Origin of the sequence: Halorarius halobius, from assembly GCF_024298865.1 — an archaeon.
Lineage (GTDB): Archaea > Halobacteriota > Halobacteria > Halobacteriales > Haloarculaceae > Halorarius > Halorarius halobius.
The window spans coordinates 278182-388971 of the sequence record NZ_CP101161.1 but is presented as its reverse complement, the minus strand read 5'-3'; the positions used below and the strand labels follow the sequence as shown (position 1 = coordinate 388971).

General features: G+C 70.5%; 115 protein-coding genes and 3 tRNA genes (2 of these 118 cut by a window edge). 69 read left to right on the top strand and 49 right to left on the bottom strand.

Annotated features, from left to right (window positions below; genetic code table 11):
• Positions 1-517, bottom strand: the 5' portion of a protein-coding gene (locus tag NL112_RS01955) for a PQQ-dependent sugar dehydrogenase (RefSeq protein ID WP_255150947.1). Its footprint begins 410 nt before the window's first position; only the first 517 of its 927 coding nucleotides appear in the window; the start codon lies at positions 515-517; its stop codon lies off the left edge, out of view.
• Between the two features lie 199 nt (positions 518-716).
• Positions 717-1655, bottom strand: coding sequence for an acyltransferase (locus NL112_RS01950; protein WP_255150946.1), 939 nt, complete (start codon positions 1653-1655; stop codon positions 717-719).
• Positions 1656-1847: 192 nt separating this feature from the next.
• On the opposite strand from NL112_RS01950, the gene NL112_RS01945 reads away from it, so the two are divergent.
• Positions 1848-2900 (top strand): aldo/keto reductase, encoded by a 1053-nt coding sequence (locus tag NL112_RS01945; protein WP_255150945.1) that lies wholly within the window; start codon positions 1848-1850, stop codon positions 2898-2900.
• A 137-nt stretch (positions 2901-3037) separates the two neighbouring features.
• On the opposite strand, the gene NL112_RS01940 is transcribed toward NL112_RS01945, so the two are convergent.
• The 3 genes from NL112_RS01940 to NL112_RS01930 form a co-directional block, all read right to left on the bottom strand.
• The gene (locus tag NL112_RS01940; RefSeq protein ID WP_255150944.1) at positions 3038-4942 is read right to left on the bottom strand and encodes a heme-binding protein; all 1905 of its coding nucleotides are present in this window, start codon (positions 4940-4942) and stop codon (positions 3038-3040) included.
• Positions 4943-4981: 39 nt separating this feature from the next.
• The gene (locus NL112_RS01935) at positions 4982-6202 is read right to left on the bottom strand and encodes an MFS transporter (protein ID WP_255150943.1); all 1221 of its coding nucleotides are present in this window, start codon (positions 6200-6202) and stop codon (positions 4982-4984) included.
• Positions 6203-6329: 127 nt separating this feature from the next.
• The gene (locus tag NL112_RS01930; protein WP_255150942.1) at positions 6330-7193 is read right to left on the bottom strand and encodes a winged helix-turn-helix domain-containing protein; all 864 of its coding nucleotides are present in this window, start codon (positions 7191-7193) and stop codon (positions 6330-6332) included.
• A gap of 86 nt (positions 7194-7279) precedes the next feature.
• On the opposite strand from NL112_RS01930, the gene NL112_RS01925 reads away from it, so the two are divergent.
• Positions 7280-7810: a GNAT family N-acetyltransferase gene (locus NL112_RS01925; RefSeq protein WP_255150941.1), complete on the top strand. Its 531-nt coding sequence runs from the start codon at positions 7280-7282 to the stop codon at positions 7808-7810.
• Here the strand turns inward: NL112_RS01925 and NL112_RS01920 are convergent.
• From NL112_RS01920 to pyrH, 3 genes are all read right to left on the bottom strand, one after another.
• On the bottom strand, positions 7803-9614 hold the full coding sequence (locus tag NL112_RS01920; protein ID WP_255150940.1) for a site-2 protease family protein: 1812 nt from the start codon (positions 9612-9614) through the stop codon (positions 7803-7805). The genes NL112_RS01925 and NL112_RS01920 overlap by 8 nt on opposite strands.
• Positions 9615-9794: 180 nt before the next feature.
• Complete coding sequence (gene lysS, locus NL112_RS01915) at positions 9795-11426, bottom strand: lysine--tRNA ligase (protein ID WP_255150939.1); 1632 nt, start codon at positions 11424-11426, stop codon at positions 9795-9797.
• Complete coding sequence (gene pyrH / locus NL112_RS01910) at positions 11423-12115, bottom strand: UMP kinase (protein WP_255150938.1); 693 nt, start codon at positions 12113-12115, stop codon at positions 11423-11425. Before pyrH ends, lysS begins: the two co-directional genes overlap by 4 nt.
• Positions 12116-12230: 115 nt before the next feature.
• On the opposite strand from pyrH, the gene fdhF reads away from it, so the two are divergent.
• The 4 genes from fdhF (at position 12231) to NL112_RS01890 (ending at position 17011) form a co-directional block, all read left to right on the top strand.
• Positions 12231-14282: a formate dehydrogenase subunit alpha gene (gene fdhF / locus NL112_RS01905; RefSeq protein WP_255150937.1), complete on the top strand. Its 2052-nt coding sequence runs from the start codon at positions 12231-12233 to the stop codon at positions 14280-14282.
• 40 nt (positions 14283-14322) lie between these two features.
• Positions 14323-15117, top strand: a complete 795-nt coding sequence (locus NL112_RS01900; RefSeq protein ID WP_255150936.1) for a molybdopterin synthase — start codon at positions 14323-14325, stop codon at positions 15115-15117.
• 313 nt (positions 15118-15430) lie between these two features.
• Positions 15431-15673 (top strand): DUF7123 family protein, encoded by a 243-nt coding sequence (locus NL112_RS01895; protein WP_255150935.1) that lies wholly within the window; start codon positions 15431-15433, stop codon positions 15671-15673.
• Between the two features lie 123 nt (positions 15674-15796).
• Entirely contained in the window at positions 15797-17011 is a 1215-nt protein-coding gene (locus NL112_RS01890) for a site-2 protease family protein (RefSeq protein ID WP_255150934.1), read from the top strand.
• On the opposite strand, the gene thiL is transcribed toward NL112_RS01890, so the two are convergent.
• On the bottom strand, positions 17012-17878 hold the full coding sequence (gene thiL, locus NL112_RS01885) for a thiamine-phosphate kinase (protein WP_255150933.1): 867 nt from the start codon (positions 17876-17878) through the stop codon (positions 17012-17014).
• Between the two features lie 85 nt (positions 17879-17963).
• Between thiL and NL112_RS01880 the strand changes: the two genes are divergently transcribed.
• The 5 genes from NL112_RS01880 (at position 17964) to NL112_RS01860 (ending at position 21303) form a co-directional block, all read left to right on the top strand.
• On the top strand, positions 17964-18992 hold the full coding sequence (locus NL112_RS01880; RefSeq protein ID WP_255150932.1) for a lysylphosphatidylglycerol synthase transmembrane domain-containing protein: 1029 nt from the start codon (positions 17964-17966) through the stop codon (positions 18990-18992).
• A gap of 171 nt (positions 18993-19163) precedes the next feature.
• Positions 19164-19619 (top strand): 30S ribosomal protein S19e, encoded by a 456-nt coding sequence (locus NL112_RS01875; RefSeq protein WP_255150931.1) that lies wholly within the window; start codon positions 19164-19166, stop codon positions 19617-19619.
• Positions 19620-19662: 43 nt separating this feature from the next.
• Entirely contained in the window at positions 19663-20016 is a 354-nt protein-coding gene (locus NL112_RS01870; RefSeq protein ID WP_255150930.1) for a DNA-binding protein, read from the top strand.
• Positions 20016-20615: a DUF7411 family protein gene (locus NL112_RS01865; RefSeq protein WP_255150929.1), complete on the top strand. Its 600-nt coding sequence runs from the start codon at positions 20016-20018 to the stop codon at positions 20613-20615. The genes NL112_RS01870 and NL112_RS01865 overlap by 1 nt, the downstream gene beginning before the upstream one ends.
• 31 nt (positions 20616-20646) lie before the next feature.
• A complete protein-coding gene (locus tag NL112_RS01860) occupies positions 20647-21303 on the top strand; it encodes a potassium channel family protein (RefSeq protein ID WP_255150928.1) in 657 nt (218 codons plus the stop codon).
• 190 nt (positions 21304-21493) lie between these two features.
• Here NL112_RS01860 and NL112_RS01855 read toward each other — a convergent pair whose 3' ends face one another.
• A complete protein-coding gene (locus NL112_RS01855; protein WP_255150927.1) occupies positions 21494-22174 on the bottom strand; it encodes a TOBE domain-containing protein in 681 nt (226 codons plus the stop codon).
• 64 nt (positions 22175-22238) lie between these two features.
• On the opposite strand from NL112_RS01855, the gene NL112_RS01850 reads away from it, so the two are divergent.
• The 7 genes from NL112_RS01850 to NL112_RS01820 all read left to right on the top strand — a co-directional run bounded on the left by NL112_RS01850 (position 22239) and on the right by NL112_RS01820 (position 28201).
• Complete coding sequence (locus NL112_RS01850; protein WP_255150926.1) at positions 22239-23261, top strand: extracellular solute-binding protein; 1023 nt, start codon at positions 22239-22241, stop codon at positions 23259-23261.
• A gap of 41 nt (positions 23262-23302) precedes the next feature.
• Positions 23303-24406 (top strand): ABC transporter permease, encoded by a 1104-nt coding sequence (locus tag NL112_RS01845; RefSeq protein WP_255150925.1) that lies wholly within the window; start codon positions 23303-23305, stop codon positions 24404-24406.
• Complete coding sequence (locus NL112_RS01840; RefSeq protein WP_255150924.1) at positions 24403-25407, top strand: ABC transporter ATP-binding protein; 1005 nt, start codon at positions 24403-24405, stop codon at positions 25405-25407. Before NL112_RS01845 ends, NL112_RS01840 begins: the two co-directional genes overlap by 4 nt.
• A gap of 87 nt (positions 25408-25494) precedes the next feature.
• A complete protein-coding gene (locus tag NL112_RS01835) occupies positions 25495-26577 on the top strand; it encodes a putative sulfate/molybdate transporter (RefSeq protein ID WP_255150923.1) in 1083 nt (360 codons plus the stop codon).
• Positions 26578-26607: 30 nt separating this feature from the next.
• Positions 26608-27063, top strand: coding sequence for a thioesterase family protein (locus tag NL112_RS01830; RefSeq protein ID WP_255150922.1), 456 nt, complete (start codon positions 26608-26610; stop codon positions 27061-27063).
• Positions 27064-27088: 25 nt separating this feature from the next.
• Positions 27089-27805, top strand: coding sequence for an Nmad3 family putative nucleotide modification protein (locus NL112_RS01825; RefSeq protein ID WP_255150921.1), 717 nt, complete (start codon positions 27089-27091; stop codon positions 27803-27805).
• 30 nt (positions 27806-27835) lie between these two features.
• Complete coding sequence (locus NL112_RS01820) at positions 27836-28201, top strand: cupin domain-containing protein (protein ID WP_255150920.1); 366 nt, start codon at positions 27836-27838, stop codon at positions 28199-28201.
• A gap of 109 nt (positions 28202-28310) precedes the next feature.
• Here NL112_RS01820 and NL112_RS01815 read toward each other — a convergent pair.
• Positions 28311-28381 (bottom strand) — tRNA-Gly (locus NL112_RS01815).
• A 129-nt stretch (positions 28382-28510) separates the two neighbouring features.
• Here NL112_RS01815 and NL112_RS01810 point away from each other — a divergent pair.
• The 7 genes from NL112_RS01810 to truA all read left to right on the top strand — a co-directional run bounded on the left by NL112_RS01810 (position 28511) and on the right by truA (position 34659).
• Complete coding sequence (locus NL112_RS01810; protein WP_255150919.1) at positions 28511-29341, top strand: NAD+ synthase; 831 nt, start codon at positions 28511-28513, stop codon at positions 29339-29341.
• Between the two features lie 94 nt (positions 29342-29435).
• A complete protein-coding gene (locus tag NL112_RS01805; RefSeq protein ID WP_255150918.1) occupies positions 29436-30728 on the top strand; it encodes a phosphoglucose isomerase-related protein in 1293 nt (430 codons plus the stop codon).
• Positions 30729-30782: 54 nt separating this feature from the next.
• A complete protein-coding gene (locus tag NL112_RS01800; RefSeq protein ID WP_255150917.1) occupies positions 30783-31547 on the top strand; it encodes a CPBP family intramembrane glutamic endopeptidase in 765 nt (254 codons plus the stop codon).
• A 75-nt stretch (positions 31548-31622) separates the two neighbouring features.
• On the top strand, positions 31623-31790 hold the full coding sequence (locus NL112_RS01795) for a CopG family transcriptional regulator (protein ID WP_255150916.1): 168 nt from the start codon (positions 31623-31625) through the stop codon (positions 31788-31790).
• Between the two features lie 48 nt (positions 31791-31838).
• The gene (hisS, locus tag NL112_RS01790; RefSeq protein WP_255150915.1) at positions 31839-33146 is read left to right on the top strand and encodes a histidine--tRNA ligase; all 1308 of its coding nucleotides are present in this window, start codon (positions 31839-31841) and stop codon (positions 33144-33146) included.
• A gap of 60 nt (positions 33147-33206) precedes the next feature.
• A complete protein-coding gene (locus NL112_RS01785) occupies positions 33207-33818 on the top strand; it encodes a hypothetical protein (protein WP_255150914.1) in 612 nt (203 codons plus the stop codon).
• Between the two features lie 37 nt (positions 33819-33855).
• On the top strand, positions 33856-34659 hold the full coding sequence (gene truA / locus NL112_RS01780) for a tRNA pseudouridine(38-40) synthase TruA (RefSeq protein ID WP_255150913.1): 804 nt from the start codon (positions 33856-33858) through the stop codon (positions 34657-34659).
• On the opposite strand, the gene NL112_RS01775 is transcribed toward truA, so the two are convergent.
• Positions 34656-35978, bottom strand: a complete 1323-nt coding sequence (locus tag NL112_RS01775) for a M28 family metallopeptidase (RefSeq protein ID WP_255150912.1) — start codon at positions 35976-35978, stop codon at positions 34656-34658. The two genes, truA and NL112_RS01775, sit on opposite strands and share 4 nt — an antisense overlap.
• A gap of 120 nt (positions 35979-36098) precedes the next feature.
• On the opposite strand from NL112_RS01775, the gene pepF reads away from it, so the two are divergent.
• From pepF to NL112_RS01750, 5 genes are all read left to right on the top strand, one after another.
• Positions 36099-37889, top strand: a complete 1791-nt coding sequence (pepF, locus tag NL112_RS01770; RefSeq protein ID WP_255150911.1) for an oligoendopeptidase F — start codon at positions 36099-36101, stop codon at positions 37887-37889.
• Between the two features lie 65 nt (positions 37890-37954).
• On the top strand, positions 37955-39178 hold the full coding sequence (pan2, locus tag NL112_RS01765) for a proteasome-activating nucleotidase Pan2 (RefSeq protein WP_255150910.1): 1224 nt from the start codon (positions 37955-37957) through the stop codon (positions 39176-39178).
• Positions 39179-39313: 135 nt separating this feature from the next.
• Positions 39314-39514, top strand: coding sequence for a hypothetical protein (locus NL112_RS01760; protein WP_255150909.1), 201 nt, complete (start codon positions 39314-39316; stop codon positions 39512-39514).
• A gap of 132 nt (positions 39515-39646) precedes the next feature.
• Positions 39647-40126 (top strand): pyruvoyl-dependent arginine decarboxylase, encoded by a 480-nt coding sequence (locus tag NL112_RS01755; RefSeq protein ID WP_255150908.1) that lies wholly within the window; start codon positions 39647-39649, stop codon positions 40124-40126.
• 50 nt (positions 40127-40176) lie between these two features.
• Positions 40177-40503 (top strand): DUF5811 family protein, encoded by a 327-nt coding sequence (locus tag NL112_RS01750; protein ID WP_255150907.1) that lies wholly within the window; start codon positions 40177-40179, stop codon positions 40501-40503.
• Between the two features lie 3 nt (positions 40504-40506).
• Here NL112_RS01750 and NL112_RS01745 read toward each other — a convergent pair whose 3' ends face one another.
• The 3 genes from NL112_RS01745 to NL112_RS01735 all read right to left on the bottom strand — a co-directional run bounded on the left by NL112_RS01745 (position 40507) and on the right by NL112_RS01735 (position 43140).
• On the bottom strand, positions 40507-40689 hold the full coding sequence (locus NL112_RS01745; protein WP_255150906.1) for a DUF8015 family protein: 183 nt from the start codon (positions 40687-40689) through the stop codon (positions 40507-40509).
• 55 nt (positions 40690-40744) lie between these two features.
• On the bottom strand, positions 40745-42556 hold the full coding sequence (gene infB / locus NL112_RS01740) for a translation initiation factor IF-2 (RefSeq protein ID WP_255150905.1): 1812 nt from the start codon (positions 42554-42556) through the stop codon (positions 40745-40747).
• Between the two features lie 65 nt (positions 42557-42621).
• Complete coding sequence (locus tag NL112_RS01735; RefSeq protein WP_255150904.1) at positions 42622-43140, bottom strand: plastocyanin/azurin family copper-binding protein; 519 nt, start codon at positions 43138-43140, stop codon at positions 42622-42624.
• Positions 43141-43255: 115 nt separating this feature from the next.
• Here NL112_RS01735 and NL112_RS01730 point away from each other — a divergent pair, with 115 nt between their 5' ends.
• From NL112_RS01730 to NL112_RS01720, 3 genes are read left to right on the top strand one after another with little or no spacing between them, the layout of a single operon-like run.
• Positions 43256-43492, top strand: a complete 237-nt coding sequence (locus tag NL112_RS01730; RefSeq protein WP_255150903.1) for a PRC-barrel domain-containing protein — start codon at positions 43256-43258, stop codon at positions 43490-43492.
• Positions 43492-43953 carry an NOB1 family endonuclease gene (locus tag NL112_RS01725; RefSeq protein ID WP_255150902.1) on the top strand — a complete coding sequence of 154 codons (462 nt, stop codon included), beginning with the start codon at positions 43492-43494 and terminating at the stop codon, positions 43951-43953. The genes NL112_RS01730 and NL112_RS01725 overlap by 1 nt, the downstream gene beginning before the upstream one ends.
• 60 nt (positions 43954-44013) lie before the next feature.
• Positions 44014-44388, top strand: coding sequence for a DUF7522 family protein (locus NL112_RS01720; protein WP_255150901.1), 375 nt, complete (start codon positions 44014-44016; stop codon positions 44386-44388).
• Between the two features lie 4 nt (positions 44389-44392).
• Here the strand turns inward: NL112_RS01720 and NL112_RS01715 are convergent, their stop codons facing one another.
• Positions 44393-45301: a lamin tail domain-containing protein gene (locus tag NL112_RS01715; protein ID WP_255150900.1), complete on the bottom strand. Its 909-nt coding sequence runs from the start codon at positions 45299-45301 to the stop codon at positions 44393-44395.
• Positions 45302-45380: 79 nt separating this feature from the next.
• On the opposite strand from NL112_RS01715, the gene NL112_RS01710 reads away from it, so the two are divergent.
• Together NL112_RS01710 and NL112_RS01705 are read left to right on the top strand one after the other, a co-directional pair.
• Positions 45381-45761 carry a hypothetical protein gene (locus NL112_RS01710; protein WP_255150899.1) on the top strand — a complete coding sequence of 127 codons (381 nt, stop codon included), beginning with the start codon at positions 45381-45383 and terminating at the stop codon, positions 45759-45761.
• A gap of 106 nt (positions 45762-45867) precedes the next feature.
• Positions 45868-46587 carry a TMEM165/GDT1 family protein gene (locus NL112_RS01705; protein WP_255150898.1) on the top strand — a complete coding sequence of 240 codons (720 nt, stop codon included), beginning with the start codon at positions 45868-45870 and terminating at the stop codon, positions 46585-46587.
• On the opposite strand, the gene NL112_RS01700 is transcribed toward NL112_RS01705, so the two are convergent.
• The 4 genes from NL112_RS01700 to NL112_RS01685 all read right to left on the bottom strand — a co-directional run bounded on the left by NL112_RS01700 (position 46584) and on the right by NL112_RS01685 (position 50800).
• Entirely contained in the window at positions 46584-46958 is a 375-nt protein-coding gene (locus NL112_RS01700; RefSeq protein WP_255150897.1) for a DUF4112 domain-containing protein, read from the bottom strand. The two genes, NL112_RS01705 and NL112_RS01700, sit on opposite strands and share 4 nt — an antisense overlap.
• Before the next feature lie 49 nt (positions 46959-47007).
• Complete coding sequence (aceB, locus tag NL112_RS01695; protein WP_255150896.1) at positions 47008-48306, bottom strand: malate synthase AceB; 1299 nt, start codon at positions 48304-48306, stop codon at positions 47008-47010.
• Positions 48307-48394: 88 nt separating this feature from the next.
• The gene (gene aceA, locus NL112_RS01690) at positions 48395-49462 is read right to left on the bottom strand and encodes an isocitrate lyase (protein ID WP_255150895.1); all 1068 of its coding nucleotides are present in this window, start codon (positions 49460-49462) and stop codon (positions 48395-48397) included.
• Between the two features lie 381 nt (positions 49463-49843).
• Positions 49844-50800, bottom strand: a complete 957-nt coding sequence (locus NL112_RS01685) for a ferritin family protein (RefSeq protein ID WP_255150894.1) — start codon at positions 50798-50800, stop codon at positions 49844-49846.
• A 116-nt stretch (positions 50801-50916) separates the two neighbouring features.
• Between NL112_RS01685 and NL112_RS01680 the strand changes: the two genes are divergently transcribed.
• The gene (locus NL112_RS01680; RefSeq protein ID WP_255150893.1) at positions 50917-51567 is read left to right on the top strand and encodes a helix-turn-helix domain-containing protein; all 651 of its coding nucleotides are present in this window, start codon (positions 50917-50919) and stop codon (positions 51565-51567) included.
• Positions 51568-51570: 3 nt separating this feature from the next.
• Here NL112_RS01680 and NL112_RS01675 read toward each other — a convergent pair.
• Both NL112_RS01675 and NL112_RS01670 read right to left on the bottom strand, forming a co-directional pair.
• Positions 51571-51642: transfer RNA gene (locus tag NL112_RS01675), tRNA-Thr, on the bottom strand.
• 29 nt (positions 51643-51671) lie between these two features.
• Positions 51672-52322, bottom strand: a complete 651-nt coding sequence (locus tag NL112_RS01670) for a DUF7114 family protein (RefSeq protein ID WP_255150892.1) — start codon at positions 52320-52322, stop codon at positions 51672-51674.
• Between the two features lie 60 nt (positions 52323-52382).
• Here NL112_RS01670 and NL112_RS01665 point away from each other — a divergent pair, with 60 nt between their 5' ends.
• Genes NL112_RS01665 through NL112_RS01650 form a run of 4 tightly spaced genes read left to right on the top strand, consistent with a single transcriptional unit; the run spans position 52383 to position 54799 of the window.
• A complete protein-coding gene (locus NL112_RS01665; RefSeq protein WP_255150891.1) occupies positions 52383-53087 on the top strand; it encodes an enoyl-CoA hydratase/isomerase family protein in 705 nt (234 codons plus the stop codon).
• A 29-nt stretch (positions 53088-53116) separates the two neighbouring features.
• Positions 53117-53746, top strand: coding sequence for a hypothetical protein (locus tag NL112_RS01660; RefSeq protein ID WP_255150890.1), 630 nt, complete (start codon positions 53117-53119; stop codon positions 53744-53746).
• 22 nt (positions 53747-53768) lie between these two features.
• Positions 53769-54302, top strand: coding sequence for a DUF8056 family protein (locus tag NL112_RS01655; RefSeq protein WP_255150889.1), 534 nt, complete (start codon positions 53769-53771; stop codon positions 54300-54302).
• A 26-nt stretch (positions 54303-54328) separates the two neighbouring features.
• On the top strand, positions 54329-54799 hold the full coding sequence (locus NL112_RS01650; RefSeq protein ID WP_255150888.1) for a DUF5812 family protein: 471 nt from the start codon (positions 54329-54331) through the stop codon (positions 54797-54799).
• Here NL112_RS01650 and NL112_RS01645 read toward each other — a convergent pair.
• The 4 genes from NL112_RS01645 to NL112_RS01630 form a co-directional block, all read right to left on the bottom strand.
• Positions 54796-55269: a type IV pilin domain-containing protein gene (locus tag NL112_RS01645; RefSeq protein WP_255150887.1), complete on the bottom strand. Its 474-nt coding sequence runs from the start codon at positions 55267-55269 to the stop codon at positions 54796-54798. The genes NL112_RS01650 and NL112_RS01645 overlap by 4 nt on opposite strands.
• A 69-nt stretch (positions 55270-55338) precedes the next feature.
• Positions 55339-56139, bottom strand: a complete 801-nt coding sequence (locus tag NL112_RS01640) for an MOSC domain-containing protein (RefSeq protein ID WP_255150886.1) — start codon at positions 56137-56139, stop codon at positions 55339-55341.
• Between the two features lie 42 nt (positions 56140-56181).
• Positions 56182-56406: a hypothetical protein gene (locus NL112_RS01635; protein ID WP_255150885.1), complete on the bottom strand. Its 225-nt coding sequence runs from the start codon at positions 56404-56406 to the stop codon at positions 56182-56184.
• 58 nt (positions 56407-56464) lie between these two features.
• On the bottom strand, positions 56465-56776 hold the full coding sequence (locus NL112_RS01630; RefSeq protein ID WP_255150884.1) for a DUF7968 family protein: 312 nt from the start codon (positions 56774-56776) through the stop codon (positions 56465-56467).
• A 109-nt stretch (positions 56777-56885) separates the two neighbouring features.
• On the opposite strand from NL112_RS01630, the gene secF reads away from it, so the two are divergent.
• The 3 genes from secF to NL112_RS01615 are packed head-to-tail and all read left to right on the top strand — an operon-like array spanning position 56886 to position 60257.
• Entirely contained in the window at positions 56886-57743 is an 858-nt protein-coding gene (gene secF, locus NL112_RS01625) for a protein translocase subunit SecF (RefSeq protein ID WP_255150883.1), read from the top strand.
• Positions 57740-59290: a preprotein translocase subunit SecD gene (locus NL112_RS01620; protein WP_255150882.1), complete on the top strand. Its 1551-nt coding sequence runs from the start codon at positions 57740-57742 to the stop codon at positions 59288-59290. Before secF ends, NL112_RS01620 begins: the two co-directional genes overlap by 4 nt.
• A 40-nt stretch (positions 59291-59330) precedes the next feature.
• The gene (locus NL112_RS01615) at positions 59331-60257 is read left to right on the top strand and encodes a DUF7979 domain-containing protein (protein WP_255150881.1); all 927 of its coding nucleotides are present in this window, start codon (positions 59331-59333) and stop codon (positions 60255-60257) included.
• Here NL112_RS01615 and rnhB read toward each other — a convergent pair.
• From rnhB to NL112_RS01595, 4 genes are all read right to left on the bottom strand, one after another.
• Positions 60254-60877 carry a ribonuclease HII gene (gene rnhB / locus NL112_RS01610; RefSeq protein WP_255150880.1) on the bottom strand — a complete coding sequence of 208 codons (624 nt, stop codon included), beginning with the start codon at positions 60875-60877 and terminating at the stop codon, positions 60254-60256. The genes NL112_RS01615 and rnhB overlap by 4 nt on opposite strands.
• Positions 60878-60941: 64 nt before the next feature.
• Complete coding sequence (locus NL112_RS01605) at positions 60942-61112, bottom strand: hypothetical protein (protein WP_255150879.1); 171 nt, start codon at positions 61110-61112, stop codon at positions 60942-60944.
• 192 nt (positions 61113-61304) lie between these two features.
• On the bottom strand, positions 61305-62597 hold the full coding sequence (locus tag NL112_RS01600; protein WP_255150878.1) for a tRNA pseudouridine(54/55) synthase Pus10: 1293 nt from the start codon (positions 62595-62597) through the stop codon (positions 61305-61307).
• Positions 62598-62647: 50 nt separating this feature from the next.
• Positions 62648-63742: a mechanosensitive ion channel family protein gene (locus NL112_RS01595; protein WP_255150877.1), complete on the bottom strand. Its 1095-nt coding sequence runs from the start codon at positions 63740-63742 to the stop codon at positions 62648-62650.
• Positions 63743-63822: 80 nt separating this feature from the next.
• On the opposite strand from NL112_RS01595, the gene NL112_RS01590 reads away from it, so the two are divergent.
• From NL112_RS01590 to glmS, 3 genes are read left to right on the top strand one after another with little or no spacing between them, the layout of a single operon-like run.
• Positions 63823-64623: an undecaprenyl-diphosphate phosphatase gene (locus tag NL112_RS01590; protein WP_255150876.1), complete on the top strand. Its 801-nt coding sequence runs from the start codon at positions 63823-63825 to the stop codon at positions 64621-64623.
• A gap of 42 nt (positions 64624-64665) precedes the next feature.
• Positions 64666-65850, top strand: coding sequence for a sugar phosphate nucleotidyltransferase (locus NL112_RS01585; RefSeq protein ID WP_255150875.1), 1185 nt, complete (start codon positions 64666-64668; stop codon positions 65848-65850).
• Positions 65850-67640: a glutamine--fructose-6-phosphate transaminase (isomerizing) gene (gene glmS, locus NL112_RS01580; RefSeq protein WP_255150874.1), complete on the top strand. Its 1791-nt coding sequence runs from the start codon at positions 65850-65852 to the stop codon at positions 67638-67640. The genes NL112_RS01585 and glmS overlap by 1 nt, the downstream gene beginning before the upstream one ends.
• Here the strand turns inward: glmS and coxB are convergent, their stop codons facing one another.
• A complete protein-coding gene (gene coxB / locus NL112_RS01575) occupies positions 67641-68405 on the bottom strand; it encodes a cytochrome c oxidase subunit II (protein ID WP_255150873.1) in 765 nt (254 codons plus the stop codon).
• Positions 68406-68529: 124 nt separating this feature from the next.
• On the opposite strand from coxB, the gene NL112_RS01570 reads away from it, so the two are divergent.
• Together NL112_RS01570 and NL112_RS01565 are read left to right on the top strand one after the other, a co-directional pair.
• Entirely contained in the window at positions 68530-70806 is a 2277-nt protein-coding gene (locus NL112_RS01570; RefSeq protein ID WP_255150872.1) for a DUF6789 family protein, read from the top strand.
• A complete protein-coding gene (locus NL112_RS01565) occupies positions 70807-71304 on the top strand; it encodes a DUF7979 domain-containing protein (RefSeq protein WP_255150871.1) in 498 nt (165 codons plus the stop codon). It abuts the gene before it with no gap.
• Here NL112_RS01565 and NL112_RS01560 read toward each other — a convergent pair whose 3' ends face one another.
• Complete coding sequence (locus NL112_RS01560; RefSeq protein WP_255150870.1) at positions 71305-72078, bottom strand: cytochrome c oxidase subunit 3; 774 nt, start codon at positions 72076-72078, stop codon at positions 71305-71307. It lies immediately after the preceding gene.
• Positions 72079-72218: 140 nt separating this feature from the next.
• Here NL112_RS01560 and NL112_RS01555 point away from each other — a divergent pair, with 140 nt between their 5' ends.
• The 4 genes from NL112_RS01555 (at position 72219) to NL112_RS01540 (ending at position 76087) form a co-directional block, all read left to right on the top strand.
• A complete protein-coding gene (locus tag NL112_RS01555) occupies positions 72219-73400 on the top strand; it encodes an NAD-dependent epimerase/dehydratase family protein (protein ID WP_255150869.1) in 1182 nt (393 codons plus the stop codon).
• A 418-nt stretch (positions 73401-73818) separates the two neighbouring features.
• Positions 73819-74424 carry a DUF7344 domain-containing protein gene (locus NL112_RS01550; RefSeq protein WP_255150868.1) on the top strand — a complete coding sequence of 202 codons (606 nt, stop codon included), beginning with the start codon at positions 73819-73821 and terminating at the stop codon, positions 74422-74424.
• On the top strand, positions 74421-75017 hold the full coding sequence (locus NL112_RS01545) for a signal peptidase I (RefSeq protein WP_255150867.1): 597 nt from the start codon (positions 74421-74423) through the stop codon (positions 75015-75017). The genes NL112_RS01550 and NL112_RS01545 overlap by 4 nt, the downstream gene beginning before the upstream one ends.
• The gene (locus NL112_RS01540) at positions 75014-76087 is read left to right on the top strand and encodes a hypothetical protein (RefSeq protein ID WP_255150866.1); all 1074 of its coding nucleotides are present in this window, start codon (positions 75014-75016) and stop codon (positions 76085-76087) included. Before NL112_RS01545 ends, NL112_RS01540 begins: the two co-directional genes overlap by 4 nt.
• A gap of 56 nt (positions 76088-76143) precedes the next feature.
• Here the strand turns inward: NL112_RS01540 and NL112_RS01535 are convergent, their stop codons facing one another.
• The 4 genes from NL112_RS01535 to NL112_RS01520 form a co-directional block, all read right to left on the bottom strand.
• A complete protein-coding gene (locus NL112_RS01535; RefSeq protein WP_255150865.1) occupies positions 76144-76893 on the bottom strand; it encodes a hypothetical protein in 750 nt (249 codons plus the stop codon).
• Between the two features lie 57 nt (positions 76894-76950).
• Complete coding sequence (locus tag NL112_RS01530) at positions 76951-78486, bottom strand: HMG-box domain-containing protein (protein WP_255150864.1); 1536 nt, start codon at positions 78484-78486, stop codon at positions 76951-76953.
• Between the two features lie 103 nt (positions 78487-78589).
• Positions 78590-80776 carry a choice-of-anchor W domain-containing protein gene (locus tag NL112_RS01525; RefSeq protein ID WP_255150863.1) on the bottom strand — a complete coding sequence of 729 codons (2187 nt, stop codon included), beginning with the start codon at positions 80774-80776 and terminating at the stop codon, positions 78590-78592.
• A gap of 382 nt (positions 80777-81158) precedes the next feature.
• Positions 81159-83216 carry a S8 family peptidase gene (locus NL112_RS01520; RefSeq protein WP_255150862.1) on the bottom strand — a complete coding sequence of 686 codons (2058 nt, stop codon included), beginning with the start codon at positions 83214-83216 and terminating at the stop codon, positions 81159-81161.
• Positions 83217-83494: 278 nt separating this feature from the next.
• Here NL112_RS01520 and NL112_RS01515 point away from each other — a divergent pair, with 278 nt between their 5' ends.
• From NL112_RS01515 to NL112_RS01500, 4 genes are all read left to right on the top strand, one after another.
• Positions 83495-84457, top strand: coding sequence for an NAD-dependent epimerase/dehydratase family protein (locus NL112_RS01515; protein WP_255150861.1), 963 nt, complete (start codon positions 83495-83497; stop codon positions 84455-84457).
• An 8-nt stretch (positions 84458-84465) separates the two neighbouring features.
• Positions 84466-85434 (top strand): NAD-dependent epimerase/dehydratase family protein, encoded by a 969-nt coding sequence (locus NL112_RS01510; RefSeq protein WP_255150860.1) that lies wholly within the window; start codon positions 84466-84468, stop codon positions 85432-85434.
• Between the two features lie 85 nt (positions 85435-85519).
• A complete protein-coding gene (locus NL112_RS01505; RefSeq protein WP_255150859.1) occupies positions 85520-86458 on the top strand; it encodes a hypothetical protein in 939 nt (312 codons plus the stop codon).
• Between the two features lie 30 nt (positions 86459-86488).
• Positions 86489-87424, top strand: a complete 936-nt coding sequence (locus tag NL112_RS01500) for a hypothetical protein (protein WP_255150858.1) — start codon at positions 86489-86491, stop codon at positions 87422-87424.
• Positions 87425-87504: 80 nt separating this feature from the next.
• Here NL112_RS01500 and NL112_RS01495 read toward each other — a convergent pair whose 3' ends face one another.
• Positions 87505-88161 (bottom strand): DUF8159 domain-containing protein, encoded by a 657-nt coding sequence (locus NL112_RS01495; protein WP_255150857.1) that lies wholly within the window; start codon positions 88159-88161, stop codon positions 87505-87507.
• Between the two features lie 120 nt (positions 88162-88281).
• Here NL112_RS01495 and trmY point away from each other — a divergent pair, with 120 nt between their 5' ends.
• The 5 genes from trmY (at position 88282) to NL112_RS01470 (ending at position 92450) form a co-directional block, all read left to right on the top strand.
• On the top strand, positions 88282-88872 hold the full coding sequence (gene trmY / locus NL112_RS01490; protein WP_255150856.1) for a tRNA (pseudouridine(54)-N(1))-methyltransferase TrmY: 591 nt from the start codon (positions 88282-88284) through the stop codon (positions 88870-88872).
• 51 nt (positions 88873-88923) lie between these two features.
• On the top strand, positions 88924-89703 hold the full coding sequence (locus tag NL112_RS01485) for a DUF3592 domain-containing protein (protein WP_255150855.1): 780 nt from the start codon (positions 88924-88926) through the stop codon (positions 89701-89703).
• A gap of 133 nt (positions 89704-89836) precedes the next feature.
• Positions 89837-90613: an ABC transporter ATP-binding protein gene (locus tag NL112_RS01480; protein ID WP_255150854.1), complete on the top strand. Its 777-nt coding sequence runs from the start codon at positions 89837-89839 to the stop codon at positions 90611-90613.
• On the top strand, positions 90603-92321 hold the full coding sequence (locus NL112_RS01475; RefSeq protein WP_255150853.1) for a hypothetical protein: 1719 nt from the start codon (positions 90603-90605) through the stop codon (positions 92319-92321). Before NL112_RS01480 ends, NL112_RS01475 begins: the two co-directional genes overlap by 11 nt.
• Before the next feature lie 56 nt (positions 92322-92377).
• Positions 92378-92450: transfer RNA gene (locus tag NL112_RS01470), tRNA-Pro, on the top strand.
• A 23-nt stretch (positions 92451-92473) separates the two neighbouring features.
• On the opposite strand, the gene NL112_RS01465 is transcribed toward NL112_RS01470, so the two are convergent.
• Positions 92474-93325, bottom strand: a complete 852-nt coding sequence (locus NL112_RS01465; protein WP_255150852.1) for a MarR family transcriptional regulator — start codon at positions 93323-93325, stop codon at positions 92474-92476.
• A gap of 100 nt (positions 93326-93425) precedes the next feature.
• Positions 93426-94094 carry a DUF8071 domain-containing protein gene (locus tag NL112_RS01460; RefSeq protein ID WP_255150851.1) on the bottom strand — a complete coding sequence of 223 codons (669 nt, stop codon included), beginning with the start codon at positions 94092-94094 and terminating at the stop codon, positions 93426-93428.
• 85 nt (positions 94095-94179) lie between these two features.
• On the opposite strand from NL112_RS01460, the gene NL112_RS01455 reads away from it, so the two are divergent.
• Entirely contained in the window at positions 94180-94902 is a 723-nt protein-coding gene (locus NL112_RS01455) for a profilin-fold protein (protein WP_255150850.1), read from the top strand.
• 71 nt (positions 94903-94973) lie between these two features.
• Positions 94974-95588 (top strand): VOC family protein, encoded by a 615-nt coding sequence (locus NL112_RS01450; protein ID WP_255150849.1) that lies wholly within the window; start codon positions 94974-94976, stop codon positions 95586-95588.
• Positions 95589-95626: 38 nt separating this feature from the next.
• On the opposite strand, the gene NL112_RS01445 is transcribed toward NL112_RS01450, so the two are convergent.
• A complete protein-coding gene (locus NL112_RS01445) occupies positions 95627-96403 on the bottom strand; it encodes a methionyl-tRNA formyltransferase (RefSeq protein WP_255150848.1) in 777 nt (258 codons plus the stop codon).
• An 82-nt stretch (positions 96404-96485) separates the two neighbouring features.
• On the opposite strand from NL112_RS01445, the gene NL112_RS01440 reads away from it, so the two are divergent.
• The 4 genes from NL112_RS01440 (at position 96486) to NL112_RS01425 (ending at position 99054) form a co-directional block, all read left to right on the top strand.
• A complete protein-coding gene (locus NL112_RS01440; protein ID WP_255150847.1) occupies positions 96486-97106 on the top strand; it encodes a hypothetical protein in 621 nt (206 codons plus the stop codon).
• 132 nt (positions 97107-97238) lie between these two features.
• Entirely contained in the window at positions 97239-97613 is a 375-nt protein-coding gene (locus NL112_RS01435; RefSeq protein WP_255150846.1) for a winged helix-turn-helix transcriptional regulator, read from the top strand.
• Between the two features lie 242 nt (positions 97614-97855).
• The gene (locus NL112_RS01430) at positions 97856-98449 is read left to right on the top strand and encodes a hypothetical protein (protein WP_255150845.1); all 594 of its coding nucleotides are present in this window, start codon (positions 97856-97858) and stop codon (positions 98447-98449) included.
• A gap of 62 nt (positions 98450-98511) precedes the next feature.
• Positions 98512-99054: an NUDIX hydrolase gene (locus NL112_RS01425; protein ID WP_255150844.1), complete on the top strand. Its 543-nt coding sequence runs from the start codon at positions 98512-98514 to the stop codon at positions 99052-99054.
• Here NL112_RS01425 and NL112_RS01420 read toward each other — a convergent pair.
• Together NL112_RS01420 and NL112_RS01415 are read right to left on the bottom strand one after the other, a co-directional pair.
• Positions 99051-100685 (bottom strand): class I adenylate-forming enzyme family protein, encoded by a 1635-nt coding sequence (locus NL112_RS01420; protein ID WP_255150843.1) that lies wholly within the window; start codon positions 100683-100685, stop codon positions 99051-99053. The genes NL112_RS01425 and NL112_RS01420 overlap by 4 nt on opposite strands.
• 55 nt (positions 100686-100740) lie before the next feature.
• A complete protein-coding gene (locus tag NL112_RS01415; protein WP_255150842.1) occupies positions 100741-101415 on the bottom strand; it encodes a helix-turn-helix domain-containing protein in 675 nt (224 codons plus the stop codon).
• 84 nt (positions 101416-101499) lie between these two features.
• Between NL112_RS01415 and NL112_RS01410 the strand changes: the two genes are divergently transcribed.
• The gene (locus tag NL112_RS01410) at positions 101500-103149 is read left to right on the top strand and encodes an NADH-quinone oxidoreductase subunit D (RefSeq protein WP_255150841.1); all 1650 of its coding nucleotides are present in this window, start codon (positions 101500-101502) and stop codon (positions 103147-103149) included.
• A gap of 457 nt (positions 103150-103606) precedes the next feature.
• On the opposite strand, the gene NL112_RS01405 is transcribed toward NL112_RS01410, so the two are convergent.
• The 6 genes from NL112_RS01405 to NL112_RS01380 are packed head-to-tail and all read right to left on the bottom strand — an operon-like array spanning position 103607 to position 109124.
• Positions 103607-104683, bottom strand: coding sequence for an archaeosine biosynthesis radical SAM protein RaSEA (locus tag NL112_RS01405; RefSeq protein ID WP_255150840.1), 1077 nt, complete (start codon positions 104681-104683; stop codon positions 103607-103609).
• Positions 104680-105126 (bottom strand): VanZ family protein, encoded by a 447-nt coding sequence (locus NL112_RS01400; RefSeq protein ID WP_255150839.1) that lies wholly within the window; start codon positions 105124-105126, stop codon positions 104680-104682. Before NL112_RS01400 ends, NL112_RS01405 begins: the two co-directional genes overlap by 4 nt.
• Before the next feature lie 28 nt (positions 105127-105154).
• Positions 105155-106066: an E3 ubiquitin ligase family protein gene (locus tag NL112_RS01395; RefSeq protein ID WP_255150838.1), complete on the bottom strand. Its 912-nt coding sequence runs from the start codon at positions 106064-106066 to the stop codon at positions 105155-105157.
• Between the two features lie 43 nt (positions 106067-106109).
• A complete protein-coding gene (locus NL112_RS01390) occupies positions 106110-106640 on the bottom strand; it encodes a DUF7519 family protein (RefSeq protein WP_255150837.1) in 531 nt (176 codons plus the stop codon).
• On the bottom strand, positions 106630-108492 hold the full coding sequence (locus NL112_RS01385; RefSeq protein WP_255150836.1) for a DUF58 domain-containing protein: 1863 nt from the start codon (positions 108490-108492) through the stop codon (positions 106630-106632). Before NL112_RS01385 ends, NL112_RS01390 begins: the two co-directional genes overlap by 11 nt.
• A complete protein-coding gene (locus NL112_RS01380) occupies positions 108489-109124 on the bottom strand; it encodes a DUF4129 domain-containing protein (RefSeq protein WP_255150835.1) in 636 nt (211 codons plus the stop codon). Before NL112_RS01380 ends, NL112_RS01385 begins: the two co-directional genes overlap by 4 nt.
• A gap of 101 nt (positions 109125-109225) precedes the next feature.
• Between NL112_RS01380 and NL112_RS01375 the strand changes: the two genes are divergently transcribed.
• Entirely contained in the window at positions 109226-110119 is an 894-nt protein-coding gene (locus NL112_RS01375; RefSeq protein ID WP_255150834.1) for an alpha/beta fold hydrolase, read from the top strand.
• On the opposite strand, the gene NL112_RS01370 is transcribed toward NL112_RS01375, so the two are convergent.
• Positions 110094-110790: the 3' portion of a hypothetical protein gene (locus NL112_RS01370; RefSeq protein WP_255150833.1), read on the bottom strand. Its footprint extends 131 nt past the window's final position; 697 of the gene's 828 nt are visible here — the last part of the coding sequence; the start codon falls outside the window, past its right edge — the gene reads right to left on this strand; the stop codon is at positions 110094-110096. The genes NL112_RS01375 and NL112_RS01370 overlap by 26 nt on opposite strands.

Here is a 110790-nt window from a genome sequence, read left to right as displayed (position 1 = left end):
CGGTCGAGAACAGCCGACCGTCGCGGGGTGCGAGCCCCTGCGGGTTCCGGTGGCCCCACGTGAACACCGACGTGCCGAACGGGTTGTCGGGGTGGGGGTCGCCGCCGAACGTCAGCCGGTGGACCTTCCCCGAGAGCGCGTCGCGGTCCTGTGCACTGTCGGCGTCGCCCGCGTCGCCCGACGTGACGTACAGCGCGTCGTTCCACGCGAGCAGGCGGCCGCCGTCGTGGATGCTCGCGCCGGGAATCCCGTCGAACACCGTCCGGCTCGCCCACCCGTCCGAGAGGTCGTGGGCGACGACGCGGTTCTGCCGTGAGCCGACGTCGATGTACGTCTGGTAGGTGAACGCCGTCGGCTCGTTGGGGTGGAAGACGAGACCGAGCAGGCCACCTTCGCCACCGGTCGCCACCTCGCCGGAGAGGTCGGCCACCGGTTCGACCGCGCCATCGACGACGCGGACGACGCGGCCCCCCGCTCGGTGAGATACGCCGTCCCGTCCCGGTAGTCGACGCCCCACGGCACCTCCAGGTCGGTGGCGACGGTCTCGGCCCGGACGGCGCCGCCTCCGGCCGATTCGGTCGCGGCGGTCGCCTCTGGGTCGGTGCCGAGCGTCGGCGCACAGCCGGCAAGCGCCGTCGTCGCTCCCGCGCCCGCCAGCGCGAGGAGCCGTCGTCTGTCCATACGCGGCGTTGGCTCGGAGACGGGAAAACCCCGTGTTACGGGCGCTCGTGTGGCTCGACCGGCTCGGATAGCTCGGCCGGCCGCTCGAACTCGTCGAAGGCGTCGAGGTCGTCGGGCAGGTCGTACGGTATCTCGCGGGCGTCGGCGTTGTCGTCCAGATGGTCCTCGACGGGCGCGGCCTCGTCCTCGAAGCCGGGCTTCACGCGGACGCTCGTGGCCGGTTGGCCGACGACGACGTGGTGGTCGGGCACGTCGCCGGTGACGGTGGCGCGGGCGCCGACGACGCTGTTTTCCCCGACGCGGACGCCCGCCGTGACCATCGCGTCGTAGGTGACGCGGGCGTCGTCCTCGATGATGGTGTGGAAGTTCCGCACCTCCGTCTGGTCGACGACGTCGTGGTCGTGGCTGTACACGTGGGCGTCGTCGGAGATGGAGACGCGGTCGCCGATGGTCAGTTTCCCGCGGTCGTCGAGATGCACGTCGTCGTGGACGACGGTGTTGTCGCCGACGGAGATGTTGTGGCCGTACGAGAACGTGATACCCTTGAACAGCCGGAGGTTCTCGCCGGCCTCCTCGAACAGGTGGCCCGCGAGCATCTGCCGGAACCGGAGCGCGAACTCGATGTTGTCGGCCATCGGCGTCGCGTCGAACTGCCGCCAGAGCCACTGCAGATGCTTCGACCGCTCGAACCGTTGTTCGTCCTTCTCGGCGTAGTACTCGGCTTCCAGCGTCGCGTTGCAGGGGTCGTACCCCTGGAGTCGGACGCGCTCGGCCGGCGACACCTGCTTGCCCGCCTGCCAGCGCTCGTAGGCTTCCCGGTCGCCGTACAGGTCCACGAGCACGTCCTGGACCACCTCGCAGGTGCTCTCCTCGGCGTCGGGGCCGGCCGCTGTCAGCCGCTGGTCCACCTCGGAGAGGAACGCGTCGAGGCCCGCCTCGGCGTCGGCGGGCAGGGAGACGTGCCGTTTGGTCATGGCCTCCCGTACCCCCGCCCGGATGATGAGGGTTTCCGTCGCGGACGCCGCCGTAACCCGGTTACCCGAAGGTAACGGGGTATCTCGTGACCCACCGGGGTTCGTTCCTCGCCGAGAAAACTCCCCGGGCTGACTCCGAGCGCGCGCGAACGAACCACGGCGGCTAAGTGTGCCACACCCCAACGGACGGGTATGCACTACCGTGAACTCGGCGACTCGGGGGTCGAGGTGAGCGAAGTCGGCTTCGGCGCGTGGGTCGTCGGCACCGACTGGTGGGGCGACCGCGACGAGTCGGACGCTCTGGAGATGGTCGAGTACGCGCTCGACGCCGGCATCACCTACTTCGACACGGGCGACGTGTACGGGCACGGCCGCTCGGAGGAACTGCTCGGCGAGGTCATCGCGGAACGCGGCGAGGAGATGACCGTCGGCACCAAGGTCGGCTACGACTTCTACAACAACCCGCAGGCCGGCCACGGCGAACTCCCGAAGGAGATGCACCCCGACTACCTCCGGGACGCGGTCGACCGGTCGCTCGACCGCCTGGGCGTCGACCACGTCGACTATCTCCAGTTGCACAACCCGAACGTCGCGGAGATGACCGACGAGGTGCTCGACCTGCTGGACGACCTCCGCGATGAGGGCGTTGCGGACGCCATCGGCATTGCGCTCGGACCGTCCATCGGCTGGCTCGCGGAGGGCGAGTTCGCCATCGACGAGGCGTTCGACGGCGTCCAGTACGTCGGCAACGTCTTCGAGCAGGACGTCCACCGCCACTTCGTCGAGCACGTCCGCGAAACCGGCGCGGAGACATCGCTCATCCCCCGCGTCCCACACTCCTCGGGACTCCTGAACGAGCAGGTGACGCCCGACACCGAACTCGGCGAGGGCGACCACCGCGGCTTCCGTCCGGACGAGTGGTACGAGACCGGGTGGGAGAAACTGGAGACGCTCCGGTTCCTCGAACGCGACGGCGAGCGCACGATGGGCCAGTCCGCGCTCCAGTGGCTCCTCTCGTACGACGAGGTGGCCAGCGTGACGCCCACGTTCCGCTCGAAGGCCGACATCGACGAGTGGGCCGCCGCGCCGGAGACGCCCGCGCTCTCCGAGGCGGAACAGCGACGGGTCGCGGAGCTGTACGACGAGAACTTCGGTGTCGACCGCTTCGACGGGATGGCGGGCGAGGACTACCGCACGAGCGTCGACGGCGACGACCTGCGGGACGCGGGCCTGCTGGCCGACTGACTACGCCCGACTGGCGAACAGGCGACGGGGCTCCCCGCGGCGGTGCATCGCACACCCGCCTCGGCCGCCGCGGGACGATTCTCACGTCACGCGCCGGTTGGTCGCGGACTCCGATATAAACGTTCGGCCGGGAGTGACTACGCCAGGAACACGTGTCGCGGCCGGTCCGCGAGCACGTCACGGCCCCACTGGACCGTGTCGCGGAAGGCGTCCGAGCGGAAGAACTCCAGAGCGTCCTCCTTTGCGGCCCACTGGCTGGCGATGAACATGTCGTTGTCGTCCGCGACGTTGACCATCAGGTCCGTCTCGTGGTGACCGTCCATGTCCGCGAGCATCCCGCCGACCGTCTCGAACCGGTCGAGGAAGTCGTCGCGGTGCTCCGGCTTGACGGTGTAGAACATCCCCATCGTGCCGAAGCCGCTCCCCTCGCCGGCCCGTCCGACGATGCCCGGCAACTCCGAGAGGTAGTCGCCGGCGGTCTCGGCGGCGTCGGCCGTCTCCCACAGCGAGACGACCGCCCGCCGGCCCGTCTCGGTCCCCTCGTACAGCGAGGTGCCGACGTGGGTGTCGTAGCGGTCGAACCCCTCCGAGAGGTCGTCGACCTCCTCGCGCAGGTCGTCGGTGTCGGCCTCCGAGTAGAGCACCATCGCGTACACGTCCTCGCCGTGGGGCTGGCCGGCGTAGATGTCCATCTCGGCGAGCGCCTCGCGAACCTCGTCGTCCTCGTCGGTGCCCTCGACGCCGGGCGCGTCCTCGTCGTCGCTCTCTTCGGCGTCCGCCAGCGGCGCGCCGACCCCGCCCGTGACGTCCGGCAGGTCGAACAGGAAGCCGGAGGCGGTGTTCGCCGCCCGCTCGTTGGCCCACAGCGAGACGACCGCGGTGTCGCCCGCGTCGGCCCGCACCGCGGTCATGACGTGGGTGTCGTAGTGCTCGAAGTTGCTCCGCAGGCCGTCGACGTCGTCGACCACGTCCTCGGCGTCGGCGTCCGTGTACACCACGAGCCCGTAGCCGGCCTCGGCGTACTCGTCGGCGCCGATGCCGACCCGCCGGAGGTCCTGTTCGAGTTCACCGGTCGTCGTCTCCTCGTGAGGTGCCTCACCCTGCGCCTGCGGCGGGCGACCCGCGGACGACTCGGCGGCCGTCTCCTCGGGGTCGTCGTCCGCGTCGTCCGCGCCGTCGTCGTCCGCGTCGTCGCGCTCGGCGTGCGGGTGGTCGGTCCCACTCTCGTCGCCCGCATCGCCGTCGCGCTCGACGTAGCCCGGGAGCGGCTCGCCGGCCAGCAGTTTCGGCAGGTCGGCGGGCGCGAACCGGCGGCCGAAGTAGAACGTGCCGAACTCCGCGAACCGGGAGGTGGATGGGTCGAACCGCATCTCGTACAGCAGATGCTTGATGTCGGTGGGGTCGTCCGCGAACAGGGTGACGCCCCACTCGAAGTCGTCGAGTCCGACGGAGCCGGTGATTATCTGGGTCACCTTCCCGGCGTAGTCGCGGCCGATGTCGCCGTGGCTCGACATGTGGTCGGCGCGCTCGTCGAACGGCAGGTCGTACCAGTTGTCCTCCGGTCCGCGGCGCTTGTCCATCGGATAGAAGCAGACGTGCTCTGCCTCCGGTAGCGTCGGATGGAGCCGCTGTCGCATGTAGTTGCGCGTCCCCTCCGACTCGATGTTCTCGATGCCCTCGGCCAGTTCCTCGGTGACGTAGCCGGACACCTCCGTCACGGAGACGTAGGAACTCGCCCGCTCGGTGAACTCGGCGAACGCCGTCCCCTCGAAGGCGCGCTCCGCGCGGTCGAGGTGGGCCGTCGTGGGCCGCAGGTGGAGGACCATCAGGTCGGCCTTGTGGCCCATGATAGCGAAGACGGCCGTGCCGCCGGCGTCGGCGTCGGCGAGCGACTCGTGTGCGTCGAGATACTGTATCGCCTCCTCCAGTGCGCGTTCGCGCTCGCGTTCGGGGGCCTCGCGCCAGGCGTCCCAGTCGACGGTCCGGAGGTCGTGCAGGGCGTACCAGCCCTCTTCCGTCGCCGGGGGTTCGCGTCGCTCCATACCCGCACTTGCGAGTCGGGGGGCAAGGGCCGTTCGGTTTCAGTCGGCGGGCGCGGCCGTCGTCCCGGGGTCGGGGAACGGCGGCGCGACCAGCAGAGTCGCTACGGCTCCGAGCAGGAACGCGGCACCGACCGCGCCGACGGCGACGAACGGGTCGTACGCGTCCGCGACGACGCCCGAACCGAGTACGAGCGGGATACGCCCGACGGAGATGCACAGCGAGGCCGCCGACAGCACCGTCGCCCGCCCCACCGAGTCGACCCGGTCGTTCAGGTACTGCAACCGGACGGTGACGTGCATCGGCCCGAGCGCCCGCATCACGAAGAACGCCGGTATCGCCGCCACGGGTGCGACGGCGGCGACGACGAGCGCGCCCGCCTCGGCGGCCGGCAACCCGAGGATGGTCCGCTCGGTGCCGAGCCGCGAGGCCAGCCAGTCGGCCCGGTCGCTCGTCACCGCGGCGACGGCGGTGAACGCCGCGTACAGCACGCCCATCGTCGCCTCCTCGGGTATCGCGACGGGAACGACCGCGAGATACGGGTCGAGCGTCTCGACGGCGATGGGCTGGATGTAGCCGTTGGCCGCTCGTACCATCGCCGACGCGAGCGCGATGAACAGGACGACGCCGCGCAGGCGCGGGGCGAGCAACTGGCCGCGGAGCGTTCCGACTGCCTCCCGGAGGTCGAACGTGTCGTCGTCCTCGCGTGGGGTGGCCCGTGGGAACGTCGCCAGTATCCCCGCGCTCGCCACGTTGACCAGCGCCATCGCGTAGAACGGGTAGGTGTGGTCGAGGACGTACAGCGGCCCCGACGCCAACAGCATCAGGACGCCGCCCCACCGCCGCACCGCTTCGCCCCGGCCGCGGACGTGCGTGAAGCGGTCCTCGATGCCGGCTTCCGCGAGCACGTCGTAGAGATACGCGTCGAGCGTGCCCGACTGGGTGGCCTCCGCGAGCCCCGTCACCACGCCCACGGCGACCAGCGCCGGCACGGTGTGGACGAAGGCGTAGCCGAGTTGGCCGACGAGGAACAGCAGGGCGGCGGCGATGCAGGTCGCCCGCCGGCCGACCCGGTCGGCGAGCACGCCCGAGGGGAGCTCACCGACGAGTCTGGCGACGGCCATCGCCGTCCCGCCGAGCGCGATGGCGGTGAAGGAGAACTCCCGGGCGAGCAGGAACAGCGTCAGTATCGGCCACGTGAATCCGGGGTACGTGGTCGGGCGGTACAGGTAGTATTTCAGGACGGTGCGGCGCGCACTCACGGCGCACCACCTGACCGCGTGCGACCGGGGCGTGGAGGGCCTCGCATCCTTGGGACCGCGCGGGACGGCCCGCGCAGTCGAGGGGAGCCGGGAGAAGGGGAAAAGCGATTTGCGAAGCGCAGTTCACCTACTCGCGGACGCGGCGGGTCGCGGCCACCTCGGCGTCGGCGTCCACGTCGAGTTCGAGACGCTCGCCGTCGCGCTCGATGGTCTGCCGGACGCGGAGCGGCTCCTCGGAGACGACCGAACAGCCCTCGCCGAGCACGAACGGCCATTCCCAGAGCGGCCGGTCGTCGAGCCGGTCGCCCTGGTCCCACAGGAAGGCGACGACGGCGGGGTGGTCGTGGAGATGTGCGCCGGGTGAGGAGCGCATGGTCCCGTGACAGCCGTCGCAGTGTTTCCTGACCATGTACGGGAGCGGCGCGTCCTCGTCGGCGACCAGCGTGGCGTCCATCTCCCGGCCACAGAACGGGCAGACGCCGTGGCTCCCCATCGCGGCCATCCGCCGGGAGCGAACCGAGAACGCCTCCAGCAGGGCCTCGGGGTCGTCGCGCCGCTGTTCGACACCCGCCGGCGGGAACGTGAGCCAGGAGACAGCCAGCCCGCAGTCCGGACAGTCGACGACGTGCTCGGCGTCGTCGTAGCGGGCGACGAGATTCCTCCCGCAGGCGGGACACGGCGTGTCAGTCTCGATGTCGTCGACGTCGGGCGCCTCGCCGAACGCTCCCGACTCGACGAGGTCGACCACCTGCAGGCCGGTGGGACTGAGCCGGTAGCCGTCGTCGACCTTCCTGAGATAGCGGTCCGTCAGTTTCGAGAGGTGGTAGTTGAAGCGGCCGGAGTCGCGGACCCCGACCGCCGACTGCAACTCGGAGTAGCTTGTCGGCCCGCGGCGGTCCTCCTCCCACAGCGTCGTGAGGATGCGGACCCGGAGGGGGTCCGACAGCACGTCGAAGGCGTCGGCCACCACCTCGGCCTCGCGCGCGTCCATACCGGCCCTACTCGCGGGGGGGCAAAAGCGGTCGGGTGAACGCCTCTTCACAGAACGGCTTTGGTCGTCGCCGCCCCCGTGCCGGTATGCCCGGCCCCGTGTTCCTCGACGGTGACCGCATCGACCTCCGGACGCTCGAACGCGAGGACCTCGAGCTGGTCCAGCGCTCGCGCAACGACCCCGCCATCCGCGAACGGATGACGTTCACCGACCCCGCCTCGATGGACGACGTCGAGGAGTTCTACGAGAACGTCGTGCTCGGCGACGACAACCTCAACCTCGTGGTCTGTGTCGACGGCGAACCCGCGGGGACGGTCGTGCTGTTCGACGTGGGCCGCCACTCGGCGGAACTGGCCGCGTGGCTCCTCCCCGAGTACCAGGGTGACGGCTACGGGACGGAGGCGGCGGAACTGCTCGTCGGCCACGGGTTCGAGGGGCTCGGCCTCCACCGCATCAGGGGGAAGGCGCTCCGTGACAACGACGCCTCGCGGGCGACGATGGAGTCGCTCGGCTTTCGTGAGGTGGGGGTCGCCCGCGACGCCGTGTTCCAGCGCGGCCAGTATCAGGACATGGTCCGATACGACATCCTCGCGGCGGACTGGTTCGACCCTACGTGAGCAGTCGCGGGCCGAATATCATCAACAGCAGGCCCGTGAGCATCAGCAGGCCGACGCCCGTGGTGACGGCCTTCGTCGCGGCGTACTTGTTGTCGATGGGGAGCCGCGAGACCACCGCCTGCGTCGACGTCCGGAGGATGTGGCCGCCGTCCAGCGGGAACGCGGGGGTGCAGTTGAACTGGCCGATGATGACGTTTATCCACGCCGTCCAGAACAGCACGCTCCCCAGAAGCAGGAGCAGGCCGGTCCCGAGGAACGACAGCGGGCCGCCCGCGGCGGTGTAGAAGTTGGCGTACGCGCCGACGAACCCGGGGAACGCGTAGCCGACGCCGGGGATGGTGACCACCGCGAACGGTAGCGTTATCGTGAGGTACGCCCGGGTGAACGGCGAGTCGATTGGGAGATTCACGTCGCCGCCGCCCAGCACGCCCAGGAAGAAGTCGGCCGGGTAGGCGTCGATGCCGAAGTCGTCGACGACCATCCCGGTGACGCCCGGTTGGATGGCGGTGACGCCGAGGAACCCGGTGTCGTCGCGCGGATGCTCGCCCAGCGTCACGTCGTAGCTCTGCCGCTGGAACTCGTCGCCGCGGTAGGTGTAGGCCGTGACGGCCACCTGCTGGCCGGCGTCCGTCGAATCGAGGAACGCCGTCAGGTCCGCCCGGTCAGTGATGCGGGCGTCGTCCATCTTGGTGATGACGACGGTGGACTCCGGCGTCGCACCGGCGTCGGCCATCGGCGCGGGACTATCCTCGCTCGGCGGGATGACGACGGCGTACGCGCCCAGCGGCGCCGTCACCGTCCGGCCGTCGGCGGTCTCCAGTCGCGCCACCGAGTGGTTGCGGGCGGCCGCGTGGAACGCCCCTTCGGTGTGGACCGCGGTGCCGTTGACCGCGACGATGGTGGTGTTCTTCTCGACGGGCGAGGGGACCGTGCCGTCGGTGTCGGGGACCGACCCGGTCACGAGCACCTTCCGCTCGACGCTGGCGGTGCGGCCGTCGCGCAGGGTGACCGACACCTCGCTGGCGTCCGTCGTCGCGAGCGCGGCGTCGAGTTCGGAGGCGTTTTCGACCTCCCGGCCGTCGACGCCGGTCACGACGTCGCCGCGGTCGATGCCGGCGGTCTTGGCGGGCGACCCCGGGAGCGAGCCGCCGACCGGGACGCCCGAGACGACGGCGATGGAGCCGACGACCGGGCCGAAGAGGAGGGCGAAGGCGACGACGGCGACCGCGAAGTTGTTGGTGACGCCCGCCGCGAACATCCGAGTCTGTGCGCCACGGCTTGCGGCGTTCCGGGAGTCCTCGTCGGGTTCGACGAACGCGCCGATGGGGATGAACGCCAGGAGCGCCAGCCCCATCGAGTCTATCTCGATGTCCTCGACGCGGCACATCAGCCCGTGGCCGCCCTCGTGGACGACCAGGCCTATCAGGAGGCCGGTCAGTATCTCGACGGCCGCCGACAGCGGCAGGAAGTCGTTGACGCCCGGAATCGCGAGCACGTTCCGCGGGCGGTTCAGCGCCGTCGGCGTCGGGTTCGACAGCGCCTGCACGCCCGCGAAGATGACCAGGGCGAACGTGCCGACCATCACCACGAGCGCGATGCCGAGCCCGAAGTTCCCCCACGCGCGCCAGAACCGCTTCGGGCGGGCGAGCCAGTCGAGGAACTTCTTCCCGCGCTCGGTGTGGAGGGTCGTGATGGGGCCCGACACGCGGACCCAGTCGGGCAGGTAGCCCTGCGTCTTCAGCGTCAGGGCAAGGACCGTGTAGAGCACGACCCCCGCGAGCACGAGGGTCAGCGTGTCCACCATTTGGGTGGGTAGATGGGGTGTGGTTCAAAGAGGGTTCCGGGTGCGTGCGACGAGCGGCGACCACAGGGAGCCGCGACGTAGCACGGTGTTGCGAGCGGGAGCGAACGTAGTGAGCGACACGCGAGCAGTAGCGGTACTGGAAGGCGGCAACGGAGAGCGAACGCCGAGGGCGGTGCTCACCTACCCGTCCAGCCGAAGCCGCGCCAGCACGAACTCGGTGTCCAGCGCCGCGAGGAACGGCCCCAGTCGCGGCCCCTGGTCCTCGCCTAGGAACAGCCGGTAGCCCGCGGTGAAGAAGTCGCCCACGTCCACGTCGTGGTCGCGCGCCGTCTCGTAGATTTCTCCCTGGAGCGTCTCGTCGTCCGGCTTCTCGCGTTCGATGAACGCCGCGAGGTCCGCGAGCGCCGCGACGGTGGCGTCGTCGAACTCGACGTCCGGTAGCTCCTCGGCGAGCCGGTAGTTGTACTCGTTGTCGGTCCGCACCGCCCAGTTGCGCGCCTTCTCGACGCGGGCCAGCGCCGCCTCGACCTCGCTGTCGGTGGCGTCGTCGGGGATGTGGCCCGACCGGCGGGCCATCGTCTCGCGCAACTCGGGGTCGTCGGTCATCCCCAGCACCGCGGCGAACGTGTACGGGATGCGCACCCGGTCGGGGTCGGGGTCGTGGACGACGAACGGGTACGCACGCTCCGCGCGGCGCCGCTCGCTCTCGTCGGCGTCCTCCTCGCCGAAGTAGACGCGCTCGAAGCGGTCGAACTCGTCGACCAACTGGTCGAGCCGCTCGACCGAGAAATCGCGGGCGCGCTTGGGGTCCTTGGCGAAGAAGTAGCGCACGACTTCGGGTTCGAGCATCTCCAGCACCTCCGAGGCCATGATGACGTTCCCTTCCGACGAGGAAAACGGCTCGCCGTCGAGGGTGAACCACTCGTACACCATCGGCACGGGCGGTTCGTCGCCGAGCACGTTCCGGGCGATGTCGACGCCGGAGGGCCACGACCCCTCGGCGTGGTCCTTGCCGAACGGCTCGAAGTCCACGTCCAGAACGCGCCACTGCGCGGGCCACTCGAAGCGCCACGGGAGCTTCCCATCCCGGAGCGTCGCGGTGCCCTCGTGGCCACAGCCCTCGATGACGTCGCCGCCCGCCTCCATGTCCGTACAGCGGTACGAGACCGTTCCGGCCTCGGCGTCGACCCCGGTGACGGTCTCGGTTACCTTCCCGCAGGACTCGCAGATGGGGTTGAAGGGGACGTACGTCTCGTCGACCTTGTCCTGGTACTCGCTCAACACCTCGCGGGCGCGCTCGCGGTTCGCGAGCAGGAACCGCGTCGCCTCGTCCATCTCGCCGGACTCGTAGAGGTCGGTGTTCGAGACGACGTCGATGTCGACGCCCAGCAGCTCGGCGGACTGCTCGATGATGCGCGAGAAGTGGTCGCCGTAGGAGTCACAGCAACCGAACGGGTCCGGTACGTCGGTGTACGGCTTCCCGAGGTTCGTCCCGAGCGCGGAGGCGTCCACCTCGCCGAGGCCGACGACGTTGCCGTCGAGGTCCGCGAGTTTCCGGGGGAGCTTCCGCAGTGGGTCGCGGTCGTCGGTGGTGAACACCTGCCGGACCTCGTGGCCCCGCTCGCGGAGCACTTCGGCGACGAAGTGGCCCCGCATCACCTCGTTCATGTTGCCGAGATGCGGGACGCCGGACGGCGAGATGCCGCCCTTGATGATGATGGGGTCGTCGGACTCCCGCTCCTCGATAGCGTCGGCGACGGCGTCGGCCCAGAAGTCGTACCGCCGGTCGGAGAGCGTGTACGGCGAGGTCATCGCCCCTCCGGAACGATGCGGGTGCCCTCGAACTCGCCGTCCGCGACGGCCCGCCGGACGCGGTCGGGGTCGCTCCCGTCGAGGACGATGGCCTCGAGGCCGGCCCGCTGGATGACCTTCGCGGCCAGCAGGTCGACGGGCGCGGAGAGGCCGGCGTTCATCTCCGCGGAGGCTATCATCTCCACGAGGTCGTCCGCCGCGAGTTCGTCGTACCGCTCCGCGTCGGGGTTCTCGTTCGGGTCCGCGCTGAACACCCCGGGGACGGAGGTGGCGTACACCAGCAGGTCCGCGTCGACGTACTCCGCGAGCGCCGCCGCGACGGCGTCCGTGGTCTGTGCGGGGACGACCCCACCCATCACGGCCACGTCGCCGCGGTGGAGCGCCTCGCCGGCGGCTTCGTAGTCCTCGGGGACGCTGGGGGCGACGACGTCCTCGTCGAGCGCCGCCAGAAGCAGGCGGGCGTTCAGCCGGGTGACGCCGATGCCCAGTTGGTCCAGTTCTATCTCGTTTGCGCCCAGCTCGCGGGCCGACTCGATGTACTCGCGGGCGACGCCCCCGCCGCCGACGACGGCGGCGAGTTCGTGACCCGCGCCCGCGAGGTCCTCGATGACGGCGGCGTGGTCCGCGACCCGTGCCGAATCGAGTTCCGGCGCGAGGACGCTTCCACCGATAGAGACGACGACCTTCATGTTGCCCCGTCGTAGCCGGGTGCCGGTCTTAAGGGTTCTCAAGGCGCGACGGCGGCGTCCGCGCCTCTGGACACCCGCCCGAACGGTCAAGCGTCTCGACGTGGAACGTCCACGGATGAGCGACGCCCCACGCCCGAGCGTCTGCCCGTACTGCGGCGTCGGCTGTAGCCTCCAGTACGACCCCGACCGCGACGGTGCGACCGGCTGGCCCGGCCCGGTGAACACGCGCGGCGAGATATGCCCGAAAGGTGCCGCGGCGTGGGAGGTAATCGACAGCGACGAGCGGCTGACGCGGCCGCTCGTCCGCGAGAACGGCCGGCTCGTGACCGCCTCGTGGGACGCGGCGCTCGACCGGATAGCCGGGGGCGCGGCCCGCGCCGTCGAGGCCGGCGGCCCGGACGCGCTGGCGTTCTTCGCGTCCTCGAACTGCACGAACGAGGAGAACTACCTGCTTCAGAAACTCGCGCGGGCACTCGACACCAACAACGTCGACAACTGCGCGCGGCTCTGTCACTCCTCGACGGTGGCGGCGATGCGCGACCGGTTCGGCGCGGGCGCGATGACGAACACGCTCGCCGACATCGGGGAGGCGGACGTCTTCCTCGTGACGGGTGCGAACCCGGCCGAACAGCACCCGGTCATCTTCCGGTCGTATCTGTTGCCCGCCATCAAACGGGGGACGACGATGGTCCACGTCGACCCACGGAAGACCGACACGACGCGCGCGGCCGACGTTCATCTCCCCGTCCGCCCGGGCTACGACATCCCCCTGTTGAGCGCGATGGCCGCCGTCGTCGTCGAGGAGGGGCTCGTCGACGAGACGTTCGTCGCCGAACGCACCGCGGGGGTCGACGCCTACCGCCGTCACCTCGACGAGGTCGACGTCGACGCGAACGCCGAACTCGCGGGGGTCGACCCCGCGGACCTGCGGGCGGCCGCCAGAGCCTACGGCGAGGCGGAGCGCGCCGCCGCGTTCACCGGGATGGGGATGAGCCAGCACCACTGCGGCACCGACAACGTCCACGCCCTGCTGAATCTCGCGCTCCTGACCGGCAACGTCGGCCGCGAGGGGACCGGCATCAACCCGCTTCGCGGCCAGAACAACGTGCAGGGCGCCGGCGACGTTGGCGCGCTTCCCGACGTCCTGCCGGGATACCAGCCCGTGACCGACGACGCGGCCCGCGAGCGCGTCGCCGGCGTGTGGGGGTTCGAGCCGCCCGCAAAGCCGGGGCTGACCGAGGTGGAGATGACCCACCGAGCGGGCGACGGCATCGAGTTCTGCTACGTGTTCGGCGAGAACCCCGCCGTCACGGAGCCGAACAGCACCCGGGCCCGGCGGGCGCTCCGCGAGTTCGACTGTCTGGTCGTCCACGACATCTTCCGGACCGAGACCGCGGAACTCGCCGACGTGGTGCTTCCGGGGTCGGCGTGGGCCGAGAAGTCGGGGACGGTGACCAACACCGACCGGCAACTCCTCCGGATGCACGAGACCCGCGCGCCGCCGGGCGACGCGCGGCGCGACCTCGCGGTCGTCGGGGAAGTCGCGCGCCGGGTGACCGCGGCCGTCAACGGCGCCACGCCGCTCGACCCGCCCGAGGACCCGCGGGCGGCGTTCGAGGAACTGACCCGAGTGTCGCCCATCTACGCCGGCATCGAGTACGACGCCATCGGCACCGGGAGCGTCCGGTGGCCGTTCCCCGAGGGAGCCGACCAGGGGACGGGCGTGCTCCACCGCGACACGTTCGAGAGCGGCGACCGCCGGGCCCGGTTCGACCCCGTCGACCACGTCGACCCGGTCGACCCCGTGGCCGACGACCACCTCGTGTTGACGACCGGCCGGGTCATCCAGCAGTTCAACAGCGGCGCGTGCACCCGCCGGTCGGGCACCCTGATGCGGATGCGCGGCGAGGACGCCCTGCAGATGCACCCGGGGGACGCCGACCGCCGCGGTATCGCGGACGGCGACCGCGTCGTCGTCGAGAACGACCGCGGGCGCGTCGAGGCGCCCGTCGAGGTGACGCCGGCCATCCGCGAGGGGACCGTGTTCCTGACGTTCCACTACGCCGACCCGCTCGTGAACGCGCTGACGGGCGACGAGATGCTCGACCCCGTCGCAAAGATACCCGAGTTCAAACACAGCGCCGTGCGGGTGACCGTCGAGACGTAGCGGGGACAACTACAAGCGCTCCGCCCCGAACGTACGAACCATGCAGGTGTTCGGCATCGCGGGAGAGGACGCGGAGGCGGCCGCCGACCGGCTCGTCGAGGCGCTGTCCGGTCGGGTCGCGGTGGTCCGGAACCGCGAGCGGACCGCGGCGGGCGAGGTCGACGGCGGCGTCCAGCGCGCTCGCCCGGCCACTGAGTACGACCTCGGCGCCGAGTGGCAGGCGTACGGCGAACGTCTCTCGCTGGCCGAGACGGTCGACCGTCTCGCGCCGGACCACGACCACGCCGTCGCGGTCGGCTTTCCCGACGCGGACCTGCCACAGGTCTCGCTCGGCGACGTGGACGTTTCCGACCCGCTCGTCACCGCGCCCGACGCGGCCTCACTCGACGTGGCGGCGGTCGTCGCGGCCGTCGCGGACCTCGACCCCCACGAGACGCTCGAATCGCTCGTCGCCGAGGTGAAACGCTCCGCGGGTGCCGACCGGGCGGGCGCCATCGCGACGTTCACCGGGCGCGTGCGTGAGAAGGACGCCCCGGACGACGAGCGGACGGAACTGCTGGAGTTCGAGAAGTACGACGGCGTCGCGGAGACGAAGATGCGGACCATCGAGTCGGAACTCGAGGAGCGCGACGGCATCGTCGAGGTGGTTCTCCACCACCGCACAGGCGTTGTACCCGCGGGCGAGGACATCGTGTTCGTCGTCGTACTGGCGGGCCACCGTGAGGAGGCGTTCCGCACCGTCGAGGAGGGCATCAACCGCCTGAAAGACGAGGTCCCCCTGTTCAAGAAGGAGGTCACCGAATCGGAGACGTTCTGGGTCCACGACCGGGAGTGAGGCGTCGGCGTCCACGGGGTCGTTCACCTGGTGGTCACCGACCGGCGCTCTGCGCGCGGTGCGCGCCGTCGCCCATCAGCCGGTATATTCCGAGACCGAAGTCCTCGGATATTACGGTAACTCGGCCAGCGAGTCAAAATCATCTCAGAGGTGAGAAAAAGAATCTGATACCGTTGTAAAAGGTCTAAACGATTTTCAGGCGTTCGTGAAACGTACCTTTTGCTTCGATTCGTCCCGAAACGTGCCGAATCAAGTCGAAGGTTCCTGCCTTTATATACTCCCCTGGGAGCAAGGCGGGAGTGAGGTGTCACAGATGAGCGCGACTACCCCCGCGAACGAGACGGAGAGCAAGGAGAGCCGCCTGAAGAACTACCTCGCGCAGAAGGCCTCGGACGGCGAGGTGTACTTCAAGTCGAAGTTCATCGCGGACGAAGTGGGCCTGTCCGCGAAGGAAATCGGCGCCCTCATGGTCAAGCTCCGCGACTCCGCGACCGACCTCGAGATAGAGAAGTGGTCGTACACGAGCGCCACCACGTGGCGCGTCACCCGGGCGTAACGCGGCGGTCCCCCCGCACCTCACGCCCTCCATCCCTCCATCCTACCCAAGGTACCGGGGCCACCCACTCGGTGGCTCGCGGGGTCAGGGGATTTATCGCCCTCGACCCCTTCCGCTTCGGTGATGAGCGACGACTTCGGACCCGCGAGGTCCGCGGACGCGTCGCGTTCGGAGTTCCCCGGCGACGCGCCCGACCCCGCGGCCGTCGCCGACGTGTTCCACGTCGAGGAACTCCGGCGCGACGGCGACCGACTTCTGTATCTCGGCGAGCCACGCGTGGGTCCCGACGCGCTGGAACGGCGGCTCTGGCCGCTGTTCCGCGAGGCTGGCTACGACATCCGGTTCGCCTCCGTCACCGACGAGGAGACCGACCCCATCTCCGGCGTCGACCTCACGAGACAGCGCCACGCGCTCGTGGCCAGCCCCACGAACGTCGGCGTCGACGGCATCCCGTGGGTGAACATCGTCACGCTGGTGTTGACCGTCCTGACGACGCTCGCGGCCGGAAACATGTGGTTCTACGAGACCACCTCGATGTCCGCCTGGGACCCGGTCAACCTCGTCACGGGGCAGAACTGGAAGTTCACCGTCGCGCTGTTGGCCGTCCTCGGCGTCCACGAACTGGGCCACTACACCCTCTCGCGGTACCACGAGGTCGACGCCACGCTCCCGTACTTCATCCCCATCCCGAACATCATCGGCACGTTCGGCGCACTCATCCGCATGAAGGGCCGCATCCCCGACCGGAAAGCGCTGTTCGATATCGGCGTCGCCGGCCCGCTCGCGGGGCTGGTGATGGCCGTCGTCGTCTCGGTGGTCGGTCTCTACATGGACCCCGTCTCGGTGCCGTCGAGCGTCCTCGAGAGCCCCAGCGCGTTCGAAATCAAGTTCGGCTACCCGCCGCTACTGCAGGGACTCTCGTGGGCGACCGGCCAGCCGCTCACGTATCAGGACCCGACCGTGGCGGTCAACCCGGTCGTGTTCGGCGGCTGGGTGGGGATGTTCGTCACGTTCCTCAACCTGATTCCGGTCGGCCAGCTCGACGGCGGCCACCTCGTCCGCGCGATGCTCGGCGAGCGCCAGGAGACCGTCGCCGCGTTGGTGCCCGCCGGCCTGTTCGCGCTCGCGTCGTACCTCTATCTGTTCGGAAACGTCGGGATGAACGCCCCCCTGCTGTGGGGGTTCTGGGGACTGGTCGCGCTCGGACTGGCGTACGCCGGCCCCGTAGACCCCATCTTCGAGGAGGGGCTCGACCGCAAGCGGATGGCCGTCGGCCTCCTCACGTTCGCGCTCGGCCTGCTGTGTTTCACCCCGGTCCCGTTCGAACTGGTCCAGTAGTCAGGCGCCGTGGGTGTAGCCGCGGTCGGGCAACGGCTCGCCGTCCATCCGAACGCCCGCGTCCGTGACCGTGCCGACACGCGCGACCGGAACGGGCGAGGCCGCCGCGGCCGCCTCGGGGTCGGGCGTCGCGAACACGAGTTCGAAGTCCTCGCCGAAGTGGAGCGCCATCTCCCGCTCGTCCTCCCCGTCGTCGGCCACCGCCCGAACCGCCGAATCGACCGGCACGGCGTCGTACTCGACGTCGAACCCGCAGTCGGAGGCCTCCGAGAGCTGGTGAAGCGACCGCGCGAGGCCGTCGCTGGAGTCCATCATCGCCGTCGCGTGGGTCGCGAGCGCACGCCCGGCGGCGACGCGGGGCTCGAACCGGAACAGGTCGTTCGCGCGCACGTCATCCGTGCCGAACAGCCGGAGCGCGGCGGCCGACCGCCCGAGCGTCCCCGTGACGCAGACGGCCTCGCCGGGCGCGGCCCCGTCCCGCAGGACCGGGTCGTCGGTCCGCCCGAGCGCCGTCGTCGCCACGGTGAACTCCTCGTGGTCGTCGAGGTCGCCGCCGACGTACTCGGCGCCGACGGCCGCACAGACCTCGCTCGCACCGTCGACGAACGCCCGCAGGTCGCCGGCCTCGAAGGCGGGCGCGGCGTAGACGGCGACCGCCGCGGTCGCCGCCGCGCCCATCGCGGCCACGTCCGACAGCGACGCGCCGACGGCGCGCCAGCCCGCGGTGTAGCGGGTCGTCCCGTCGGGGAAGTCCGTCCGCTCGTGGAGCATGTCGGTCGTGAGCACCTGCTCGCCGACGACCGCACAGTCGTCGCCGGCGGCGGGGAGTTCCCGTCCGATGAGCGCGAGCGCGGCCCGCTCGTCCATGTCGGAGGGCCGGCACCGCGGCGCAAAAGCCCGTCGGTGGGCATCGACCGAATGCCATAACCCCTCGCCCGTCGAACGACCCTGCATGGACATCGACCTGCGAGCCTCCGCCGTCGGGTTCCTCGTCGCGCTGGTCGTGCTCGCGGGAATCCTCGTGGTAGTGGGCGTCGGCGAGGTGGTCGACGCGCTGTTGCGCGCGGAGCCGTCCGTGCTGGTGGCCGTCGTCGCGGTGGCGACCGTCTGGCTGTCGGCGTGGGGGCTGTCGCTCCGGACGGTGTTGCGGGTCCTCGGCGCGCGCGTCGCCGCGCCCGTCTCGGTGGGCGTGTTCGCCGCCGCCACCTTCGCCAACAACGTCACGCCGTTCGGGCAGGCCGGTGGCGAACCGGTGAGCGCGCTTCTCATCTCGCGGGCGGCCGACACCGAGTACGAGTCGAGTCTCGCGGCCATCGCCAGCGTCGACTCGCTGAACTTCGTCCCCTCCATCGCGCTGGCGTCGCTCGGCATCGCCTACTTCTCGACGCAGGTGGCGTTCGGCTCCCGACTCCGCTTCGCGGCGCTGGCCGTCGGCGCGCTCGCGCTCGCGGTGCCCGTCGCCGCCGTCGTCGGCTGGCGCTACCGCTACCGGGTCGAGCGCGCGGCCGTCTCGGCGGTGACGCCCCTCATCCGCGCGGTCGGTCGCGTCGTCCCCGGGCGCTCGCCGCCCGGGCCCTCGGTCATCCGCGGGCGCGTGGAGGGGTTCTTTCACGCCATCGAGCGCGTGACGGCCGACCGAAAGCGGCTGACGCTCGCGCTCGGCTTCTCCGCGCTCGGCTGGCTCTGTCTGGCGGCCTCGCTGTGGCTCTCGCTGTTCTCGCTGGGGCAGGCCGTCTCCTTCGCCGTCGTCCTCGTCGTCGTCCCCGTCGGCGCCATCGCGGGTATCACGCCCCTACCGGGTGGACTGGGCGGCGTCGAGGCCGTCCTCATCGCCCTGCTGGTCGCGCTCGGGGTCCCCGGCGGCGCGGCGACGGCCGCGGTGGTCATCCACCGGACGGCGACCTACTGGCTCCCCACCGTCGTCGGCGGCGGCGTCGCCGGCATCATCGGCTCCAACGAGGGGCTCGTCGGCGTGGAGTGAGCCGCTCGTCGTTACGTGCCGCGGGCGACGCGAGCGGTACGCTCTGCTCGCGGGTCGTCGCTTCGCTTTGCCCCGCTCGCTTCAACGTGGCGCTCACGGCTCCCCGCGGTCGCCGTTCGCGCCACGCTTATAACGTCAGAGTTAAACGCGCCCCAACGGAAACAGTCGGTAATGGCAACCCTCTACGACGCGCCCGCGGAGGACCTCATCGAGGCCGTCGCGGACGAGATCGAGGACGAACTCGAACAGCCCGACTGGATGGACCTCGCCAAGACCGGCACGGCCCGCGAACTCCCGCCCGAGCAGGAGGACTTCTGGGCACTGCGCGGCGCCTCCTTGCTCCGGAAGGTCGCAGTCGACGGTCCGGTCGGCGTCGACCGGCTCTCGACGGCTTACGGCGACGCCAAGCAGGGTTCGACCCGCTACAAGGTCCGCCCGAACTCGAAGACGGGCGGCTCGAAGAAGATAATCCGCACCCTGCTCCAGCAACTCGAGGACGCCGGCTACATCAACACCCGCGAGGGCCACGGCCGCGAGGTCACCGGCGAGGGCCGCCAACTGCTCGACGACACCGCGACGGAGCTCATCGAGGAGCTCGACCGGCCCGAACTCGAGCGGTACGCCTGACGGCGTCGAAACCGTTTTTCTTCCCGACCCAGAACACACGTCCATGAGCGGTCAGCCCGACGACGACGAACTCGAGGAGCTTCGAGAGAAGAAGATGGAACAGCTGAAAGAACAGAAGCAGGGCGGCGGCGCCGACGAGGAGGCGATGGAGGCCCAGCGCCAGCAGGCCGAGGCCCAGAAGAAGGCGATGCTCCGGAAGGCGCTCACCGACGGCGCGCGCCAGCGACTCAACTCGGTGAAGATGTCGAAACCCGAGTTCGGCGAGAAGGTCGAACAGCAGGTGGTCGCGCTCGCCCAGAGCGGGCGCATCCAGGGGAAGATAGATGAGGAGAAGATGAAGGCGCTCCTACAGGAGCTGAAGCCCGACTCGCAGGACTTCAACATCAAGCGACGCTGATGGAGGTCGGCGTACTGTTCTCGGGGGGGAAGGACTCCACGCTGGCGGCCCTGCTCCTCGACGGGTTCTACGACGTGACGCTCGTCCACGCGGGGTTCGGCGTCGGCGACGCCGCCGGCCAGGCCGCGACCACGGCGGAGGCCGTCGGCTTCCCGTTCGAGCGGCTAGAACTCGACCGCGAGGTGGCCGACGACGCCGTCGACGCGATGGTCGCGGACGGGTTCCCGCGCAACGGCATCCAGCAGGTCCACGAGCACGCGCTCGAACGCGCCGCCGCCGAGGGGTTCGACGCCATCGCGGACGGCTCCCGACGCGACGACCGGGTACCGACCGTCTCGCGGGCGTGGGCCCAGTCGCTGGAAGACCGCCACGGGGTCGATTATCTCTCGCCGCTGTCGGGGTTCGGTCGTACGGCCGTCGACCGGCTTGTCGAGCGGAACCTCGTCGTCGAGGAGGCGCCGTCCGAACAGCTATCGAAGGGCGACTACGAGGCAGAACTCCGCGTACTGCTCGCGGAGACGGCCGGCGAGGGGGCGGTCGACGAGGTGTTCCCCGACCACGTCCAGACGCGGGTCGTCGGCATCCGCGACCGGGCGTAGCCTTTTGGGGTGTGGTGTCGTACCTCGCGGCATGCAGTTCGTCATCGTCGGCTACGGTCGCGTCGGCTCACGCACCGCGCGGATGCTCGGCTCGGAGGGCCACGAGGTCACCATCATCGAACTCGACGACGAGAAGGCGGACACCGCTCGCGTCGACGGGTTCGACGTGGTCGAGGGGGACGCGGAGGAGGAGTCGGTGCTGGCGGAGGCGGGCATCGACACCGCCGACGCCATCGCGGCGCTGACGGGTGACCTGAACGCCAACTTCGCGGCCTGCATGATCGCCGCCGACTACGGCTGTCGCACCGTGTTGCGCATCGACGAGGACTACCGTGAGGAGATATACGAGACGTACGCCGCCGACGTCGACGAGATAATCTACCCCGAGCGGCTGGGCGCGGCGGGCGCGAAGAACGCACTGCTCGGCGGCGACCTGAACGTGCTGGCGGACCTGACGGAGAACCTGACGGCCGCGACGGTCGATGTCCCCGCGGACTCGCCGTTCGTCGGCTCCCGGGTCGTCGAACTTGAGTTGCCGGGCGACGCCCGCATCTACGCACACGGCCGGGCCAGGGAGCCGATGGACGTGCCGATGCCCGCGACGACCATCGCGGCGGGCGACCAGCTCGCGGTCATCGCCGAGCAGGCGACGCTGGACGCGGTCAACGAGTATCTCGCCGCCGGGTGAAGAGAGGTCCGGGCGCGCGATGGGGAGGATGGGGAAGTTCGAGGCCGTCGATGCGCGCCCACCTGTCGGCATGCTCCCCGGTATGATAAATGTGCGTCAGACGGGCGCACGACGCGCCGGGATGTCTGACGCCCGTACCACGATTTTTGCCGGTTCTGCCGGCGTCGAGACCCCATGTATGAAACCCGACCTATCGGGGCGTCGCACGGGTCGCCGTGGCCTTGAACGACACCACCACTTCGCGGCCGGCCGCGAGCGCGAGACGGTCGACGCTCTCCGTCGTCACCACCGCCACGAGCGGATCGTCGGCGCCGATGTCGACGGTGACACGCCCGACAGCGTCACCGGTGCCGACTCCCATGACCGTCCCCGACAGGCGGTTGCGTGCGCTCGTCGCGTCCGCTGACGGCGCCTCGGCCGGCGCGTGCAAGGTGACCGCGTCCGAGCGGAGCGACACCTCCACGTCCGAGGTGTCGGGCGGCGTCAGCGCCCGCACCGGGCCGGCGGCCGTCTCGACGGTGGCGAGTTCGCCGTCCCGGTCGGTGACCGTCCCGTCGAGGACGCACTCCTCGGTGGCGGCGACCCGCTCGTAGCCGGCCTCCAGTCGCTCGAACGCCGCCAGCAACTCGCGGGCGGCGTCGGTCAGCGTCGACCCGCCGCCGCCGGCGCCGCCGCGCTGGCGCTCGACCAGCGACCCGAACGCCGCCTCCAGCGCCGTCAACCGCTGGTGGGCGCGGGCGTACGACCGCCCCAGGCTGTCGGCGGCGGCGTTGAGCGACCCCGCCTCGTCGACGGTCGCCAGAAGCGCCGCGTCCCGGGCGTCGAACGTCACCCCGTCGGCCGTCAGCCGCGCGTCGTAGTCGGCGTCCATACCCTCCCTCTCTCGCTGTCCGACAAAACCGTTATGTCGAGCGGGGGTGAACGCCGTTGTATCCATGCAGAAACAACGCTCGACAGGGACGAGTCGGCGCGCCTTCCTGACCGCGGCCGGTGCGACCGCCGCGGCCGGGTTGGCCGGCTGTACCTCGCTTGGCGGTGGCGGCGGCGGGACGATGACCATCTTCCACGCGGGGAGTCTCGCGCCGCCGTTCTCGTCGGCCGAACCCGACTTCGAGGACGAGACGGGCATCGACGTGACCCGCGAGGCGAAGGGGTCGGTCGCCTCGACGAAGAAGATAACCCAGCAGGGGAAGTCGGCCGACGTGCTCGGGGTCTCGGACTTCCGGCTCATCCGCGACCGGGTCGTCCCCGACTACGGCGAGTGGTACGCCGTGTTCACGACGAACGCGATGTCCATCCAGTACCGCGAGGACTCGCCCGGCGCCGACGACATCGAGCAAGGGAACTGGTGGGAGGTGCTCGCTCGCGACGACGTGACCATCGGCCACTCTGACCCGGCCGTCGACCCCGGCGGCTACCGGGCGGTGATGAGCCAGCAACTCGGCGCCGTCGAGTTCGACGGCTCGAAACTGTACGACCAGTCCACCTACGAGAAACTTCGGGAGAACTCGACGGTGCCCACGGGGACGGAGACGAACCTCGAGGGCCAGTTGAAGTCCGGCAAACTGGACTACGTGTTCTACTACCAGTCCATCTCCTCGTCGTCGGACCTGCCGTACGTCGACCTCCAGTCGCAGGTCGACCTCTCGAAGGCCACCTCGACGTACGCGAAACACTACGCGAAAGCGGAGGTCGAGACGTCGTCGGGCACGTTCGTCGGCGCGCCCATCGCCTACGGCATCACCGTGCCGGGGGTCGCCAACAACCCCGAGGCGGGCGCGAAGTGGGTCGAGTACTTCGCCTCGGACCCCGGGCGGCAGGTGCTAAAGGAGAAGGGTCTCCAGCCGGTCGAGCCGGTCGTCGTCCCCTCGGGCGGCGAGGACGCGGTGCCGGACCGCGTGATGGAACACGCCGAGGCGAAGGGGTCGCTGGGCCCGCTCCGCCTCGACCAGCAGTGAGACCGCAACCGTCGTGACGCCTCGCGTCTTCACCCGCGGCCATGAGTGAACTGCGGGAGACGGCCGTCGGCGGCTTCGGCCGCGGGGCGGTCGTGCTGGCGGTCGTCGTCGTGCAACTGTCGGCGTTCGGGCTCGCGCAGGCGGCCGGCCGCCCCACCCTGTACGCGCTGTTCGCCGTCGGGAGCGGTGCGGCGCTGGCGGCCGCCACGGTCGGCGGGCCCCGCGGTGTCGTCGCCGCGGTCGTCGGTACCGCCGCCGTCGTCGCCGTCGCCGTCACCGTCGCGGGGGTGCTGGCCGCCGCCGTCGCCCCGGTCGTCCTCGCGGTCGCGGCGGCCGTCTCGGGCGAGGAGTGGGTCGGCGCCGCCGCGGCCTCGCTCGGGTCGCTACTTCTGGTCGCCGTCGGCGTCCCCCTGTTGATGTTCGTCGCCCGGCAGGACCCCGCGCTGGTCGCGGAGATGGCGATGAACTCGGACGTGCAGGAGACGCTGTTTCTCTCGGTGTACGCGCCGCTGGTCGCGGCGCTGGCGGCGCTGGTGACGGGCGTCCCGCTGGCGTACCTCCTCTCGCGGGGGTTCGCGGGTCAGTCGCTCGTCGAGAGTCTCGTCGATTTGCCGCTCGTGGTGCCACACTCGGTGGCGGGCATCATCATCCTGTTCGGCCTCGGGTCGGGGGGCGCGTTCCCGGACCTCCAGGTCCTGGGGACGTTCGGCGGGATGGTGCTGGCGATGCTGTTCGTCGCCGCGCCGTTCGCGGTCAACGCCGCCCGCGAGGCGTTCGAGAACGTCGACGACCGCCTCGAGTACGCCGCCCGGAGCCACGGCGCCTCGCCGCTGGAGACGTTCCGGCGGGTGACCCTGCCGCTGGCCTCGCGGGGCGTCCTCACGGGCGGGGTGCTGGCGTGGGCACGCGCCGTCTCGGAGTTCGGCGCCGTCGCCGTCGTCGCGTACTCGGTGTCGTTCTTCTACCCGGTGACCGGCGACGTGGTCGCGGCCCAGCACGCCCCCGTCTTCATCTTCAACACCTACCTCACGTCGGACAACGGCCTCGCACGGAGTGGCGCGGTGAGCGTCCTCCTGCTCGCGCTGTCGGCGTTACTGTTCGTGCTGGTGCGGTGGCTCGCCTACGACGAGGTGAGCCGGGTGTGATATCGTTCGACGTCGCGGCGACGTTCTCCGACGGCGACACCCGCTTCGAAGTGGACGCCGCGCTCGATGTCGCGGAGGGCGAGACGCTCGTCGTGCTTGGCCCCTCCGGGAGCGGGAAGACGCTCCTCCTGGAGACTGTGGCGGGCCACCACGCCCACGCGGGGTCGGTCACCGTCGACGGCGAGAGCGTGACCGCCCGCCCGCCGGAGGAACGGGGGTTCGGCTTCGTGTTCCAGGACTACGCGCTGTTCCCCCACATGGACGCCCGCGAGAACGTCGCGTTCGGCCAGCGGTACGGCGACCGCCCGGTCGAACCGCCGGCCGACGAGCGCGACGACTGGACGCCCCCGGAAACCGAGGGCGGCGAAGCGGTCGACCCGCTCCCCAACCCCGACGACCTGCTCGACCGGATGGGCGTCGCGGACCTCGCGGAGCGGTCGCCGCCGACGCTGTCGGGCGGCGAGAAACAGCGGGTCGCGCTGGCACGGGCGCTGGCCATCGACCCGCGCGTCCTGCTTCTGGACGAACCGCTGTCGGCGCTGGACGTGCCGACTCGGCAGGCGCTCCGGGACGACCTCGCGGACGTGCTCGCGGACGTGACCGCCGTCCACGTCACCCACAACCGGACGACTGCGCGGGCGCTGGCCGACCGCGTCGCCGTCATGCGCAACGGCGAGGTGGTGCAGGTCGGCACGCCCGAGGCGGTGTTCGAGGCGCCCGACACGCCCGAAGTCGCGGCGTTCGTCGGCGCGAACGTCCTGCCCGGTCGACTGGTCGACGGCGGGGCCGGACAGGTCGCGGTCCGGCCCGAACACGTCCGGCGGGGCGGCCCGCACGAGGCGACGGTCGAGCGGGTCGTCCGCGAGGACGCCACCTACCGGGTGACGCTCGCGCTCGACGGCGCGTCGGCCGTCGCGTTCTGGTCGGACCCGCCCGCGGAGGGCGAGACGGTCGGCGTCGGCTTCCCCGCGGACCGGGCGGCACGCCTCGACGGCGGATGAAACGTCGAGCAGTTACGCCGCCCGCGGTTGCCAATCGTTTCGGGTTTCTGAAAAGAGTGAAGCCGACGGACCGGTGACTGCCGATGGATGGCGATATCGGTCGAGACCGACCGCGGCCGCGGGTTCGAACTCTCGGTCGGCGAGGTGACCGGCGCGCTGGGGGATTCGGTTACGGTCCTCCCGATAGTCGTCGCGCTCGCCGCGCTGACGCCGGCGTCGCTCGCCCACCTGCTCGTCGGGTTCGCCGTCTTCCAGGCCGTGTGGGGAGTCCGGTACGGCCTGCCGGTCTCCGTCGAACCGATGAAGGCGCTCGCGGGACTCGCCATCGCCGGCACGCTCGCGTACGGCGAACTCGTCGCGGCGGGTCTGCTCGCCGGCGGCCTCCTGCTCGTCGCGGGGCTGACGGGGACGATGGCCCGCGTCCAGCGGTACGTCGGGGAACCGGTCGTCAGGGGCGTCCAGCTATCCGTGGCGGCGTTGCTGGCGCTGGCGGGCGCCGACCTCGCGGCCGGCGCGCCGGCGATGGCCGCCGCCGGCGTCGTCGTCGCCGTCGCCGCGACGCTCGTCTACCGCCGGGCCGGGGCGGTGGCCGTGCTCGCGGTCGGCACCGGCGTCGCCCTCTGGGGTGGGGGTGTGCCCACGCCGTCGCTACCGGCGTTCGCCCTGTTCCCGACGGGCGGACCGACGCTGTCGACCGGCGCGCTCGAAGGCCTTGCGGGCCAGTTGGCGATGACCGTCGGCAACGCCGCCGTCGCCACCTCGCTGTTGCTGTCGGACCTGTTCGACGCCGACGTGAGCGCCGACGACCTCGCGGAGAGCATGGGTGCGATGAACCTGCTGGGCGTTCCGCTCGGTGCGGTGCCGATGTGTCACGGCTCCGGCGGCCTCGCGGGGAAGTACGCGTTCGGCGCGCGCACCGGCGGCGCGAACCTCGTGCTCGCCGCGCTGTATCTGGCGGCGGCGCTCGTCGCCGGCCTCTGGTCCGGGTTCCCGATGGCGATGCTCGGCGTCCTCCTGCTCGCGGTCGCGGGGCAACTCGCGTGGGTCGCCCTCGACTCGCCCGACCGGCCCGTCGTCGTCGGGATGGCCGCGCTCGCGGTGCTCACGAACGTCGGCGTCGCCTTCCTCGCCGGGGTCGCGGGCCACGCGGCGCTCCGGCGCGTCCGCTGAGTTCTTGACGGTGGCCGCCGCCCCACCGGTATGGTCGACCTCTCGGGGCTCGACGGGCGCTCACTCGTCTCCCGGCGGACGTTCACCGTCGAGCGGAGCCACACGACGAACGTGTTCGGCGAGCAGTCGGACCCGCCGGCCCGCCCGGCGGCCCACGACGCCGCGCCCGACGAACCGGTGCGCGTGCTCGGGTCGCCCGCCCTGCTCGGATGGGTGGAGTTCACCGGCCGCGACTCCCTGCACGGCCACCTCCCCGACGGCACCGGCACCGTGGGCGTCGACGCGACGCTCCACCACCGCGGGGCCGCGCCACTCGGGACCGACCTCGCCGTCGAGACCGAACTGGTGGACGTGGACGGGTCGAACCTCACCTTCGAGGGCCGCGTCGAGCGCCCGGACGGCTCCGCCGTCGGCGAGGTGACGACGACGTTCCGGGTCGTCGACCGCGAGCGGTTCCGCGACTCGCTTCCCGGAACGCGGGGTTGATTGCCGTCCGGCCGAACGGGCGGGTATGCGTGCCGTCGCCGTCAACGTCGGAGCGAACACGAACGCGCCGGGCTTCCGCGGCCCGGCGTTCGCGGACGGGTCGTTCGCCTTCCTCCCCATCCCGGAGTCGGAACCCACATGCGAGCCGGTACCGACGTACGGCGACCTGACGCCGCACCTGCCCGTGGCGGTGCCCGACCGGGTCCGCGACACCCCTGTCCACCTCGACCCGGAGTTTCCCGAGTATCCGCACGGGGAGGCGTACACGTACGGCGACCCCCACGGCGTGAAGGCGCGGCCCCTGGCGGACCTCGCGGCCGGCGACTGGGCGCTGTTCTACGCGACGCTCGACACCGCCGGCGAGGACCCGCCCGCGTGGCAACCGCCCGAGTGGGGCGCGTATCTCGTCGGCGGGTTCCGTCTCGCGCGCGACCCGGTGACCGACTACGACGCGCTCCCGGCGGCCGAACGGGAGCGGTTCGCCTCGAACGCCCACGTCAAGCGTGCGGAGATGGACGCGGCGGTTCTCCTGCGTGGCGACCCCGACGATTCGCGGCTGTTCGACCGGGCGGTGCCGCTGTCCGGGCGCGATGCGGGCGTCGACGCGAACCGGCTGGTCACCGACCACTCGGCCGACTCGGGGAAGGGCCCGTGGTGGCGCCGGCCGCTCCGGTTCGACGACGCCGGCACGGAGGCGCTGTTCGACGTGGTGGAGAGTCGGGCCTTCGACCGGGTGCAGTAGCGACTTCCGCGTGCGGCCCGAACGCTAGGTATGCCCGTCGACCTGAGCGAGGCGTTCGACAGCATCGACGAGTTCTGGTCGCCCCGCGTCGCCGCCGAGTTGAACGGCCAACAGATGAAACTCGCCCGCCTGCACGGGGAGTTCGACTGGCACCACCACGCCGACGCGGACGAACTGTTTTTCGTCCACGACGGGGAGTTGACCATCCGCGTGCGCGACGACGATGACGTGCAGTTGTCGGCCGGCCAGTTCCACGTCGTCCCCGCCGGCGTCGAGCACAAGCCGGTCGCCGAGGAGGAGTGTCGCGTCCTGCTGTTCGAGCCGTCGGGGACGCTGAACACGGGGAACGTCGAGACGGAGAAGACGGTCCGCGAGACGGAACGGCTGGACGAGTAGCGAACGGGGACGACGGCTCTCACTGGCGTTTTCGTGTCGCGGTTCACTCCGTTCACCGCTCGCAATCGAGAACTCCGCTATGCGCTCCTCACTTTCGTTCGTCGCAGGATGCGCCGTCCGGGAATTGAACCCGGGCTATTAGCTTGGGAAGCTAATGTCCTACCACTGGACCAACGGCGCTTGCGCCCGTTGGTAACCTACCGCCGCACTTCAACGTAGCGTTTCCCGGGCCACGACCGGAGTAGACGAACGTCCAGCGATTCGCCGCCCACGGCAGTTATTTGTCGCGTCCGGCCGAACAAGTCGGCAATGTCACAGGCAGACGCGCTGGTCGAGGGGAGCGGCGTCGACCTCGACCTCTCCGAAGGGGAGTTAGAGGCCCACCGCGAGCACATCACCGACTTCATCGAGGCCGTCGTCGACGACGCCGGTGCCGACGGCGCGGTCATCGGCCTCTCGGGGGGTATCGACTCGACGCTGACCGCCCACCTGGCGGTGGAGGCGCTCGGCTCCGACGCCGTCCACGGACTGGTGATGCCCAGCGAGGTGAACACCGAGGGGAACATGAGCGACGCCGAACGCGTCGCCGAGATGCTCGACGTCGAGTACGATGTCGTCGCCATCGACCCTATCGTCGAATCGTTCGTCGACGCCTACCCCGAGGGCGCCGACGACCGGATGGCGCTGGGCAACGTCCGCGTCCGGGTGCGGGGCGTGCTCAACTACTTCGTCGCCAACGCGGAGTCGGGGGTCGTGCTCGGCACGGGCAACCGGTCGGAGGCGATGACCGGCTACTTCACGAAGTACGGCGACCAGGCGGTCGACTGCAACCCCATCGGCAACCTCTACAAGCGACAGGTGCGCCAGCTGGCGAGCCACGTCGGCGTCCCCGACGACCTCGTCGAGAAGCCGCCGAGCGCGGAGATGTGGGAGGGACAGACCGACGAGGAGGAGATGGGACTCGGCTACGACACGCTCGACGCGATTCTCGCGCTCCACGTCGACGGCCCGTTCTCGAAGTCCGCGACGGTGCGGACGCTCGACGTGCCCGAATCGGCGGTGGAGCGGGTGGTCGGCCTCGTCGAGGAGAGCGAGCACAAGCGCCACATGCCGCCCGCGCCCGCCGAGTTGGACGTTTGAACCGACTTTCGAGGTGCCTGTCGATTCTCCCGCTGTCGTTCGTCCCTAGCCCGGAGTCCGAACGCCTTTGCCACCACGGCCCGGCGACCCGGGTATGCGAGTGGACATCGGCAACGCGCTCGACTCCGTTGCCACGCCCGGTATCTCCGAGGACGCCCTCGACAGACTCGACGCGGAGGTGGCCGAGGCACACGACACCATCGCCGCGGGGATGGCGAACGCGGAGTTCGGCTACGCCAGCCTGAACCTCCCCGAGACGACGAACGCGGCGGGCATCGAGTCGGCCGTCGCCGACGTCGACGCCGACCACGTGCTCACCGTCGGCATCGGGGGCTCCGCGCTGGGCGCGGTGACGGTCACCCGCGCGCTCGGCGAACAGAACCACCACGTCCTCGACAACGTCGACCCCGAGGCGACCCGGCGACTGCTCGACCGACTGGACCTCTCCCGGACCGCCGTGAACGTCGTCTCCCGCTCGGGGACGACCGCGGAAACGCTGTCGAACTTCCTCGTCGTGCAGGACGCGATGCGGGCGGCGGGCGTCGACTGGACCGACCGCACCGTCGTCACCACCGGCGAGGCCGGTCCCCTACGGGAGTTGGCCGACGAACACGACCTGCCTGCCCTCTCTGTGCCCGAGGGCGTCCCCGGACGGTTCTCGGCGTTGTCGGCCGTCGGGCTGGTGCCCGCCGCGATTCTCGGCTACGACGTCGAGGCCGTGCTCGCCGGGGGACGTGAGGCCCGTGACTCCCTGTCGGGGAGCCTCTACGACTGTCCGGCCTACGCGTACGGCGCGGTCGCCGTCGGTCTCGAACGCCGCGGCGCCCACGTCAACGCCGTGATGCCGTACGCCGAGGCACTGGAGCCGTTCGCGGAGTGGTTCGCACAACTGTGGGCCGAGTCGCTCGGCAAGGACGGGCAGGGCCAGACGCCGGCGCGGGCGCTGGGCGCAACCGACCAGCACTCCCAACTGCAGTTGTATCGGGCGGGTCGCCACGACAAACTGGTCACGCTCGTCCGTGCCCGCAAGCGGGGCGACGTAGCCATCCCCGCGACGGACGTGGAAGGGCTGTCGTATCTCGGCGGCTCCTCGCTCGGCGAGTTGCTCGACGCCGAGTTCGAGGCGACGGAGGCGAGCCTCGCCGCGGCGGACCAGCCGAACGTCCGCATCGAAATCGACCGCGTCGACGAGCGGGGTGTCGGCGAGTTGCTCGTCTCGCTCGAAGCGGCGTGTGTTCTCGCGGGCGAGTTGATGGGCGTCGAGACGTTCACCCAGCCCGCAGTGGAGTGGGGCAAGCGGGCGGCGCGTGGCCTGCTCGGGGGCGGCGAGTTCCCCGAGGCCGAGGCGGTCCGCGAGAAGCGGCGGCTGGTCGTCGACGGCGACTGAGTCCGTGGCGCGACGATGAGAAAGAGGTATTCGGGTGCGTTCGCTACGTAGGGTGTGTCCGAGAACGTCAGTCCGGGCGCGCCGGCCGAGCGTGACCGCCTCCGGGTCGTCGCCAAGAGCGTCGGCCTCGCGCTCGCCGGCGCCGTCGCGGGCATCGTCACGCTGTTCGTGCTGGCGAGCGTCCTCCAGACGGTCGGCGTGGACGTCCAGAACCAGGTGGTGCTCCAGTACGGGCTGAGTATCCTCGCGCTCCAGGGGTTCGGCTTCATCATCGTCGTCCTCGCGTTCTTCAAACTCGAGGACCGGTTCGACATCGTCGACATCCGGATGCCGACGCTACGTGACGTGGGGTTCGCCGTCGCCGGCCTCCTCGGCCTCCTCGCCCTGCTCGCGGCGCTGAGTGCGGCCTACACTGCCGTCGGCGTCGAGACGCCCAGCACCTCCATCGTCGAAGACGGGATGCAGAACCCGGAGCTTGCGCTGTATCTCATCCCGCTGACGTACCTGTTCGTGGGGCCGGGCGAGGAACTGATGTTCCGTGGCGCGGTCCAGGGGATGCTCCGGGAGCGGTACGCCGCGGTGCCGGCCATCGGCATCGCGTCGGGCGTGTTCGCGCTCGCGCACGTGATGAACGTGTTCGGCGCACCGCTCCCGCAAGTCGGGGCGTATCTGTTCGTCATCTTCGCGTTGAGCCTCCTGCTCGGCGCACTGTACGAGGTGACCGAGAACCTGCTGGTGACCATCTTCGTTCACGGCACGTACAACTCGGTGACGTTCCTCGCGCTCTACTTCCGGGCGACCGGCGGCGTCCCGGCCTGACGCGGTTCCCGCGTCGCCACCCGCACGACGCCCGTCTGACGGGTACTTATTGTGTGTGGGGTAGTACAACAAACGATGCGGCGCTACCGGCTCACCTTCGAGGAGAGCGAGGCCCGCGAGATAGAGGCTCTCGCCCGTGAGTACGGGCTCACGGAGCAGGCGGTACTCGAACAGCTGGTGGCGGTCGGGCTCGAGCAGGTCCGCGACGAGCACACCGACGACGAGCCGCGGCTCCGCGAGTGAGCGCGGTGGGACCGTAAGGGTTCTGTGCGGCCCGCCGGACGTTCGGGTATGTACGAGCGACTGAAGGGGTTCCGTGACTTCTACCCCGAGGAGATGGCCGCCCGGCGGGCGGTCGTCGACACTATCGAGGACGCCTGCCGCCGCTACGGGTTCCGCGAGGTCGGCACCCCCCACCTCGAACGCGCCGAGATGTGGACCGACAAGGCCGGCGAGGACATCGTCGAGGAGCTGTACGCCTTCGAGGACCGCGGCGGCCGTCACGTCACCCTGACGCCAGAACTGACGCCGACCGTCGCCCGGATGGTCGTCGCGAAGGGTCAGGAGCTGTCCAAGCCCATCAAGTGGTTCTCGACGCGGCCGTTCTGGCGGTACGAGCAGGTCCAGCAGGGCCGGTTCCGCGAGTTCTACCAGACGAACGTCGACATCTTCGGCTCGTCGGACCCGCGGGCGGACGCGGAGGTCATCGCGCTGGCGGCGGAGATGCTGACCGACCTCGGCCTGACGGGCGAGGAGTTCGAGTTCCGCGTCTCCCACCGCGACATCCTCGGCGCCCTCTTCCGGTCGTACGACGCCGACGTCGACGTCCGTGAGGCCATCCGCGCGGTCGACAAGAGCGACAAGATATCGGACGCGGAGTACCACGACCTGCTCGTCGAGGCGGGCCTCTCGTACGACGAGGCCGCCGAGTTCGACGACCTCGTGACCGCCACCACCGAGGAGAGCCTCGACGACCTGGTCGCGTTCGCCGGCACCGACGAGATAGCCGCGGCCGTCGAGAACCTCCAGAACGTGCTCGCGGCCGTCGAGGAGTTCGGCGCCGGCGAGTTCTGCGACCTCTCGCTGGAGACCGCTCGCGGCTTCGACTACTACACCGGCGTCGTGTTCGAGTGTTTCGACGCGACGGGCGACGTCTCGCGGTCGGTGTTCGGCGGCGGCCGCTACGACGACCTCATCGAGTCGTTCGGCGGTCAGCCCACGCCCGCGGTCGGCTTCGCGCCGGGCTACTCGACGCTCCCGCTGTTGCTCCAGCGGGCGGGCGTCTACCCCGAGGAGGCCGTCTCGACGGACTACTACGTCCTGCAGGTGGGCGACACCGAACGGGAGGCCGCCGACATCGCCCGACAGCTCCGCGAACTCGGCCACGTCGTCGAGACGGACGTCTCGGGGCGCAGTTTCGGCGCACAGATGGGGTACGCCGACTCCATCAACGCCGAGACGGTCGTCATCGTCGGCGAACAGGACCTCGCGGACGACGCGGTGACGCTGAAGGAGATGGACAGCGGCGACCAGACGCAGGTGCCGCTCGACGAGTTCCCGCCGGCGTCCGGCCGCCCGACGTACGACGACTACGAATAGACGACAGCGCGCGTTTGGGCCTCCGGTAGCTACTTTTCCCGCGTGGCCCCTGTTCTGCGTGTGCCCTCCAGACGCATCCTTTCGCTTGCGGTCGTCGCGTTGCTTCTGACTGCCGGCTGTTCGTCGCTCGCCGAGGTGGGCGGCGGCCCGCCGATGTCCGGCGGCGCGGAACTCGACTCGTTCGAGACGGTCGGGACCACCTGCGGCGACGCCCGGTCGAGCAACACCACCACGTCCAACGTGCCGGTCGACGGCGGGCGGGCGCTCTCCATCAACACCACCGTCCCCGTCCGGTCGAACGCGACGGAACTCGACGCCCGGCTCGACGAAATCGGCCCGCACCGCTACCGACTCGACATTCAGCGGTCGGGCGGCTCGGGCGTTCCGGACTGCTATCTCGAAACGCGGTACAACGCCACCGTCAACCTCTCCGATGAGGTGACCGAGGACTACACCCTGCTGGTCACCTACGACGGCGTGCTCGTCTCCGGCTACTACGGTGACCCGGGCGCCTCCGGCGGTGCGGGCGGACTCGCACCCGAGACGCGGTACGCACCGTGGGCCCGCAACGTCAGCGACGCACGGGGCGGGCTCGGGGACGACGGAACTGACGACGGCTCCGACGGCGCCGGGGGTTCCGGGGGCTCCGGGAGCGCGGGCGGGAGCGGTTGACCGGTCCGGCTAAGTGCGGCCGCTCCCTCCGGCCGCTGTGCGCGCGTACCGCCTCGCCTACGACGGCACCGACTACCGCGGCTTCCAGCGCCAGCCACACGGCGAGACCGTCGAGAACGAACTGTTCGAGGCGCTCGCGGCCCACGGCGTGACGCCGACGCCGGAGACGCCGCCCGACGGCTACAGCGCCGCCGGCCGCACCGACAAGGGGGTCTCCGCCGTCCAGCAGACGGTCGCGTTCGAGGCACCGGACTGGCTCTCGCCGCGGGCGCTCAACGGCCACCTGCCCGGCGGTGTGCGGGCGTGGGCTCACGCGGACGCCCCCGACGGGTTCGACGCGCAGTACGACGCCCGCCGCCGGCATTACGAGTACCACCTCCACGCGCCCGAGGCCGACGACGAGCGGGCACGCGAGGTGTGCGACCGGCTCTCCGGCGAACAGGACGTCCACAACCTCACGCCCGACGAGACGGGCACCGAGCGCGACCTCTCGGTCGACTGCGAGCGCGACGGCGCGTATCTGGTCTGTACCGTCTCGGCGGGCGGGTTCCCCCGCCAGTTCGTCCGCCGCGCAGTTGGCCTGATAGCGGCCGTCGCTTCGAGCGACCGCCCCGTCGCGTTCGCCGACCGCGTGCTCTCCGCGGAGACGGTCGACGGTCCGGAGGGCGTGGGCGCGCTCGCGCCCGAACCGCTCCTGCTCCGGCGGGTCGCGTACGACCTCACCTTCGAGGTGGACGAGACGGCCGCGGCGAGCGCGTGGACCGTCTTCGAGAAGCGGCGGGTCAGCCGTGAGACGAGCGCCCGCGTCGCCGAGCGGCTCCGGTCGGGCGCCTCGCGCTAGTTCCAGCCCTCGGGCCAGACGCCCGCCGCGCGCATCCCCGACTCCGCGCCAGCGTCCTCGAGTTTTTCGCGCAACTCGGCGGTGTCGACTGGGTCGAGGTCCGCGCGGGTGAGGTTCCTGACCAGCAGGGCGGTCAACAGCGCGTGGCTCCGGAGCGTCCGGGGGTCGACCTTGTCGCGGGTGTCGGCGGCGGTGTGGGTCCACCCCCGGCCGCGGCCGCTGGTGCCGGGTTCCTTGCTGTGTAACTGGAGCGCGGGCACGCCCTCGCGGAGAAACGGCCAGTGGTCGCTGTACGGGTGTGGCGTCTCCCCGACTGCGAGCGGGTGGCCCGCCTCGTCGACGACCCGCTCGGCGAGGTCGCGGACGCCGTCGTGGCCGTGGGTCAGCGCCCGTAAATCGCGGTGACGGCCCGCGCCGTCGACGTTGACGACCGCACGCAGGCGGCCGACGTCGAGGTCCTCGGCCAGCGCCCGCGAGCCGAGCAGGCCGGTCTCCTCGCAACCGACGCCCGCGACGACGACCTCGCAGTCCAACTCGCAGTCCGCGAGATAGCGGGCCGCGGTGACGGCGGTGGTGATGCCACAGCCGTTGTCGAGCGCGCCCTCCGCGACGTCGTGGGCGTCGAGATGAGCGACCACGAGGACGGCCTCCTCCGTGTCGGGGCCGAGCGACCCGACGACGGTGTGGGAGGTGCCGGCCTCCGTGGTCGCGTCCACGCGGATGCGAGCGCGGCCGTCGCCGGCGTACTCGCGGAGCCACTCGCCCGTCTCGTGGGAGACACCGATGCCCGGCACCGCCGCCTCACGACCGAATCGGAGGGTGCCCGTCGGGATTAGCTGGCCGGGCTCGTGATGGGCGAAGACGAACGCCGCCGCGCCCGCGTCGACGGCGTGGCCGAACTTCTCCATCCGGTGGACGAACCGGTCGCCCGGCGGCGTGTCGGTGTCCGCGACGACCACCTTCCCGTCGACGTCGGCGTCGTCAACCTCGTCGGGCGTGCCGTGGCCCACGTCGACGATGTCGCCGGTCACGTCGCCCGGCGGCGAGTACGGGAGCGCCACGGTCTCGAACGAGCGGTCGGCGCCGTCGCGTCCCGCCGCGAGCGCGGCGTCGCCCCGCGTCCACCGCCGCATCTCGAACGGGCGTGTCTTGGGGTCGGCGCCCGCTTCCCCGAGCGCGTCGGCCACGAGGTCGGCGGCGCGCCGCTCCCCGGGTGAGCCGCCGAGCCGTGGGCCGGCCTCCACGAGGTCCGTCAGGAACCGCCACGGGAACGGGTCGGCGAACGCCCGGCCGGCGAGCGTGCGTGCGGTGTCGTCCATACCGGTCCGTCGACCGCCATCCGCAAAACCCCCTCGCCCGCCGCCCGCTGGCCCGCTCGTCCCTGCGAAGGCGCCCGCGTGACGATGCGTTTACACCCGCCGGCCTGCAAACGGTGGCAAATGAGTTCGGTACCCGAACGTAGCGAGGTCGACGAGAAGCACAAGTGGGACCTCGAGGCGATGTTCGCCGACGACGAGGCGTGGGAGGAGGCGTACGCGACCGTCGAGGAACGGCTCGACGAACTGGAGCAGTACGAGGGCCGCGTCACCGAGGACGCCGAGACGCTACTGGAGGTGCTGGAGCTCCGCGAGGAGCTGATGCGGACCGTGTCGGACGTCACGTCCTACGCGCGGATGCGCTCGGACGAGGACACGACGAACCAGGAGTACCAGGCGCTGTCGGCCCGGGCCCAGTCGCTCGCCTCCGAGGCGTCCAGCGCCGCGTCGTTCATCGAACCGGAGCTCCAGCGCGTCGACCGCGAGACGCTCCAGGCGTTCGTCGACGCCGAGCCCGCGCTCGAACCGTACGAGCACTACTTCGACGACGTGCTCCGGCTGAAGCCGCACACCCGCTCGCCCGAAATCGAGGAGTTGCTCGCGGACCTCTCGGAGGTGACGGGCGCGGCGGGCGACGTCTACCAGATGCTGTCGAACGCGGACATGCAGTTCCCGACCGTCGAGACGCCCGACGGCGACGAGCGGGAGATAACGCAGTCGAACTTCACGAGCCTGCTGAAGAACTCCGACCGCGCGTTCCGCGAGCGGGTGTACGACGCCTACTTCGAGACGTGGGAGGAGTACCGCAACACCGTCTCGACGGCGTACAAGAACAGCGTGAAGTCGAACTCGAAGCTCGCGAATGCGCGCAACTACGACACCGCCCGCGAGGCGAGCCTCGACGACGCGAACATCCCGCCCGCGGTGTACGACAACCTCGTCGAGACCGTCGAGGACAACCTCGACGTGCTCCACCGGCACGTCGACCTGAAACGCGAGCGGCTCGGTGTCGACGAGCTGGCGATGTGGGACCTGTACGCGCCGCTCACGGAAGGCGAGTCGCCGGACGTCGAGTACGAGCAGGCCAAAGAGTGGGTGACGGAGGCCGTCGCGCCGCTCGGTGAGGACTACCAGCGACGGCTCGCCGAGGGCCTCGACTCCCGGTGGGTCGACGTGTACGAGAACGAGGGGAAACGCTCCGGGGCGTACTCGGCGGGCACGTACGACAGCCAGCCGTACATCCTGATGAACTACCAGGACGACGTGACCTCGATGTACACGCTGGCGCACGAACTCGGCCACTCGCTACACACCCAACTGTCGAGCGAGCACCAGCCGTACGTCTACTCGCAGTACGAGATATTCACGGCGGAGGTGGCCTCGACGGTGAACGAGGCGCTTCTCACCCACCACCTGCTGGAGACCGTCGAGGACGAGACGCTCCGGCGGCATATCCTCGACGAGTATCTCGAGCGGTTCCGGTCGACGCTGTTCCGGCAGACGATGTTCGCGGACTTCGAACAGCAGGCCCACGAACTGAGCGAGGCAGGTGGCGCGCTCACCGCCGACAAACTCGACGAACTGTACGGCGACCTGAAGCGCGACTACTACGCCAACGCCGCCGTCGACGAGCATATCACCCGCGAGTGGATGCGCATTCCACACTTCTACTACGGGTTCTACGTCTACCAGTACGCGACGGGCATCTCGGCGGCCAACGCTATCGTCGACTCGATTCTGGAGGAGGGTGAGCCCGCGGCCGACCGCTATCTGGAGTTCCTGCGGAAGGGCTCGCGGGAGTATCCCCTGGAACTGCTCCGCGGTGCGGGCGTCGACATGGCGAGTCCCGACCCGGTGGAGGCGGCCATCGAGGCCTACGAGACGTACGTCGCGGAGTTCGAAGCGCTCTCCTGAGGCGGTTCGACGTTTCCACGACCCGAAGACCTTTCTACGCTGGCGGTCCAAACTCGGACAGCCAGATGTCTCGCAGCCCGTCGCTTCCCGACCGGCCGAAACTCGATCTCGACCCCGACATGTCCTCCGAGGAGCGGCTCGACGCGCTCCGCGACCATTTCGTCGACATCGTGCAGGTTCACGACGAACTGGCCGACCAACTGGAGGCCGCCCGCGACCGTCAGGAGGAGCTCCGCGAGGACGTCGACCAGCTCCAGCGCGAGAACGAGGCGCTGAAGACGTCGTCGCTGTACATCGCCACCGTCGAGGAGGTCACCGACGACGAGAGCGTCGTCCTGAAACAGCACGGCAACAACCAGGAGGTGCTGACCGACGTGTCGCCCCGCCTCTCGGATAAACTGGAGGCGGGCGACCGGGTCGCCATCAACGACTCCTTCGCCGTCCAGACGCTACTCGACGACGAGACGGACGCCCGCGCGCAGGCGATGCAGGTCACCGGCTCGCCGGAGGTCTCCTACGAGGACATCGGCGGCATCGAGCAACAGATTACCGAGGTCAGGGAAGCCGTCGAGGACCCGCTCACCAACCCCGAGCAGTTCGACGAGGTCGGCATCGAACCGCCGACGGGGGTCCTCCTGCACGGCCCGCCGGGGACCGGGAAGACGATGCTGGCGAAGGCCGTCGCCAACGAGACGGACGCGACGTTCATCAAGATGGCCGGCTCCGAACTGGTCCAGAAGTTCATCGGCGAGGGCGCCCGCCTCGTCCGCGACCTGTTCGAACTCGCCGCCGAGCGCGAACCGGCCATCATCTTCATCGACGAAATCGACGCCGTCGCCTCCAAGCGCACGGAGTCGAAGACCTCCGGCGACGCGGAGGTCCAGCGGACGATGATGCAGCTACTCTCGGAGATGGACGGGTTCGAGGCACGCGGCGACATCTCCATCATCGCCGCGACGAACCGCTTCGACATGCTCGACCGCGCCATCCTCCGGCCCGGCCGGTTCGACCGCCTCATCGAGGTGCCCGAACCCGACCACGAGGGCCGCAAGCGCATCCTCGAAATCCACACCCAGGAGATGAGCCTCGCCGAGAGCGTCGACTTCGACGAACTCGCGGAGCTAACCGAGGGGTTCTCGGGCGCGGAAATCGAGTCGCTGGCCACCGAGGCCGGCATGTTCGCCATCCGCGACGACCGGACGGACGTGGCGACCGCGGACTTCCGGGACGCCTACAAGAAGATTCAGGAGGACGACACCGAATCGGGGCTCCCGGTCGCGTTCTACTGACGCACGCTCTCCACGTCGCTCGGCCGGCGTTCGTCGGCTCCCGGTCCCGTCCGCCATGTCGGTCGGCTCCCGCGTGGATTCCTCGTGCTTCCGTTCTCCCAGAAGATTAACCCCGCACGCCCATCTCGGATAGGCATGGTCGTCTCGACCGAATCAGTCTGGGACGCGGTGGCAGACGAGTTCGCCATCGAGTACGAGAACGCGACCGTCTACGGGGATTTCGAGCAGGAACAGCTCCTCCACGAGGGGGCCGTTCGGGTCCTCCCGAACGGGTGGGTCGCGCTCCCGACCGGTCGTCTCCTCTCCCCGGACGCCGTCCACCACATCGACTCGTAGCGGTCCCGTATCGGCCGGACGACCGCCGTATCGACCACGCCGGCCGACGGACGAGCGGGCCGGGGGGCCGCGACGGAGGCACGGAGAGCGCGTTCCGAAACCCGCTTACCGCCGGGTCCCCCACAGCCGACCATGGAACCTATCCGCGTCGTCTGGGGGGCCGCCTCCGCGGCCACGGCCATGTCCTCCTACGACGCGGCGCTCGCCGAGGCGGGCGTGGAGAACTACAACCTCACGCGCGTCTCGTCGGTCATCCCCGCGGGCGCGACCGTCGAGATAGCCGAGACCGCGCCCGATTTGGGGCCGGCAGGCGAGCGGCTGACCGTCGTGCAGGGTCGTCGGACCGTCGCCCCCGGCGCGGCCGAGCGTGCCTGTGCAGGCCTCGGCTGGAGCGTCGAGGAGAGCGGCCGGGGCATCTTCTACGAGGCGTCGGGCACCGACGCCGAGACGGTCCGCGCGACCGTCGAGGAGGGGCTCGCGGCGGGCCGCGAGTTGCGCGACTGGGCGTTCACCGACGGCGACGTACAGGTCGTCTCCGCGCCCGCCGACCCCGAGGCGTACACGACCGCGGTCGTCCTGGCGGCGTACGGCGATAGCGACCCCATCCTGTAATCCGAGCCGATGGGTTTTTGCGCGGGTGGGCTGTATCGGTGGCAACTCTGATGCACGGAAACGCGCCACACGGAGATGGGGAGGCCGTGGAGCTGACGCCCGAGCAACGCCGCCTGCTGCGCCGCAACGGCGCGGCGGTCGCGGCGCGCACGCGCGAACTGCTTCCCGACGGGTTCGTCGTCGGGTCGGAAGTCGTCGAGTCGTCGGCGGGCGTCGAGGCCACCGTCGCCGTCCGGCCGCCCGGGGGCTCGGTCGTCTCGGCGGGGTTCTCGCTGTCCGAGACCGACGAGTGCGACGCGCTCGCCCGCGAAATCGCCGCGGGCGCGGCGCTGGAGGCGAAGAACACGCCGAGCCGTCACGACCCCGCCGCGCGGTAGGACTCAGGCGGGCGGGCTCAGGAACAGCGCGTACGCCAGCGGTGCGACCGCCAGCAGACTGCCGGCGCCCAGCGCCAGCGCCGGGCCGACCGCGCCGACCCACGACCACGCCAGCCCCGCGAAAAGCGGCGTCGGAAGCGCCGCTAGCAGGAGGTCGTACTCGTCCGGCGCGGGACTTTCGGGCACGCCTACACGTTCATCAGCGAGCTAATTAAATGTTATTGCACAGGTCGCGGGCCGCTCACTTCCCCCAGAACGGGTCGCGCTTCCGGTGTTTGTCGAGGTACATCGACAGCGCCTCGAGTTCGTCGCCCGGGATGTCGTTCGACAGCTCCTGTTCGAGTATCTTCGCGTGCTTCTCGGGGAGTTCCGTCCAGAGTTCGTCGCCCTCCTTTATCTGTCGGCCGACGGTCGGGCCTTCGATGGAGGCGGCGACCCGGTCGCCCGTGCGGGCCTCGTCGATGTCCTCGCCCTCGTCCTGCAGGGATTTGAGTTGGCCGACGCGGGTGGGTTCGTTCCCCTCCCACTTCTCGACGCGGGAGTTGCGCTTCAGGGTGCCCGACAGCACCTCGACGCCGACGACCGCGGGGTTCGACTGCCGGAACACGTGGTCGTCGAGCACGCGGAACCGGCAGGGGCGGTGTATCTTGTCGAGCACCTGCTCCTGCTGGGCGCGCTCGCGCTCGGCGACGAACTCGTCGTACTCTTCGACCAGTTGGTAGATGACGTCGTCGGAGAACACGCGGACGCCCTGCTCGGTCGCCTCGCGCTCCGCATCGGGCAACACGTCGACGTTGAACGCGAGGATGGCCTCGTGCTCCGGTTCGTCCGCGGTGGAGGCGACGGCCACGTCGCGGGGCGCGACGTCGCCCACCTCCGCGCGGACGATGGGTATATCCTCCTCCTCGAGGGCGCTGGCGATGGCCTCCAGCGAGCCGAGCGTGTCGGCCTTGACGACGACGCCTTCCTCGGCGGTGTGGACCTCGATTTCCGCGAGTTCGGCCTGGACCTCGGCGATGACCTCGTCGACGGGCCGGTCGCGGACGACCCGGACCGGCGCGCCCGCCATCGCGTCGTCGAGGTCCGGGGCGGCTATCTTGATACCCGCCGCCGCGGACACCTCCTCGACCTTCTCGAACTGCTTTTCGGTGCGTATCTCCGCGAGCGGCCGGGGCTGGAGGAGCGCGCGGACCTCGGTAACGATGGGTTCCTCCATCCCGCCGACCACCAGCGTGTCGTCCTCGCGGACGGTGCCGTCGTACAGCACCACGTCGACGGTGGTGCCGAAGCCGCGCTCCTCTTTCACCTCGAGGACGGTCCCGGCGCCGGGGCCGGCGACGTCGACGGACATGTCCTCCTTCAGGTAGCGCTGGGAGAGGCCCATCATCACCGTCAGCAGGTCCGGCACCCCCTCGCCGGTCATCGCGCTGACGGGGACGACGCCGATGTTCGACCGGAAGTTCTGGACCCGCCAGTAGAAGTCCGCCGAGAAGCCGTTGTCGGACAGTTTGCCGATTATCTCGTAGAGCCGTTCGTTGAGCGCGTCCGTCGCGCGGTCGGACTGGACGTCGACGGACTGCTGGATGGGCATGTCGTGTTGTGGGTTCCAGCCCGGAACCGTGTCCACCTTGTTGGCGGCGACGACGAACGGGGTCTGCGTGCGCTTGAGGATGTCCAGCGCCTCCAGTGTCTGCGGCTGGAACCCGTCGTTGACGTCGACGACGAGGATGGCGATGTCCGCGAGCGCGCCGCCCCGGGAGCGGAGCGTCGAAAACGAGTGGTGGCCGGGCGTGTCGATGAACAGCAGGCCCGGCAGATCGAAGTCCTCGGGGTCGACCAGCGCGCCGGCCATCTCCGAGATGACGTCGAGCGGCACGGCCGTCGCGCCGATGTGCTGGGTGATGGCGCCCGCCTCGCCCTCCTGGACGGCCGACCCGCGTATCTTGTCGAGTAGCGTCGTCTTCCCGTGGTCGACGTGCCCGAGGACGGCGACGATGGGTGTGCGGAGCCCCTCGCTGTCGTCGGGCACGTCCGTCGCGTCGGCGTCAGACATAGAAGATCACTTGGCCGTGTCTCACCGTCGCCGCCACATAACTCTTTCAAATCGGCACGCTGGGGCTACTCGACGGTGAACGACCCCGTCATCCCGAGCCCCTGGTGGGGGTCACAGTGGTACTGGTAGGTGCCCGCCGTCTCGAACGTGTGAGCGTACACCGTCTCCTCGCCGTAGGTGGTTCCGTCCTTCCCGCTCCAGTCGGCGCCCGACGGCTGGCCGCCGTCGGCCGGCGAGACGTTGTGACCCGCCGACGCCCACGTCCACAGGACGGTGTCGCCCGTCGAGACGGTGAACGACTCGGGTTCGAACACGAAGTCGCCGTCCGGGCCGACGACGACCCGCTGGTCCGGGTCGGGGGTCGCGGTCGGCTCCGCCGTCGGCGTGGCGCTGTCGGTGGGGGCGGGCGAGTCGGTGGCGGTCGGCGTGTCGGTCGCCGTCGGCGACTCGTCGGTGGGGGCGTCCGTCGGCGTCGGGGTGTTCGTGGGCGTTTCCTCGGTGGGGGTCCCGCCACCGTCGGTACAGCCGGCGAGGCCGACGACGGCAAGCGGGGCGGCCCGTCGAAGGAAGGCGCGTCGGTCCATGGTTGGAGGTCGACGGGGCCACACAAGAGGCTTGACCCAAATCGGCCCCAACAGCGACGGACGCGCGTCAGACGACCCCGTGGCGTTTATGTTCTGTGGGGCGTATCCGTCGCGCATGGCCGAGATACTCGCGGAGAACCTGTCGGGCAAATCCGTCGTGGGGAGCGACGGTGCCGAACTCGGGATGCTGTACAACGTGACGATGGACATCAAGAGCGGGACGCTGAACCACCTGCTCGTCGACCCGGCGGAGAACGTCACCGCCGACTTCGAGGTGGACGAACACGGCCACTACCTCGTCCCCGTCGGCGCGGTGCAGGCGGTGAAGGACCACATCGTCGTCGCGCGCTGATGCGGGTTCTGGACGCCTCCGCGTTCATCAACGACTACACGACCGACGACGACGTCGCCACCATCCCCCTCGTCCGTGAGGAACTGGAGGACGACGCCTCCGGCTACCGGTTCGACGCGCTCGAGGGCGGCGGGATGCGGATGCACGTCCCCGACCAGGGCACCGTCGAGCGCGTCGAGCGCGCCGCCCGGACGACGGGCGACGCGACGGAGCTGTCGGAGACGGACACCCGGCTGCTGGCCGCGGCGTTCGAACTCGACGCGACGCTGGTCACCGACGACTACGCGATGCAGAACGTCGCCACCGAACTCGACGTGCGGACCGAGGTGGTCGCCACCGACGGCATCGCCGAGCGCCGCGACTGGACCTACCAGTGTCAGGGCTGTGGCCGCGAGTTCGACGACCACCACGACCGCTGTCGCATCTGCGGGTCGGAACTCGCACGGAAGAACCCGAACTGACGGTCCCACCGGCTGGGAACCGCCCCCGCGCTTTTTTGTCTGCTCGTCGTACGGCGAACTATGTCGTCGAACGTCTCCGAGGACCTGGCCGAATCGCTCCGCGAGGCCGCACGCACCGCTATCGGCGACGAACTGCGGAGCCTCACGTACTTCACCGAGGACGCCGTCGAACAGGTGTATCTCCGCGACGACCTGGAGGCCGACGCCGACCTCGTGGGGTTTGCCGACGTCGAGCGGCTGGGGTTCCACTCGCAGGCCGGCTACCGCGACACGGAACTGGGCGACTACGAGTTCACCATCCGCGTGTTCGAGAACGGCTATCTCGTGCGCGTCATCGCGGGCGACAGCGGCGTGTTCGCCACCACCGACACGATGGCCCGCGACCGCTTCGAGGACGTTGCGGGCGCGCTGGAGGCTATACTCGCGGACGCGTAGCGAGTCAGTACGACCGCTCCGCGACGACCGTCCCGTTCGCGGCCCGGACGGTGACGGTGTCGCCGCCGTTGTTCCACACCGCCGACTCGCGGCCCCAGTAGACGTGGCCGTCGCCGTCCGTTCCGGTCCCGGAGTGGAGCGTCACGGTCGCGTCGGGCGCGAGCGTCACGTTCCCGAACTCGTACGTCTTGCCCGCCTCGTCCGTGACGGTCCAGCCCCGCAACTCGAGCGGTTCCGTCCCGCGGTTCGTGAGCCGGACGTACTCGTCGTTGAGGTTCTCGTTGTCGTTCCCCTCGGCGTCCGGGTGGACGCGCACGGCGAGGCCGCCGGTGGCTGTCGGCGTGGCCGGGGTAGCCGTCCCCGTCGGCGGCGACTCGGTCGCACACTCCCACAGGCCCGTCCCCGACTGCTGGGCCTCGCGTTCGGCCGCGTAGAAGCGGTCGCGGCGCGTGAACTCCGAGTCGTACACGCGGGCGTAGCCGTCCGCGACCAGCCGGTAGTTGAACGGCTCGCCGTCGTGGCTCACGTACGCGAGCAGGCGGCCGTAGTAGCCGCGCCGCCCCTCGTTGCTGTCGAACGCGAGCGTCACCTGCTCGCCGCCAAGTTGCCGTTCGGCGAACGCGCTGGCCTTCTCGCCCCACCGGCGGAGACAGGCCCGCCCCGCGTCGGTGTCGGGGACGCCCTCGAACTCGTCGGGGCTGTTCTCGGCGTGCACCTCCGGCGTGTCGACGCCGAGCAGGCGGACGGTGTCGGCGGTGCCGTTCGAGTACGCGATTTCGAGGGTGTCGCCGTCGACGACGCGGGTGACCGTCACCGTCAGTTCGCCGTCGACACTCGCGGGCGCGTCGGTGGCGGGGAGCGTCCCCGCACAGCCGGCGAGCACGAGCAGGACGACGAGCGAAACCGCGCGCATACCCGTCAGTCGGCGGCCGGGGCCATAACCCCCCGGGGCCCCGACAGTTAAGTCCGTGCTAATCGTACCCACACGCGAGATGGCAGGGGAGGACGGACTGCGGGAGACGTTGCTCGACCACTCCGACTACCGCGCGTGTCGGAACGTCTGGCAGGCGTACAGCGGGGACGGGGACGCGGCGCTGGCCGACTACGTGGATGCGATGCGGGCGACCGAGGGGGCAGTGGCGCTCGTCGCCCAGGACGGCGCCGCGGACGTGTACGCCCGCTTCGACGCCGGCCGGTTCGAACATCTGACGCTGTGGCCGCCGTGGACCATCGGCGGCGTCGACCACACCGACAGCGCGGGCCTGGAGTCGTATCTGCGGGAGACGACGAACCTCCGTCCGATACGTCACGACGACACGCCGTTCGCCAGTCCGTCGACGCTGGGGTCGATGACCCACCGCATCTGGCCGTGAGCCGGGTCCCGGTTTCCGAACGTTTACAAATTAGCTCCATCTAATCCTCCGATGAGATGGCGCTGAACTGTGACGTCGTGACTACCGAGTCGGGGGTGGGCCGGTAGTGGCGACGTGGCTGGAGGTGGCGACCATCGCGTTCGTCGCCCAGTTGACCGTTCTCCCCGGCGAGAAGGTGCAGTTCATCATCGCCGCGCTGTCGACCCGCTACAACCCGCTTCTGGTGGTCGCGGCCGCCGGCACCGCGTTCGCGGGGTGGACCGCCGTCGAAATCGTCGTCGGCAACGCGCTCCAGCGGGCGCTCCCGGGGCTGTATCTCGACGTGTTCACGGGACTGCTGTTCCTGCTGTTCGCGGTCCTGCTCGTCCGGTCGGCGCCCGAGGAATCGGGTGCCGGGGCGGCAACCGACGGCGGCGTCGCCCCCGCCGACTCCGGCGAACTGGAGGTCGAGGTGCCGTATCTCGGCTGGGAGGTGCCCAACGTCGCCGGCGGCTTCCTCCCCATCTTCGCGCTGATGGCGTTCGGCGAGGTGGGCGACAAGACGCAACTGGTGACCATCGGACTCGCCGCCCAGTACGCTCACGGGACGGCCATCTGGGTCGGCGAGATGGCCGCCATCATCCCGGTGAGTCTCGTCAACGCCGTGTTCTTCTACCGGTTCAGCCACCGGTTCGACGTGCGGAAGGCCCACTACGTCGGCGCGGCGCTGTTTGGGTTCTTCGGCGTGGACACGCTCCAGGCGAAACTGACGGGCGTGTCGGCGTGGGAACTGCTCGTCCGGTGGGTGGCCGAGTTCGGGGCCACGCTCGTCGGTGCCCTCTTCTAGCGCTGGTCCGCGACCGCGAGCCGGAGGTTCCGGCGGTTCGCGCGCCAGGCCACGTCGAACAGGTCGCCGACGAGCGGGATAGCGCCCACCGCGAAGTCGACGCCCACGTTCACCAGCATCCGCGCGAGCGTCCGCTTGCGGACGCCGAGCCGTGCCGCCTCGGCGACGACGTACAGCGACAGCACCGCCGCCACGGTGTCGCCCGCAACGGGCAACAGCCCGACGAGCGGGTCGACGCCGACGTGGACGCCGACCACCGGGAGCTTCAGGCCGTCGTCGAGCAGGCTGGCGGCCCGGTCCATCCGCTCCAGTGCCGCCGTGTCGACATCCTCCGGCACGTCCTCGACGCCGCGCAACTCGACATCGGACATGCGTGTCGCTACGCGGCCGAGCGCCAAAAGAACGTGTCGTGGGCGCGGTTCAGTTGCCGACGTCCATCGCGCGCTCGACGACGTCCTCGCTGTACAGTTCCGCGAGGTCGTCGTGCTGGTCCGGACGGTTCTGGTAGACGTCCTGGAACAGCGTGATGGGGGTCTGGACCGCCTGGTAGGTGGCCTCGTCCCACATCCGGTCGCTTGCGATGTCGATTTCGACGCCGTCGATGCGGACCGTCGTCGACCGGGTGATGGCGATGGCGCCCTTGCCGGCCTCCTTGGCCGCCTCGAACTCCTCCATCGAGTCGACGATGTCGTCCATGCTCGGGACGTAGTCGGTCAGGTCGACGAGTTCCTCGCGGAGTTCGTCGGCGTCGAGTTCCTCGGTGTCGGTGCCGACGGTGAGCCGGTAGCCGTCGCCGGTCTCCTCCAGCGAGATGCGCTCGCCCTCGTACACCTGCACGCCGTCGTCGTCGGTGAGTTCGGCCTCGCGGCCGTCGGCGTCGATGAGCCAGCTACCCTCCTGTGGCGGCAGGGGGTTCTTGTTCGCCTCGACGACCTGGCCGGGGGTGAGCGACCAGATGCCGGTCATCCCCTTCGCCTGGTTGTCGGTCATGCGCTCGCGGTAGCCCTCGACGTCGCGGATGTCGTCGAACGGACCGTCGACGGAGATACAGCCGGCGGCGCTGGCCGCCCGGGAGGTGTTGTGGCGCAGTTCCGGCCACTCCGGGAGCCCGCCGGTCGGCGTGATGGCGCGCATGTCCTTCGTGTAGTCGACCTCACCGTCCACGAGCAGGAACAGCCGTTCGAGGTTGTTGTCGGGCTTGCCCATCTCGTCGCGGAGTTCGCCCATGGCGAGTTCCGCCGCGCCGGACTCGATGATGACCGACATGGCGAGGCTCCCCTCCTCGAGGCCGTACTCGTTCTCGACGATGGTGAAGAACTCGTCGGCCTTCTTCCAGTCGTCGATGCCGCCGACCTCGGGGATGACGAACCCGTCGAGATGCTCGACGGCGCCCTTCTCGGGGTCGGCTATCTGGAGCATGTGCTGGAACCCCTGATAGCGCGTCTCGGGGCTGTCGCGGTGCCAGACGACGCGGGGGTGAATCTCGCCGGGGAAGTCGGCGCCGTTCTCGGCGACGACCTCGACGATGTTCTCGGCACCCTCGTCGCGCATGTTGGGCGCGGTGGCGTCCTCGTTGTCCGGCACCCAGACGTCGGGTGCCTGCATGCCGCGCAGTTGGGAGGCGCTACGAACCATCTTGGCGGAGTCGTCCTCTCCCTCGACCGCGGTGGGCGAGGTGAAGAACGTCCGCACGAACTTCCGTGTGTGTCGTCGTTCCATATGTATCAGTAGAGTCGGGTTCGGTTGCGATAATAAAGGTGGTTAAAGCAGTAGTTGCGCCGACCCCGGAGGGCCGGCGACTGCGTCGTCAGTCGTCGTCGTTCGAGGTGAGCGGGTCCGACTCCTCCTCGGTGAAGCCGGCGGACTCCTCCATCCGCTGCTTCGCGGCGGGGTCGAACTCGGCCTCGATGTCCTGGAACCGCGAGACGAAGGAGAGCTCGTGGTGGCTCTCCGTCTCGTGGCCGAGGTAGCGGTCCTCGAGGTCGAACTGCGCTTCCTCGTCGTTCTCCGCGATGTTCTTCATGTCCTCGTACACCGCGTGAGCGCCGGAGTGCAGGGCGTACAGCGTGATGAAGATGTACTGGTAGCCGAGGTCACCCAGCTCCTGGAACGTGAGCGGGTCCTCCTCCTCGGACCACGCGAAGCTCGACGAGTAGTTGAACGCCAGCTTCAGGTCCGGGTGGGTCTCGTGGATGGTCTCGGCGTACTCGACGGCGTCCTCGCGCGACGGGTCGGGCATCTCGGGCCAGACCAGGTCGACGCCGGCGTCGGCGTACAGCCGACCGCGCTCGAGGTGCTCCTCCCAGTCGCCGTTCGCGGAGCCGTACGCGTCCGTCCGGGCGATGATGATGGTGTCCTCGTCCTGCTTGGCGTCGACGGCCGCGGAGAAGCGCGCCTTTGCGTCCTCCCGGGAGACGATCTGCTTGCCGGCGATGTGACCACAGCGCTTCGGCGTCGTCTGGTCCTCGATGTGGACGGCGGCGACGCCGGCCTTCTCGTACTCGCGGACCGCGCGGCGGACGTTGTGGATGCCGCCGTAGCCGGTGTCACAGTCCGCGACGACCGGCAGGTTCGTCGACTCGACGATGCGCTTTGCGTTCTCGACCATCTCGGTCATCGTGACCATCTCGAGGTCCGGGAAGCCGAACTGGCCCAGCACCGTCGAGTAGCCCGACATGTACGCGGCGTCGAGCCCCGCCATCTCCGCGAGGCGGGCGTCCAGCGCGTGGTAGAGGCCGGGCGCGAACGTGAAGTCCTGTTCCTCGAACTTCTGGCGGAGTTCGCGGGCCGCCTTGTTGTCAACGTCTCGAACTATCGACTCGGTGTTCTGGACGCGGCTCGCAACCTCGTCCACTCCGTCGTTGTCGTGTGCCATAGTTAGATGTCCTCCGAGCGGCCGGGAGTACCGACGCGCGCGGTCACGAGCGCACACGGCCCGCTGGCAACGATTGCCGACCGAACCACGGACCCTGCGTCGCTCATCGTGTGCATCTGTCCGTCGCACAGTCGGGTACAAAACTGTTATGAATTATAATGTTAATATTGGATTAAGAGTGAAACCCCTTAATTCGGAATTAGCGAATATAAGGGATAGGGAGTCACACGCATACGGTCGGTCGTCCTAGAAGCGGCCGACAGCGCGGGCGTCGCGCGTGGCCGCCCGCGACCCGCCGCTCCGTCGGTCGCGAAAAGCCGGCGAGAACCGCCTCGACCGGGCGTGAGGAGAGTCGTCGTCGGGTGTCACGACGCCGACTACTCAGTCGTCGGCGGGGGCCGGCGAGTCGTCGAGCTCGACCAGCGTCTCCACGTCGGGTATCTCGGCGGAGGCGTCCGTGATTATCTCGACGCGCCGCGACAGTTTGTCGCGGGCGTACTCGACGAGCGCCACCGGGTCGACGAGGTCGTCGGTGTCGCTGACGATTTCGGCGACGTACGGCATCAGGCTCTGGAGCGTCTCCTGGACCGTCGCGGGGTCGACGCCGTCCTCCGCGATGTGCTGTTGGACCTTGTGCATCCCGAAGCCGACGTGACGGCCCTCGTCGCTCCGGATGTGGCCGACGCCCTCCACGAGGCCGGGCAGGTTCGGGAAGTCGTCGCGCGCGCTGTCGGCGCGGATATCCGGCCCGCCCTCGCCCACCGATGAGGTGATGCCGTAGTAGCCGGTCTGGGCGAGTACCGACTCGACGACGAGATGGTAGTGACAGTACGCTTCCACGCGGTTCTCGGGGGTGTCCTCCTCCAGCAGGCGGTGCATCGCCGCCTCGGTGCCGTCGAACAGTTTCGCGTAACCGGGCATGAAGTAGCGGTCGTCGGTCGGCGCGGTCACCTCGAACCCGTGGTGCTCGGCGACGGGGTCGATGACCTCCCGCCAGTACCGGTCGAAGAACTGGGTGTGTTTCGCCTCCTCGTAAATCTGCGAGGAGACGAACATCTGGTCGTTGATGTCGTCTAACACCATCGAGAGGGGCGCGAGGTCCTCGGTGACGGCCTCCTCGCCGGCGCCGAACAGCGCGATGGTCTGTCGGAGCGCATCGAACTCCGCTTCGGTGGCGTTCTCGTCGTCCATCAGCCGCTGGCGGTCGGTCTCCAGCATCGACTCCGGGATGTCCTCGTAGGGGTCCCAGTGGTTGTAGACGGCGTGCGTGAAGTAGCCGCCCGCGCGACCCTCGGGGTCGAGTCGGAGCGACCGTCCGTCGTCGGTGTAGCGTGACATATCTCCGCGTGGCGGCGTCGACCCAATCGCGTTGTCGCCACCCATCCGAGGGGTGTTGAAGTCTCCCGGCACACAGCGGGGGAAGAGGTAAACCGGGGGTGAGCGAATAGGCGGGCATGCGGTACGCGACAGTCGTCATCTCCCCCAACGACGGCGCGCTCCACCCGGCAGACGGGGCGCTACTCGACGCGCCGTCCGTCGAGCGGCGCTCGATCAGCCAGGTCACCCTGCTGGAGGACGGCACCGCCGTGATGCTCTACCGGTTCCGCGGCGACGCGGGCCGGGCGGACGCGGCGCTGGACGCCTGTGACAGCGTCGTCGACGCCGACGTGACGGAGGGCCCCGACGGCCTCGCGTACATCCACATCGACGCCAACGACACCGTCGAGTCGCTGTTGCGCATCCTGCTCGAACACGAAATCGTCATCGACCCGCCCATCGACTGCATCACCAACGGGAGCGTCCGCGTCACGCTCGTCGGCCGCTCCGACGCCATCCGACGCGCGGTCGACCAGGTGCCCGACCGCCTCCACGTCTCGCTGGAGGGGCTCGGCGACTACCAGCCGGAGCACTCGAATCTGGCGGCCCGACTCACGGAGCGCCAGCGCGAGATACTGGAGGCCGCGGTCGGCCTCGGCTACTACGAGGTGCCGCGGCGTGCGACCCACGACGACATCGCCGCCGAGGTGGACCTCTCGGCCGGCACCGTGGGCGAGCACCTCCGAAAGGTCGAGGGGAAGGTGCTGTCGACGCTGGTGTCGCAGTAGAAGAGCCTAGGCCGGGATTTGAACCCGGGCTCTCGTCCTTACCAAGGACGCGCTTTACCGCTAAGCTACCCAGGCAGGCACCTGACCGTAGCCCGGTTTTCTCTTTAGTCGTTTCGATTCAGCGGCCGGCCGGCACTGCCTGACACGGCGGCCAGTCGCTCGCGGACGCCGCAGTCGAGCGCCTCCGCCGGGTCGGGAAACGCCCCGTCCCAGGTGGCCGCGAGCTCCGCGACGACCTCCGTCGCCTCCGAGGGGTGGCCGCCGGCGGCCGTCGCGCCCGCGGTCACCGCCAGCCGCAACACGTCCGCCTCGAGTTCGCGGTCGAGGTCGGCGGGGTCGGCCGCCGTCCAGCGGTCGGTCTGGTCGCGGCCGAACGCCCGGACGACCTCGACGGCGTCGGCGGCCGCCTCGGTGGGCGCGAGCAGTCGGAAGCCGCGGGCGACGAGCACGTCGGCCGCGAGGATGTCCATGTCGGCGGCGTCGCGGGCCGCGCGGTCGCCGCTCCAGGGGTTCTCGTGGGCGAGCCGTCGGGTGAGCCGGAGGCCGTCGTAGATGAGTTGGACGCCCGCGGCGCGGTCGGCCAGCCCCGGTTCGTCGGGGTCGACGCCCGCCGCGGTCGCCGTGGCGAGGGTGACGGCGCCGGGAAACAGGGCGGCGCCGTCGAGCACGCCCTCGATGTCGTCGCGGAGGCCGGCCGGCGTCACGTCCCCGACCGCGCCGAGTGCGGCCCGGCGGACCGCGGCGGCTTCATCCATCGGCCGGTAGTTGGGGTGCGAAAGGCAAAGACCTTTGGAAACCCACGGCCACGCCCCGTCATGATACGGGTCTCGGACGCCGACGCGGTGCGGGTCGTCACCCTCGACCGCCCCGACGCGGCCAACGCCGTCACGCCCGAGGGGCTCGGTGCGCTCGCCGACGCGGTCGCGGACGCGCCCGTCCCGGTCGTGCTGATTCGCGGGGCCGGCGACGCGTTCTGTGCCGGCGCCGACCTCTCGGTCGTCGCCGAGGTGGCGGCCGACGGCGACCCGACGCCGTTCGTCGAGGCCGGCCAGCGGGCGCTCTCGCGCATCGCGGACGCCGACGCCGCCGTCGTGGCGGGCGTCGACGGCGCGGCCCGGGGCGGCGGCGTCGAACTCGCCCTGGCCTGCGACGTGCGCGTCGCCACGCCCGACGCGACGTTCGGGGAGCCGGGGGTCACGTTCGGCCTGTTCGGGGCGTGGGGCGGCACCCACCGTCTGCCCGACACCGTGGGGATGGCCGACGCGATGGACCTCTCGCTGTCCGGTCGGGTGGTCGACGCTGGGGAGGCCCGCCGGATGGGTCTCGTCTCGCGGGTCGTCGACGAGCCGCGTGCGGTGGCCGACGAGCTCGCGGCCAACGACCCGTCGGCGCTCCGTCTCCTGAAGGAGCGACTCCGCGACGACGCGCCCGTCGACGCACAGGAAGCCGCCGAGGCGGAGGCGTTCGCCGCGCTGGTCGCCGAGCACGCCGACGCTCTCGCCGAGCACCGAAAAGGTTGAACGAGTCGGCCCGATAGGGAGGGCAAGGAATGCCGGACTGTGACTACTGCGGGGCGTCGTTCGACAGCGAGTCGGCCCGCGACGACCACCTCCGGGCGGAGCACGCCGACGAACTCGGCCCCATCGACCAGCGCCGCCTCGGGGAGACCGAGGACGACGACGACGGCATCGAGGCGGCGCCCATCGCGCTGGGCGTGGTGCTGGTGGCGGCCGTCGGCATCGTCGCGTACGTCCTGTTCTTCGCCGGCGGTGGCGGCGGCGGGAGCGGCCCGCCGTACGGCGTCAACGGCTACGACGTCCAGCAGACGCCGACGAGCCAGGCTGGCTCCGTCCACTACCACGGCACCATCCTGATGACCGTCAACGGGAACGCCGTCGACTTCAGCCAGCGGGAGTACCAGCTCCAGGCCGACGCGTTCCACTTCGAGAACGGCGACGGCGAGCGGTGGCACGGCCACGCCCGCGGCGTCACCCTCGAGTACGCGATGGCGACGCTCGGCATCGGCGTCACCGACGACTCCGTGACGTTCCAGGGGACGACGTACAACCAGACGGGGGGCACGAACGTCACCGTCGCGGTGAACGGCGAGAACGTCGCCCCGCCCGGCTACGTCCTGCAAGAGGGCGACCGGGTCCGAATCGCCGTCACGGAGTCGTGACGGGCGAGCCCGGGAGCCGACGATGAGCGGCACCGAGACGGGCGACGCCGGCGACGACTACGGCGGCCTGCTCGGGGCGTTCCCGTACGCCGTCCGGCACAGCGACTCGTGGCTGTTCCGCGCGTACGCCGTCCTCGGGGGTCTGCTGTCGCTACTGCTGTCGCTGTTCTTCCTCATCTCGTTCGTGCTCGCGGTCGCCGGGAGCGTCGGCCTGGCCGCCGGCGGCACCTCCTCGTTCGTGCGTGCGTTCGTCGTGTTCGTCGGCTTCCTCGTCGTGGCGCCGCTGTTCGCGCCCGTGCTGTTCGTCGCGCGCCACCACCGCCTCGTCGGCAACGACCCCGGCTACGACCGGGCGCTCGGGGCGGCGGGCGTCGGTTACGCCCTCGCGCTGTATCTCGGCGCCATCGTCTCCGTCCCCGCGGAGTTTCAGACCCCGGCTACGGGGCCGGTCGCTCCCGTCGTCGAGTTCCTCTACGGCCTGCCGTCGCTGGCGGGGGTCGTCCCGCCGGCCGTCGCCGCGCTCGTCGTCTATCTCGTCCACAGAGCGATGCGGTGAAACGGCGCGAGCCCCTCCCCCCGTCCATGAGCGACCAGACCGAGGGCCGGTTCGTCGTCACGCACGCCGAAGACGAGTCGGCGGTGCTGAAGGACGTCGACGGCGGGCAGGTCCACACGCTGGCGGAGAACCCCGGCGTCGGGGCGGGCGACGTGCTCGACGCGACGCTCTCCCCGGAGCCGCCGATGGAGGTGACGTGGCGCGTCGTCGAGGTGGAGGCGCGCCGGAGCATCGACGTGGCGGCGAGCGCGGAGCCGCCGACCGAACAGGAGCGGGCCATCGCCGCCGACCAGTCGGTCGGCGAACTCACCCGAAAGGAGCGGGCCGGGATGGGCGAACTCCACGTGCTGACGGTCCCCGAGGATGACACCGACGAGGCTGTCGACGACGTACTCGACGACGAGGGGACGCTGGCGCGGGCCGCCCGCATGGACGACGTGAACCGCGTCGAGGTGCGGTCGGAACCCGGCGTCGTCAGCGTCCGCTATCTCCCTTAGCAGGTGAACGGCCCCGGCGTCGAGTCGGGCGCCGTCGGCACCGTGTACGTCTCGAGCACCTGCTCGGTGTCGCCGCTCTCGTGGACCAGCCGGTAGGTGGTCCCCTCGCGCGGTTCGACGAGCGCACAGTCGCTCCCCTTCCCGTCGATGTGGACGTACTCGGTCGCCTCCACCGTCTCGCCGCCGGTCCAGACCGTCTCCCACGCGACGCGGTTCCCCTCGTCGTCGACGACGTACAGGTCGCTCCCCTCAGCGACCTCGCCGTTCGTGTGCGTGACGTTCACGTACGGGACGCCGCCGTTGCCCGTCCCCGCGGGGTCCCAGTCCGCCTCGAAGGCGGCGTACGGCGACGGCGCCGACAGTTGGTCGTCGAACCCCAGCGCGAGCGACCCGAACACCGCGGCGACGGCGACGACGATAGCGACCATCAACACGCCGCCGATAATCGGTGAGACCCCGCGTTGATTCATAAATTACCGCTGTTCTGCGGTTACTTCAATACTCAAGCGCCATTTCAGGAAGTGAGAACGCTCCCGGCGTCACCGGTCGCGCCGGTCTCGGACGGTGACGGCGTCGTCCACGGCGACCCGGTCGCCGACCGTTTCCCGTGGAACGCGGCTGTTCACCATCAGCCGGAAGTGGTGGTCGAACCAGTCGCGGTCGGCCCACCCTGGCAGGGTCGCGGCCCGGCGCTCGACGAACCGCTCGCGGAACCCCTCGGTGTCGGCGCCGGTGTCGGGGTCACGGGTCGGCACGACACAGCGCTGACACGGGTTGACGCCCTCGAAGCGGGCGCCGCCGACGTCGAACGCGACCACCGAGTCACGGTCGGCGTACAGGCGGTCCTCCCAGAACGCTTCGACGCCGGAGACGACGAGGTTCGGGCGGAGACGCCGGCGCATTCCGGCGGCGTCGATGTCGTCGAACCAGCCAGCGACCGCCTCCAGCGTCGCGGCGGCGATGACCGTCGGGCCGGCGGCGTGGGTGTCGTCCGGGAAGCCGCCGCGGTCGTCGCGTTTCAGCGCCACGTCGTAGCCGAAGAACGACGACAGCCAGTCGGCGGCGGTCGCCCGCTCGTCGGGCAACCGGAACGTGGCCCGCTCGTCGCCCTCGCGGGGGCCGAGCGTCAGCGCGCCCGTTTCGGGGTCGAACGACGACGCGAGGCGGTGGACCTGCCGCTCGCGCTTCCCGTTGACGTACTCGCCGTCGGCGTCGACTATCGCGTACTCGCGGTCGACCGAGAGCCCGCCCGCCTCCCGGACCGTGGCGGCCTCGACGGCGACCGGGTCCAGCGACTTGACGGGGTAGACCAGAATCCGCGACAGCGTCGGGTCGCTCATACCCGGCGGTGGGGCGCGACCCGCATCAACGGTTCGCTCGCGTCAGCCGAGTTCGGCCAAAAGCAGGAGTATCTGCGGGGCGACCAGCAACACGACGCCGACGACGATGAGCACCGCCGGCAACACCAGCAGTCCGGCGTCGGTCAACAGCCACATCCCGAGGCCCGCGAGGATGAACAGCACCCCGAGGATGCGGAACAGCCACACGACTACGCCTTCGAGTCCGGAGTCGGCGACGACTTCGGCCGCTTCGAGGGCTTCGTCCATATCCGGCCGTGTTCACGCATCGCCAATAAAGTCGGTGGCCGAAGGACGGAATACGGAGTCAGCCGGTCGGGCCGCCGGCGCTCTGGACGCGCCAGCCACCCTCGATGCCGCAGGCCGCCCGCGTCTCGTACTCGATGGTCGTCGCCTCGCCCATCTCGTCGCCGCCCTCGACCCGCTCGACGCGGAGCGGGACGTCGAGGGTGTTGCCACAACAGCCCACGTCGAGAAACTCCTCCCAGACGTCGCCCGGCGTCGGGCGGGGGTGGACGCGGCGGAGCCACGCTTTGAAGTGACGGGTCGCTATCTGCCCACGGCCCCACTCGGAGAGGTCCGCGGGATACGAGACGACGACGCGGTCGGCGGCGGTCATGGGCGGTCGTACGGGCGCCAGCGGTGAACCGCTTTCGCCGCCGTGTGTCGTCGTCGCCACGACGAAGGAGTATAAGAAGGCTTATTCGGCGCGTGGTCACAGCGAGGGTATGGTAGCGTTCGAAGTGCCGGAGGTAGACTACACCCGGTACACCAACCGCCAGCTGGCGGCCATCCCGCTTGCCGTGTTGGCGCTGGCGCTGTTGGTCATCGCGGTCTACTGGGCGTTGAACGGCGCTCCAGTCTCGCTTGGCATCGCGTTCACGGGCGGCACCGAACTGCGGATACAGACGGCCGACTCGCCCGCCGAGATACGGAGTACGTTCGACGCCGACATCGAGTCCATCTCCCCGGTGGGCTCGTCGAACAACGAGTACCTCGTCACGTTCCCGCCGACGGACGCCAGCGTCGCCGAAACCGCACGGGGCGCCGGGTACGAGGTGATATCGACACAGGAACGGGCGGCGTCGTTCGGGGCGAACTCGCAGAACCAGGCGCTCGTGGGCATCGCCGTCGCGTTCCTGGGGATGAGCCTGCTCGTCTTCGCCATGTTCCGCACGTTCGTCCCCTCGATTGCGGTGGTCGCGTCGGCGTTCTCCGACCTCGTCATCCCCCTCGCGCTGATGAACATCTTCGGCATCAACCTCTCGCTGGGGACGGTCGCGGCGCTTCTGATGCTCATCGGCTACTCCGTCGACTCGGACCTGCTTCTCAACAACCACATCCTCCGGCGGCGGGGTGACTTCTACGAGTCCACCTACCGGGCGATGCGGACCGGCGTGACGATGACGCTCACCTCCATCGCGGCGATGGCGGTGATGACCGTCGTCTCGTTCCTGCTCGGCATCCCGCTGTTGCCCTACATCGGGCTCATCCTCGTGTTCGGGCTGACGGCCGACCTGATGAACACGTATCTGATGAACGTCAGCCTGCTCCGCTACTACAAGTACGAGGGGGTGGCGAAATGACGTCACTGCGCGACAACTGGCGCATCATCCTGCTGGTGGTGCTCGTCGTCGCCAGCACCGTCGCGCTGTTCGCGCCCGTCGCCGGCAGTTCGGACGGGTCGGGCGGCGGCACCGTCGCCGGCGACTCGCCGACGAACCTCGAGTACGGGCTCGAACTGTCCGGCGGCACGCGCATCCGCGCGCCGCTGGTCGGCACCACCGCTGAAGGCGTCGACTACACCGACCGCGACCTCGGCGAGATACAGCGCACCGTCGCCACCGAGTTGAACCTCTCGCTGTCGGAGGTCCAGACCAGGCCCCAGGAGCGCGCGCTCGAGATTTACACCACCAACCGCACCGACGAGGAGTTCCGCGCCGCCCTGCAGGCGGCGAACCTCTCGGCGGGCGAGATTCGCGACGGCGTCACCGCACCGACCCGTCAGACCGCGGTGAGCGTCCTCAACGACAAAATCAACCGCGGCGGGCTGACCGGCGGGAGCGCGACCATCGCGCGCTCGCCGACCGGCGAGACGTTCATCCTCGTCGAGGTGCCCAACGCCAACCGCTCGGACGTCATCGAGCTCATCGGGGACCGCGGCGTGGTGTCCATCGTCGCCGGCTATCCGACGGAGGCCGGCGGCAACTACACCCGGACGACGGTGCTGGAGCGCGAGGACATCGCGCAGGTCGGTTCCGCGACCGAGGGGCAAGGCGAGCGCCCGCCGTTCGTGCCGGTGACGCTCGAGCAGGACTCCGCGCGGAGCTTCGCCGAGGACATGCGCCAGTACGGGTTCACGAGCGACAGCGGCGTCGAGAACTGCCGCTGGCGACAGGACGAGCAGGACTACGGCTACTGTCTGTTCACGGTCGTTGACGGGCAGGTCGTGTACGCCTCCTCGATGGGGAGCGACCTCGCGCGCATCATCGAGAGCGGCGAGTTCCCGCAGGACCCCGCGTTCCGGATGATAACCTCGAACATCAGCGAGGCGCGCGAACTCCAGATCAACCTGCGGGCCGGCGCCCTGCCGACCACGCTCGACATCCAGGGCGAGGGGACCACCTACTACCTCCAGCCGTCGCTCGCTCAGGAGTTCAAGCTGTTCTCGCTTATCACCGGCGCGGTCGCGGTCGGCGCGGTCGCGGCCGTGGTGTTCATCCGCTACCGCGAGCCGGGGGTCGCCTTGCCGATGGTGGTGACCGCCGCCGCGGAGGTGTACCTGCTACTCGGGTTCGCCGCGGCGGTCGGACTCGCCTTGGACCTGTCGCACATCGCCGGGTTCATCGCCGTCATCGGTACCGGGGTCGACGACCTCGTCATCATCGCCGACGAGATACTACAGGGCGACGAGATACGCACCGGCAAGGTGTTCGAGTCACGGTTCCGCAAGGCGTTCTGGGTCATCGGTGCCGCGGCGGCGACGACCATCATCGCCATGTCGCCGCTGGCGGTGCTGTCGCTGGGTGACCTGCAGGGGTTCGCCATCGTCACCATCGTTGGCGTCCTGCTGGGCGTGCTCGTCACCCGCCCGGCGTACGGCAACATCCTGCGCAACGTCGTGCTGGACTGACCGGACAAGACCTTTACCGCTCTCCCGGGAACGCGCGCCCATGGACCGCCGCGTCGTCCGCGCGCTCCAGGTCGTCGTCCTTCTTCTGGTGACCGCGGCCATCGTCGGCGCGGGCGCGTTCACCTACTTCGCGCTCACGTTCGGGAGCGCCGACCACACGGAGTTCATCGTCACCGCCGAGGAGATGCCCCGCGAGCGCATCGCGGCGAACGCGACCGCTTCCCTCTCCGACCGCGAGCGGGCCGTCGTCGACGCAGCCCACGCCAACGGGAGCGCCCGTACCGCCGGGGAACGTCTCGACGTCGAGGGTGCGTACGTCGAGCGAAACGGCACCTACTACCAGGTCCGCGTCGCCGACGGTCCCGACGTGACCCGCGAGCGCCCCGTCCTCCGCATCGAGCGGGTGGACCGGACGGCGCCCGACGCCGTGGCCGCCGAGGAGCTTCCGGACCGCGACCGGAACGCCTTCCTGCTTGCCTGGAAGGCCTGGAGCGTCCGCCAGGAGGGCGGCCGCGACGGCCCGCAAGCGCGCTACGTGTACGAGACGGTTCCCGACCCCGACGAGTCGGTGTTCGCCCCGACCCAGGAGGTCCGGTACGTCACGCGGAACAACGAGACGTTCCGGGTGCGGGTGCGCAACGAGTCGGTCGAACTGGACACGACGACGTACCGACTCGAGCGGGTCGCGGCGAACGAGTCGGCGTTCGTCGACGAACTCGTCGTGACGGTCGACGGCCTGAACGAGTCGGCGGCGGACCCGCTCGAACGCGCCATCGCCAACGGCACGTACACCTCGCGCGCCGGGAGGTTCGAGGACGCCGCCCGGCCCGTCCGCCCGCTGTTGCGGGCGCTCGAGGTCGGCGAGCCGCAGGCGTTCATGTACGAGCGGACCGAGGCGGTCCGATACGTCCGGTACGAGGGCTCCTACTACCGGGTGACCGTGACCGGCCACACGACGGCCGCCTAGAACTCGTCCAGCCCGGACTGCTCGGCGGCCGCGAGCACGTCCTGCGAGGTCGACCACGACGACCGCGCGCAGTCGGGCAACTCCCCGTGCTCGCGCACGAACTCGCGCAGGAACGCGCGGGTCGTCGGGTCCGAGGGGTAGCCGCTCCCCACGTCGCCGTACTCGTCGGCCAGCGTCTCGACGTGGGCGTCCCGCGCCACCTTGGCGACGATAGACGCGGCGGCGACCATCGGGTCCGAATCGTCGGCGCCGTGCTCGGCGGTCACCTCGACGCCGCTGGCGTCCGCGACGCGGCGCGCGAACCGCTCCTCGGAGGTGTCGCCCGCGTCACACAGCCCGTCGTCGTCCGGTTCCCCGACGCCCGCGATGGCCTCGGCGTGGGCCGCGACGGTCAGCGTGTTCATGTCCGCGTCGCCGTCGATGCGCGCCACCGGTATCTCGGCGACCCCGACCTCGAAGGCGTCGCGGATGGTCGCCGCCAGCGACTCGCGGCGCGTCGGCGACAGCCGTTTCGAGTCGGCGACGCCGTCCGGGAGGTCGGCGGGGTCGCCACGGACGCACGCGGCGAACATCGACCCCAGGACGGGGCCCTTGCCGGCCTCGTCGACGCCGAAGCGCATGGCTGGCCGTGTCGCGCGTCGGGTAAAGAAACGGTCGGTCCGCCGTGTACGTCGTCGTCCGGCGTCAGTCGTCGCCCGGCGTCTTCACGTCCTGCTCCTCGTACTCGCGGTCGAGTTCCACGTCCACGGCCGGGTCCTCGGCCTCGTCCGACGGCTCCCGCTCCTCGGCCGCGACGCGCTCGCGGTACGCCTCGTACGTCTCGTCGACGTGGTGGTGGCACATGGGTCGTGTCACCAGTTCACAGTACGGCTCGGCGGACAAAAACGTGGGGTCGACTCACCCGTCCTCGGCCAGCCACGCCGGGAACACCGGCAGGTCGGCGTCCTCCTGTCCCTCGGTTTCGGTCGTGTCCGTGTCGCGAGCGACGGCGCGTGCAGGTGACTCGTTCATGGTGTGTCACCCGCTACCATTTGTCGCTCGGGCGGTTTACTCGTTTCGCCCGTCGCGGAAGAACTCGGACTGCTCGAACGGTTCCTCTTCGCCCTCGACGTCGAGCACGTCGAGATGGGTGACCTCGGCGTCGACGCCGAGCAGGCCCGCCAGCGACGGCTCCGTCCGCCCCTCGTCGCCGGAGACGAGTTCCTTCACGTAGAGGCCGCCCGCGCCGTGGACCGTCAGCGTCGCGTGCGTCTCGTCGTCCAGCTCGCCGGAGACGTCGTACACCTCGCGTTCGCGCACCAGGTCGGCGCGCCGGTGGTCGACTCGCTGGGGCGTGCGCTGCTGTATCGTCGCGCCCCGGAGGTCGTCGAGCGCCGCCTGCAGGTCGTCGTCGGTGACGGTTCCGCCGAACGCCACGTCCATCCGGTACGTCTTCGAGGCGTCGTGCTCCTTCACGCGGGCGACCATCTCGTAGGTGGCGAAGCGGAGCCCCTCCACCTCGATGTGGTCGCTCTCCTCGTTGATTTCGCGTTCGAGCGCCGCGAGGTCCACGTCCCGGCGGTGGGGTTCCTTCACTTCGAGGACGAACGGCCGGCCGTCGCCGAGCATCAGTGCGTCGACGTCCTCGCGGCCGGCGCCGTGGAACACCCCCTCCCGCCCGCGCAGGGCGGTCACCAGCGTCGGCGCCACTTCCTGTTCGACGCTCGTCTCGTAGCGGTAGCCCGTGCCGTCACACTCCGGGCACGGCCGGTTGGTCAGCCGGCCGGAGCCGCCGCAGTTCGAGCAGGGCCACTCCGTCTGGGGCACGTCGCGCTCCACCTTCCGGTAGCGGCCGTAGACGGCGACGGAGTTGATGGTCACCTCCACCGCGTCGGCGTCGAGGTCGAGCAGGAGTTGCACGTCGGGGCGCTCGAAGTCCACCTCCGTCTCGGTGCGGGCACCGACCCGGCGACCCACCTCGCGGTTGAACTCGCTCTTGAACTGCTCGCCGGCGTCGGCGTCCATGCCGGCGTCCGCCCGCAGGAGTTCGTCGTTCTCCTCCACGAGCGGCGGGACGCGCGTACCGACCTGGTAGGTGAAGAAGTCGATGCCGTCGAGCGCTTCGACCGCGCGGTCGGCGTACTCGTCGTACCGGCCCGCGAGCCCTTCACAGACCCAGCAGTCGTCGGGGTCGGTCGACTCGTACGGTTCGTCCGCCTCCAGCGCGATGGTCGTGCGGAGCGCCCGCCCGCGCTCGTCGTTGCGCAGGCCGAAGCTCCGGTCGGCGAACGGCCGGCCGAGACAGGCGTCACAGAGCGGCCCCGACTCCAGCAGCGTCCGGGCGTCGTCGAGAACGGTCATCACCGGGAGTGTGTCCCGCCCGGGCAAGTGCGCTTCGGGTGGCGACGCCGCTAGTCGTCCGCGCCGGCCGCCGCCCGCTCGGCGTCCGCGGCCGCCCTACCGAGCACCCGCACTTCCCGTTGCGGGAACGGTATCTCGATGCCCGCTTCCCCGAACGCGCGATAGATGGCGACGTTCAAATCGTGGGTCGCACGGCCCCGCAGAACGGGGTCGGGCACCCAGCAGAGCAACTCGACGTCGACGCCGCTGTCGCCGAACTCGCGCATCCGGACGCGGGGCGAGGGTGCATCGAGGACGGCCTTCGTCTCGCCCGCGACGCCGAGCAGGGTCGCCTCCAGCAGGTCGTAGTCGGTGCCGTACGCGACGCTGACGGGCACGCGGATGCGGCGCTTCCGGCGGGGCGTCGACTCGTTGACGACTTTCGAGGAGTTGAGCACGGAGTTCGGGACGGTGACGAGCACGTCGTCGCGCGTCCGGATGACCGTCGACCGGATGGAGATGTCCTCGACGCGGCCCCGGTCACCACCTTCGAGCACCACCCAGTCGCCCACGGTGTAGGTGCCGTCGAAGAAGAGGGCGATGGAGCCGAACAGGTTGGCGATGGTGTCGCGGGCGGCGAAGCCGACGACGATGCCGATGATGCCCGCCGACGCCAGGAGGGGGGTCACGTCGTAGTTCCACAGTTCCAGCATGGCGAACGCGGTCAGTCCGACGAGCACCGCGGTCCAGACGTTCTGGAAGATGGGGACGACGCTCCCCTCGCCGTCGGCGGCGTCGGTGACGGCGTTCGACACCCGGCGGCCGAGCCGAACGAGCGTGTACGACCACACGAGCAGGCCGACGGTGAGGATGCTCGCCCGGAGGTTCGCGTCGACGGCCGGCGGTAGCGTCACCACGCCGAGCGACAGCGGTTCCAGCGCGTAGTAGGCGCCCGCGAGCAGCACCGACGCGTACAGCGCTGGATGCACCGTCGACAGCGCCACGTCGTCCACGTCGCCGGGAATCCGCGCCGTCAGTCGACCGATGAGGGCATCCCCGCCCACCTGTACGATACGGGCGACGACGAGCGACCCGCCGAGCACGACGACGAGCGCGAGCCACGGCGGGAGCGCCGAGAGCGACGCGGCGATACTGTCCAGTTGCATGCCATCCGTATCCGTTCCGAGACGATAGCGGTACCGGCCCGAACCAGCGGTTTCAAGCCGAATCGCGTGTCGCTGGCCGTATGGACCGGCTGTGGCTCGCGGTCGTCGTCGGCGTCCTCCAGGGGGTGTTCGAGTGGCTCCCGGTCTCCAGCGAGGGGAACATCGCGCTGTACCTCACGCTGGTGGAGGGGCTCGACCCCGGCGTCGCCACCTCGTTTGCCCTCTTTCTGCACGCGGGCACTGCCGTCGCCGCGACCGTCTACTACCGGGCCGACCTCGCGGCCACCCTGCGCGTGCTCCCGACGTGGCGGCCGCGCGACGGCTCGCACCCGGAACTGTCGTTTCTCGCCGTCGCGACGCTCACCTCGAGCGTCGTGGGCATCGCGGCGTACGCCACCCTCGAACGGCTGTTTCCGGTGCTGGCCGGCGGCGCGTTCGTCGTGCTGGTGGGCGTCCTGCTGATAGCGACGGGCGTGTTTCAGCGGGTCGCCGCGGCCCGCCTCGGCCGGCGTGAGGCGCCGACGCTTCCCGACGCCCTGCTGGTCGGCGTCCTCCAGGGACTCGCCGTCCTGCCGGGCGTCTCCCGCTCGGGGACGACCGTCTCGGCACTGCTCGTCCGCGGCTACGACCCCGAGAGTTCCCTCCGGCTCTCCTTTCTGCTGTCGATTCCGGCCGCGCTGGGTGCGGGCCTGCTCGTCGCCGCCGACGGCCTGCCGGCCGTCGCCCCGGCCCCCGCGCTCGTGGCACTTATCACGGCGGCGCTCGTTGGCTACGTCACCATCGACGCCCTCCTGCGGGTCGTCCGCGGGGTGGCGCTCTGGACGGTCTGTGTCGGCCTCGGCGCTCTTGCCGTCCTCGGGGGCGTCCTGACGGCGCTCTGATACGGCGATGGATTTACTACAAATGCGAGTAACTAATATCCCATGAGCGCCACCACAGGGGTCGTCCTCGCGGCGGGGGAGGGGACGCGACTCCGGCCGTTGACCCGGAACCGCCCGAAGCCGATGCTACCCGCGGCGAACCGGCCCATCCTCGAGTACGTGCTGGACGCGCTCGTCGAGGCGGGACTCGACGAACTCGTCCTCGTCGTCGGCTACCGGCGCGAGCGGGTTCAGGAGCATTTCGGGCCGACGTACCGCGGTGTGCCGCTGACGTACGTCGCCCAGGAGAAGCAACTCGGGAGCGGCCACGCGCTGTTGCAGGCCCGCGAGGTCGTCGACGAGCCGTTCGTCGCGGTCAACGGCGACCGGGTGGTGGAGCCCGACGACGTGCGCGCGGTCGTCGAGCGATTCGACGGGGGGACCGCGGTCGCGGTGCGCGAGCATCCCGACGCCTCGCGGTACGGCGCGGTGCGGGTCGAGGGCGACCGGCTGACCGAACTCGTCGAGAAGCCGGACAGCGACGACTACCGGCTCATCAACGCCGGCATCTACGCGTTCCCGGCCGACTTCTTCGAGGTCCTCGCGGGGACCGACCGCGAGGACGGGGGGCTGTACCTGCCGAACGCCGTCGCCGGTCAGGCCGCCGAGGGGCGGGTTACGGCAGTCCGGACCGAGGGCATCTGGGCCGACGCGACCTACCCGTGGGACCTGCTCGGCGTCGCCCGCGAACTGCTCGCCGACGGCTGGATCGACGAGCCACAGCGACAGGAGGGCGTCCACGTCGACCCGACCGCGCGCGTCCACGAGGGTGCGACCCTCCAGGGGCCGGTCGTCGTCGGTCCGGACGTCGAAATCGCGGCCGGCGCGGTCGTCGGTCCGAACGTCGCGCTCGGCCGCAACGTCACCGTCGAGGCGAACGCGACCATCGAACACAGCGTCCTCGATGCGGACACGCGCGTCGGCCCGGGCGCGACTCTGCTCGACTGTATCACCGGACAGGACGCCACCGCCGGCCCGAACGCGCTCGTTCCGGGCGGCCCGGCGGACGTCCGGGTCGGAACGCAGGTGTTCCCCGACGAGCGGCTGGGGGCGGTGCTCGCGGACCGCGCGACGCTGGGCGGCGGCGCGGCCTGCGAACCGGGGACGCTCGTCGGCCCGAACGCCCGCATCGGCACCGGCGCGTACGCCCGCGAACGGGTGCCGGAGGGTGCGGAGGTGGTCCGCTGATGTGCGGCATCATCGGCTGTGCCGGCCGCGGCGACGCCACGCTCGACACCCTGCTGACGGGACTCGGGAACCTGGAGTACCGCGGCTACGACTCCGCGGGCGTCGCGCTCGCAAACGAGTCGCTCGACGTGGCGAAGAAGTCGGGCGAACTCGACGCGCTCCGCGAGGCCGTCGCGGACCGCACGCTCCACGGGTCGGTCGGCGTCGGCCACACCCGCTGGTCGACCCACGGCCCGCCGACGGACGCCAACGCCCACCCGCATCAGGACTGCACCGGCGACGTGGCGGTCGTCCACAACGGCATCATCGAGAACTACCAGCAGTTGCGCGACGAACTCGCCGCCGACGGCCACGAGTTCCGCTCGGACACGGACACCGAGGTCGTCCCGCATCTCGTCGAGGCGGCGCTGGCCGACGGCGCCGACCCCGAGGCGGCGGTCCGGCAGGCGCTCGCCCGGCTGGAGGGGAGCTACGCCGTCGCCGTCGTCGTCGCGGGCGTCGACGCGGTGTTCGCCGCCCGACAGGACTCGCCGCTCGTGCTCGGCGTCGCCGACGGCGCCACCTACCTCGCCAGCGACGTGCCCGCGTTCCGCGAGTACACCGACCGGGTCGTCTACCTCGAGGACGGCGAGTTCGCCCGCGTCGAGGCGGGCGGGTTCGAGGTCACCGACTTCGAGGGGAACGCCCGCGAGGTGACCGTCGACACCGTCGACTGGGACCCCGAAGACACCGGGAAGTCGGGCTACGACCACTTCATGCTGAAGGAGATACACGAACAGCCGCGTGCCCTCCGGCAGTGTCTCCAGGGCCGGGTCGATGAACTCGGCGCGGACGTGTCACTGGAGGTCGACCCGGACGTCGACCGGGTGCAGTTCGTCGCCTGCGGCACCTCGTATCACGCGGCGCTGTACGCCGCCCGCCTGTTCCGGTCGGCTGGCGTCCCCGCGCAGGCGTTTCTCGCCCACGAGTACGCGCTCGACGTGCCGCCCATCGAGGACGACCTCGTGGTCGGCGTCTCCCAGTCGGGCGAGACGGCCGACACGCTCGCGGCGCTCCGGGAGGCACGCCGGCGCGGCGCGCGCACCCTCGCGTGCACGAACGTCGTCGGGTCGACGATGGCCCGCGAGTGCGACGAGACGCTGTACATCCGCTCGGGTCCCGAGATAGGCGTCGCCGCCTCGAAGACGTTCTCCGCGCAACTCGCGGCGCTCAACCTGCTGGCGCTTTCCACCGTCGGCCCCGGCGACGAGCAGATGCGCGAGGTCATCGCCGCCCTCCGCGACCTGCCGGGCGACGTGCAGGCGGTGCTCGACGACACGAACGCCGCCGAGGTGGCCCGCGAGTACGTCGACAGCGACGGCTTCTTCTTCATCGGCCGGGGGGCGAACTTCCCCGTGGCGCTGGAGGGCGCGCTGAAGCTGAAGGAGATATCGTACGCTCACGCCGAGGGGTTCGCCGCGGGCGAGTTGAAACACGGGACGCTCGCGCTGGTCACCGAGGACACGCCCGTGTTCGCCGTCGTGACGGGCGACGGCGAGGCCGCCCGCAAGACCATCGGGAACGTCAAGGAGGTGGAGGCCCGCGACGCGCCGGTCGTCGCGGTCACCGACGGCGAGAGCGACGTGGGCCGCTACGCCGACCACGTGCTGGAGGTTCCGGCGACGAACCAGCGGACTGCGGCGGTGCTGGCGAACGTCCAGTTGCAACTGGTGGCGTACCACGTGGCGAACGAACTCGGGCGTCCCATCGACAAGCCGCGCAACCTCGCCAAGTCCGTGACCGTCGAGTAGTCAGGCGGTCGCGTTCGCGGGTCGTGGCGCGTCCGTCACGCCCGTCTCGTTGCGGTGGTCGTCGAGCCACTCGCGGTACGTGGAGTCGGGGACGGCCGTCGCCGTCGCCCGCATCCGCGAGTGGCCGACGCCACACAGTTCCGCACAGTAGATCCGGTAGCTCCCGGGCTCGTACACCCGCGTCCGCACGAGCGTCGTCTGTCCCGGGAACACGTCTTGCTTGATGCCCCAGTCGGGGACGAACAGCGAGTGGATGACGTCCTGCGACCGAAGACGGAGATACACCTCGCGGTCCGTCGGCACGACGAGTTCACCCTGCGTGGAGACGTTCGCGGCGGGGTAGCGGGCCTCCCAGCCGAACTGGTAGGCGACGACGTCCACGACGACGGCGTCGTCGGGCGCCGTCTCCGGGTTCTCGACCGCGGCCGCGGCGCTCCCGGCGGGGCTCATGTACGGCGTCGCCAGCACCGTGTACGCGGAGAAGCCGACGAAAAGCAGGATGACCGCCGTCGCCGCCGTCCAGGTTATCTCCAGCGGCGGGTCAGCGATGGTCGGCTTCGGGTCCGGGTTCCCGCGGAACCGGACGACGGCGTACACGAGTATCACCTCGACGAACACCGTCAGCGGGAGCGCGACGTACAGCAGTTGCGTGTTGAGTTGCTCGAACAGGTCCCGGTTGACCGACTGGGCGGCCGCCGGCGCGGCGAACAGCCAGACGACTGCAAGCGCCGCGAGCGCGAGCGTCCCGAGGCGGCGGCGTCGCACACGTCGACACACACCGTCCCGGGGCAAATAGCTGTGGCCAGGCCGTCTCCTGCCTGGGAGTCGCTTTTATTGGGCACCGCGGTGTCGAGGCACCTACGCAGATGACGCTCCCGGAGGGTCCCCGATGAACCGCGCGCTCGTCGAGTTCGGGGGGCTGTTCGCGGTGCTTGCGGGTTGTCTCCTCGTCGCCGTCGTCTCGAAGCGCCGGGGTGCGGTCCGCGCGGACGGCGGCTACGCCGGCGTGGGCCACCGCCGCGAACTGTCGCTTGACTTCTCGCGGCTCCGGGCGGCGGTTGTCCGCTGGACCACGACCACCGACCACAAGGACGTCGGCCTGCTGTACATCGCGTTCGGTACGGTTGCGGCGCTGTGGGGCGGCACCGACGCGATGATGCTCCGTCTGGAACTGCTGACGCCCGCGGCGAACGTCTGGTCCGAGCAGACGTACAACGCCCTGTTCACGACCCACGGGCTGACGATGCTCATCTTCTTCGTGCTCCCGGTGTTCTTCGGCATCGGGAACTACGTCCTCCCGCTTCTGGTGGGCGCCGACGACATGGCGTTCCCGCGGGTGAACGCCATCGGCTTCTGGCTGTTGCCGCCCGCCCTGCTTCTGGCCCGCGCTGGCCTGTTCTTCCAGGTCGGCGGGCAACTGCTCGCGCCCGTCCTGTCCGAGCAGGCGCTACTCCTGTTGCAGTCCGCTGAGGAACCCGGCGTCGGCTGGACGCTGTACACGCCGCTGTCCTCGACGACGGAGAACCCGCAGATAACGACCCTGCTTCTGGGCCTGCATCTGTCGGGCGTGGCGACGACGCTGGGCGCTATCAACTTCATCGTCACCATCGTCCACGAGCGGGCGCCGTCGGTCAACTGGGCGAACCTCGACATCTTCTCGTGGACGATGCTGACGACGAGCGGCCTCGCGCTGTTCGCGTTCCCGTTGCTCGGGAGCGCGCTCGTGATGCTCGTGCTCGACCGGGTGGTCGGCACCACGTTCTACGCCGTCGAGGGTGGGTCACCGATACTGTGGCAACATCTGTTCTGGTTCTGGGGCCACCCCGAGGTGTACATCATCTTCCTGCCGGCGACGGGGCTGATGTCCACCGTGTTGCCGAAGTTCGTCGGCCGGAAACTGTTCGGCTTCCGGTTCATCGTCTACTCGACGCTGGCCATCGGTGTCATGTCGTTCGGCGTCTGGGCCCACCACATGTTCGTCTCGGCGGTCGACCCCCGCGTGAAGGCGTCGTTCATGGCCGTCTCCGTCGCCATCGCCGTCCCCTCCGCCATCAAGGTGTTCAACTGGCTGACGACCATCTGGGACGGCCGCGTCCGGTTGACCGCGCCGATGATACTCTGTGTCGGCTCCATCGGCACGTTCGTCGTCGGCGGCGTGACGGGGGTGTTCCTCGCGGCCATCCCCATCGACGTGGTGTACCACGGCACCTACTACGTCGTCGGCCACTTCCACATGATACTCATGGGCATCATCCCGTTCATGATGATGGCCGCGAGCTACTACTGGTACCCGCTGGTCACCGAGCGCTGGTACGACCGCCGGCTCGCCGTCTTCCAGTCGTGGCTGATGGTCGCCGCCTCGACGGTGACGTTCGGGACGCTCATCGTGCTCGGCCTGCTGGAGTTGCCCCGCCGCTACGCCAACTACCCCGCCGAGTTCGCCCCGTACCAGCAGGTCGCCACCGTCGGCGCGTTCGTGCTCGGCATCGCCGTCCTGCTGTGGCTCTACAACATGGTGTGGTCGTACTGGAACGGCGACCCCGTCGCGGACGCGGACCCGTGGGACCTGAAGGAGACCGGCCAGTTCACCCCCGAGTGGCAGTGGTTCGAGCGGAAACTCGACCGCGAGTACGGCGTCGAGACGCCCGAGCCAGCGACGACACGGCCGTCGCTGACCAGCGACCCCGACCGCGGCAGTCCACAGGTGGCCCGCGGCGTCGAGTCGCTGACTCGGGGTGCGGGCCGAACGGTCGGGTCGGCGATGCTCGCGGGGTTCGTCGGCACCCTGCTGATGTCGGGGGCGCTGTTCGCCGCCACCGTGCTCGGCGTGTTCGACACCGCGGCGTTCGCGGAACTCGCCGAACTCGCGGGAGTCGCCCCCAGCGCCGGCGTCGGCTTCCTCGTGTTCCTGCTCGGCGGGACGGTGACGTGGTCGCTACTGTTCGTCGCGCTCGCGGAGTATCTCCCCGGTCGGTTGACCGTCGTCACCAGCATCGCGTACGCGACGGTGATGGCCGTCGGCTTCGCCATCGCCTTCTACACCGGGCAGACGGGGCTGGAACTCGTCGGCTACGTCGCGTTCTCGCTCATCGCTCACTGGCTGTACGGACTTGGCCTCGGCGTCGTGCTGGAGTTCCTGGAACTGCGCCGGGCACGGAGGCTGTAGATGAGCGACGACCCGTTCCTCGTCGTCTACGGCGCGCCGCTCGTGGGCGTCCTGCTGGTCGCCGTCGGCATCGCGGGCGGCGTCATGGGCGGCTACAGCGTCGTCCAGTCGGAACTCGGGCTCTGTGGCGACCCGAGCATCCACGTCGCCAGCGAGGCGACGACGGCCCAGTACGCCGGTCCGGACGGCCCGAGCCTCCGGCGTCTCTCCGTCGAAGAGCTCTCCGACGGGGAGCGGGCGGCGTTCCGCCGGGCGCTCGACGCGCCGATGCGGGAGGCCGAAATCAGGGGCGAGACGCCACATCTCGACGCGTTCCGCGCGGGCGTCCTCGTCAGCTACGACGGCGGCCAGCGGTACGTCACCCTCTCGTCGCTGAACCGGTGTGTCGACGCCAGTCCCCTGCTGTTGCCGCTGGGCGTCGTCGCCATCCTCGTCGGCGCCGGGGGCGTGCTGGTGCCGCCGCTGTACCGCCGGCTGGAGGCGTTCGAGTCGCGGTAGTCACCCCACCGTCGCACCCACGTACAGCACGACGACGAGGAACAGCCAGACGGCGTCGACGAAATGCCAGTACAGCTCCACCGTCTCGACGGAGGTGTGGCCCTCGGCGTACGCGCCGCGGCGCGCCCGCGTGAACACGATGCCGATGAGGACGACGCCGAGCGCGACGTGGAGGCCGTGGAGCGCCGTCAGCCCGTAGAACGCGCTGGCGAACACGCCCGTCACGCCGAACCCTTCGTGGAGCAGTTCGACGTACTCGTAGGCCTGTCCCCCGAGGAAGACGACGCCGAGCAGGAGCGTGACGCCCAGGAGCCGGGTGAATCGCGTCTCGTTTCCGCTGTCGAGCGCGCTCACTGCGAGGTGGTAGGTGCCGCTTGAGACCAGCAGGACGGCCGTGTTCGCAACGACGAGGGCTCCGAGCAGGCCGCCCGGCAGGTCCGCCGGCGGCCACGCGCCGACCCGGACGAACGCGTAGTAGACGAAGCCGGCGGCGAACGTCGCCACGTCCGTCCCGAGGAACAACAGCATCGTCTGCCGGTACAGCGGCGTCTCCGCGCCGGTGATGCGGTCGCCGAGGAACGCCTCGTCGAGCCAGCCGACCAGGCCGCCAGCGGCGAGGAGGCCGCCCACCAGCGCCGCGACGCCGCCCACGACCCCCGGGAACAGCCCCGTCGCGGCACCCAGCGCGTACATCGCGACGCCGGCGTACAGCAGGCCCGCGCCGGCGGCGCCGACGACGGGCCAGCGACTGCGGTGGGCGGCGTGCTCGGGCATGGCCCCGGCTACGCGCTCCCGGATGAAAAATCCGGACGCGTCTCCGGCCGACGGCCACCGCTGGCTCCGTCACACCGGTGCCCCGGTCGCGCGCCAACGGGAAACTATAAGGCAGTGGGTTACTCATTTTGTGAGTAACTATGTCGATACTGGTGACAGGTGGTGACGGCTACATCGGGTGGCCGACCGCGCTCCGCATCGCGACCCGGACGGACGAGCGTGTCGTCGTCGTGGACAACTTCGCCCGCCGTGGGTGGGTCGAGGAGGTCGGCTCGACGAGCGCCGTCCCCATCGCCTCCATCGACGAGCGGCTCGACGCGGCCCGCGAGGTCCACGGCTGTTCGAACCTCTCGCTCGTCGAGGGGGACCTGACCGAGCGGTCGTTCGTCGACCAACTCCTGCAGGTCCACGAGCCCTCGGCCATCGTGCACACGGCCGCCCAGCCGTCGGCGCCGTACTCGCAGATAAACGGCGAGCGGGCCAACTACACCCAGCACAACAACATGCAGGCGACCCGGAACCTGCTGTGGGGGCTCGAGGAGCACGACATGACCGACACGCATTTCATCGAGACGACGACGACCGGCGTCTACGGTGCGCCGGAGTTCCCCATCCCCGAGGGCGGCGCCGTCATGGAACACGACGGCGAGCGCGACGACGTGCCGTTCCCCGCGATGGCTGGTAGCTGGTACCACCTCACCAAGAGCCACGACGCCGCGAACATGCGGCTCGCGCACAAGCAGTTCGACATCCCGATTTCGGACGTGCGCACCGCCATCACGTACGGCACCGAGACCGAGGAGACCCGCGCGGACGACCGCCTGAAGACCCGGTTCGACTTCGACTACTACTTCGGCGTCGTCGCCCACCGGTTCGCCGCACAGGCCGTCGCGGGCTACCCGCTGACGGTGTACGGGAAGGGCGAGCAACGCAAGCCGTTCGTCTCGCTGGAGGATGCGGTCGAGGGGCTGGCACGTCTCGCACTCCAGGACCCCGACGAGCGACCGGACGACCTCACGGTCTACAACCAGGTGACCCGTCCCATCGCCATCGTCGAAATCGCCGAGACCATCCAGGAGGCCGCCGCGGCCCACGACCTCGACGTCGACGTGACCCACGTCGAGAACCCCCGCGACGAAGACGAGGAACACGAGATGGAGATGGCCAACGACCGCTACATGGCGCTCATCGACGAACAGCGCGCGGACTTCGCGGACGGGATGGCCGACGTGCTGGAGACGCTGACGCGCTATCAGGACACCATCACCGCCCACGAGGACCGGTTCCTCCCGGACGCGCTGAAAGACGACGCCGAGGAGTAGCCCCCGCGTCGCCGTATCTGCCGGTCCGGGTCCCCACGGTCGGCACCGGCACCGATGGACACGGCTGGCTTCCGGCGAACGGTGGGTCAGGAGCGTCCACACTACCGTGGAAAGCACGTCCTAGCGCCGGCGCCGACGGTCGGCGTTCGGCCGCGTCCGGCCGCACTCTGGCCGTTCACCGGTATCCGCTGTCGGGCCCCGGACCGACGCTCCGGCCACAGTTCGGGCGGGAGTAACTACCCATTACGGAATTATCAACGGTTCTGAACGCTCCGCAGAAAGCCCATAACAAACCTCGGGAGGGTCGGAGCTACGGGCGAGCATGCAAGCGATACGGGAGCGTCCGGGGCCGGGGCAGACCCGGGCGGACCGGGGATATTCGCCGACCGTCCGGTGCGACGGGGCGGAGGTGTAACAGATGCCTATCGACGCCATCTCCTCGCTGGGGGTCGCAGAGACCGCCTCACAGGAGTCGGACCGGGGTATCTCCCAAGAGACCGCTTTCGAGACGCTGAGTTCCGAGCGTCGACGGTACACCCTTCATTACCTGTTACAGCGTGACGACCCGGTGACGCTCCGGGAGCTATCGGCGCAGATTGCCGCCTGGGAGAACGACACCGTGCGCGACGCGGTGACGTACAAGGAGCGGATGCGCGTCTACACCGCGTTACGACAGTCCCACCTCCCGATGATGGCCGACAACGGCATCGTCAGGTTCGACACCGACCGGTCGGTCGTCGAACTGACGCCGGAGGCGTCGGAACTGGAGGTGTACTTCGACGTGGTCCCCACCGACAGCATCTCGTGGAGTAGCTACTATCTCGGCCTCGGCGCGTTGAGTGTGGGCGTCGTCGCCGCCGACCTCGTCGGTCTGCTCCCGTTCACGCTCGTCCCTGCAATCGCGTGGTCGGCGCTCATAGCGGCGACGTTCACCACGTCGGCCGGCGTCCACTTCCTGCGCGACCGGCGGATGCGGCTCGGCCGCGAGGGACCACCGCCGACGAACCGGGGTGACGGGCCGTGAGACCGTCGACCCGGCGGCTGGCCCACGCGGTCGGGGCGCTGCTGCTCGTCGCCTGCGTAACGCCGTTCGTCGTCACGGCGGTGCCACAGACCGTCGGTGCGAGCCACAGCTACACGGTGATGTCCGGGAGCATGGAGCCGGCCATCAGCCCGGGCGACGTCGTGCTGGTGCGGGAGGTGCCGCCCCGTCGCATCGAGCGCGGCGACGTCATCACCTACGAGTTCACGGACGGCGGGGGAGCGGTCCAGCGCCGGACCCACCGGGTGGTCGATGTGGTCGCCCGCGAGGACGGCCGCTACTTCCGGACGAAGGGCGACGCGAACGACGCGCCCGACCCACAGCTCGTACCGGCCGACGCCGTCGTCGGTCGGGTGGTCGCGACGCTCCCCGTCGTCGGTCACGTCACGCTGTTCGCCTCGACGCGCGTGGGGTTCGTCGCGCTCGTTCTCGTCCCCGTGGGGCTGTTGTTCCTCTCGGAACTGTGGTCGCTCGTCGGGGCGCTACGGGACGCTCGGACCGCCGACGGGCCGGCGGAGGACGCCGAGTCGTCGGCGCCCCCCGACGCGGACTCGACGCCGGAGGGTGACCGATGAGCGCCCGCTCGACCCGCGTGTTGCTGGCGGCCATCGGTGTCGCGCTCGTGGCGGCCGCGCTCGCGCATCCGAATCCAGCCGTCTTCGCGCTGTTCGCCGACGACGAGGGCGTGTCGGCACGGCTCGGCGCGGGTACGTTCGACGTGACGCTCTCCGAGGTGGGGCCCGCCTCGGCAGGGAGCACCGTCGACGAGACGGACGCGACGACGCTGGCGGACACGTGGGAGAACGGGTCGGCCGACGGCGACACCGCCGTCTACAACACGGTTCGGGTGGCCAACCCGCCGTCGTCGACCGACATCAGCTATCTGAACGTCTCCGTCGCGTACCGCGAGAACGACACCGGTCCCGACGACGGCGACGCCGCGGCGACCGCACGCTCGCTCGCGGTGACGCGGCTCACCTACGCGGGACGCGACCTGCTCGCCGACGGTCGCGTCGTCGACGCGAACGGCAACGGTGTCGTCGACCTGCAGGACCTGGCGCGCGGGAACCTCTCGTATCTCACCGGTGTGCCGGAGGGCGGCACGGCCGACCTGACGATTCGGCTCCACACCGGCACGACGAACGAGACCACGGTCGGCGCCGGCGACGGCATCGACATCCGGGTGGTCGTCGAGGCGAGGGTGACGCGCTCGTGGACCGACGTCGGCATGTCGGTCGGAAACACCGTCCAGTACGCGACCGGAAACGGGACGGCCGTCGCCACGAATTCGACCGGCGACTCCGCCGACAGTCCGACCGCGACGCCGACGAACAACGCCACGGTGACCCCGACGCCGACGCACAGTTCGACGGCGACCCCAACACTGACCCCGACGCCGACGAACAGCACCACGGCGACCCCAACACTGACCCCGACGCCGACGAACAGCACCACGGCGACCCCAACACTGACCCCGACGCCGACGCCGATGAACGGCTCCACGGCGACTCCGACGCCGACGAACAGTTCTACGACGACGGCGACGGGTAGTGCGACGCCGACCGCGACAGCGACGAGTACTGCGACGCCGACGAGCGCCCCGACGGCGACGCCCGAGCCGGCCCCCACGCCGACGCCCACGTAGCCACGCGACGACGACGGTGCTCCGGTTGCGTGTGGTGGATTTTCGAGTCGCGTCCGCTATCTCGGACACGACTCGGTGTAGAAGTCGAGGTCGAAGCGGAGCGAGTCGCCCTGGACGAGGTTCCCGACGTTGCTGTCGACGCTCCACTCCAGCCCGACACAGAGCGTCGCCTTCGGGGACAGACAGTCGCGCGCGCCGCCGGGACCGGCGAGCACGATTCCGCTGTCGGTGTCGAGTTCGCGGAGCGACCCTTCCGCCAACAGCGGTTCGCCCTCCTCGTGACGGCCGTTGCAGGCCCCGACGCCCGACCCGAGGACGCCGTCGTCCCGCCAGAGACGGGCGTCCACGCTGTCGAGTAGCTCACCACGCTCGGGGGTCGTGTCGCCGGCCATTCGTTCGGGTTCCGTCAGCCCGTTCTCGGCGTTCGCCGTCACGCGGGGCCGGAGTCGGACCCGAAGCGGCGGCCGCTCCCCCTCGACGTCCCGGCCGGGCGCCGCTTGCGTGAGACGGAACGTCGCCGTCCCGCTGTCGCCCGGGAGGACACCGTCGAACGTGACGACCGGAGCCGCCGACCGTCCACCACGTCCGTTCCGGGAGCCGTTCTCCGCGGGGAGCCGTTTCCCGTTGTACGTCTCGCGCCAGTCGATTCTGAGGTCGGTCGGTCCCTCGATTCTGGTCCGTCGGTTCAACTCGACCGGCTGGAGACCGAGCGCCGCCGCCCCGCCCTTCGTGGCGAGATACAGCGAGCCGACCGCGCCGGCCCCGGCCAGGATGTCGCGTCGCGTCGGGCGGCTGTCGGATGGCATCGAAGGACTCACCGGAGGAGTCGAACCCCCGCGAAGCCGGCGTGAGTCGGCGGTCGGTCAGTCGAGCGACAGCGACCCGCGGCCGAAGGTGGTGGCGTTCACGACGACCTCGATGGGGTACTCGCCCGTGGTTCCGGCGTTGTGAACGCCGTCGTACGCCAGCCGTATCTCGTCGCCGGCGTCGAGTCCGGGGTGGTTGTCGAAGGCGAACGCGAGCCGCGTTCCGCCGTCGGTCGCGGTTACGGACGCCACGGAGGCACCGACGATGCCGCCGTCGGCGACGCCGGCGGTCGTGACGTCGCCGACGCCGACGTCGCTGGCGTCGAACCCGGGCGGGTAGACCACCGTGAGGGATTCGAGGGTCGTCCCGTCGAGCGCGGAGCCGACCGGGTAGGCGACGCTGTGCGTCGACGTGTCGCCGGCAGTGGCCGGTTCGGCGTCGATTGCGACGCTGGCGGCCCGGCCGTCGAGGCGGGAGCCGTCGTTGTGGCGGCACTGCTCGGTGTAGAAGCCGAGGTCGAAGGCGACCGAGTCGGTCTGGATTTCGTTGGCGTGGTCGACCGGGAGCCACCACGCGAACCCGAGGTAGCGCGTCGTCGACTTCCAGAAACACTCCCGGTCGGCCGTCGTCGGGTCGGCGTCGAGCGGGACGCCGACGACCAGCCGCTCGAGCACTTCCCGCAGGCTCCCGCGGGCTATCTCCGCCTGCTCTCGCGACAGCTGGATGGAGCTCTCGCTGTCGGGAGCGTGCGGCGAGTACACCCACTCCGTCTCGTCGACGACGTTGTCGCCGTCGTCGTGCCAGACGACGGCGCGTATCTCGTCGAGAAGTTCGCCGCTCCACGCGGTGCCCACCCCGACGGCGTCGTCCTCGTCGGGGTCCTTCCGCTCGGGCTCGGTCACGGCGTTTTCGGCGTTCTCCAGCACGCGCCCGTCGAGCCAGAGGTAGCCGGGGTTGTCGAACAGGTGGACGCTGAACGTCACCTCGCCGAAGTCCCCCGGCTTCACATCCGTCAACTCGACCAGCGGTCGCGTCTGGTCGTCCGGGAGGTCGGCGAACTGATCGCGGAACGTCCGTTCTATCTCCTCGGACGACAGCGTCGGATGCCGCCGTCGGAGCTGTCGGCGCGAGTAGACGAGGTCCTGGATGCCGTCACCGTCCTCGTCGGGGTACGCCTCGGTCGCCGTGTTGCGGAGGAAGTCGTCGACGAACGCGTCGGGGACGGCGACCAGCGGCTCGGCCGGGTGCGGGAACGCCGTGTAGCCCCCGGGGACGTTCGCGGGGTCGCCGTCCGCCATCACGACCTCGAAGTCGTCGGCGGGGTCGCCGTCGAGGTTCGCGTCGCTCTCGTCGCCGCCGACGTCGTCGGTGCGGTCGTCGTTCTCGTCGCTCGACCAGTCGGAGTAGTGCTCCTGCCAGTCGACCTTGAGGTCGAGTTCGCCGGCGACGAGTTCGTTGTGCTTGAACGTCTCCTCGTCGCTGAAGAACGCGGACGTGCTTGCGCCGCCGAACGTGGCGGCGACGCCCGCGACGCCCAGGCTCCCGAGGACTCGCCGTCGTGTCAGTTCGCGGTCGTTGTCGTGGTCTGGCATCTCGCGTACACCTCGTCCAGGGGACGAAACCCACCGGGGGAGTCGAACCCCCGCGCGGCCGGCGTGGGTGGGTAGTCAGCGGGCGGTGCGACTGGCGGCCGCGTTACTCCAGCACGACGTCGAAGGCGACGCCCTCCTGGCTGCCGCCGTAGTCGCCCTGGAGGGTGACCGTCGCCGTGCCGGTCAGGGTGAACGACGTCTCGCCGTCCAGGTTGGTGTTGAGCACGAGGTACTCGATGTCGCGTCCCGACCCGTCGTTGCTGGCCGTGACGCTGTTCTCGCCGCTTATCTCGGGCATCTCGCCGTCGATCTGCACGCTCTCGACGGTGCCTTCGACGGTCGCCTCGTCCGCCTTGCACTGGATGGCGACACGACCGTCCGGCTGTTCGGTCAGCGTGCGCGCGGGCACGCTCGTCCCGTCGAACGTGAACGAGGCCTCGTCGGTACTCGCGTCGTACGAGAACGTCCAGTCGACGGTCTCCCCGCTCGTCCAGGTGTACTGTGCCTGGTTGAAGCCGCTACTTCCGGGGCTGTCGCCGGCTGCAAGCTCCCACGTTCCGGTGTTGCTGTTGTTGCCGAACCGGGCCCGGGCGCCGCCGCTGATGGTTCCGTCGCCGTTGAAGTTCGCGCCGTCGAGCCCGTAGCCGGCGTTCCGGTTCGTCTCCTCCGAGAGCTTCGCGAACCCGCTACCGCGCCGGGTGGGGATGAGACGCGCCATGCCCGTGCCGTCGTTGTGGCGGCACTGCTCGGTGTAGAAGCCGAGGTCGAAGGCGACCGAGTCGGTCTGGATTTCGTTGGCGTGGTCGACTGGGAGTTGCCACGCGAGACCGATGTAGCCGGTCTCGGAGGCCTCCATGCACTCCCGGGTGCCGTTCTGCGGCGGGACGGTTCCGTTGCCGTTGCCGTTGCCGTCCGGGCGCACGCAGAAACTGATGTGGCTGACGGCGGCGGGGTTGCCGCTCGCGTTGTCCGGCGGCGAGAGGTCCTCGCCCCCGTAGGCCACGCCGTCCTCGCTACAGACGTTCGCGTTCGGGCCGCCCTTGACGACGACCGAGTCGACGCCGAACTCGGAGACGAAGTCGAGTTCCGTGACTTCCCCGTCACGCACGCCGGAGACGTGGAGCGTCACGTCGCCGAAGATGGTGTTGTACGTCTTCGTACTGCTTTCCGATGCCGCGGGCAGTTCGTCGTCCTCGATCTTGATGGCCTCGACGAGGTCGGCGTCGATGTCGGAACACTTGGGATTGCCCGACACCAGTTCGCATTCGTCCGGCGTGAGCAGTTCGTCGCCGGGGTCGTCGGTGTCCTCGATGTTGCTCCCGACGTCCGTCCAGTCGATGGAGCTGCTGTAGGTGACCGGGCCGTTGGCGTCGGTCATCAGGTTCCCGTCGAGCGGGAGCCCTGCGCCGTTGTCCAGCAGGTTCATTATCGCCTTCAGCGACCCGCGGGCGATGGTCTGTTCGTACTGCCGGAAGACGTTGTCACCTTCCCCGTAGTCGCCCGTGTCAAACTCCCCGTCCTTGCCGGAGTCGTACCAGAGGCTGACGAACAGTTCCTCGGCGAGTTCGCCCGGTTCACCTCCGTTCTCGTCGGGGTCCTTGCGCTCGGGCTCGGTCAGCCCGTTCTCGGCGTTGTAGAGCAGGTCCCCCGTGAGCCAGACGTAGCCGTCGTTGCCACACAGGTGGTAGCTCAGGGTCAGCTCCCCGAAGTCGCCCGGCTTGACGTCGTCGATGTACACGAGCGGGTACGACTCCGTGGTCCCGTCGACCGCGCCGTACGTGTCGCTGTTCTTCGTCCGGAGCGACTGCGTCGGGTCGAGGTCCTCCGGGGTGTCGGCCCCATCCTTGCAGATGTAGCCGACACCCTTGTTGGTCGTCTGTCCGGGTTCCGACGCGAACTTGTTCTGCACCCCGTCGTCGTCCGGGTCGGGATACGCTTCGAGTGCCGTCGCCATCTCGAAGTCGTCGAGCCAGTCCTTGTGAATGTACAGGAGCGGGTACTCGTGGTCGGGTTTCGGGACCACCTTGTCCTTCTTGTCGTCCGGGACGTCCTCGTAGGACATCCACACGTTCGTCCCGAGCGTCCCCTCGTCGCTCGACCAGTCGGAGTAGTGCTCCTGCCAGTCGACCTTGAGGTCGAGTTCGCCCGCGACCAGCTCGTTGTGTTTGAACGTCTCCTCGTCACTGAAGAACGCCATCGTGCTGGCACCCCCGAGGGCGGCCGCACCGCCCATCACGCCGAGGCTGCCGAGTACTTTGCGCCGTGTCAACTGTCCTCTGTCGTCTGACATGGTTTCTCGTCATCCCCGGCGCGTTCGGCGAGTCGAACGCCGCCGTCCGCGTGGCGACCACGCGGGACGGCCCTGCACCGGCGGATGTACCCCTCGCTATCACGAGTGGGTGTTTTTATATACGCGAGCTGTCAGGCGATACGGCCGCCCTCAGAAACCGCGATACTGACCATATCAGTAGATATAGCAACTCTCAGAAACCGCGATGGTTCCCATATGTCTCCGTAATAGCTTGCTGTCGACACCGGTCGAGGATGCTTACCGCGCGATACTCACTGCTTATCGACGCGGGACGACCGTCCGACGGCGTCGGTGTAGCGCGGAAAGATACTCCTGACGAAACGATAGCCTGAGCGTACGGCGAGGGCCGTCCCGGGAGCAGTTACGAACTGACCCGTCGCGTCCGGGTGGCCGCGTTGCCGTCGGCGTCCGTCACGGTGACCGTCACGTCGAAGGTGACGCCGTCGGCGTGTTTGATTTTGAAGACCTCCGTCCCCGAGGCGCTGGCGCCCCCGACGTCGGTCCGGGCGCTGTCACGCGGTCGGCCGCTCGCGTCAACCACCTCGACGACCACCGCATCGAGGTCGCCGTCGGCGTCGGAGACGCTCCACTCGGCGGTTATCTCCGCGTGCGGGTTCGGCGACCCGGCCTCGGTCACGCGATAGGCGTCGACGTCCGGTGCCGTGCTCGTTGACGTGCTGTCGGTGGTGAACGCCGCGGCCGTCCCGGCGTCGGTGTCGCCGTCGCTCGCCTCGGCGACGGCGCGGAACTCGTACTCCGTCCCCGACGCGAGGCCGTCGAGCACGCGGTCGAACGTCCCGGTCGACGACCGCGTCTCCGCGGCCGTCGCGTTCGGGAGCGTGCCGCCGCTCTCGCCCCACTCGAAGTAGACGTCGGCGGCGTCCGCGCCCCCGAGGTCGGTGAGGTCGCCGGTCAGGGTGGCGCTCGTCTCGCCCACGCTCGTCGCGGTGTCCGTGGCGACGGCGACGGCCGTGTCCGCGGTCGCCGTCGTGAACGCCGCGGTCGTGCCGGCGTCGGTATCGCCGTCGCTCGCCTCGGCGACGGCACGGAACTCGTAGTCGGTGTCAGACGCGAGACCCGACACCGACCGACTGAAGTCGCCGGTCGTCGTGAGCGACTGCGTCGCGGTGGCCGTCCACGACCCGGCGCCCGACGGGCGGTACTCGAAGCCGACCGCCGCCGAGTCGGCACTGCCGAGGTCGTCGAGGCGTCCCGACAGCGTCGCCGCGTCCGTCCCGACGTTCGTCGCGTCGCCCGTCGAGACGGCGACGCTGGCGTCGCTCGCGTCGCCCGACGCGGCCTCGGCCGCGGCCGCCGCGTCGACGAGTCCGTACCCCTGTGCGTCGCTCGACAGGCCGATGTCCTCGGCGGTGTCGCGGAGCAGTTGGCGCGCCTCGGTGTTCGAGTGGCCGTGTGCCATCACCAGCCCCGCCGCGCCGGCGACGTGCGGACAGGCCATCGACGTGCCCGACTTGGTTCCGTACCCGCCCGGCACCGTCGAGTAGACGTACTCGCCGGGCGCGGCCAGTTCCACCTCGGCCCCGGACGAGGAGAAGTACGCGAGGTCGTCACCGCTCGTCGTCGCGCTGACGGCGACGACCGACCCGTACGCCGCCGGGTAGCGGACACAGCCGTTACAGCCGTCGTTGCCGGCCGCGGCCACCAAGAGGACGCCGCTGTCGTACGCGTACCGGCAGGCGTCGCGGAGCGTGGCGTAGCTACTGGACGCACCGAGGCTCATGCTCCCCACGTCGTACCCCTGATTCGCGGTCCACTCGATGCCCGCCGCCAGCCCGGAGACGGTCGCGTAGCCGTCCGAGCCGATGACCTTCACCGAGTGGAGCGTCGCCTCGGTGGCGACGCCGACGACGCCCTCGGTGTCGTCGACCGCGTCGGCGATGCCCGCACAGTGGGTGCCGTGTCCGTCGTCGTCGCCCCACGGCTCAGTGCAGGTGTCGCAAGTCTCGACGGCGTACCCCGCCCCGAGGTTCGACGCCAGGTCGGGGTGGTCGGCGTCGATGCCGGAGTCGATGACGGCGATGTCGGCTCCCTCGCCGGTCTCGCCCGCCCCGTGTGCCACGTCGCCGTCGATTCGGTCGACCCCCCACGGGACCGACTCGGCCAGCGGGTCGACCCGGCCGTCGGTTTCGACGTAGCGGACGTCGTCGCGCCGGCGGAGTGCCTCGACCGCGTCCGGCGCGTACCGCCCGGCGACGGCCCGCCCGACGGCTCCGAAATCTAGCCGCCGGTGGACGGCCTCCGCGCGGGTCGTCGCGGCGCGGTCGGCGGCCGTCGAGGCCGTGCCGACGACGTACCGGGCGGGCGGCCCGCGAGCGCCGGCGGAGCCGACCACCGTCCCGGCCCCGAGCGCCGCGCCTCCCACGCGGAGCATCGAGCGACGGGTGAACTCCTCACCCATGCGTGGGTGTCTCCGGTCTCCGCGTGCAGTCGGTCGACTCCGATGAGGTTCGGTATCTGGCCCTCCTGTCCGCCGGTAAGCGTATCATACTCCCGGGTAAAACGCACCTGTCGGGTATGGTTTTGTACCGATTCGCTACTATCTATTGTATAGTAGCATTCGAGTAGTTACCAGCTCCCTACGCCGCGGCTGTCGACGGCGTCACCGTCGGCCCCTTTCGGTCGCGCGACGGCCGCGTGACCGAAAGAGTATTGCCCGCGTGGCGGCCGCGAACGGACGTGCACGTCCTCGTCACCGGCGGCTGTGGCTACATCGGGAGCGTCCTCGTCCCCCGCCTTCGGGGCGACGAGCGTGTCGACCGCGTGACCGTCCTCGACGACCTCTCGACGGGGTCGCCACGCGCGCTGATGGGGACGCTCGGCGGCGACGTCGTCCAGTTCCGCAACGGCACCGTCCGCGAGTACGGCGACGTGGAGGCCGCCTGTCGGGGCGCCGACGCCGTCGTCCACCTCGCGGCCATCACCGGCGCCGCGAGCACCCACGACCGCCGCGAGGAGACGTTCGCCACCAACTACGACGGCACGAAGAACGTGCTGAACGCCGCCGGCAAGGTGGGCGTCGACAACGTCGTGTTCGCCTCCTCGTGTAACATCTACGGGCGGGCGCCCCGAACCGACATCGACGAGTCGGTCGACCCGGACCCCATCAACCCGTACGCGGAGACGAAACACCAGTCCGAGACACTGCTCGCGGAGGCGAAAGCCGAGTTCGACATGCAGGGAACAGCACTCAGGATGGCGACCAACTACGGGATGGCGCCGGGCGTCCGGTTCAACCTCGTCGTCAACCACTTCGTGTTCCGGGCGCTCACCGGACGGGCGCTGACGGTGTACGGCGACGGCTCGAACTGGCGCCCGTTCGTCCACGTTCGGGACGCCGCCAACGCGTATCTGGAGGCGGCACTCGCCCCGGACGACTGGCCGAGCGCGGTGTACAACGTCGGCTCGAACGACGGCAACTATCGCATCGCCGAGATAGCCGAGATCGTCAGCGAGGAGGTCGCACCCGTCGACGTGACCTACCTCGAGGACGAACACCCCGGCCCCTCCTACCACGTCAACTTCGACCGCCTCGCGGAGACGGGCTACGAGACGGAGTGGACGCTCCGCGAGGGGGTCCGCGACCTGCGGGACGCGTTCGTCGACGGAGGGGAAAGCCCATTAACGCCCAGAGATGAGTGACTCACGACATGAGTAACCCACCGCACGTCGCGGTCACGGGCGCGGCCGGCTACATCGGCAGTCGCGTCGTCCACCAGCTACAGCGCGACCACCCCGACTGGGAACTGACGGCGCTCGACAACTTCTATCTCGGCGACGTCCGGACGAACGGCGACGTCGACGTCGACCACGTCGACATCCGGCACCGCGACCAGCTAGAGGCCGCACTCGACGGCGCGGACGCCGTCCTCCATCTCGCGGCCATCTCGGGCGTCGACGACTGCGACGAGAAGCCGGACCTCGCGTACGAGGTGAACGTCGTCGGCACCTCGAACGTCGCGTACTTTTGCGAGAAGACGGGCGCGGCGATGGGGTTCCCGTTCTCGATGGCGGTCATCGGCGACCCCACGGAGTTCCCCATCAGCGTCGACATGGCGCGGGACCCGCTGAACTGGTACGGGACGACGAAGGTGCTCGGCGAGAGCGCCGTCGACGACTTCTCAGCGGGGTCGTTCCCGGCCCACCAGTTCATGATATCGAACCTCTACGGCGGCCACGAGGTGGGCGGCCGCGAGGTGTCGAAAGGGACCGTCATCAACTTCTTCGTGAATCGGGCGCTGTCGGGCGAGCCGCTGACGGTGTACGAGCCCGGCGACCAGGCGCGCAACTTCGTCCACGTGAAGGACGTGGCGAACGCCTTCTGTCTGAGCGCCGAGCGGCTGGTCGAGCGGAAACGCGCCGGCGAGACGGGCGTCGAGAAGTTCGAGGTGGCGTCCGACGAGGACCCCGGCGTGATGGCCGTCGCGGAACTGGTCCAGCGGGTCGCCCGCGAACAGCGGGGCCTCGATGTCGACGTGGAACTGGTCGAGAACCCGCGGAGCGGCGAGACGCTCGTCTCGGAGTTCGGCGTCGACACCACCGCCATCGAGCGGGACCTCGGCTGGGAGCCGCGGCAGTCGGTGGAGGCGACGGTCCGCGAGTTGCTCGCGCCGGAGTGACCGGTCGCGCCGGCACCGGTCGCGGCCCGGACGCGTCGTATCTATCAGTCAACAGGCCCATATGGTCACACGACCGACTCAGGGTATGGTTCCCTCCCGACGACGACTCCTCCAGGCGGCCGGTACGGCGACGGCGGCGGCCTTGGCCGGCTGTTCGGCCGACGTGCTCGGCGACGACCCGACTGCCGAGTACGCGCTCGACGTCGACGCCATCGACGCCTCGCCCGTCGAGTACGCGCTGTACGAACCCAGCGACGACGAACTGTTCGGGGCGCCGGCCCGCACCGCCCTCGACGCCATCCTCCCCGACGGCCGTCACACCACGTACGGCTACGCGCCGCTCCCCGAGGACGCCTTCGTCGAGCACGACGGGACGTACTACCAGACGGAGCAGGTCGTCACCGGCCGGAAGCGGCTGGAGCGCCCGCTGGTCCGCGTCGAGCCAGTCGCCGAGGATGCGGTGCCCGACGACGCGGTGCTCGTCGACGCGCTCGACCAGCCGAGCGCCCGGCCGCTGAAGATACTCCACTCGTACGCCCAGACCGACGGCGAGACGAGCACCGCCGACCTGCTCCGGGGCGACGCCTACGTGATGCGGCGGCCGGCCGAACTCGACAGCCGGCTCGTGACCGGCGACCTCGACGGCCGCGTCGTGACGATGACCGACAGCGGGACGTGGGCGTATCGGGTCGAGATGCGCCGCGAGCGGGTCGTCGAGACGGCCCACACCGCGCTCGCCATCGAGGTGGCCGCCTCCCGCGAGCAGTTCCGCGAGGTGGTGTTCGGCACACGCATCGACGTCGACCTCGCGCCCGGCGACCTCCCGGCAGGTGCCCGCTCCCGGCTGGACCGCGCCATCGAGCGCCGGACGTACACGGAGACGACGCCGCTGTCGGACGGGTTCGACGCGCTCCTGTCGGCGCTCGGACTCGCCGGGGTCGACTCGGCGGCAAACGGGAGACTGCTCTGGTACGACGGCCGCCTCCACCGCTACGGCCTGTACGTCGACCACGACCCCGAGTAGGGGACTCGCCGCGATGGATAGACAATATACGTGCCGAACCCGCACACGACCGACACCGATGCCCTCCAGCGCGCTCACCAGGTGCCGTCCCGTCACGGTAGCATGAACCGCCGGGCGTATCTCGCCGCCCTCTCGGGGACAGTCGCCGCGGTCGCCGGCTGTTCGAGTCGCGACCCGCCGGCTCCCGAGCCGACGCCGGAGCCGACGCCGCCGCCGGACGTCGAGACGGTGACGCCACTCGACGAACCGGGTACGCCCGACGACGTGTCGAGTCGCTCGGCGGCCCGCGAGTTCGTCGCGCGCCACGAGCGCCGCCTCGTCCACGAGGAACTCCGGAGCGGCTTCGGCGGCGCTCAGCCGCCCGTCGCCATCGACGTCGAGCGGCCGCAGGTCGCGGTCGTCCACGAGACCGACCGGGGCTACTACCTGCTGTCGACCTGCTCGGGCTCGGCGGACTACCACGACCCCGACGGCTCGGCGCGCGGCGCGACCCGCAACGCCGCCAGCGTCGCCCACTTCGTCGGCGATGTCCACCGGCGCATCCCGTTCAACGGCTACCGGTGTCGGCGGCCGGTTGCCACGACGACGCCCCGAAGCGACGTGCCGGCGGCCCGGTTCCAGATATACGACTTCGAGACGCCGCCGGACGACGACACCGACGCCGGCGGCCACGAGGTGGCCGTGACCGTCTCGGACGAGTCGACCGTGCTCGACGAGACGTACCGCACGTCGCTCCCGCTGACGGTCCAGCCGGGCGTCACCGCCTCGTCGGGCCGGTACGCGCTCGAGGCGTCGCTGGCCGACGGCGGCCGGGTGGAACACGACTGGGACCTCTCGGACGCGGACGCCCCCGCGTGGTGGGCGCTGGCCGTCCTCGTCACGCACGGCGGCGAACTGACCACCCTGACGCTGTACCCGAACGAGGCGGTCGGCCTGCCCCGCGGCACGCTGTGTGGGCAGGTCTGAACCGCGCGAGGTAGCTCAGTCGGCGGTCCCCACCGTTCGCACGGGCACGAGTCGGTACGCCGGGCGGCCGAACGGCCGCGTCACGACCGCTCGAACACCCGGGACTGGAACTCCGACCGGGAGATGTCGCCGGCCGCAAAGGCCGCGGCGTCGGCCCGCTGGACGGTCACCCGCGCCCGCCGGTCGTCGGTCCGGACCGTCACCTCCAGCGACGCCGCCTCGCCGCCGTCGCCGACGTACTCGGCGTACCACGTCGCCACCGTCGTCACCTCCTCGACGAGCGCCGCGTCCGTGCCCGCGTCCGACCGGTAGGAGAGTTCGAGCCCCCGCCCGTACCACCGCATCGACGTATCCCGATGGGCCGCGGTGACGCGGCCGTGCAGTTCCGCCGCGGTGAGCGTCCCGTCGTCGTCAGGCTGGACCGCCTCGACGGCGCCGAACTTGTAACCGAGGCCGAACGGGTCCGCGACGACGAACACGCCGGCGCTGGCGAGGCCGGCGACGCTCACCACAAGCAGGATGGCGACGGCCGCGCCCACCGTCAGGGCATTCTCGCGGAGGAGTTCGAGCGTGCTCGCGCCGGCTATCTCGTCGTCGAAGTCGCCGCCGGTCACCTCCACCTGCTCGAACGACATGTTGCCACAGCGGTCACACGGCGGGTTGTTCTTCGGGACGCCGTGCCCGCAGTTGGTGCACCGCCACTCCGTGTAGCGGCGCTCGGGGTCGTCGCCGCTCATGGCGCGTCCGACCCCCGCTCGGGGACCCGTTCCATACTGCCATCCAGGGCCCGGGGGTTACTTCGGGTTTCCCCTCCGGCGGAACGGTCCGCCTTTGTATCCCGGCCACCTCTCGCCTTCATGCGCCAGTTCGTCGTCGTCGGCCACGACGCCCCCACGACGCCCGAGTTCCCGCTCGACGACCTTCCGTCGGCGGCGGGTCGTCTCGACGTGCTCTGCCGGTGTGTCACGAGCGCACTGTTCCTCTCGCACGGCATCCGCGAGGAGACGCGCGTCCACCTCGTGTTGCAGGACGAGTTCACCGTCTCGGTCGACGGCGCGACGGTCCGGCGGCTCAACCCCGACGAGCGGTCGACGGCCGCCGTGATACGGACGGCGCTCGACGCGACCGACGAGGCCATCGGTCACCAGCCGGCCGAGCCGTCGCCGGGCGTCGAACTCTACCGGATGGGGCTGGCGGCGACGCTCGACCGCGTCGGCGGCGACGTGGTCGAACTCCACGAGGACGGCGACCCCGTTGCGGCCCGCGACCCCGTCGCTGACCCGACGTTCGTGCTCTCGGACCACCGCGACTTCGCCGACCGCGAGGCCGACCTGCTCGCGGAGCGGGCCGACGCCCGCGTCCGCCTCGGCCCCGAACGGCTCCACGCCGACCACGCCATCACGGTCGCGCACAACTGGCTCGACACCGACGGCTACAGCCGGTACTGACCCCAGACGGGAACGACACGCCCTTGTCGGAGGGCCCTCACGCACTCGGCCGTGCAGGTCCCCCGCCGCTCCGCGTTCGTCGCGTTCCTCGTCGTCGCCACGGCGCTGGTCGGCGGCGCGTTCGTCGTCGACGAGTACCGATACGTCTCGACCGCGGAGACGACGACGGGCACAGTCCGGGTCGCGGAGGTGGAGACGTACACCACGACCCGGCCGTCGCTGTGGGGGTCCACCGAGTACCGGGCGAACGTCTCGTACACCTACACCGTCGACGGCGAGCAGTATCGGAGCGACGACGTGTACGCGGGGTCGTACGCGTCGGTCAACAGCGGCCGGCGGATGGCGACCGCGCGCGCCGACTACGCCGTCGGCAAGCGGGTGGCGGTTCACTACGACCCCGGGGCCCCCGGGCGGTCGTTCCTCGTCGCCCGCTACTCGTTCCTCCCGGGGTACGCACTGGTCGCGGTCGCCGCCCTGCTCGGCGCGGAACTGCTGACGCCCGGGACGTGGCTCGTCGACGCGGTCGCCGACCGGCTGACCGGCCGCCGCGACGACGAGCGTGGCCCCCCGGACGCGACCTACGAGTGGGAGGCGTCGGACGACGGACCACCGGCCGCCGAGGGGCCGCGGTCCGCCGGTCCGGCCGTCTCCGGTCGCCAGGCGGTCGGCGTCTGGGCGCTCGCGGCGCTCGCCGTGCTCGGGGTGATCGCCCACTACGTCGTCGTCTCGGCCGGCCCGACGAGCGTCCTCGCGGGCGCGACGGCGGTGGTCGGGGTCGTTGTCCCCGTCGCCCGGGTCGTCACCGAACCAGACACGTCGGTCCGGGGGTGACAGCGACTCCATCTTGGGGCTCTGCCGTCCCGAGCGCCCGGCCCCTGCCGAAACCTCGCCGGCCCGACACGTGGCTCGAGGGCCGTCGGCACGCTCTTGGGCCTCCCGCTCGACGTTCGGGCGAGCCCTGAACATGCGTTCGATAGAGACGACCGCCCTCACCAAGCGCTACGGCGACACCGTCGCCGTCGACTCGCTCGACCTCGCGGTGCCCGACGGCGTCGTGTACGGCTTCCTGGGGCCGAACGGCGCCGGCAAGACGACGACGATGCGGCTCCTCACGTCGCTGACCCGGCCGACGAGCGGGTCGGCCAGCGTCGCCGGGGTCGACGTGACCGACCGCGCGGCGCTCGTCGACCACATCGGCTACCTACCGGAGGAGCCGCCGCTGTACGACGAACTCACCGCTCGCGAGCAGTTGACGTACGCCGCGGGTCTGCGCGGCCTCCCGGACGGACCGACCCGCGAGCGGACGGCGTCGCTCCTCGACCGTCTCGACCTCGCGGACGACGCCGACACGCGCATCGACACCTACTCGAAGGGGATGCGACAGAAGACGGCGTTCATCCAGTCGTTACTCCACGAGCCCGAGGTGCTGTTCCTGGACGAACCGACGTCGGGCCTCGACCCGCGTGCGGCCCGGACCATCCGCGACGTCATCGACGAACTCGCCGACGGCGGCACGACGGTGTTCCTCTCGACGCATATCCTCCCGGTCGTCGACGAACACGCCGACACCGTGGGCGTCCTCTCCGACGGCCGGCTCGTCGCCGAGGGGTCGCCGGCCGACCTGAAGCGCCGCGCGGACGACGAGACCGCCGGCCGCACGCTCGAGGACGTGTTCCTCGCGGTGACCAGCAAAGACCCCGCACGCGAAGCGGCCGCGACCGACGAGGCCGATGCCGCGTAACAGTCTCGCGGCCGGCTGGCAGGTCGGTCGCGTGGAGTTCCACCGGAGCCTCCGCGCACTCCGCACGAAGGGGCTCCAGTTGGTCGGGCTCGCGGTCGCCGTGTTGCTGTTCGGCGGCGTCGCCGTAGGCGTCGCCGCGCTGGTCGTGGTGACCTCGCCCGACCTCTCGGCGGTCGCCGTCACCGATTCCACGCGCGGCCCGGTCGCCCTCCAGTGGCTGTTCGCGGTCGCGCTCCTCACCCAGCGGGTGACCACGCTCCACGACCGGCCGGACGCCGAGGCGTTCCTGCTGACGACCGTCCGACTCCCCGCCGCGGTGATTGGTCTGCTGTTCGCGGAGTGGGCCCGCGTGCTCGCGTACATCGGGGGCCCACTGCTCGTGGTCGGCGCGGCCGTCGCGTACGTGAGTGGGTCGCCGGCCACCCTCCTGCTTGCGCTGCTGGCGTTGCTGCTCTTCGCCGCCAGCGCGGTCGTCGCCGCGCAGGTGCTCGGACTGTCGATGAAACTCGCGGTCGCGCGCGTCCCGGCGCTCGCTCGCCACCGGACCGCTATCGGCATCGTGCTCGCCGTCGCCGCGTTCGGCGGCTACGCCGCCGTCGGGAACCTCGGCGGCGCCACCTCGATGCTGGCGGTCCTCCCGGTCGGCTGGCTCCTCGACCTCGTGCTGGTGGCGACGCCGGCGTCCGTCTCTCTCGGCCACGCGGCCGGCGCGGCGGTGCTTCTCGCCGGCTGGTCGGTCGCCGGCGCCGCCCTCTCGACGCGGGTTGCGAGCGCGCTCTGGCTGGGTGACTCGGTCGAGCCTGCAGTCGAGGCCGCCGCCGCGGAGGTCGGAACCGACGGCACCGACCCGCTCGCGGCGGCCATCGCCCCGCTCCAGGTGCCGGGGGTCGGCTCGCCCGTCGCGCGTCGGGTCGCCCAGCGGTCGATACTGCTGGTGCGGCGCGCCCCCTCGAAGCTCTCCTTCCTGCTCGCACCGGTCGCGGTCGCCGCGACCGTCGGCGTCCAGTTCCTGTTCGGCGAGGCGTCGGTTCCGGTCGCGGCGCTTGCCCCGCTCGCGGCGCTGTTCGTCCCCTGGGTCGCGGGCGCGATGTTCGGCCTCAATCCGCTGGGCGACGAGGGACGGGTGCTCCCGGTGACGCTGCTCTCGGTCCCCTCGGGCACCGCGTACGTCCGGGGGCTGGTGCTGCCGGCGCTGTTGGTCGGCCTGCCGGGGTCGGTTCTCCCGGCCGGCCTGGCGGTCGCCACCGGCTACACGCCCGTCGAGGCCGCCGCTCTCCTCGTCGTGGTCGCCGGATGCGTCGCCGTCGCCGCGATGGTCGCGCCCGGCGTCGGCTTCCTCTTCCCCCGGACCGAGGCCGTCCGGGTCGTCCGCGGGCGGGAACTGTTGCCACCCGCGCTGACGGCCATCGCCTGCTACACGGTCGTCGTCGTCGGCTGTACGGCGACGGCCGTCGCGAGCGCGCTCGCGCCCGACCTCGCCCGCGGTGGCATCGCCGTCTTCGTCGGCGGCGCGGCGGCGTTCCCGTTCGACCTCGCCGGCGGGACCGCCGTCGCCGATGCGCTCCGCGGGTTCGGGGACGCGATACGCCGTCTCCCGACCGGAGCCATCCGGGTTGGCGGGGTCGCGGTCCCGCTGGCCGCCGGCCTCGCACTCGGTGGACTCGCGGTCCGCACTGCCGCCCGCCGGTTCGACCGCTACACGCTGTAGCCGAGCGTCCCCCGTTTCGCAACCGTTAAACCCGGGTGCCCACTTGGTTGGACTGCGGGCTGATGGGGTAGCTTGGTATCCTTCGAGGATCGGGTCCTCGGTACCTCGGTTCAAATCCGGGTCAGCCCACTTCCTCCCGACGCTTCCGTCGCCTACGGCCCGAGCAGGTTCCAGAGGTTCCGCGGCTGTTTCCGCATCGCCGTAATCGGGTGGACCATCTCGTAGTGGCCGTCCTCGCGGACGACGAGGTCCTGCGCCTCTAGTTCCCCGAGCAGGGTCTGGACCCGCTCCTCCGAGAACAGCGTCCGGTCGGCTATCTCCGCGACGGTACCGCCGCCGCCGACCCACCCCGCGGTGTACACCTGCACCTGCTGGGGCGTCTCCACCACGAGCGACAGTAGCTCCTCCATCCGGGCGCTCAACTCGCTCTGCCCGGGCTCATCGGCGTCGTCGGTCGCGGGCTCCTCGACGTCGTCGACCTCCGCCTGCCGGGCCTCGATGGCCTCGATGGCGGTCTTGCGGTCCTTCCCGTCGCGTTCCCGGTCGTGGAGGCGGTCGAGCGTCAACGGCGACGCGACGTCCGCGACCAGTTCGCGGAGCTCCGCGACCGTGTAGTCCGCGGGGTCGACGTCCAGCAGGTCCTCGTCGGTCACCTGGTCCTCGACGGTGAACGAGTGGCTCCCGAACCCGTCGATGGCGAGCGCGAGCCCCACCTCGTGGGTCCCCCGCGTGAGCCGCTCGCGGTCGACGACCACCTGTACGGTGTCCGCGAGGTCGAACGCCAGCGGCGTCTCCTCGCTGACGTCGTCGGGCGACAGCACCGTCCCGTCTTCGAGGTGGAGCGTCACGTCCTCCGCGGGGACGCGCTCGCCGTCCAGCCGCGCCTCCCCGACACCGGTCAGTTCCGACTCCATCAGCCGGTTCTTCAGTTCGAACTCCACGCCGCGCTCGGTGTTCACGAGGCTCTCCCACGTGAACAGTCGTTCGAGGTACTGCTCGACCATTTGCGGGGGCCACGACTGCCTGGCACTTGTGCTGTTGGGAACGCGACGCCGGAAAGACGGCCGGACATGGCCGGCTGTGGCGTCTACGGCCGACGAGGGGTCAGGCCTCGCCGGCCCGCGCGGCGGGGCCGGAGTCGCCACGGAGCACGTCCGTCACCCGGCGGCCACAGACGCCGAGACAGAAGCCGGCGACCGCGAGCGGGACGCCGAACGCGGCGGCGACCGCCAGCCCACCGAGGACGGCCTCGGGGAGCGACACGACCTCCGTCGTCGGGTAGTACGTCGCGCCGCGGCCGTAGCGGGTGACGCCGACGCCGAACAGCGGGCCGGCGACGAGCAGGAGCGTCGGCACCAGCCCCGAGTTGACGGCCGCGCTGACGGCGCCGAGCGCGACGAGCGCCCCCGCCGCGAGGAACACCGCGAGGTGTGGCGACCGGCCGGTCCAGGTGCCGACGAACCAGTCGGCGACGGTCCCGAAGCCGACCGTCGAGCCGACCCACCACGCGGTGGCGAGCGCGAGCACCGGTGCCACGAGCGCCGCGAGAAGCGAGACGTCGACGCGCCGGCCGAACAGGCCGACGCGAAGGGGGCCGCGGAGCCGGGCGACGGGGTCGGCGACCGCGTCGCGGCCCCGGGCAAGCCCGGAGCGAGCGAGCGCGAACGCCGCCGTCAGGAGGCCGACGAGCCACGCGAGTACCGTCGTCGATACGGACGTTCCCGCCCGCGCGAGCGACCGGGCGGTCGAACTGATGGAGGTGATGGAGGGCATCGTGTTAGCTATCCGACCGGTGGGTGTTGGCTCTTTCGGTGGCGTCCCGGTGACGTTTTGCCCGCGCCATCCCTCGCTCCGGTCGATGACCGACGCGCTGGACGTCGACGTGACCGACGTGGACGAGGTGACGGAGCGACGGGAGGCGGTGCTCGCGGCCGTCCGCGACCACGCGGCCGGCGTCGCCTACGAACTGGCGAAACTGCAGGGCGGCGACTACGGCCAGCGGTCGTTCACGACCGACCGGGGGGAGTGGACGGTGAAACACGAGGCCGGCGACCTGCAGTACCTCCGGTATGCGCCGCAGTCCGGTAGCGACACGTACGTCGTCTCGACGAAACAGCCCCCGGACCCGGAGGCGCTGGCGCGGGCCCTACGAGACTACGACGCGTTCGTCGCCGCGTTCAACGAGTACGTCGCCTCGCTGGAGGGAGTCCTCGACGACGCGCCGACGGCGTTCCCCGCCGTCGCCTCGACGGAGTCGGTGGTCGCCGAGCGCGACCGGGTGCTCGATGCGGTCCGCGAGACCTGCGACACGATGGCCGGCGAACTCCACCGCTACGAGGGCACCGACTACGGCACGTTCACCGCGCGGGTCGAGGGCACCCGCTGGGAACTCAAGTGGGAGGAGGCGACGGCGTCGTATCTCCGGGTCGGCGGCTCCGGCGGCACGTACCTGCTGTCGCAGTACGAACCGCCGTCGGCGCCGGACGTGCGCGACCTCGCGCCCGAGTTCCGCGGGTTCGTCGCCGCCTACAACGACCACGTCGCGGACCTGGAACTGGACCTGCAACAGCTGTCGCTGTGACCTGACGGGCCCGTCACCCGGTAACCCCCGTGTCCGGGAGCGCCTTTAGTTCTGGACCGCGTACCACGGGTATGAGCGAGGACGTACCAGTCACCGCCGACCTGCCGGACAGCCCCGTCCACACCACCGGCCTCGACCACGTCACCCTCGTGGGGAGCAACGTCGAGGACACCGTCGAGTTCTACCGCGACCTGCTCGGGATGCCGCTCGTGTTGCGTCAGCCGAACCTCGACGCGCCGCACGTCACCCACCTGTTCTTCGACACCGGCGACGGCCGCATCCTCACCTTCTTCGTCGAGGAGGGCCGCCAGTCGAACCCACAGCCACAGCGCACCGGCGTCGGCGGCGTCCACCACATCGCGTTCCGGTTCGACCCCGCGCGCATCGAGGAGGTGAAGCAGGCGCTCGACGACGCGGGCCACGGCTACAACGAGTTCGACCGCGGCATCTTCCACTCGCTCTATACGCGCGACCACAACGGCCTCGTCATCGAACTCTCGACGGACAAGTACGTCATCCCCGACGAGCGCCGCGGCGAGGTGCTCGCGCTCGCCCAGCAGAAGCGCCTCGAGGACGGCGCCGAGTACGCCGAGGGCGAGCATCTGGAAGCGGCGCTGGAGGAACTGGGGCTCGACGTGGAGCGGGCGCCGCTCCCCGACGCCGACTCCGGGGCCGGCGGGCTCTGAGTCGACCCGGTCGACGGCGACCGTCGCCGCCGGCACCGTCAGAGGAACTCGCCGCCGCGCTCGCGGAACGTCCGGCGCTCGCTCGCGTCGGGTACGCCGTGGTAGTCGGCTTTCGTCGTCTCGTTCGGAGTCGGCTCTGGCAACTCGGGGTAGGCGTCGAGGAGGTCCACCGCCAGCGCCGCGCCGGTCGCCGATAGCTTCCGGTACACCGAATCGACCGTGTCGTCGTCCTCGATGGGGAACGCCCGCCGTTCGATGACGGGGCCGGCGTCGAAGCGGTCGGTCATCCGGTGGGCCGTGACGCCCGTCCGGTCGTCGCCGTAGTAGAGGGGCCAGAACGCCGTCGCGCGGCCGCGGTAGTTCGGTAGCAGCGACCCGTGGAGGTTCAGCGCCTCCGTCGCGCAGTCGAGCAGGGCCGGCGGGAGACGCTGGCCCGCGACCACCGACAGCAACACCTCGGGGTCGAGCGCGCGCATCCGGTCGACGAACCCGGGGTCGGAGACGTCGGGTACGCGCTCGACCGGCACGTCGTGTGCCCGTGCGACGCCCGCGACCGAGTAGTGGCGACCCGTCATCCGCCGGGTCACCGAGCGGGGAAGCGCGCCGAGCGCGCTCGCACCGAGATAGCTGAGGCCCATCCGCGCCCCCGCCCGGACGCCGTACATGCCGAGATACTCGCGGACCTGTCGCCGGAGCGGGGCGTCGAACGGCGCGACGACGAGACGGTCGACGGCGTCGCCGTATGCCGCGAGTATCGGCTGGATATAGGGGGGTAGGTACAGCGGTTCCTCGCTGGTGAACAGGACGACCCGCACGGACCGGACCCCGACGGTCAGCGGGATAGGCTTTCTGCTCGTCGGCACAAAACCTATTCCGTCGTCTCCGGGAGTCGGAGCCATGTCCCCGTCATCCGAGGCGACGAGCGTCGCCCGACGGCGACTCGTCGACGGCTGTCGCCGGGCGGCCGCCGTCGCCTGTGGCCTCCTCGCTATCGCCGTGCTCTCGGCGTGGCACCGGCTCACTTCGTCCGTGCAGGGCGCCGACCGCTCGGATTCGCCGTCCGACGCCGACCCTGACGCGGCCGTCGTCGAGCGGGAACTCGGCTGGTGTGACTACGTCCGGGCGTTCGACGCCCACCACGGCCCCGACGGCGACCCCGACCGGCCGGTGCAGTCGGGGTCGTTCCCCCGTGGGCTCCGGGTGTGGGCGGCGACCCGGTTCCTCCGCGGTTACACCCTCGGCGACGAGGTGTACGTCTGTCCGGCGGCGCCGCGCGTGCTCCGGGTCCATCAGGCGGGACACGCGCCCTCGTTCGGGCGCGAACACTCCACGCTCGTCCGACCCCGGCGGGAGAACGGCGGGCTGGAGGACGCCCCGCTGTGGACGTTCGACGTGATGTTGCCCGGGGAGTTCCCCCACACGTTGCTCCGCCTCCGCGACCCGCGCGGCCTCGGCGAGACGTACGACGCGTGGCTCCGGGACGGGCGCATCGCCCGCGTGGGGACGCCGGAGGCGTGACGTGTGCGGACGTTTAGTGGTCATCACCAGTAGGGAGCGGCTCGCTTTCCGCCGCTGGCGGTCCTCCGGAGGGGCCCCGCTGTCCGTGGGGGAGATACCTTTTTGTCGTGACCTGTGGTAGCATATCGCATTATGGCCTGCGACGACGACCCACCGAGACCCGAACCGGGAGACGACCTGTTCGAGGTGTGTCCGGTCGCCCGCGCGTTCGAAGTCGTCGGCTCGAAGTGGCGACTCACGGTGCTCCGGAGTCTCCAACTGTACGGCGAACAGCGGTTTAGCGAGATACAGGAGACGACGACGGCCGACTCGACGACGCTCTCGCGGGTGCTCGACGAACTCGAACAGCGGGACCTGGTCCGGCGCCGACTGGAGGACGACCCGATTGCGACGTACTACGACCTGACCGACCGGGGCGCCTCGCTCACCGGCGTGTTCAACGAGTTCGAGGAGTGGGCCTGGGAACACACCGCCGCGGAGATGCCGGCCGTCGAACTGCCCGAGTAGCCACGGACTGCGCCTGCCCGGTTGCGTCGTGTTACTTCGTCGTGTCGCCGTGACCAACTCACGTTAATATCACAATAATTATAATTCCTACCGAGTCGAACGGTGGGTCGTGGGCTCCAGGCCCTGATGTGTCATGCCACGCGAGCCAGCACGCGCGGATGTCGAACCGAGACGCTACGAGACCGACCCGACCGGGGGTCGAGATGTGACCGAGCGGGGTCGTGCCACCAGCGGGGTGACCGATGGCGACCGCTGAGGAGGCGCTGTCCCACCGCGAGCAGATAGGCCTCGTCGTCGACCTCGCGGACCGCGAGTTCGCCGTCGCCGCGGTGCTGGTCACCATCGGCGCGCCGATAGCGGCGTACCTCTCGGGTGTCGCGTCGCTCATGTTCTACGTCCACGTCGCGCTCGGGGCGTTCTGGTTCGGCCTCGACTTCTTCTTCAAGTTCGTGATGGGGCCGTCGCTGGACGCCGCACCCGACGAGGCGGCCGGCGCCGTCAACTACCACCTCGTCCCCAAACTGGTGACCGTCGCCGAACCGCTCAGCGTCGGCGTCGTCGGGTCGGGCATCGGGCTGGCGCACCTGCTGGGCTACTGGGCGGACCCCTCCATCTGGCTGTGGGGCGCGCTCACCATCGGCGGGTTGATGTTGCTCAACGGGTTCGGCCCGCTCCATCGAGCGACCACACGGCTCGTCGTCGAACTCGACCGGGAGGACCCGGACGGCGAGCGCCTCGACGCGCTGTTCGGCTCGGCGCTTCGCTGGGGGCTCCTCCAGAGCGCGTTCATGCTCGCCATCGTCGTGATGATGGTCGGGCTCCGCGGCCTGCTGTGAGCGGCCCCCTGCCGACGACCCCCCGTCCCGAGGTTTTTGCCGGGTCCACGCGGAGAACAGGTATGACCGACGACCCGCTCGCGTGGGAGACGCTGGATTCGGCCGTCGACTACACCTGCCCCGGGTTCGACGTCCAGCGCGACGACGTGCGCCTGCCCGACGGCACCGAGACGGAGTTCCACTTCCTCACCGAACCCGACTCGGTGGTCGTGCTCCCGTTCACGCCCGACGGCGACGTGGTCGTCATCGAGGAGTGGCGACAGGCGGTGAAACGCGTCAACCGGGGGCTCCCCGCCGGGGGGCTGGAACCGGGCGACGACGACGTCGCGACGGCCGCGCGCCGGGAACTGGCCGAAGAGACCGGCTACGAGGCGGGGACGGTCGAGCGGCTCTGCACGTACGAACCGGCCAACGGCCTGCTCGACGCGACGTTCCACTACGTCGTCGCCCACGACTGCGAGCCGACCGCCGAGCAGGACCTCGATTTCAACGAGTCCATCCGGGTCGAGGAGGCGGCGTTCGACGACCTCCGGGCCGACTGTCTCGCGGGCGAGATGCGCGACGGCCGGTCGGCGCTGGCGATACTGCAGTACGCGCTCCGCTAAGGTTCCCAGTCGGGGAACGCCTCGTCGCGGTCCCAGCCGTGGTCCTCGCGGTCCTCCTCCGCGTCCGCGAGTTCGACCCGGCGGATGCGCTCGGTGGGGGTCCGCGGGAACGAGTCGGTGAACTCGACGTACCGGGGCACCTTGTACGGCGCGAGCGTCGCGGCGACGTGGGCCACGACGTCGCGTTCGGTGACCGTCTCGTCGGCGCGCATCACCAGCACCTTCACCGTCTCGCCGAGCATCTCGTCGGGCACCGGAATCGCCGCCGACTCGGCGACCCCCGGCAGTTCGTCGACGACGGTCTCTATCTCCTGGGCGGAGATGTTCTCGCCGCCGCGGCGTATCATGAACTTCTTCCGGTCGACGTAGTAGAGGAACCCCTCTTCGTCGCGGCGCACCACGTCACCGGAGTGTATCTTGCCCTCCCGGAGCGTCTCGGTCGTCTTCTCGGGCATGTTCCAGTAGCCGTCCATACAGCCGGGGTCGGTACGGACCAACTCGCCCGTCTCGCCGGCGGGCACCTCCTCGCCGGCCTCGTCGAGCACCCACGCCTCGTGGCCGAGGTCGGGGAACATCGGCTTCCCGATGGCCGTCGGTTTGCGGGCGTCGAGGTCCGGGTGGTTCATCAGCAGGGTCGTGCTCTCCGTCTGGGAGTATATCTGGACGACGTCGAGGTCGAACCGCTCCTGGAACCGGTCCCAGAGTTCGTCGGAGATGGGCCCGATAGCGAGGTCGAGCGACGTGTCGGGAATCTCGTCGTCGTCGTGCGTGGCGTCGAGCATCTTCGGGACGCCGCCGATGATGTTGAACGAGGTGACGCCGTACTCGGTGACGACGTCGAAGAAGCCGCTGGCCGAGAAGGAGTCCGCGAGGACGTACTCGCCGCCGAGCAACAGCGACCCGAGCATCGAGTACACCTGGTTGTTCGCGTGAAAGAGTGGGTAGGGGTTGAAGTTCGTCCCGTCGGGCGAGACAGGCGCCCCGAGGAAGCTCTTCGCACCGAGGAGATACGACTGGTGTGACAGCACCGCGGGTTTCGGCAGGCCGGTCGTTCCCGACGTGTAGAGGATGGCGAGCGGGTCCTCGTGGGCCACGTCCGGGGTGGGTGGGTCATCCGCCTCGGCGACCAGCGCGGGGAGCGCGTGGGTGTCGGCACCCTCGAACGCGGCGTCGCCCTCGGTGACGACCACCGTATCGAGACGGTCGTACTCGCGGGCGACCGGCGCGAGTCGGTCGTGGTACTCGTCGTCCGGCCCGACGAGCACCGCCGACATCTCCGCGGACTCGACGGCGTGGCTCACCTCACGCTCGCGGTACATCCAGTTGATGGGCGCCTGCACCGCCCCCAGTTTCGCGCAGGCGTACGCCGCGACGACGTAGGTGGGGCCGTTCTCCAGATACAGCCCCACGCGGTCGCCCTGCTCGACGCCGGCGGCGTGGAGGGCGGCGGCCACCTCGTCGACGCGGGCGTCGAGTTCGCCGTACGTGAACCGCTCGCCGGTCGGCGCGAACGCGAGATACGGGTCGTCGGGCCACAGGTCGGCCGCGACGGCGACGGCCTCCCCGACCGTCTCGGCGGTCGCCACGTCGTCGTGGAGGCGCTCCTGTACGGCCTCGTACGTGCGGGACATGTCTACGGGATTCCCCGACGGCCCCGATAAATGTTTCCCAGCCGAGGGGTCGCGACTACGCGGGCCCGCCGGCCCCCCGCGTCACGAGTTCGCGCATCACCGCCCGCTCCGCCTTTCGGAGGTGCTCGTCGGCGGTCCCGGCCGCACAGCCGATGCGGTCGGCCACGTCCGCGACGGTGCCGCTCCGGGGCACCTCGTAGTAGCCGGCGTCGACGGCGGCCGCCACGGCCTCGCGCTGGCGACTCGTCAGCCCGGGGTCGAACAGGGGGGCCCGTTCGTCGTACTCGCCGATGCGGTCGACGGTGGCGTCGACGCCGTCGGGCAGGTCGTCGAGCAGTTCCTGCAGGCGGTCCGGGTCGCCCAGCACCGTCAGGGTCGCCCGTCCGCCCTCGAAGAACTCCACGGGCGGGACCAGCACCAGCCCCGTCCGCGAGAACGCTTCGAACATCAACTCGTCCAGCGGGTCGCCTTCGTCCTTCAGGTAGGCGTAGAACCCCCCGTCCGACGGCTCCGTGAGTTCGTACTCGGCGACGCGGTCGGTCGCCTCGAGCGCGTCGCGGTACGCTCCCCGGTCCCCCTCGACGTAGAACAGTAGCGTGTCCCAGCCGTCGGTCGCGGTGTTGCCGGCCAGAAGCAGGTCCCGGTCGATCTCGTCGCTCTCGCCGATGCGCTGGTGGACGGGGTGGCGGAGCGCGCTGTCGACGCGCAGAGTCAACCGCAGGTACTTCACGGCGGCGGATGGGGCGGCCTCCCTAATAAATCTCCGAACGAGTGAGGCAGAAATCAGCCACACCTGGCCGCCCACGTCCCGCGTATGAGCCTCGAACGGCCAGCGGCCGCCGAGTCGGTCGCTGGCGACGCCGACCTCGCCGCCCTCCTCGGGGAGTACGCCGTCGACACCGACGACCACGAGAACGCGCCCGCGTTCGTCGTCCGCCCTGACGAGGTGCAGGACGTGCTGTTCCTGCTCCGCGACGAGGCCGGCTTCGACCACTGTTCCTGCGTGACCGCCCAGGAGTACGAGGACCGCTACGAGACCATCTACCACCTCAAGAAGTACGACGACCCCACCGACGAGGTGAGCGTCGTCGTTCCGACGGCGAAGGACGAGCCGGTCAGCGAGTCCGCCAACCCCGTCTACCGGACCGCCGATTGGCACGAGCGGGAGGCGTACGACCTCGTGGGCATCGAGTACGACGACCACCCGGACCTGCGGCGCATCCTCCTGCCGGAGACGTGGCAGGGCCACCCCCTGTCGCTGGATTTCGACGGCGAGAAGCCGCAGGTCGTCCCGTTCCGCGAGCACGCCAACCCCCTGGAGGACGACGCCGGCGACTCGGACACGATGTTCCTCAACATCGGCCCACACCATCCCTCGACCCACGGCGTGCTCCACATCGAGGCGACGCTGGACGGCGAGCAGGTCGCGGACGTGGAACCGGACCTCGGCTACATCCACCGCTGTGAGGAGCAGATGTGCCAGCAGGGCACCTACCGCCACCAGATAATGCCGTACCCCGACCGCTGGGACTGGAGCGGTGCGGGCCTGCTCAACGAGTGGGCCTACGCCCGGGTCGCCGAGTCGATGGCCGACATCGACGTACCGGAGTACGCGCAGGTGATTCGGACGATGTCGGCCGAGTTGTCGCGCATCCTCTCGCATCTGCTCGCCGTCGGCACGTACGCGCTGGACGTCATCGGGGAGTTCACCGCCGCGTTCATGTACGCCATCACCGACCGCGAGAAAGTGCAGGGACTGCTCGAGGACCTCACCGGTCAGCGGCTGATGTTCAACTACTTCCGGCTCGGCGGCGTCGCGTGGGACCTCCCCCAGCCCCGCGAGGAGTTCTTCGAGAAGACGCGCGACTTCCTCCAGGAGGTGCCCCGGCGCCTCCAGGAGTACCACGACCTGCTGACGGGCAACGAGGTGCTCCAGATGCGGACCGTCGACACGGGCCGTCTCGACCCCGACATCGCCAAGAGCTACGGCTGTACCGGGCCCGTGGCGCGCGCCTCCGGTATCGACTACGACCTGCGCCGGGACGACCCGTACGGCTACTACGACGAACTCGACTGGGACGTCGTCACCGAGGACGGCTGTGACAACTACGCCCGCTTGCTGGTGCGGATGCGTGAGGTCGAGGAGTCCGCGAAGATAATCGACCAGTGTATCGACCTGCTGGAAGACTGGCCCGAGGACGACCGGACGATACAGTCGAACGTGCCCCGGACGCTGAAGCCGGAGGCGGACACCGAGATATATCGCGCCGTCGAGGGCGCGAAGGGCGAACTCGGCATCTACATGCGCGCGGACGGGACGGACAAGCCGGCGCGGTTCAAGATACGCGGACCGTCGTTCTCGAACCTCCAGGCGCTCCCCGAGATGGCCGAAGGCGAGTACGTCCCGGACCTCGTCGCGTCGCTCGGGAGTCTGGATACGATTATGGGCGAAGTCGACCGCTGAGCGCCCCCAGTTTTTTCAGCATCGGTTCTGGTTGTCAAAATTGTGCTGGTGGACGGTCAGAAGGGCGACGACCCTCCGGACGACGACCGACGTCGTCGTGCGGTGGTCGTGCTCGCGGTGGTTTTCGTCCTTGCCGCCTGTGGCGCCGTCATCGCCAGCCCCGAGCTCGCGCCGAGCGACCCGTTCGGGGGGACAGGGGACCTGACGGTGCAGGCAGTCGACCAGAACGGTGAGGCCGCATCCGGACAGGAGGTCACCATCGTCGACCCCGAGACGGGAGCCGTCGTCGCGTCGGGGTCTACCGACGAGGAGGGGGAGGTGGAGTTCACGCTCGACCAGGCCGAGTACGAGGTCACGGCTGGCGACAAGACGACAGACGTCACGCTCGACGAGGACAGCGAGACGGTCGAACTGTCGGTCACCGTCGCCCCACCTGAACCGAGCGGGTCGCTCGGTGTCAGTTCGTCAGCGGCTGGCCGAAGCTCTTCTCCCGCTCGACGACGGCCTCCCACGTCAGTTCACACTCGCAGGACACCTGCTCGAACACCGAGGGGTCCTGCCGCAGGTCGAAATCCTTGATGGCTTTCTGGGCGCGGTCGTCGCACTCGCCGCAGTTGTGTGGCCCCCGGTCGGAGCCGTGGCCCACGGGGTCGGAGACGACGATGGCCTCGACGTCGGCGGTCGATTCCAGCACCTCGCAGACGCTCCAGAGCCACGGCGGCCGGTAGCCGCCCGCGTGGAACACGTCCTCGACCATCGTGTGTTGCTGGACGTTCGTCGGGTTCATCGAGACGGTGTGACAGCCGTCGACGGCGGCACAGCGGCGGACGCTCGATTTCATGTCCGCGACGGCCTCCCGCTCGGTGAGGAACAGCGGCTTCATCAGCAGGTACGCCTTCACGCCCGCGCCCGCCGCCCGTGCCTCCTCGCAGGCGGCCTCGAAGTCGGAGAAGTCGAAGTACTTGTTCACGCAGTCGTGGCGCACGCGGTCGGTCGCGGTCTCGAGGCCGACGGCCACGTCGGTCTCGACGCCGCGGTCGGTGAACTCCCGGAGTTTCTCGCGGTCGACGAAATCCGGCAGGGACTCGACGACCATCCGGTCGCGGTCCGCGAACGTCTCGGCGATGGCGTCGCGCGTCTCGGCGGGCACCTCCCGCTCGTCGAGGAACGACCCGGAGGTGTATATCTTCACGAGACTCGCCGGCTCGTCCGCGTTCTCCTGCTCGTGGTCGAGACAGTGCTGGACCTGTGTCATCAGGTTCTCGTGGCCGACGCTCCCGCCGTCGACGCTCTCGGCGACGTAGCCGCACATCGTACAGCCGCCGGCCCGCGCCCACCGACAGCCGCCGGTGTTGAGGATGATGGTGAGGCTCTGCCGGACGCCGTCGGGCGTGTTGTCCTCGTCGAGCCACACGCGGGTCGGCTCCGTCGGGTCGTACGTCCGGTCGTTGCGCGACCGCACCTCCCGCATCACCGCGTTGTGGGCGTCCATCCCCTTCCCCTGCTCGTACACGTCGGGGGTCGGCTGACTCATTGCCCCTCCTTTCCGGTCGAGGGGGAAAGCGCCTTCGGGTCGCCCGCGTCTGCGTCGTCGGCGCCGGCGACGACCCGGAACGGGAGCGCCCCGGCGACCGCCCCTACCGCGTCGGCCGCCGCGTCCGCGGCGCTCAGCGACCGGTACGGGAGCGGCCCCTGGACGAGTTCGACGCCGACGCCGAACGCCAGGCTGACGAGCGCGACGCCGACCAGCGCCCGCGTCGAGAGGCGGCCGCCCGCAGGCAGGCGAGCGTAGCCGAGCGACGCCGCGAGCGCCGCGTAGCCGGCGGCGTGGAGCCACTTGTCGAAGCCGACGCCGAGCAGGAACCGGTCGGGGCCGGGGGCGGGCCGGACGACGGAGGCCCCGAGGACGGTAGCCGCGACGAGTGCCACCGCGGCGTACCGGAGCCACCGCGGCGCGAGCGGGACCTGCCGGACCATACTGGCGCGTGCATCCCGACGGGGAAAGTCACACCGGGAGCGGCACGCCGAACAGCCCCGCGAACCACCCGAGGCCGACCCACAGCAGGACGGCACCGCCACCGCCCGCGAGCGCGGCCCGGAGCGCGTAGCGGTCGAGCGTCCCCGAGCGGGTCCCCTCGCTGACGACCAGCGGGTCGTCGCCGCCGCGGACGGTCGGCGGGTCGCCGGCGGCCTCCCCGAGGACGGTCACCTCGGTCCCCGGCGTCAGCGCCGACTCCCGGAACCGGAACCGCTCGCCGCCGATGTCGAGGTCCGCCACGTCGGCCGCGCGGCCGGGCGGGTTCCCGGGGTCGCGCTCTTCGACCGTCTCGCCGGCGACGTCGAGGCTGGCGTCCGTCGGGTCGACGGCGACGGGGCCCGAGCCGTCGTCGACGCGGAACTCGACGCCGTCCCGTCCTGAACGGGCCTGCGACCACGCGCGTCGGCCCTCGTTGTTCGTACCGTGGCGGTTCTTCGCCTCGACAGTCCACTCCCAGGCGACCGCGCGAGTGCCGAACAGCGGCGAGGCGGGCGGTTCGTCACACTCCACGAGGCCGGTGACCGACACCGGGCCCGCCTCAACGTCGCCGGTCGGGGTGTCGCCGCGGAGACGGAACGCCGCCCACCGGCGTGCCGTGCCGGCGCCGTACGCGACCGCCAGCAGGCCGCCGGCGACCAGTAGCATGGCGAACCCGACCGAGCGGACGCCGCCACGCGACCCGGGAAACGTGCCGACAGCGCCGAGTACGAGCGGGAGCGCGACGACGCTCACGAGGACGAGAGCGACGTAGCCGCGCGAGAGCCCCGGCTTCCGATTCAGGTAGTCACGGGCGCTCGGGGTCGCCAGGCCACCGAGTAGCATCAGGAGGGCAATGGACATCATCGCGCCGAACAGGACGACGTCGTAGCCGAGAGCCACAGGCCCTCGGTGTCCGGGGGTCGGGAAAAACGTTCGCCCGCGGCTACGTGCGGTCGCGTACGACCGCCACGAGCACGACCGCCGCGAGGAGCAACAGCGGGACGGCCGCGGGGACGGCCCCCGTCGGGAGGCGGTACAGCGTCACCGCGACCAGCGCCGTGGCGACGAGCAGGCTCACGACCACGACGGCGTGGACGAGTTCGACCCGCATCGACCGGGCTCCCCGTCCCACCTCCCCGCCGAGGTCGAGCGCGTACGTCGCCTGCTCCCACGCGACCAGCGTCGCGCCCCCGGCGACGAGAAGCGGCACCGCGGGGTAGCCGGTCAGGCCCGCGACGACCACGGCGCCCGCCAGCAGCGCCGTCCCGAGACGGACGGCGCGCCGCGACCGCCGCCGGAGTCCGGCGGCCAGCGCCGCCGTCCCGCCGCCCCCGACCACGAGCAGTGCGACCGAGCCACCGACGACCAGCGGCACCGCGGCGGCCGCAACCACCGCCAGCCCCGCGGCGACCCGCGTCGCCCGGCGGTCGGGCCCCGACCCGGTTCCCCGGGTCCAGTAGCGGTCATCCGTCACGGGCGAGCACCTCCTCGACCGGACGCTCCCACGGCCAGTCGACGACTGCGACGCCGGCCGCCCGTAACCCCTCGATTCGTCGGTTCCGGCGGGCGTACGCGAACCCCTCGTCCGGTCGCGCGGGGTCCGCGACGGCCGGCGACAGCACCGTACAGCCGCCGCCCCGGGCCGCGAGCCGTCGGGCCGCCCCGACTGCGGCGTCGTCGGCCAGCGGCGACACCAGGACGGCGTGGCCGTCCGGCGGAAGGTGGCCCACCTGCCCGTCGAGCGACCCCGTCTCCCGGTCGGGCGCGGTCCAGTCGAACGCCGGGTCGCCGAGCAGGGCCGCACGAATCCGGTCGAGTTGCTCGCCGCCGGTGCCGGTCGCCAGCCAGCAGGGGTGCGGCGACAGCGCGGTCAGTCCGACGGGAACCGCACGCCCGTCCGCGAGCAGGCCGGCGGCGACGGCGTACGCCGCCCGGACGCCCCGCTGGACGGCGGGCACGTCGGCGTCCGGTGGCGCCACGTACGCCGGCGCCCGGGCGTCGACCACGACCACGACCGGCGAGAGCCGTTCCTCCCGGTACCTGACGGTGGCGAACTCGCCGGTGCGGGCGAACCGCCGCCAGTCGACGCTCCCGAGCGGGTCGCCGGGCCGGTACTCGCGGACGCTGTGGAACTCCACGCCGGGGCCGGCCGTCGCCGTCGACGCCGCACCCGGCACCGCCCCCGCGACCGACTGCCCGGGCTCTGCCTCCAGACGGCCGAACCCACAGGTGAGCACCGTCTCCGGCGCGGCCGCGGGCCGCGTCTCGACGCGAGTTCCGGTCGGGTCGCGTGCGGTCGCGGTCGGTGAGTCGAACGCGTGGCGGCCCGGCACCGCCTCCACCTCGTAGCTCGTCGAGGCGGCCGCCCCGGGCCGGAGCGCGGCCGCGAGCCGCGGACTCCCGTCGGCGACGGTCAGACCCGCGGGCACGCCGTCGACCACGCGGAGGTCGAAAAGCGGCGCGTCGCCGGTGTTCTCGACGGTCACGGTGACGGTGACCTGTTCGCCCGGTGCGGGCGACGGGGTCGACAGGTCGCGGTCGACGCGGACGGTCGGCTCCGGTGCCCCGAAACTCCGGCCGACCGCCACCACCGCCAGCCCGAGCCCGCCGACCAGAAGTAGCGCCGGCCGCCCGCCGAGCACGCCAATTCCGCCGACGAGGAGCGCACCCGCGGCGACGACGCGCCCCCGGCCTGTCGACCGCCCGGTCGTAGGTGACGCTCCGGTGAGTGTACCGCCGGACCGCCCCCGGAGCGGGTCGCGCGTCGGGCGTGCGGTTTCGTCGGCGGTCAGGGCCGCAATCGCGGCCGCGGCGTGGCGGGCGCGGCGGGCCGGCGTCGGCTCCCCCGCGGCGAGCGCGCGGAGGCGGTCGCGGAGCGACGCCGGCGCCCCGGTGAAGAACGCGGCGGCCGGCGCGTCGTCGGTCCAGGTGCCCGCATCGAGCGACGCCTCGGCGGCGTCGCGGTCCGCATCGGTCGTGGCGACGAGCGTCTCGGCCGCGAGTTCCCGGAGCGTCTCGCGGACCGCTTCGGGCGAGCCGTCGCCGCTCCGGGCGGGCCACGCGCCATCGAGGAGGGTCGCGAGGGCGTCGTCCGGTCGCCGGTAGGTCGGTCGCCGTTCCGGCGTCGGTCGCTCGGCGTCGGCGTCGCGGGTGCGCAGGAGCGTCCGGCCGGCCGCCGCGACGGCGACGACGCCGAGCAGTATCAGCGCCGCCCGGACGACGAGCGCGTCGACGGCCCGCCCCAGCGACGGTACCGCGAGCATCGCCGCGCCAAGCGCCGCCGTCGTCGCCCCGACGCCGAGCAGGAGGACGCGTCGGAGCCTCACTGGTCGGCCCCGTCGTCGGTCGCCCGGTCGGCGGCGGCGCTGGCTCGCCGCTCCGCCCGCTCGGTGGCGTCTTCGTCACCGTAGCGGACGCGCCGGAACAGGGTCGTCAGTTCGCTCACGGCGTCGGCCGGCGCGCCCATTCGGCCGGCACGACGCGCCAGTTCGGCCGGCGTCGCCGTCTCGTCGTCGCCGACGTGCTCGCGGAGCCGCGCCCACGAGCGGTAGACGCCGTTCGTTCCGGGGTCGCGGTAGCCGACGGTCGGTGCGGCCGTCTCGTCGCCATCGGACGAGCGGTCCGCCTCCCGCCCGTCGCCGGTGAGCGCGTAGACGGCGACGGCGCCGCCGGCCACGACGAGCGCCGCGCCGACGAGCAGGCGCAGGTCCGGCGACGGGCGCTCATCCCCGGTGTCGGGGTCGACCTCCGGCCACAGCGGGGGCGGACCGCTCCCGCCGCCGGGACCGGGACCGGACGACTCGCCGAAATCGGCGTCGCCCCCGGCGGGCGTCAGCGTCGCTCGGTGCTCGGTGCTGGTGTCGCCACCCAGGTCTGGGTCGTAGCCGCCGGCGCCCACGGCGAGGGCCGCGACGGCCGCCAGCGCGAGGAGGAGGGCTGTCGGGCGGGGAGAACTCACGGCTACCGGGCTGTGGGCCACGAGCGTAATCAGTGTTTGTGGTCGCCCGACACGTCGGCAGTCGGGCATAATCCTTTGGCCGATGAGCGACAACGACCGACATGGAGACGGCCGAGGACTGGGCGGACGCGCAGGGGTTCGACCGCGGGACGGTCGACTGCGGCGAGGTCGACCTCCACTACGTCGCCGCCGGCGACCCCGCGCGGGAGATGGTGCTGCTGCTCCACGGCTTCCCGGAGTTCTGGTACACGTGGCGCGACCACGTCGCGCCGCTCTCGGAGGAGTTCTTCGTCGTCGCGCCCGACCTCCGCGGCTACAACCTCTCGGACCGACCCGCCGAGGTGGCGGCCTACGAGCTCTCCCGGCTCCGCAACGACGTGTTCGAACTCGTGCAGGCGTTCGACCACGGTTCGACCCACCTCGTCGGCCACGACTGGGGCGGCGCGCTGGCGCTCTCCTTTGCCCGCCACCACCCCGCGCACGTCGACCACCTGGTCGTCGCCAACACGCTCGACCCCGAGCGGCCGCGGGCGCAACTGCGCGGCCGACAGCTACTGCGCTCGTGGTACACGGCCTACTTCCAGGTGCCGTGGCTCCCCGAGCGGTTGCTGTCGCTCGGCGACTTCCGGGGCCTGCGTGGCGTCTACGACGACACCGCGGTTCCCGACGCCTACACCGACGAGGAGATAGACCGCTACCGCGTCGCGTGGGGGCGGGACGGCGCGGTCCGGGCGGCGGTCAACTACTACCGCGCGCTCGGCCGGTCGACGGTGAAGCGGGTCGCGCGCATGGAGCGGGTGCCACGCATCTACGTCCCGACGCGAATCATCTGGGGCGAGGACGACCCCGCACTGGAGTCCCGGGTCGCGGACGCCATCGCGGACGGCATCGACGACCCCGACGTCGTCCGCTACGACGACGCGACCCACTGGCTCCACGCCGAGTATCCCGAGCGCTTCAGCGACGACGTCACCGCGTTCCTGCGAGGCGCCTGAGCGCCGCCGCGACCTCGTCGGGGTCGTCGATGTCGTCGGCGTCGAACGTGAGCGCCGGCCGCCAGCCCCGTCGCTCGACGCGGAGGCTCCCGCCCTCGTGGCGCACGCCGGCCACGCCGTCGCCCGCGAGCAGGTAGCGCACCTGCGGGTTGCCGTACACGAGCGTCGACTCGCCGAGCCAGACGTGCCGCTCGTTTGCGCCCTGGGCGGCGAGCGCGACGGCCCCGCCCAGCGTCCCCACCAGCGACGGCTCGCGGAACCACACTATCGCCGCGAGCAGGCCGCCGCCCGCCACGGCCGCGCTCGCGTAGTAGAGGCGTCGCCGCCGCGGGTCGGGGCGGGCCCGCCACTCCAGGGCGTCGGCGTCCCCGAACCGCGCCCGCGCCTCGGCGTTGCGCGCCATGACGCGGACGACCCAGCCGACGGCGACGACGGCCATCCCGCCGAACAGCCCGACGAGGGCGGCCCCCGAGAGACCGGCCGGGAGGTCGCCGTCGAGGCCGACGGCCAGCAGTGCCAGCGCGCCGACCACGACCCCGAGGCCGACGGCGCCCGGGAGCCACGACAGCCCGCTCGCGTACAGCGGTCGCGGCCGGAGCCACCGCGGGGTGCCGGCGACGGCGAGCGCCGCCCCTGCCAGTCCCGCGACCGCGGGCCACGTCACGACGACG

Bases quoted from the DNA above. Each gene is read 5' to 3' on its own strand.
- glmS (WP_255150874.1), top strand. From the start codon at position 65,850: ATGTGCGGCATCATCGGCTGTGCCGGCCGCGGCGACGCCACGCTCGAC.
- NL112_RS01870 (WP_255150930.1), top strand. From the start codon at position 19,663: ATGAGCGGTCAGCCCGACGACGACGAACTCGAGGAGCTTCGAGAGAAG.
- NL112_RS01710 (WP_255150899.1), top strand. From the start codon at position 45,381: ATGGCAGGGGAGGACGGACTGCGGGAGACGTTGCTCGACCACTCCGAC.
- NL112_RS01720 (WP_255150901.1), top strand. From the start codon at position 44,014: ATGTCGTCGAACGTCTCCGAGGACCTGGCCGAATCGCTCCGCGAGGCC.
- NL112_RS01585 (WP_255150875.1), top strand. From the start codon at position 64,666: ATGAGCGCCACCACAGGGGTCGTCCTCGCGGCGGGGGAGGGGACGCGA.
- NL112_RS01540 (WP_255150866.1), top strand. From the start codon at position 75,014: ATGAGCGCCCGCTCGACCCGCGTGTTGCTGGCGGCCATCGGTGTCGCG.
- NL112_RS01400 (WP_255150839.1), bottom strand. From the start codon at position 105,126: ATGGTCCGGCAGGTCCCGCTCGCGCCGCGGTGGCTCCGGTACGCCGCG.
- NL112_RS01410 (WP_255150841.1), top strand. From the start codon at position 101,500: ATGAGCCTCGAACGGCCAGCGGCCGCCGAGTCGGTCGCTGGCGACGCC.
- NL112_RS01660 (WP_255150890.1), top strand. From the start codon at position 53,117: ATGCCGGACTGTGACTACTGCGGGGCGTCGTTCGACAGCGAGTCGGCC.
- pyrH (WP_255150938.1), bottom strand. From the start codon at position 12,115: ATGAAGGTCGTCGTCTCTATCGGTGGAAGCGTCCTCGCGCCGGAACTC.
- pan2 (WP_255150910.1), top strand. From the start codon at position 37,955: ATGTCTCGCAGCCCGTCGCTTCCCGACCGGCCGAAACTCGATCTCGAC.
- NL112_RS01925 (WP_255150941.1), top strand. From the start codon at position 7,280: ATGCCCGGCCCCGTGTTCCTCGACGGTGACCGCATCGACCTCCGGACG.
- NL112_RS01725 (WP_255150902.1), top strand. From the start codon at position 43,492: ATGCGGGTTCTGGACGCCTCCGCGTTCATCAACGACTACACGACCGAC.
- NL112_RS01420 (WP_255150843.1), bottom strand. From the start codon at position 100,685: ATGTCCCGCACGTACGAGGCCGTACAGGAGCGCCTCCACGACGACGTG.
- NL112_RS01760 (WP_255150909.1), top strand. From the start codon at position 39,314: ATGGTCGTCTCGACCGAATCAGTCTGGGACGCGGTGGCAGACGAGTTC.
- NL112_RS01895 (WP_255150935.1), top strand. From the start codon at position 15,431: ATGAGCGCGACTACCCCCGCGAACGAGACGGAGAGCAAGGAGAGCCGC.
- fdhF (WP_255150937.1), top strand. From the start codon at position 12,231: ATGAGCGACGCCCCACGCCCGAGCGTCTGCCCGTACTGCGGCGTCGGC.
- NL112_RS01565 (WP_255150871.1), top strand. From the start codon at position 70,807: ATGAGCGACGACCCGTTCCTCGTCGTCTACGGCGCGCCGCTCGTGGGC.
- NL112_RS01630 (WP_255150884.1), bottom strand. From the start codon at position 56,776: ATGACCGCCGCCGACCGCGTCGTCGTCTCGTATCCCGCGGACCTCTCC.
- NL112_RS01595 (WP_255150877.1), bottom strand. From the start codon at position 63,742: ATGCAACTGGACAGTATCGCCGCGTCGCTCTCGGCGCTCCCGCCGTGG.
- NL112_RS01830 (WP_255150922.1), top strand. From the start codon at position 26,608: ATGGTCGACCTCTCGGGGCTCGACGGGCGCTCACTCGTCTCCCGGCGG.
- NL112_RS01375 (WP_255150834.1), top strand. From the start codon at position 109,226: ATGGAGACGGCCGAGGACTGGGCGGACGCGCAGGGGTTCGACCGCGGG.
- aceA (WP_255150895.1), bottom strand. From the start codon at position 49,462: ATGGCACACGACAACGACGGAGTGGACGAGGTTGCGAGCCGCGTCCAG.
- NL112_RS01560 (WP_255150870.1), bottom strand. From the start codon at position 72,078: ATGCCCGAGCACGCCGCCCACCGCAGTCGCTGGCCCGTCGTCGGCGCC.
- NL112_RS01530 (WP_255150864.1), bottom strand. From the start codon at position 78,486: ATGCCAGACCACGACAACGACCGCGAACTGACACGACGGCGAGTCCTC.
- NL112_RS01600 (WP_255150878.1), bottom strand. From the start codon at position 62,597: ATGACCGTTCTCGACGACGCCCGGACGCTGCTGGAGTCGGGGCCGCTC.
- NL112_RS01665 (WP_255150891.1), top strand. From the start codon at position 52,383: ATGATACGGGTCTCGGACGCCGACGCGGTGCGGGTCGTCACCCTCGAC.
- NL112_RS01640 (WP_255150886.1), bottom strand. From the start codon at position 56,139: ATGAGCGACCCGACGCTGTCGCGGATTCTGGTCTACCCCGTCAAGTCG.
- NL112_RS01590 (WP_255150876.1), top strand. From the start codon at position 63,823: ATGGACCGGCTGTGGCTCGCGGTCGTCGTCGGCGTCCTCCAGGGGGTG.
- NL112_RS01755 (WP_255150908.1), top strand. From the start codon at position 39,647: ATGGAACCTATCCGCGTCGTCTGGGGGGCCGCCTCCGCGGCCACGGCC.
- NL112_RS01480 (WP_255150854.1), top strand. From the start codon at position 89,837: ATGCGTTCGATAGAGACGACCGCCCTCACCAAGCGCTACGGCGACACC.
- NL112_RS01950 (WP_255150946.1), bottom strand. From the start codon at position 1,655: ATGACCAAACGGCACGTCTCCCTGCCCGCCGACGCCGAGGCGGGCCTC.
- NL112_RS01570 (WP_255150872.1), top strand. From the start codon at position 68,530: ATGAACCGCGCGCTCGTCGAGTTCGGGGGGCTGTTCGCGGTGCTTGCG.
- NL112_RS01860 (WP_255150928.1), top strand. From the start codon at position 20,647: ATGCAGTTCGTCATCGTCGGCTACGGTCGCGTCGGCTCACGCACCGCG.
- NL112_RS01615 (WP_255150881.1), top strand. From the start codon at position 59,331: ATGGACCGCCGCGTCGTCCGCGCGCTCCAGGTCGTCGTCCTTCTTCTG.
- NL112_RS01820 (WP_255150920.1), top strand. From the start codon at position 27,836: ATGCCCGTCGACCTGAGCGAGGCGTTCGACAGCATCGACGAGTTCTGG.
- NL112_RS01645 (WP_255150887.1), bottom strand. From the start codon at position 55,269: ATGAATCAACGCGGGGTCTCACCGATTATCGGCGGCGTGTTGATGGTC.
- NL112_RS01430 (WP_255150845.1), top strand. From the start codon at position 97,856: ATGGCGACCGCTGAGGAGGCGCTGTCCCACCGCGAGCAGATAGGCCTC.
- NL112_RS01940 (WP_255150944.1), bottom strand. From the start codon at position 4,942: ATGGAGCGACGCGAACCCCCGGCGACGGAAGAGGGCTGGTACGCCCTG.
- NL112_RS01520 (WP_255150862.1), bottom strand. From the start codon at position 83,216: ATGGGTGAGGAGTTCACCCGTCGCTCGATGCTCCGCGTGGGAGGCGCG.
- NL112_RS01835 (WP_255150923.1), top strand. From the start codon at position 25,495: ATGGCGATATCGGTCGAGACCGACCGCGGCCGCGGGTTCGAACTCTCG.
- trmY (WP_255150856.1), top strand. From the start codon at position 88,282: ATGCGCCAGTTCGTCGTCGTCGGCCACGACGCCCCCACGACGCCCGAG.
- NL112_RS01465 (WP_255150852.1), bottom strand. From the start codon at position 93,325: ATGGTCGAGCAGTACCTCGAACGACTGTTCACGTGGGAGAGCCTCGTG.
- NL112_RS01825 (WP_255150921.1), top strand. From the start codon at position 27,089: ATGCGTGCCGTCGCCGTCAACGTCGGAGCGAACACGAACGCGCCGGGC.
- NL112_RS01670 (WP_255150892.1), bottom strand. From the start codon at position 52,322: ATGGATGAAGCCGCCGCGGTCCGCCGGGCCGCACTCGGCGCGGTCGGG.
- thiL (WP_255150933.1), bottom strand. From the start codon at position 17,878: ATGGACGAGCGGGCCGCGCTCGCGCTCATCGGACGGGAACTCCCCGCC.
- NL112_RS01700 (WP_255150897.1), bottom strand. From the start codon at position 46,958: ATGTCCGATGTCGAGTTGCGCGGCGTCGAGGACGTGCCGGAGGATGTC.
- lysS (WP_255150939.1), bottom strand. From the start codon at position 11,426: ATGACCTCGCCGTACACGCTCTCCGACCGGCGGTACGACTTCTGGGCC.
- NL112_RS01405 (WP_255150840.1), bottom strand. From the start codon at position 104,683: ATGAGTCAGCCGACCCCCGACGTGTACGAGCAGGGGAAGGGGATGGAC.
- pepF (WP_255150911.1), top strand. From the start codon at position 36,099: ATGAGTTCGGTACCCGAACGTAGCGAGGTCGACGAGAAGCACAAGTGG.
- NL112_RS01475 (WP_255150853.1), top strand. From the start codon at position 90,603: ATGCCGCGTAACAGTCTCGCGGCCGGCTGGCAGGTCGGTCGCGTGGAG.
- NL112_RS01795 (WP_255150916.1), top strand. From the start codon at position 31,623: ATGCGGCGCTACCGGCTCACCTTCGAGGAGAGCGAGGCCCGCGAGATA.
- rnhB (WP_255150880.1), bottom strand. From the start codon at position 60,877: ATGCGCTTCGGCGTCGACGAGGCCGGCAAGGGCCCCGTCCTGGGGTCG.
- NL112_RS01455 (WP_255150850.1), top strand. From the start codon at position 94,180: ATGACCGACGCGCTGGACGTCGACGTGACCGACGTGGACGAGGTGACG.
- NL112_RS01750 (WP_255150907.1), top strand. From the start codon at position 40,177: ATGCACGGAAACGCGCCACACGGAGATGGGGAGGCCGTGGAGCTGACG.
- NL112_RS01425 (WP_255150844.1), top strand. From the start codon at position 98,512: ATGACCGACGACCCGCTCGCGTGGGAGACGCTGGATTCGGCCGTCGAC.
- NL112_RS01505 (WP_255150859.1), top strand. From the start codon at position 85,520: ATGGTTCCCTCCCGACGACGACTCCTCCAGGCGGCCGGTACGGCGACG.
- NL112_RS01525 (WP_255150863.1), bottom strand. From the start codon at position 80,776: ATGTCAGACGACAGAGGACAGTTGACACGGCGCAAAGTACTCGGCAGC.
- NL112_RS01880 (WP_255150932.1), top strand. From the start codon at position 17,964: ATGGACATCGACCTGCGAGCCTCCGCCGTCGGGTTCCTCGTCGCGCTG.
- NL112_RS01900 (WP_255150936.1), top strand. From the start codon at position 14,323: ATGCAGGTGTTCGGCATCGCGGGAGAGGACGCGGAGGCGGCCGCCGAC.
- NL112_RS01495 (WP_255150857.1), bottom strand. From the start codon at position 88,161: ATGAGCGGCGACGACCCCGAGCGCCGCTACACGGAGTGGCGGTGCACC.
- NL112_RS01715 (WP_255150900.1), bottom strand. From the start codon at position 45,301: ATGCGCGCGGTTTCGCTCGTCGTCCTGCTCGTGCTCGCCGGCTGTGCG.
- NL112_RS01435 (WP_255150846.1), top strand. From the start codon at position 97,239: ATGGCCTGCGACGACGACCCACCGAGACCCGAACCGGGAGACGACCTG.
- NL112_RS01730 (WP_255150903.1), top strand. From the start codon at position 43,256: ATGGCCGAGATACTCGCGGAGAACCTGTCGGGCAAATCCGTCGTGGGG.
- NL112_RS01635 (WP_255150885.1), bottom strand. From the start codon at position 56,406: ATGGACGAAGCCCTCGAAGCGGCCGAAGTCGTCGCCGACTCCGGACTC.
- NL112_RS01735 (WP_255150904.1), bottom strand. From the start codon at position 43,140: ATGGACCGACGCGCCTTCCTTCGACGGGCCGCCCCGCTTGCCGTCGTC.
- hisS (WP_255150915.1), top strand. From the start codon at position 31,839: ATGTACGAGCGACTGAAGGGGTTCCGTGACTTCTACCCCGAGGAGATG.
- NL112_RS01805 (WP_255150918.1), top strand. From the start codon at position 29,436: ATGCGAGTGGACATCGGCAACGCGCTCGACTCCGTTGCCACGCCCGGT.
- NL112_RS01440 (WP_255150847.1), top strand. From the start codon at position 96,486: ATGTCCCCGTCATCCGAGGCGACGAGCGTCGCCCGACGGCGACTCGTC.
- NL112_RS01655 (WP_255150889.1), top strand. From the start codon at position 53,769: ATGAGCGGCACCGAGACGGGCGACGCCGGCGACGACTACGGCGGCCTG.
- NL112_RS01875 (WP_255150931.1), top strand. From the start codon at position 19,164: ATGGCAACCCTCTACGACGCGCCCGCGGAGGACCTCATCGAGGCCGTC.
- NL112_RS01775 (WP_255150912.1), bottom strand. From the start codon at position 35,978: ATGGACGACACCGCACGCACGCTCGCCGGCCGGGCGTTCGCCGACCCG.
- NL112_RS01865 (WP_255150929.1), top strand. From the start codon at position 20,016: ATGGAGGTCGGCGTACTGTTCTCGGGGGGGAAGGACTCCACGCTGGCG.
- infB (WP_255150905.1), bottom strand. From the start codon at position 42,556: ATGTCTGACGCCGACGCGACGGACGTGCCCGACGACAGCGAGGGGCTC.
- NL112_RS01450 (WP_255150849.1), top strand. From the start codon at position 94,974: ATGAGCGAGGACGTACCAGTCACCGCCGACCTGCCGGACAGCCCCGTC.
- NL112_RS01920 (WP_255150940.1), bottom strand. From the start codon at position 9,614: ATGGTGGACACGCTGACCCTCGTGCTCGCGGGGGTCGTGCTCTACACG.
- NL112_RS01890 (WP_255150934.1), top strand. From the start codon at position 15,797: ATGAGCGACGACTTCGGACCCGCGAGGTCCGCGGACGCGTCGCGTTCG.
- NL112_RS01510 (WP_255150860.1), top strand. From the start codon at position 84,466: ATGAGTAACCCACCGCACGTCGCGGTCACGGGCGCGGCCGGCTACATC.
- NL112_RS01535 (WP_255150865.1), bottom strand. From the start codon at position 76,893: ATGCCATCCGACAGCCGCCCGACGCGACGCGACATCCTGGCCGGGGCC.
- NL112_RS01555 (WP_255150869.1), top strand. From the start codon at position 72,219: ATGTCGATACTGGTGACAGGTGGTGACGGCTACATCGGGTGGCCGACC.
- NL112_RS01685 (WP_255150894.1), bottom strand. From the start codon at position 50,800: ATGTCACGCTACACCGACGACGGACGGTCGCTCCGACTCGACCCCGAG.
- NL112_RS01850 (WP_255150926.1), top strand. From the start codon at position 22,239: ATGCAGAAACAACGCTCGACAGGGACGAGTCGGCGCGCCTTCCTGACC.
- NL112_RS01650 (WP_255150888.1), top strand. From the start codon at position 54,329: ATGAGCGACCAGACCGAGGGCCGGTTCGTCGTCACGCACGCCGAAGAC.
- NL112_RS01945 (WP_255150945.1), top strand. From the start codon at position 1,848: ATGCACTACCGTGAACTCGGCGACTCGGGGGTCGAGGTGAGCGAAGTC.
- NL112_RS01680 (WP_255150893.1), top strand. From the start codon at position 50,917: ATGCGGTACGCGACAGTCGTCATCTCCCCCAACGACGGCGCGCTCCAC.
- NL112_RS01845 (WP_255150925.1), top strand. From the start codon at position 23,303: ATGAGTGAACTGCGGGAGACGGCCGTCGGCGGCTTCGGCCGCGGGGCG.
- secF (WP_255150883.1), top strand. From the start codon at position 56,886: ATGGTAGCGTTCGAAGTGCCGGAGGTAGACTACACCCGGTACACCAAC.
- NL112_RS01810 (WP_255150919.1), top strand. From the start codon at position 28,511: ATGTCACAGGCAGACGCGCTGGTCGAGGGGAGCGGCGTCGACCTCGAC.
- NL112_RS01620 (WP_255150882.1), top strand. From the start codon at position 57,740: ATGACGTCACTGCGCGACAACTGGCGCATCATCCTGCTGGTGGTGCTC.
- NL112_RS01930 (WP_255150942.1), bottom strand. From the start codon at position 7,193: ATGGACGCGCGCGAGGCCGAGGTGGTGGCCGACGCCTTCGACGTGCTG.
- NL112_RS01550 (WP_255150868.1), top strand. From the start codon at position 73,819: ATGCCTATCGACGCCATCTCCTCGCTGGGGGTCGCAGAGACCGCCTCA.
- NL112_RS01460 (WP_255150851.1), bottom strand. From the start codon at position 94,094: ATGCCCTCCATCACCTCCATCAGTTCGACCGCCCGGTCGCTCGCGCGG.
- aceB (WP_255150896.1), bottom strand. From the start codon at position 48,306: ATGGAACGACGACACACACGGAAGTTCGTGCGGACGTTCTTCACCTCG.
- NL112_RS01855 (WP_255150927.1), bottom strand. From the start codon at position 22,174: ATGGACGCCGACTACGACGCGCGGCTGACGGCCGACGGGGTGACGTTC.